The sequence below is a fragment of the Pseudomonas bharatica CSV86 genome (genome assembly GCF_000319305.2).
In the GTDB taxonomy this organism is placed as follows: Bacteria; Pseudomonadota; Gammaproteobacteria; order Pseudomonadales; family Pseudomonadaceae; genus Aquipseudomonas; species Aquipseudomonas bharatica.
The window spans coordinates 801,583-916,925 of the sequence record NZ_AMWJ02000001.1 but is presented as its reverse complement, the minus strand read 5'-3'; the positions used below and the strand labels follow the sequence as shown (position 1 = coordinate 916,925).

Genomic DNA, 115,343 nt, shown 5'->3' with positions numbered 1-115,343 from the left:
CAGGGTGCGTTGCGCCCGCTCGTCGCCGAGCCAGCGCAGCACACCGTAGCCCAGGCCCTTGTGCGGCACTGCGCGCAACTGCTCCTTGATGGTCTTCAACGACGTAGCAAGGTCGTCGGCGGCACTGAGCCTGACCGGGTACAGGCTGGTGAACCAGCCGACGGTGCGGTGGGTGTCGATGCCCTCGAACAGCTCTTCACGCCCGTGGCCTTCCAGGCGTACCAGGGTGTCGCTGCGCCCGGTCCAGCGGCCGATCACCCGGGCCAGGGCGGTCAGCAGCAGATCGTTGATCTGCGTGCGATAAGCCGCCGGAGCCTGCTGCAACAGTTGCCGGGTAAGGCCGGCATCGAGGCGGCTGCTGACGGTGACTTCATGCTGGTGCTGGCGACCGCCGTCGGCGTGGTCCAGCGGCAGTTCGTCGCTGGCGCCTTGCAACTGCGCCTGCCACCAGCCCAGTTCGGCGGCCAGTTGCGGCGTGGCGGCCCAGGCTTGCAACTGCTCGGCCCAGACCTTCACCGAATGGGTCTTGTCCGCCAGTGCGGTGCCGTTATAGGCCGCCTGCAGGTCTTCCAGCAGGATGCGCCAGGACACGCCATCCACCGCCAGGTGATGGATCACCAGCAGCAGGCGTTGTTCGCCCTCCGGCAGGTTCACCAACAGGCCGCGCAACAGCGGGCCCTCGACCAGGTTCAGGCTGCGCTGCGCTGCATCGCACAGGGCACGCAGCCCCTCGCGAGACTCCACATCGCGCACCCACAGCAGTTCACCGCTGACCGCATCGCGGAAGCTGGCGCGCGCGTCGACGAAACTCAGGCGCAGCGCATCGTGATGCGCCACCAGGCGTTGCAGCGCAGCCTCCAGGCGTCCTGCCTCCAGCGCGACGGTCGGGGTGAACAGCACCGACTGGTTCCAGTGATGACGCTCGGGAACCCGGCTGGCGAAGAAGCGCTGCTGGATCGGCAGCAACGGCGTCGGCCCGCTCAGGGTGCCCTGCTCGATGCGCACCGCCGGCGCGCGGCTGGCCACCTGGGCGATGCCCTGGATGGTCTGGCGCTGGAACAGGTCCTTGGCGGTGAACAGGATCCCCGCCTGCCGCGCACGGCTGACCACCTGGATGGAGATGATCGAGTCGCCGCCCAGCTCGAAGAAGTTGTCGGTCACGCCGACCTGTTCCAGCTTCAGCACGTCGCGCCAGATGGCCGCCAGTTCCGCCTCGAGCGGAGTGCTCGGGGCCACGCCGGACGAAGCGTTCTGGCTCAGGTCGGGTTTAGGCAGCGCTCGGCGATCAAGCTTGCCGTTGGCGTTCACCGGCATGCGCTCCAGCCAGAGGAAGTGGCTCGGTACCATGAATTCCGGCAGGTGCACCTTGAGGTGGGCCTTGAGGATTTCCTTGAGCTCGTCGGTGTTCTGCTGCGGATCGCGGGCAACCAGGTAGGCCGCCAGTTGCTTGCCGTTGGCGCCGTCGATATCGATGACGCTGGCCTCGCGCACCGCCGGGTGTTCCTGCAACCGTGCATCGATCTCGCCCAGTTCGATACGCAGGCCGCGGATCTTCACCTGGTGGTCGATACGCCCGGCGTATTCGACGATGCCTTCGCCGCGATAGCGGGCAAGGTCACCGGTGCGGTACAGGCGGCCGCCGTCGCTGGAGAATGGATCGGGCACGAAGCGCTCGGCGGTCAGCGCCGGACGCTTGTGGTAACCCCGGGCCAGGCCGACGCCGCCCAGGTACAGCTCGGCAGCGCAACCCGGCGCGGCCGGCAGCAGGCCGTCCTCGAGGATGTGGGTCTTGATGTTGTCGATCGGATGGCCGATCGGCACGTTCAGGTCATCGAGGCTGCAGGTCCAGTGGGTGACCTCGATCGCCGCCTCGGTCGGCCCGTACAGGTTGTGCAGGCCGGCATGGGGCAGGCGCTTGAGTACCTGGGCCGCCAGTTCCACCGGCAGCGCCTCGCCGCTGCACATCACCCGGCGCAGGCTGGTGCAGGTCTCGACGTCCTCGTGGGTCATGAAGGCCTGGAGCATGGACGGCACGAAATGCACGGTGGTGACGCCGTACTGGCGGATGGTTGCCAGCAGCCGGTCCGGGTCACGGTGGTCGCCCGGCAGGGCCACCGCCAGGCGCGCGCCGCATAGCAGCGGCCAGTAGAACTCCCAGCCCGAGACGTCGAAGCTGAACGGGGTCTTCTGCAGCACCGTGTCGCTGGCCTCCAGCCCATAGGCCTTCTGCCCCCAGTGCAGGCGGTTGATCACCGCGCGATGGCTGTTGCCGGCGCCTTTCGGCTTGCCGGTGGAGCCCGAGGTGTAGATCACATAGGCGAGGTTGTCGGCCAGGCTCACCGGAATCGGGTTGGCGTCGCTGTAATGCTCCAGCGACAGGCGATCGAGGCTCAGGGACCGCACATGGCCCGGGATCGGCAGGCGCTCCACCAGGGCTTGCTGGGTCAGCAGCAGTTCAACGCCGCTGTCCTCGATCATGTAGGCCAGGCGGTCGCTCGGGTAATCCGGATCGAGCGGCACATAGGCGCCGCCGGACTTCATGATCGCCAGCAGGCCGATGACCATTTCCAGGCTGCGTTCCACGGCGAGGCCGATCAGCGCATCCGGACGCGCCCCCAGTTCGCGCAGCTTGTGCGCCAGCTGGTTGGCCCGGCGGTTGAGCTGGGCGTAGCTCAGTTGCTGGCCGGCGAAGACCAGCGCCGGGGCGTCCGGAGTCTTCGCCACCTGGGCTTCGAACAGGTGGTGGATGCCGGTATCGCCGGGGAACGGCGCGGCGGTGGCGTTCCACTGCTGGACGATACGGCGCTGGGCGTTCGCATCGAGCAGGGCCAGCTCACCGATGCGTTGCTGCACATCGGCGCTGATCGAGCGCAGCAATTGCTGCCAGTGCCCGGCCATGCGCGCGATGGTGTCGGCTTCGAACAAGGCGGTGGCGTAGGTCAGCGAGGCGCTCAGGCCGTCGCTGTGCTCCACGGTGTGCAGCATCAGGTCGAACTGCGCGGTGTGCTTATCGGACGGCACCGCTTCCAGTTGCAGGCCGGCCAGTTGCGGCACCAGTCGTGCAACTTCGCTCTGGTGGTTGTACATCACCTGGAACAGCGGGCTGCGGCTCAAGTCACGCTCCGGTTGCAGGGCTTCCACCAGTTGCTCGAACGGCAGGTCCTGATGGGCCTGGGCTTCCAGGGCATGGCGCTTGACCTGTTGCAGCAGCTCGACGACGCGGGTCTGGGAATCCAGCTCGGCCTTGAGCACCTGGGTGTTGACGAAGAAGCCGATCAACGGCTCGGTTTCGGCGCGGTTGCGGTTGGCGATCGGCACGCCGACGCGTACATCGCCTTGGCCCGAGTAGCGGTGCAGCAGGGTCTGGAACGAGGCCAGCAACAGCATGAACAGGGTTACGCCCTGCCCTTGCGCCAGCGTTTTCAGTGCGGCCGCCAGTTGCGGGTCGAGGCTGAAGCTGAACTGCGCGCCGGCAGTGCTCTGTACCGGCGGCCGCGGATGGTCGGTCGGCAGTTCCAGCACCGGTTGTTCGCCGCCCAGTTGTGCGGTCCAGTAGGCGAGTTGCCGGGCTTTCTCGCCCGCCTCCAGCCATTCACGTTGCCACAGCGCGTAGTCGGCATACTGGATCGCCAGCGGCGCCAGGCGCACTGCCTCGCCCTGGCTGTAGCCGGCGTACAGGCGCATCAGTTCATCGACCATGATCGGCATCGACCAACCGTCGGTGACGATATGGTGCTGGACCAGCACCAGCACATGTTCATCAGCGCCCAGGTGCAGCAGGCGCACGCGCAGCAACGGCCCCTGTTCCAGATCGAACGGGCGCAGGGTCTCGGCCTCGATGAACAGGCGCACCTGTTCCTCACGGGGCAGCCCGGACGCCGGCAACTGTTCCGCTTCCAGCACGAACGGTGCCGGGGCATGGATGACCTGCACGGCCTGGGCACCGTCCTGGCGGAAGGTGGTGCGCAAGGTTTCGTGGCGGGCGACCAGGCTTTCGAAACTCAGCTCCAGCGCAGCGATATCCAGCGCGCCGCGCAGGCGCAGGGCGGCCGGCATGTTGTAGGCGGCGCTCTGCGGTTCCAGTTGCCAGAGGAACCACTGGCGTTGCTGGGCATAGGACAGCGCCAGCGGCCGGCTGCGGTCGGCCGGGGTGATCGCCTGTTGCTGGCTGCTTTCGGCGGCGGCGACCTGACGAGCGAAACCGCGCAGGTCACGGGCCTCGAACAGGCTACGCAAGGCCAGCTCGATCTTCAGGCCCTGGCGAACCCGGGAGATCACCTGGGTCGCCAGCAGCGAGTGCCCGCCCAGCTCGAAGAAGCTGTCGTCGAGACCGACCCGTTCGATCTTCAGCACTTCGGCCCAGATCGCTGCCAGTTGCTGCTCCAGCTCGGTTTCAGGCGCGACATAGGCCGTCTGCGACAGGCTGGTATCGGGCTGCGGCAGGGCCTTGCGGTCGAGCTTGCCGTTCGGCGTCAGCGGCATGGCCGGCAACTGCACGATGTGGGTCGGAACCATGTAGTCCGGCAGGCTGGTTTTTAGCGAAGCCTTGAGCTGATCGACATCCAGCGCGCTGCGGGTGACCACATAGGCGGCGAGCTGCTTGCCCTGTGGGCCGTCGATATCGAGCACCACGGTTTCGCGGATCGCCGGATGCTCCAGCAGGCGCGCTTCGATCTCGCCCAGTTCGATGCGGTAGCCGCGGATCTTTACCTGGTGGTCGGCACGGCCGACGTATTCCAGCACGCCATCGGCACGACGGCGGGCCAGGTCGCCGGTACGGTACAGGCGCTCGCCCGGGGCGCCGAACGGATTCGGTACGAACACCGGGACGGTGCGCCGAACATCGCCGACATAACCGCGGCCGACGCCGGTACCGGCGACGCACAGCTCGCCTACGGCGCCGATAGGGACCAGTTCCAGCGCATCGTCCAGCAGGTAGATCAGGTTGTTGTCGGTCGGGGTACCGATGGGCAGGTAGGTGCTTTCGGTGGACGCCAGATCGACGCGGAAGAAGGCCACGTCGTCCGAGCATTCGGCCGGACCGTAGGCATTCACCAGTCCGATTTGTGGATAACGCAGCAGCCACTGGCGCGCCAGTTCCGGCGGCATGGCTTCACCGGTCGGCAGCATCCAGCGCAGGCCGTCGAGGCTGACGCGCTCCTCGGCCAGCAGGCCCTGGATCAGCGACGGCACGCTTTCCAGCACGCTGATGCCTTGCTGCTGAACGTGCGCCAGCAAGGCCTGCGGATCACGGGCGATATCGTTCGGCACGATGTCCACCCGGGCACCGAACAGCGGTGCGGCGAGGAACTGCCAGACGGAAATATCGAAGCTCTGCGAGGCGGTCTGGGCGATCACGTCCTTGTCACTCAGGTCCAGGTACGGGACCTTGCTCAGCTGGTTGTTGAGCATGCCGCGCTGTTCGACCATCACGCCTTTCGGCAGGCCGGTGGAGCCGGAAGTGAAGATCACGTAGGCCAGGTTGTCCGGGCTGCTGTAGCGACCGGGATTGGTGATTTCGGCGCTTTGCTGGACCTGTTCCCAGACCAGCAGTTGCACCGCTTCATTGCCGATCAGCAGCTCACGAGCCTGGGCTTCGCAGGCGACACTGCATACCAGCACCGGCGCCCTGCTCTGCCCGATAACGCCGCTCAGGCGCTGGTTCGGCAATGCCGGGTCCAGCGGCAGGTAACCTGCGCCGGCCTTGAAGCTGCCGATGATCATGCCCAGCAGATCCGGGCCGCGTTCGGCCAACAGGGCGATCGGCTGGTCGAAGCCGGCGCCTGCCGCGATCAGGGCATGGCCCAGGCGGTTGGCGGCCTCGTTCAATGCGTTGTAACTGATGCGCTGGTTCAGATAGCTGACCGCAATCCGCTCGGGATGGGCCGCAACCCGTTCCTCGAACTGCGCCACATAACTGCGCTCCAGTGGGTACTCGCGGGCGCTCTGGTTGACGCCGCGGGTCAGGAACTCGCGCTCATCGTCACCCAGCAGCGGCAGCGCCGCCATATCGCCGTGGAAGCCTTCCACCAGCGCCAGCAGCAGGCGCTTGAATTCCGCCAGCATGCCTTCGACGGTGCTCTGGTCGAAATAGCGCTGGTCGTAGGACAGGTGCAGGCCAAGGTCATCGCCCGGGTAGCACACGGCAGTCAGCGGATAGTTGGTGTGGGTGCGGCCGGAATCCGAGGTGGCGTTCAAGCTTTGTGCACGGTCCAGCACCGAGACTTCCACCGGCGCGTTCTCGAACACGAACAGGCTGTCGAACAGCGGCAGGCCCTTGGGCAGCTCGCTGAGCTCCTGGATATTCACCAGCGGCAGATATTCGTACTCGCGCAATTGCATGTTGCTGTCGAGCAGCCCGTTCAACCACTGGCGCACGCTCTGGCGCTCGCCATCGCCGGGCAAACCGACACGCAGGGCGATGGTGTTGATGAACAGGCCGACGGTGCGCTGCATCTGCGGCATATCCACCGGGCGCCCGGCCACGGTGACGCCGAACAGCACGTCGCGCTCGCCGCTCAGGCGGCGCAGGGTCAGGGCCCAGGCGGCCTGGGCGAAGGTGTTGACGGTGAGCTGGTGCTGCTGCGCCAGCTCGCGCAGGCGGGCGCCGTCGCTTTCGTCGAGGCGGGTGTAGACATCGCCCACCACCATGCCGCCGCTTTCGCCGGCATGCTCGCGCAGGTACGGACGGTCGCTAGGAATCGGCGTCGGCCGCTCGAAACCGCGCAGGTTGGCCCGCCACCAGTCCCGGGCCTGCTCCAGGCCGCGCTGTTGCAGCCAGCCGATATAGTCGCGGTAGCGCGGTGCCGGCGGCAGTTGCGCCTCGCGGCCTTCGCCAAGGGCCATGTACAGGTCGAAGAAGTCGTTCATCAGCAGCGAACGGCACCAGGCATCGATGAGGATGTGGTGGTTGCTCATCATGAACCAGTAGCTGGCCTCGCCGACGCGGATCAGGCGCAGGTGGAACGGCGCCTGGTGCAGCAGATCGAAGCCGGCCTCGCGCTCGCGCTTGTGCAGGGCTTGCAGTTGCGCTTCCTGCTGGTCGGCAGGAATGCCGCGCCAGTCGAGGTAGTCCACCGGGGTATCGCCCGGCTTGTGGATAACCTGGAGCATGCCTTCGCCGATATCCCAGCAGAAGGAGGCGCGCAGTGCTTCATGGCGGGCCACCACGGCCTGCCAGGCGCGGGTGAAGCGCTCGGGGTCGAGGGCGCTGTCGATGCGGTAGCGGTCCTGCATGTAGTACAGGCCGGTGCCCGGTTCCAGCAGGGTATGCAGGAGCATGCCCTCCTGCATCGGGGTCAGCGGGTAGACATCCTCGATCCGTGCCGCCGGCACCGGCAGCGCGTCCAGCTCGGCCTGGGTCAGGCGCGCCAGGGGGAAGTCGGACGGGGTCAGGCCGCCGCTGCCTTCGTCCAGGCAGTGCTCGACCAGCGCCTGCACCTGGGCCAGGTAAGCCTCGGCGATGGCTTCGATGGTCGCCTGCTGGTGACGCTCGGCGCTGAAGGTCCAGCGCAGGACCAGCTCGCCGCCGTAGACCTGGGCATCGATGCTCAGCTCGTTGGGCAGCGGCGCCTGCGGGTCATGGGCGGTGCCGGCGGGCTCTTCCAGCGGGCGGAACAACGCATCGCTGGCGAAGCTCTGGTCGAACTGGCCGAGGTAGTTGAAGGTCACCGGTGCCACCGGCAGTGCCTGCATCGCGCTGCGGCTGTCGGCGTCGCCGAGGTAGCGCAGCACGCCGTAGCCGAGGCCCTTGTGCGGCACCGCACGCAGTTGTTCCTTGATCGCCTTGATCGAGCCGGACAGGTCGGCCGCCGGAATCAGGCGCAGCGGATAGGCGCTGGTGAACCAGCCGACGCTGCGGGTCAGGTCGATCCCGTCGAACAGGCTTTCGCGGCCATGGCCTTCCAGCTGGACCAGCGCCGACGGCTGCTCGGTCCACTGGCAGAGCACACGGGCCAGGGCGGTCAGCAGCAGGTCGTTGACCTGGGTGCGGTAGGCGCTTGGCGCCTGTTGCAGCAGCTGGCGGGTGCGCTGGGCATCCAGGCGTACGCTAACGCTGGCGGCATGGCGGTTTTCCTGGCCACCGGCCTGGTCGGTGCCCGGCAGCGGCATGGCATCGCTACCCAGGTGGGCCTGCCACCAGTCGCGCTCGTCGCGCAGCGAATCGCTGGCGGCATGGGCGGTCAGGCGCTCGGCCCAGTCGCGCAGGGCGCTGGTCTTGGCCGGCAGCGGCTGTTGCCGGTAGGCGTTCTGCAGGTCTTCCAGCAGCACACGCCAGGACACGCCATCCACCACCAGATGATGGATCGCCAGCAGCAGGCGCTGTTCGCCTTGTGGGCCACTGACCAGCAGAGCACGCAGCAGCGGGCCCTGTTGCAGGTCGAGGCTGCGCTGGGCTTCGTCGTAGAGCGCGGTGCACTGGGCCATGTCACTGACCCGGGCGACCCGCAGCAGGCTGTCGTCGCCGTCGCGGAAGGCCGCCTGCCAGGCGCCATCCTGCTCGCGGAAGCCAAGGCGCAGGGCGTCATGCTGCTGTTGCAGGGCCTTCAGCGCCTGTTCCAGTTGCACGGCATCGAGCACCTGGGTCGGCTCCAGCAGGACCGCCTGGTTCCAGTGCTGCCGGTTGGCGATCGGGGTTTCGAAGAACCAGTGCTGGATCGGCGTGAGTGCCGAAGCACCGGTCAGTTGCCCCTGCTCGGCACTGACCACTTCGCGAGTGGTCGCGACGGCGGCCAGGGCCTGCACGGTCTGGTGTTGGAACAGGTCGCGCGGGGTGAAATGGATACCCGCGGCACGGCCACGGCTGACCACCTGGATCGACAGGATCGAGTCGCCACCCAGCTCGAAGAAGTTGTCGTTGAGGCCGACCCGGGCGACGTTCAGCACCTCGCCCCAGATCCGCGCCAGGCGCTGTTCCAGCTCGCTGGTAGGCGCCATGTAGTGCTGGCGGTTCAGCTCCGGATCCGGCATCGGCAAAGCGCGGCGGTCGAGCTTGCCGTTGGCGGTCAGCGGCATGGCATCGAGCAGGACCAGGTGGGCCGGGACCATGTAGTCCGGCAGTTGCGCCTTGAGCGCGGCCTTCAGTTCGTCACGCAGGCGGGCCTGCTGTGCTTCATCCTGATTGGCCACATCGCTGGCCAGGTAACCGGCCAGTTGCTTGCCCGCCGGCGTATCCAGCGCCAGCACCACCGCTTCGCGGATGGCGGCATGCTCCAGCAGGCGGCTTTCGATCTCGCCCAGTTCGATACGGAAGCCACGGATCTTCACCTGGTGGTCGACCCGGCCGATGTATTCCACCAGCCCGTCGGCACGCTGGCGCACAAGGTCGCCGGTACGGTACAGGCGGCCGCCGTCAGTGGCGAACGGATCGGCGACGAAGCGCTCGGCGGTGAGGCCGGCACGCTCGTGATAACCCACCGCCAGCCCCGCGCCGCCGACATACAGCTCACCCGTGGCGCCCTGCGGCACCAGGGCCAGGTCGGTATCGAGGATATAGGCGACCCGCGCCCCGACCACGCTGCCGATCGGCACGCTGGCCTGGCCCTCCTCCAGCTCGGCCGGCGCCAGGCAGGCCAGGGGCATGACCACGGTTTCGGTGGGGCCGTAGGCATTGAAGAACAGCTCCGGGGCAAAGGCCGCGCGAATGCGTTGCAGGTGTTCGCCGGTCAGGGCTTCGCCGCCGGTGATGCACATGCGTACCGGCAAACGCTGTTGCCGGGTCGCCAGCCACTGCGCCAACTGGCTGCCATAGCTCGGGGTAAAGCCGAGGATGTTCACCCCCTGCTCGCGGATCAGCGCACAGATTTCCTCGGCATCCCATTGGCCCTGGGCACGCAGCACCACCCGTGCACCGCTCAGCAGCGGTACCAGCAGACGCTCGGTGGCGGCGTCGAAGTTGATCGAATAGAAATGCAGCTCGCAGTCGCTCGGGCGCATGTCGAAGCGCTTGATCACCGCCTGGCAGTGCATGGCGATTTCACCGTGGCTGACCACCACGCCCTTCGGCAGGCCGGTGGAGCCGGAGGTGTAGATCAGGTAGGCCTGGTGCTGCGGCAGGCTGATGAACGGCGGTTCGCTGTCCGGGTAAGCGGCCAGTTTCGCCAGGTCGTCCTCCAGGCTCCAGCGCGCCACGCCTTCCGGCAGTTCGCCGAGGGCTTCGAGCAACCTGGTGTCGCTGAGCAGCAGGCGCACGCCGCTGTCGCGGATCATGTAGTGCAGGCGTTCCAGCGGGTATTCCGGGTCCAGCGGCACATAGGCGCCGCCGGCCTTGAGGATCGCCAGCAGGCCGATGACCATTTCCAGCGACCGCTCCAGCGCCAGGCCGACCCGTACCTGCGGGCCGACGCCTTGCTCGCGGAGCATCCAGGCCAGGCGGTTGGCCCGGGCATCCAGCTCGGCGTAGCTGAGGGTCTGGCCACGGAAGGTCAATGCGCCGGCGTGCGGCGCGGCCTTGGCCCGCGCGCTGAACAGGCTGTGGATGCACTGGTCGAGACGCTGCTCGCCAGGCTCCACGCCGAGGCTGTCGAGCAGCCGCTGGCGCTCGTCGTCGGCCAGCAACGGCAGCTCGGCCAGGCGCTGTTGCGGATCGGCCAGCAGGGCTTCCAGCAGGTTGCGCCAGTGCGCAGCCATACGGGCGATGCGCGGCTCGTCGAACAGGTCGGTGCTGTAGGTCAGGCAGCAGCCCAGGCGGTGGTCAAGCTCGGTGACTTCGAGGTTGAGGTCGAACTTGGTGGCACGGGCGTCGTTGACCAGGTACTCGACGGTCATCCCGGCCAACTCGCGGCTTTGCTGGAATTCCCAGCGCTGCACGTTGCACATCACCTGGAACAGCGGGTTCCAGGCCGCGCTGCGCGGCGGCTGCAGGGCTTCCACCAGGTGATCGAACGGCAGGTCCTGGTGGGACTGGCCGTCGATCACGGTCTGGCGCACCTGTTCGATCAACTCACCGACGCGCATCTGCCCGTCGAGCTGCACGCGCAGCACCTGGGTGTTGAGGAAGGCGCCGATCAGCCCTTCGCTTTCCGGACGGATGCGGTTGGCCACCGGCGCGCCGATGCGCAGGTCGGTCTGGCCGCTGTAGCGGTAGAGCAGCATGGCCAGGGCGGCGGTCATGGTCATGAACAGGGTCAGGCCATTCTTCGCGTTGAAGGCGCGCACGCGGCCGGCCAGGTCATCGCTGAGATCGAAGCGCAGCAGTTCGCCCTGATGGCTCTGTACGGCAGGACGCGGACGGTCGCCGGGCAGTTCCAGCAGCGGGTGTTCCTTGCCCAGTTGGGCCGTCCAGTAGTCCAGCTGGCGCTGGCGCTCGCCGGATTCCAGCCACTGGCGCTGCCACACGCTGTAGTCGAGGTACTGCACCGCCAGCGGTTCCAGCGGCGACGGCTTGCCGTCGAGGAAGGCCTCGTAGAGCAGGCCCAGCTCGCGGGCGAAGATATCCATCGCCCAGCCTTCGGTGACGATATGGTGCAGGGTCAGCACGAAGTAGTGCTCCTGCTCGCCGGCCTTGACCAGGCAGGCACGCAGCAGCGGGCCGGTTTCCAGGTCGAAGGGCTTGTGCGCTTCGCTGTCGGCGAAGGCTTGCAGGCGTACCTGGCGCTCGGCGGCGGGCAGCGCGGAAATATCCAGCCACTGCATGGCCACGCCGGTCTCTTCGGAAACCTTCTGGCAGGCCACGCCATTGACGCTGGGGAAGGTGGTGCGCAGGGTTTCGTGGCGCAGGATCAGCGCCTGCAGGGCCGCTTCGAAGCAGCCGATATCGAAGGCGCCGCTGAGCCGTGCCATGCCGCCGACGTTATAGGCGGGGCTGTCCGGCTCCATCTGCCAGAGGAACCACATGCGCTGCTGCGAGTAGGACAGCGGCACCGGCTGGCTGCGATCGACCTTGCCGATGGCCTGCTGGCTGTTGCGTGCGCCAGCGGCCTGCAGCGCAGCGATCTGCTCGGCGAAGGCGCCCAGCTCGCGGTGGTCGAACAGCACCCGCAGCGGCAGTTCGACGTCGCAGGCCTGGCGCACGCGGGAAATGATCTGGGTCGCCAGCAGCGAGTGCCCGCCCAGTTCGAAGAAGTCATCGGCCAGGCCGACCTGCGGCACGCCCAGCACTTCGCGCCAGATGGCGGCGATGCGGTGCTCCAGTTCGGTCTGCGGCTCGATATGTTCGCGGGACTGCCAGTGCGGCTCGGGCAGTGCGCGGCGGTCCAGCTTGCCGCTCGGGCCCAGGGGCATCGCGTCCATGCGCACCAGTTGTGCCGGAACCATGTACTCCGGCAGTTCCAGGGCCAGTTCGGCCTTCAGGCGGGCGCTCTGCGCGGCCTCGCCCTCCCCGGTTTTCTCGGCGGTGAAATAGCCGACCAGTTGCGGACCGGCAACGGTCTGGCGCACCACCACGGCCGCCTGGCCGACACCGTCCAGCGCCAGCAGGCGGGCCTCGATTTCCTGCGGTTCGACGCGGAAGCCACGCAGCTTGACCTGATGATCGAGACGGCCGAAGTACTCCAGCGCACCATCGGCGGCCCAGCGCACGCGGTCGCCGGTGCGGTACAGGCGTGCGCCCGGCTCGCCGGCGGCATCCGGCACGAAGCGTTCGGCAGTGAGTGCAGCGCGGCCCAAATAACCGCGGGCCAGACCCAGGCCACCGATGCACAGCTCACCGGCCACGCCATCGGGCTGGGCATTCAGTTCGCTGTCGAGCACCCGGCAGATGACGTTGCCCAGCGGTCGGCCAATCGGCGAGCGAGCGCCATCGCTGGCCTGGCAATGCCAGTGGGTGACGTTGATCGCGGTTTCGGTCGGGCCGTAGCGGTTATGCAGTTGCACATCGGGCAGTTGCGCCAGCACGCGGTTGCGCAGCTCGGCCGACAGCGCCTCGCCCCCGGAAAATACCCGGCGCAGGCTGGTGCAGTTGGCCGTCAGCGGCTCGTCGATAAACAGCTGGAGCAACGGCGGAACGAAGTGCAGCGTGGTCACGCCGTGTTGCTGGACCAACTGGGCGATGCGATGCGGATCGCGGTGCTCGCCCGGTGCGGCAATCACCAGCTGGCAACCGGTGATCAGCGGCCAGAAGCATTCCCACACCGAGACGTCGAAGCTGATCGGCGCCTTCTGCATCAGCACGTCGCTGTCGTCTAGCTGGTAGGTGGCCTGCATCCATTGCAGGCGCTCGGCCAGGGCCGCGTGGGTGTTGCCGACGCCTTTCGGCAGGCCGGTGGAGCCGGAGGTGTAGATCACATAGGCGAGGTTGTCGCCGTGCAGGTGCAGGCCCGGCGCATGGCTCGGCCAGTTGTCCAGCTTGAGGGTGTCGAGGGCGATGGCGCTGACGCCTTCGGCATTGGGCATATCACCGAGCAGATGGCTTTGGGTCAACAGCAGCGACACGCCGCTGTCGCTCAGCATCCAGGCCAGGCGCTCGCTCGGGTAGTCAGGGTCCAGCGGCACATAGGCACCGCCGGCCTTGAGGATAGCGAGCAGGCCGATCAGCAGTTGCGGCGAGCGCTCGACGGCGGTCGCCACCTTCACGTCCGGACCGACGCCCTTGTCGCGCAGGTAGTTGGCTAGGCGGTTGGCCTGGGTATGCAGGCCGGCGAAATCCAGGCTGCCGCCCTCCCACACCAGCGCGGTGCGCTCGGGGCTGCGCTGGGCCTGTTCATTGAGCAGCTCCGGCAACCAGCGGCTGGCTGGCGTGCACGGGGCGACGCTCCAGCTGGCCTGACGGGCCTGTTCGGCTTCGTCGAGCAGGTGCAGGTCACCGAGGGCGATCTCGGTGGAGGTGCAGACCTGGGCCAGCAGGCGCACATAATGCTTGGCCAGGCGCTGGATGGTGGCGCGCTCGAACAGCTCGTCGGCGTAATCGAAGGACAGGTTGATGCGCCCGCTGCGGTCTTCCTCGCTGTGCAGTTGTAGGTCGAACTTGGCCTCGCGGCTGTGCCACGGCAGTTCGTCGGCGAGCAGGCCGGGCAGGCGACGCAGGGCGCCGAGGTCGCGTTGCTGGTGGTTGAACATGACCTGGAACAGGCCCTGCTCGCGGGCCTGCGGGAAGGCTTCGACCAGTTGATCGAACGGCAGGTCCTGGTTGGCCTGGGCCTCCAGTGCCGCTTGGCGGGTACGCTTCAGCAGCTCGGCGAAAGGCAGGCGCGAATCCAGTTCGGCGCGCAGCACCAGGGTATTGATGAAGAAGCCGATCAGGCCCTGGGTTTCCCGGCGCGGACGGTTGGCGCCGGGCACGCCGATACGGATATCGGTCTGGCCGCTGTAGCGGTGCAACAGGGCCTGGAAAGCGCTCAGCAACAGCATGAACGGCGTGGACTGGCTGCCCTGGGCCGCTGCCTTCAGGGCTTTGCTCTGCTCGGCGCTCAGGCGCAGGCTGTAGCGCGAGGCACTGTGCTGCTGGCGGGTGGAGCGTGGGTGATCGGTGGCGAGGCTCAGGCTCGGGTGTTCGTCGCCCAACTGCTCTTGCCAGTAGGCCAGTTGGCGCTCGGCCTCACCACGGGCCAGCCACTCGCGCTGCCACTGGCCGTAGTCGGCGTAGCGCACCGGCAGGGGCTCCAGGGTCAGCGGCTGCTCCTGAACGGCGGCGGCGTAGAGCCGCGAGAACTCGTCGATGAGCACGTTCAGCGACCAGCCGTCGGCAATGATGTGGTGCAGGGTCACCAGCAACTGGTGTTCCTGTTCGTCCAGGCAGAGCAATTGCACCCGCAGCAGCGGGCCGTTTTCCAGGTCGAACGGCAGGCGTGCCTGTTCTTCGCGGATGGCCTGGGCACGACTGCGGCGCTCGTCTTCGTCGAGATCGCCGAGGTCGATGCGCGGGAGGTCGAACTGGCCGGCAGGGTCGATGCGTTGCAGGGCCACGCCGTCCACTTCGTAGAAGCGCGTGCGCAGGGATTCGTGGCGTTCGACCAGGCGCTGGAAGGCACTGCGCAGAGCGGTTTCGTCCAGCTCGCCGCGCAGGGTGAGGCCGGCCGGGATGTTGTAGGCGCTACTCTGCGGATCCAGTTGCCAGGTGAACCACAGGCGGTTCTGGGCGAGAGACTGGGGCAGGCCTTCGTCACCGGCCAGACGGGCGATGCCGTCCTGGGCTTGCGCCCCCGACCGGGCGCCTTCGATGGCAGCGACGAAGCCTTGCAGGGTCGGCGCTTCGAACAGCAGGCGCAGGTTCAGCTCGATGTCCAGGGCGTCACGCAGGCTGGCGATCACTTGGGTGGCGAGGATGGAGTTGCCGCCGAGCAGGAAGAAATGGTCGTCGGCAGCAATGTCGTCCACTTGCAGGTGTTCGCGCCAGGTGCGCGCGACCAGTTCACCGAGGTTGGACCGGGCCAGGGCGGTGTCGCTGGCCTTGGCACCGATGTGCGGGAACACCGCGTAGCTGTCGAGGCTGCCGTCGGCCAGGCGGGTGCGGCAGGCCGAGCGTTGCAGCTTGCCGCTGGACGTCTTCGGCAGTGCGCCCGGGTTGAGCAGCACGACGACGGCCGGAGCCTGTTGATAAGCGTCGGCGACGGTTTCGCGCAGGGTACGGATCAGGTCTTCGGCGGGCACGTTCTTCTGCACGCTGCGGCCGATTTCCGCAGCGATGCCGATGCCTTCGATACCGTCCTGGTTGACGGCGAAGGCAGCGACCCGGCCCTTGCGCACCACCTCGACCTCGCGCTCGATGGTCTGCTCGATGTCCTGTGGATAAATATTCTGGCCGCGGACGATCAGCATGTCCTTGAGACGCCCCGTGATATACAGCTCGCCGTCGCGCATGAAGCCGAGATCGCCGGTACGCAGCCAGGTCTGGCTGTCGTGCTGGACGAAGGTTTTCGCCGTGGCTTGCGGGTTGCGCCAGTAGCCATGGGCGATGCTCGGGCCGCTGGCCCAGACTTCACCGACCTGGTTCTCGTCAAGCCTGTCCAGGCTTTGCGGATCGGCGATCAGCACGGCGTGTTCCGGCTGGCTGGTACCGCAGCTCATCACCGGGCTGCCCTGCCCCGCCCTGGCGATATTGCGCGCCAGCTCCTGCTCGTCGAGGCGCAGGTGCGGGATGCCCTGGCCGCGCTTGCCACCGGCGACGAACAGAGTGGCTTCGGCCAGGCCATAGGACGCGAAGAAGCTGCTGGCGTCGAAACCGCAGGCGGCGAACTTCTCGGCGAAGGCCTCCAGGCTATCAAGGCGGATCGGCTCGGAGCCGGAATAGGCGACGCGCCAGCCGCTGAGGTCGAGCCGGGCCAGGGCCGTCTCGCTGACCCGGGCGGCGCACAACTGGTAGGCGAAGTCCGGGCCGCCGCTGATGGTGCCTTTGTACTCGCTGATCGCCTCGAGCCAGCGCAGCGGGCGGGTCAGGAAATAGGCCGGGGACATCAGCACGCAGGGCACGCCGCTGAAGATCGGCTGCAGAAGGCCGCCGATCAGGCCCATGTCGTGGTACAGCGGCAGCCAGCTGACGATCACGTCGTCCGGGTTGATATCGATGCCGAAACCGTGACGGATGAGCTGTTCGTTGGCGACCAGGTTGCCATGGCTGACCTGCACGCCCTTGGGCAACGCGGTGGAGCCGGAGGTGTATTGCAGGAACGCGATATGGTCGCCGGTCAATTCCGGGGCGACCCAGGTGTCGGTGTGTTCCAGGGTATCGACGCAGAGCAGCGCCGGGGCGCCTTCGGCAGCCAGCGCTTCGACTTCCAGCAGGCTGTCGCGCAGCGCGGCGGCGGTCAGCACCAGGGCCGGCTCGGCGTCGGCGATGATCGACAGCAGGCGCTCCTGATGGTGGCGGCGGTTGGACTCCGGTGGATAGGCCGGAACGGCGATGATGCCGGCATACAGGCAGCCGTAGAAGGCGGCGACGTAGTCCGGGCCGCTGGGGAACAGCAGGATGGCGCGGTCGCCCGCTTGCGCCTGGCCTTGCAGGGCGGCAGCGATGGTGCGGGCACGCTGGTCGAGATCACGGTAGGTCAGCACGCTGCCCTGGTCCTGTTCGTCGGACAGAAAGCGCAGGGCCAGTCGATCCGGCGTCTGCGCGGCACGGCGTTGGAGGGACTGGGCCAGGGTGACGGGGAGTTCGAACGCGTCCATGGAGTGTTCCTGCTTGAATTCGGGCTTGGCAAAAAAGGGGGCGGGTGACGAAAAGAAAACGCGCCGGCCGAGCCGACGCGTGCTGTCGCGTTGGCTCAGCCGGCGGCCTGGGCGGGCTGGCGCCCGGCACGATTGCGCCAGCGGGACAGGTGCTCTTCGGCGTAGCGGCGGATCTGCCGGAGCAATTGGGCCTGTTCGTCGATCAGGTAAAAGTGATGGCCTTCGAACATATCGAGGGAAAAGCCGGTGCAGGTATCCTCCTGCCAGTCCAGCAGTTCCTCGACCTTGACCGTGTCGCGCTTGCCGCCGAATACATGGATCGACAGGTCCAGCGGCTCGCGCTGGCCATGATTGAAGCTGCCGCAGAGCAGGAAGTCGGCACGCAGGATCGGCAGGATCAGCTCCAGCAGTTCCTGGTTGGCCAATACGCCTTCGCTGGTGCCGCCGAGTTCGCGCAAACGATCGATCAGTTCGGCGTCGGTCTTTTCGCGGGCGTACTCGCTGACATCGCGACGGGACGGGCCGGCGGTGGCCGAAGCGAACAGGCACAAGGGTTGCGGCAGGCCGCGCTCGCGCAGCACATGGGCCAGCTCGAAGGCCAGCAGGCCGCCAAGGCTATGGCCGAACAATGCGTAGGGGCGGTCCAGCTCGACGGCGATTTCGTCGGCCAGCAGCCTGGCCAGGGCGGCCATATCGGTGTGCAGCGGTTCGTCCATGCGCATGCCGCGGCCGGGCAGCTCCAGCGGGCGAATGCTCAGCCAGGCAGGCAGCTTGTGCTTCCATGGGCTGTAGCAGGTGGCGCTGGCGCCGGAATAAGGCAGGCAGAACAGGGTCAGGCCGGATGCGTCGCGTTCGATGCCCATTTTTCGTTTTCCTGTAGGTGCACGCCCCGGCCATGACAGCGGCCGGGCTTGTCTCCCAGAAGAACGGATGGCATGTGGAAATAATTAGTCGCATCTGCCGACAGGCATGACTTGGAGGCCCTATCGCTGCGGTTCGGCGGTCCGACAAGCCAGCTCCCACAGGTTTGTGGGAGCTGGCTTGCCAGCGATAGGGCCCGAAAGGTAAAACAGAAACGCCAGAAACGAAAAAAGCGACCCGGAGGTCGCTTTCTTCGTTTTGCTTCGAGGAGTTCAAGGGCCTCGAGGCGGATATGGCGCAGCGGACGGGACTCGAACCCGCGACCCCCGGCGTGACAGGCCGGTATTCTAACCGACTGAACTACCGCTGCGTATCGCACAGGCTTTCGCCTGCTTGAAACTGGGATCTGGCCTGAAGGCTTCGGTACCTTCGGACCTCAAACCGGTCATGAACCGATCTGGAGAAAAGTGGCGCAGCGGACGGGACTCGAACCCGCGACCCCCGGCGTGACAGGCCGGTATTCTAACCGACTGAACTACCGCTGCGCGATGTGGACTTGCGTCCTGTTCCTCTCTGGTAGACCGTTTCTTTCGAAGCGATCCGGGTCAGGAACTTCTCAGGAAGTGGTGGGTGATGACGGGATCGAACCGCCGACCCTCTGCTTGTAAGGCAGATGCTCTCCCGGCTGAGCTAATCACCCAAACTCATCAAACCTAACTTTCTTGCATCATCACTGCTTTCGCTGTGTTTCTGCTTTGTTACGTTTGCTTCGCTGAGGCCGCGAAATTTACGCAGGTAACGAACCTAAGTCAATAGCCCCATTGAAGTTTTTTTCAAAAAGGACAAAAAAGCTCATTCCCTCCTCCACCGCCCCAACCTCAGGCGGTAGCACAAACCTGCGATTCCTCAAGCGGCTGTCACTGGTAAATCATCTTCCGCGTCATGCCACCGTCGACGATGAACTCCTGCCCGGTCACGAACCCGGCATTCTTCGACAGCAGCCAGGCCACTGCCGCCGCCACGTCCTCCACCGTCCCCACCCTGCCCGCCGGATGCTGGGCATGGTCGGCGTCGCTGAGGGGCTCGGCACGCCGCGCGGAAGGATCACGGGCATCGATCCAGCCGGGGCTGACGGCGTTGACGCGGATCTCCGGGCCCAGGCTCATCGCCAGGGCATGGGTCAGCGCCAGCAGGCCACCCTTGCTCGCCGCATAGGCCTCGGTATCCGGCTCGGACTGGCGGGCACGGGTCGAGGTCAGGTTGACGATGGCCCCGCAGTGCGCACGCAGGTAAGGCGCGCAATGCTTGGCCAACAGCATCGGCCCGCTCAGGTTGACCGCCATAACGCGGTTCCAGTGGGCGAGGCTGAGGCTTTCGAGGGTGGTGTTGTGCGGATCGGCGATCGCCGCGTTGCACACCAGTGCATCGAGGCGGCCGAACTGGCCGAGGACTTCAGCCACGGCGAGGGTCACCTGGACTTCGTCGGACACATCCATGCCGACGAACCAGGCGTTGTCGCCCAGCACCTTGGCGACCTTGGCCCCGCGCACGCGGTCAAGGTCGGTGAGGACTACCTGCCAGCCCTCGGCGATCAGCCAGGCGGCGATGCCCAGGCCGATGCCGCGGGCAGCGCCGGTGACCAGCGCCACGCGACCGTTATGGCTTCGCTCGGCAACCGACCAGTCGATCACAGCGCCGCCAGGCCACGGGCGAGGTCGGCCTTGAGGTCGGCCACGTCTTCCAGGCCCACCGCGACACGGATCAGGCTGTCGCGGATCCCGGCCGCTTCACGCTCCTGCGGCGACAGACGGCCGTGGGAGGTGGTGCCCGGGTGGGTGATGGTGGTCTTGGCGTCACCGAGGTTGGCGGTGATCGAGATCAGCCGGGTGGCGTCGATGAAGCGCCAGGCGCCCTCCTTGCCGCCCTTGACCTCGAAGCTCACCACTGCACCGAAGCCCTTCATCTGGCGCTTGGCCAGTTCGTGCTGCGGATGGCTTGGCAGGCCGGCGTAGTGCACTTTCTCGATACCGTCCTGCTGCTCCAGCCATTCGGCCAGTGCCTGGGCATTGGCGCAGTGGGCGCGCATGCGCAGGTTCAGGGTTTCGAGGCCCTTGAGGAAGATCCAGGCGTTGAACGGGCTCAGCGAAGGGCCAGCGGTACGGATGAAACCGACCACTTCCTTCATCTGCTCGCTGCGACCGGCGACCACGCCGCCCATGCAACGGCCCTGGCCGTCGATGAACTTGGTCGCCGAGTGCATGACGATGTCCGCACCCAGTTCCAGCGGCTGCTGCAGCGCCGGGGTGCTGAAGCAGTTATCCACAACCAGCTGGGCGCCCTTGGCGTGGGCGATTTCCGCCAGCGCGGCGATATCCACCAGTTCGGCGAGCGGATTCGATGGCGACTCGACAAAGAGCAGCTTGGTGTTGGCCTTGAACGCCTGTTCCCACGCGCCCAGGTCGGCCAGCGGCACGTAGTCCACCTGGATGCCGAAGCGCTTGAAGTATTTCTCGAACAGGCTGATGGTCGAGCCGAACACGCTCTGCGAAACCAGCACATGGTCGCCGGCGCTGCAGAACGACATCACCGTGGCGAGGATCGCCGCCATGCCAGTGGAGGTGGCGACCGCCTGCTCGGCGCCTTCCAGGGCGGCGATGCGCTCCTCGAAAGCCCGTACGGTAGGGTTGGTGTAACGCGAATAGACGTTGCCTGGAACCTCGCCGGCGAACCGCGCCGCGGCATCGGCCGCGGTACGGAACACGTAGCTGGAGGTGAAGAACAGCGGATCGCTGTGCTCACCTTCCGGCGTGCGATGCTGGCCGGCGCGTACCGCCAGCGTATCGAAAGCGACCCCGTCGAGGTCGCTGTCCAGGCGCCCGGCATCCCATTCCTGTGTCATGCCGTTGCTCCTATATCAGTTGTTGTGAAGGTCGATGATCGCGCTGACCGCCTGGTTCTTGGCTTTCGCGAGGTCGTTGCGGGCCCGCTCGATGCGTTCCAGGTAGGCTGCGTCGACGTCGCCGGTGACGTACTGGCCGTCGAATACCGCGCAGTCGAAGTGCTCGATCTTGATCTTGCCGCCGCCAACCGCTTCGATCAGGTCAGGCAGGTCCTGGTAGACCAGCCAGTCGGCGCCGATCAGGTCGGCGACATCCTGGGTGCTGCGGTTGTGAGCGATCAGCTCGTGGGCGCTCGGCATGTCGATGCCGTAGACGTTGGGGAAGCGCACGGCCGGGGCCGCGGAGCAGAAGTAGACGTTCTTGGCGCCGGCTTCGCGGGCCATCTGGATGATCTGCTTGCAGGTGGTGCCGCGCACGATGGAGTCGTCCACCAGCATCACGTTCTTGCCGCGGAACTCCAGCTCGATGGCGTTGAGCTTCTGGCGTACGGATTTTTTCCGCGCGGCCTGGCCCGGCATGATGAAGGTGCGGCCGATGTAGCGGTTCTTGACGAAACCTTCGCGGAACTTCACGCCCAGGTGGTTGGCCAGCTCCAGGGCCGCGGTGCGGCTGGTGTCCGGGATCGGAATGACCACGTCGATGTCGTGGTCGGGACGCTCGCGCTGGATCTTCTCGGCCAGCTTCTCGCCCATGCGCAGGCGCGCCTTGTACACCGAGACGCCATCGATGATGGAGTCGGGGCGGGCCAGGTAGACGTGTTCGAAGATGCACGGCGAGAGTTTCGGGTTGGTCGCGCACTGACGGGTGTGCAGCTTGCCTTCCTCGGTGATGTACACCGCTTCGCCCGGTGCCAGGTCGCGGATCAGGGTGAAGCCGAGCACGTCCAGCGAGACGCTTTCCGAGGCGATCATGTACTCGACGCCTTCGTCGGTGTGACGCTGGCCGAAGACGATCGGGCGGATGCCGTTGGGGTCACGGAAGCCGACGATGCCGTAGCCGGTGATCATGGCCACCACCGCGTAGCCGCCGACGCAGCGGTTGTGCACGTCGGTGACCGCGGCGAACACGTCTTCCTCGGTGGGTTGCAGCTTGCCGCGCACCGCCAGTTCATGGGCGAAGACGTTGAGCAGGACTTCCGAGTCGGAGTTGGTGTTGACGTGGCGCAGGTCGGACTCGTAGATCTCCTTGGCCAGCTGCTCGACGTTGGTCAGGTTGCCGTTGTGCGCCAGGGTGATGCCGTACGGCGAGTTGACGTAGAACGGCTGGGCCTCGGCCGAGGTCGAGCTGCCCGCGGTTGGGTAGCGCACGTGGCCGATGCCCATGTGGCCGACCAGGCGCTGCATATGGCGCTGCTGGAAGACGTCACGGACCAGGCCGTTGTCCTTGCGCAGGAATAACCGGCCATCATGGCTGGTCACGATACCGGCAGCGTCCTGGCCGCGGTGCTGGAGGACCGTAAGCGCGTCATACAGCGCCTGATTGACGTTCGACTTACCGACGATACCGACGATGCCACACATGCGACGCAACCCCTACTTAATGAAACTGGACTGAACGGTGCTCACGGAGCTTTTGGCCCCAGGAGCTGTTCCTTGAACGGCAGATCAGCGGGAGCGCTGATTCCGCTGGCTAGCCACTGGCTGGTCAACCCCAGGATGAGGTTCTTCGACCAGTCAGCCACCAATAGAAATTGTGGCAAGAGCCGCGACTCCTGCCACCATGGATCCTGTTGTACCGGCCCCAGGCTCAACAGCCCGACGGCCACCACGACGAGCAATGCCCCACGGGCGGCACCGAAGGCCATGCCGAGGAAGCGATCGGTCCCGGACAGCCCGGTGACCCGAATCAGCTCGCCGAGCAGAAAATTGATCATCGCCCCCACCAGCAGGGTGGCGACGAAAACGATGGCGCAACCACCGATGACCCGGGCGGACGGCGTCTGGATATAGCTCTCGAGGTACTGCGCGGCGGAGCCGCCGAACATCCACGCCACCGCACCGGCGACGATCCAGGTGAGCAGGGACAGAGCTTCCTTGACGAAGCCGCGCTTGAGACTGATCAGCGAAGAAATGGCGATGATCGCGAGAATCGCCCAGTCGACCCAGGTAAATGCCACGGTGTTGCCTGCGAACGGTTGAGGCGGCGCATTTTACCAGAGCGCAGGACTATGGGTAAGCAGTGATTTGCCGTCCGGCGCAGGCGCTGGACGGCAGATTTCAGCCACGTTCGGGCTGGAAACGGACAACGAAGCCCTTGAGCTTCTGCTGGCGGCTGATGACATCGCGCAGGCGTTCGGCTTCGGCACGCTCGATGACCGGGCCGACGAACACCCGGTTCATGCCGTCGGCAGAACGGATATAGGCGTTATAGCCCTGGCTGCGCAGGGTTTTCTGCAGGGTGTCGGCGCTGGCCCGGTTGGACAGGCTGGCCAGTTGCACCGACCAGCTGACCGGCAGGCCATTCGGGTCGACCTTGCTGGCGCTGGCCTGGGTTGGCGCCGGCGTTTGCGTTGCCGGTTTGGCCGCAGCCGGGGCCGCCGCGACTGCCGGAGCAGGAACAGGAGCAGGCTTGGCCGCAGGCTGCGGGGTCGGTACCGGTGTGCTCGGCTTCGCTGCTTCCTGCTGGACAACCGGCTGCTGGACCGGCGCCTGCTGGACCGGGGCGATCGGCGTAGCCGGCGCCGTCTGCGGCTGGTCGGCGACGCTCTCGTCCGCAATCACCTGGGGCTCGGGTACCTGTACCGGTTCGACCTGCACCTGCGGCAGCGCCGGTACGGCAGGGGCCGCAGGTGCCTCGACCTTGACCTGGCGCAGTTCGTCCTGCTTGGTGAACAGCATCGGCAGGAAGATGACTGCCAGGGCCACCAGCACCAGTGCCCCGACCATGCGTTGTTTCATGACCTTGTCCAGCCCCGCCATTGGCTCAGTCCTCCATGGCCTGCCGGCCCAGCCACTCCAGGGCTTCGCCGACACAGAAAAATGATCCGAACAGCAGGATCTCGTCATCCGCCGTCGCCTGCGCGCACTGCCCCTCCAGGGCCTGTGCAACGCTGGAATAGGACTGCACCGCTGCACCAAGGTTCTCCAGTGCCGCTTGCAACTCGGCGGCCGGACGGCTGCGCGCTGTATCCAGTGTAGCCACGGCCCAATGACGAACATGCGCCAGCAGCGGCTCGATCACACCACCCAGGTCCTTGTCGTTGAGCAGGCCGAACACCGCCAGGCGCTTGCCCGCGACCGGACGCGCCGCCAGGCGCTCGGCCAGGTATTCGGCAGCATGCGGGTTGTGGCCTACGTCGAGCAGGATATTCAGGCGCTTGCCGTTCCAGTCGAACTGGCGACGGTCCAGGCGCCCGACGATGCGCGCCTCCTGCAAGGCCCTGGCAACCACCGCGGCATCCCACGGCAGATCCAGCAGCAGATAGGCCTGCAGGGCAAGCGCGGCGTTCTCCATCGGCAGGTCCAGCAGCGGCAGGTCGTGCAACTCGACGTCGCTACCGCGAGCATCGACACCGCGCCATTGCCAGCACTGCTCGGTGTAGGCCAGGTCGAAATCACGCCCGCGCAGGAAGAACGGGCAGTTCAGCTCACGGGCCTTGTCCAGCAGCGGTTGCGGCGGGTTCAGGTCGCCGCACAGCGCCGGGCGGTCCTGGCGGAAGATCCGGCCTTCTCGAAGGCCACGGACTCACGGGTGTTGCCCAGCCAGTCGGCATGGTCGACACCGATGCTGGTGACCACGGCAAGGTCCGCATCCACCAGGTTGACCGCGTCCAGGCGCCCGCCCAGGCCCACTTCGAGGACCACGGCGTCCAGCGCCGAGCGACTGAACAGCCAGAAGGCCGCCAGGGTGCCCATTTCGAAATAGGTCAGGGAAATTTCACCGCGGGCCGCTTCGACGGCGGCGAAGGCCTGGCACAGTTGCTCATCGCTGGCCTCGACGCCGTCGAGCTGCACCCGCTCGTTGTAGCGCAGCAGGTGCGGCGAGCTGTAGACCCCCACCTTCAGCCCCTGCGCCTTGAGCAGCGCGGCGATGAAGGCGCAGGTCGAACCCTTGCCGTTGGTGCCGGTGACAGTCACCACCCGAGGCGCCGGCTTGCCCAGCCCGAGCCGGGTCGCTACCTCGCGGGAGCGCTCCAGGCCCATGTCGATGGCCGAAGGGTGCAACTGCTCAAGGTAGGCGAGCCATTCGCCAAGGGTACGTTGGGTCATACGGTGGCAGGCGCCGGTGGCACGACTACCGCGTCAACCGCCGAAGGTACGTACTTCGGCGACGGCTGGCCGGTCATCTGCGCGAGGATCTTCGCCAGGCGCGGACGCAGTTCGGCGCGGTGGATGATCAGGTCGATGGCGCCGTGTTCCAGGAGGAACTCGCTGCGCTGGAAGCCTTCCGGCAGTTTCTCGCGCACGGTCTGCTCGATTACCCGCGGGCCGGCGAAGCCGATCAGGGCCTTCGGCTCACCGACGATGACGTCGCCGAGCATCGCCAGGCTGGCGGAAACGCCGCCGTAGACCGGGTCGGTCAGTACCGAGATGAAGGGGATGCCTTCTTCGCGCAGGCGCGCCAGGGCGGCGGAGGTCTTGGCCATCTGCATCAGGGAGATCAGCGCTTCCTGCATGCGTGCACCGCCGGAGGCCGAGAAGCAGACCATCGGGCAGCGGTTTTCCAGGGCGTAATTGGCAGCGCGGACGAAACGCTCGCCGACCACGGCGCCCATCGAGCCGCCCATGAAGGAGAATTCGAAGGCGCTGACCACGATCGGCATGCCCATCAGGGTGCCGCTCATGGAGATCAGCGCATCTTTCTCGCCGATCTGCTTCTGCGCGGCGGCCAGGCGGTCCTTGTACTTCTTGCCATCGCGGAATTTCAGGCGGTCCACCGGCTCGAGCTCGGCGCCCAGCTCGTTGCGGCCTTCAGGGTCGAGGAAGATGTTCAGGCGGGTACGCGCGCCGATGCGCATGTGATGGTTGCACTTGGGGCAGACGTCCAGGGTCTTTTCCAGTTCCGGGCGGTAAAGCACGGCTTCGCAGGACGGGCATTTGTGCCACAGACCTTCGGGAACCGAACTCTTCTTCACCTCGGAACGCATGATCGATGGAATCAGTTTGTCTACTAACCAGTTGCTCATGCTTTATTTCTCCAGTAGCGGCGACCGGCAGGCATTGAGTGCCGGATCGCGCGTATGCCCTTGAGCTTCAAAAATGCTTCGGAAACACCGGCCGCAGCCGTGGGCGCGCCGAAAGCGCTGGCCCGGACGGCATGCGACCGCTCGTCGATTCGTATGGCCGGCCCAAAGGCCTGGCCTGGCAGCACTGGGCTGCGAAAGTTATGGACGATGCCTTGCCGGCCGTCGTCACATCGGCACGCATCACGCGCGGCGTACCGCATCGAGGAAGGCGTCGATGCGCGCCGCGTCCTTGATGCCCTTGGCCTGCTCAACGCCTCCGCTGACATCCACCGCATACGGCCGCACCTGGGCGATCGCCGCGCCGACGTTGTGCGGATTCAGGCCGCCGGCGAGGATGATCGGCTTGCTCAGGTGCCCGGGCACCAGCGTCCAGTCGAAGGCTTCGCCGGTGCCGCCAGGCACGCCGGCCACATAGGTGTCGAGCAGGATGCCGCTGGCCCGGGCGTAGCGCTTGCATTCGGCTTCCAGGTCATCCCCGGCACGCACGCGCAGGGCCTTGATCCACGGGCGGTGGTAGCCGTCGCACGCTTCCGGGGTTTCGTCGCCATGGAACTGCAGCAGGTCCAGCGGCACCGCTTCGAGAATCTCGTTGAGCTCGCAACGGCTGGCGTTGACGAACAGGCCGACGGTGGTGACGAACGGCGGCAGCGCGGCGATGATCTCCCGCGCCTGCTGCACGCTTACCGCCCGCGGGCTCTTGGCGTAGAACACCAGGCCGATGGCGTCGGCCCCCGCCTGGGCTGCGGCCAGCGCGTCTTCCACGCGGGTAATACCGCAGATCTTGCTGCGAACGGCAGACATGGGCAGCGAATCTCCAGAGGGCGAAAGTCCCGGATGTTAGCAAATGACCGTCGGGTCGTCAGCCGTTGGAAACTCGAAACCGGTGAGGAAATGCGGGCCGATGAAACGCTCGGGCAGGACGAACTCCTCCGGGTATTCCACCTGTACCAGGTAGAGGCCGAACGGATGGGCGGTGGCCGCGGCCTGCCGGCGGTCGAGGCTGGCAAGGATCTGCGCCGCCCACTCAACCGGGCGCTCGCCGGCACCGATGGTCATCAGCACCCCGGCGATATTGCGCACCATATGGTGGAGGAATGCGCTGGCACGGATATCCAGGACGATCATCTTGCCGTGGCGGGTGACCCGCAGATGGTGGATGGTCTTGATCGGCGACTTGGCCTGGCACTGGCCGGCGCGGAAGGCACTGAAGTCATGGGTACCCAACAGGCAGCGCGCCGCCTCGGCCATGCGCTCGACGTCCAGCGGACGATGGTTCCAGGTGACCTGGTCGCCAAGGTGCGCCGGGCGGATCTGGTCGTTGTAGATCACATAGCGATAGCGCCGGGCGAACGCCTTGAAGCGCGCATGGAAATGCGCCGGCATCCGCTCGGCCCAGGACACGCTGATGTCGTGGGGCAGATGGCTGTTGGCGCCCATGGTCCAGGCCTTGGCGTCGCGGATGGCGCGGGTATCGAAGTGCACGACCTGGCCGCTGGCATGCACGCCGGCATCGGTACGCCCGGCGCATTGCACGGTGATCGGCTCGGCGGCCACTTTCGACAGGGCTTCCTCGAGGGTCTGTTGCACGCTGAGCACGCCATCGCCCTGGCGCTGCCAGCCGCGATAGCGGGTGCCTTTGTATTCAACGCCCAGGGCGATTCGGTAAAAGCCTTCGGCGGCCACTTCGGACGCCGCGGTATCGATGATTTCCAAGGGAATAACAGCCTGTCGGTTACGCAATGGCGCGGATTATAACGACAACGGCAGCCACGAGGGCTGCCGTTGGTGGTACTGCCTGGCGGATCAGGCCAGCTTCGAGCGCAACTCGGCGGCTTCGCGGCGCTGGGCCTGGTCGCCCTCCTTGTTGACCTCGTCGAGGATGTCGCGGGCGCCGTCATGGTCACCCATGTCGATGTAGGCCCGGGCCAGGTCGAGCTTGGTGGCGACCTCGTCGGTGCCGGCCAGGTAATCAAAGTCGCCTTCGTCCGGCAGGCTGGCGGCGTCCTCGGCGGTGAAGTGCGGTTCCAGCGACGGCGTTTCCAGACTGGCGGAGAGCTTGTCCAGTTCGGCGTTGACGTTATCCAGCTCGGCGGCGAAGTTCTTCGACGCGGTATCGTCCTCGCCCGGCAGGGACAGGTCGAAGTCGTCCGGCAGCTCCAGCGGCGGCAGGTCGGCCTCAAGGCCCAGGTCGTTGTCGAAGGCCGCCAGTTCCGCTTCGATATCCAGCGGCGGGCGATTTTCGGTAGCGACGGTCGGGGTTTCATCCGGGACGCTGAGGTCGAAGTCGGCCAGGTCGGCGCTGGTGTCGGACTGCGCCTTGGTGTGCTCGTCGAGCAAGGCATCGAAGTCGATATCGTCGGCGCTGGCAGTCAGTCCGGATTCCACTTCAGGCTGCGCTTGCGGTTCGGTAGCGGCGTAGTACTGGAACAGGGCGTCGAAATCCACATCGTCATCGCTGGCGACAGGTTGTTCCTGCTCGGGTTCTGCTGCCTGCTCGGCTTCCGGCTGCGGTTCGACGGCCTGGGCAGCGGTGTGCTCCTGCAGCAGGCTGTCGAAGTCCAGGTCGTCTACCACCGGCGGCTCCGGCTCGGGTCGGCTTGCGGCGCACTTGCAGCAGCCTGGGCGGCCGTCTGCTCTTCCAGCAGGCTGTCGAAGTCCAGGTCGGCGAATGCGTCGGCATCCGCCTCGGGCTGTGGAGCCTCGGCGCGGGGTGCTTCCGGGTTGTCCTGCAGCAGGGTGTCGAAATCCAGGTCGTCCAGCGACGGCGGCTCGGCTGACGCTTGCTCTTGTACCGGCTCCTGTACCTGCTCGCTGGCCTGTACCGCAGCCTGGTCGGCCGGGGCTTCCAGGTCCAGGCCGTCCAGATCGTCGAGGCTCAGGTCGAAGGCGCTGTCGAGGTCATCATCGGCAGGCAGGTCATCCGACTCGGGCTGCGGCTCTTCCGACATCAGTTCTTCGACGAACTTTTCGTCCAGGCCACTGGCCACGGCTGCACCGCCAGCCGCTGCAGCAGCGACCGCAGCCACGGCGAGCATGTTGGGGAAACGGCTCTTGAGCGATTCGACCGCCGCCAGGTTCTGCGGATTGGCCTGGAGCTGGCGCTCCTGCATGACGAAGCCGGTACGGTCGCCCTGATGGGCATAGACCTCCATCAGCTTGAGGCGCAGGTCGCTGCGCTGCGGGAATTTCTCCACCGCTGGCTCCAGCAGGTTGGAAGCCTGCATCAGGCGGCCGTGGGCGATGCAGTCGTCGATCTCGGCCATGAACGGATCGGCTTTCGGCTGCGGCTCGGGCTCGGCGACCCGCGGCTCGCTGACCTGCTCGGCGGCGGTGGCGGCAGCGGCGGAGGCTGCGACCACGGCCGGCGCCAGGGTGACGGTCGGCGGCACCACATCGAGGCCGTCGAAACTGCTTTGCGGCAGCTCGCGGTCAAGACCCAGTTCGTTTTCTTCGGCCAGTGCACGGGCCATGCGCATATGTTTTTCGGCTTCCTGCCGGGCCTTGCGCTTGCGTGCCAGCAACAGCAGCAAGAGCAGCAGCACCAGCAGCGCCGAGCCGGCGATCAGCGCCAGCAGCAGCGGGTTGCCAAGAATGCCGTCGAGCGCCGTGCTGCCCTGCCCCGCCGCCTGGGCATCGGCAGGCGCGGTGTCCTGCTCGGGGGCGGTATCGACCGCTGCCGGAGGCGGAGTCACCACCGGCTCGGCGGCCGGGGCCGGATTGGCCTGCAGTTGCGCGTCGATCACCGGCGCTGCGGCCACCGGGCGGCCGGGGCGCTGCCCTGGGCTTCGAGGCGGGCGAGCTGGTCGTTCTTCAGGTCGATCAGCCGTTGCAGCTTGTCCAGCTGGCTTTGCAGATCGGAGACGCGACTTTTCAGCTCATCGCTTTCACGACGGCTGGCATCGAGGTTTTCCTGGGTCGTCGCGAGCTTGTCGCTCAGCGCCTTGTCGTTTCCGGCGGCAACCAGTTTCAGGTTGTCCTGCTGGGCAATGCGCGACGGCGCGGGCTGGGCGGCGTTGCGGCGGGTGGCGTCGAGCTGGCGGGCCTGGGGGCCAAGGCGGCGGCCTTCGCGCCATGCAATGTTCTGTTCGTTGACCTCTTTCAAGGCCTGGGCCTGGGGAATGGCCTGGATCTGCTGTTGGTCCGGCATGCGCAGGACCTGGCCGGTCTTTAACTGGTTGATGTTGCCGTTGATGAAGGCGTCCGGATTCAATGCCTGGATCGCCAGCATGGCCTGCTGCACTGAGCCACCCTGGCGCGAACGCGCGGCGATCTCCCAGAGGGTGTCGCGGCGCACCGTGGTGTAATTGGCCGGAGCGCTGACCGCCGGCGTCACGCCGGCAGCGGCCTGGGCCGCCTGCGGGGAGAACCGGGAAGGGTCGAGCAATACGCTGTAGTCGCGCAGCAGACGGCCTTGCGGCCACATCACCTGGACCAGGAACTTGACCATCGGCTCTGGCAGCGGCTGGCTGGAGGTGACTTTCAGCACGCTCTTGCCTGCCGGGTTGAGCACCGGGGTGAAGGTCAGGTCGTTGAGGAACGCCGGGCGCTCGACGCCGGCCTTGGCGAATTCTTCCGCCGGAGCCAGGCTCGGCTGGACGTCGGCGGCGCTCAGGTCACGCACGTCGAGTAGTTCGATCTCGGCATCGAGGGGCTGGTTCTGCGCTGACTTGAGGGTCAGTTCGCCAAGCCCGAGGGCATGCGCCATACCGGAAGACAGCGCCGACGCTGCGGCTATTGCTAATACCAGTTTGCGAATTCGAAGCATGACCTCATCCTTTGTTTTGAAGCGTCCCGGGAACCGAGAAGAACTGAAGAACCGCCGTGAGGCTTATTACCGAACCGCTAGGCAACTTGCGTGCGAACGTTAATGGTCACTATGCAAAGTGTCGCCAAGTATCTTTTACACAAGGTCTTTTATCAACAATTCAGCCAGTTGCACGGCATTCAAAGCGGCACCCTTGCGCACGTTGTCGGTGGTCAGCCAGAGGTCCAGTTGCTGCGGCTCGTCGATTCCGCCACGCACCCGCCCGACATACACCACGTCCTGGCCCACGGCATCGCCGACCGGCGTCGGGAAATCCCCTTCGTCCTGCACCAGCTCGACACCTGGCGCAGTGTCCAGCGCCTGGTTCACCGCCGCCAGGTCCACCGCTTCGCTGGCGTTCAGGCTCACAGTGTAGCTATCGCCAAAAAACACCGGGACTTGAACGCAGGTGACTGAAATCTTGAGTAAAGGCAGGTCGAGCAGTTCACGCAACTCACGAACCAGGCGGCGCTCCAGCACACCATGCCCCTGTTCGTCGCTCGGGCCGACCTGGGCAAGCAGGTTGAAGGCTATCTGCCGGTCGAAGAACCGCGGCTCCAGCGGCCGGGCATTGAGCAGTTCGGCAGTCTGCCGGGCCAGCTCGCTGACGGCTTCGCGCCCCTGGGCGGACACGGCGAGGCAGGCGGTCACGGTGACGCGCTGCAGGTCGACGAGGTGTTTCAGCGGCGCGAGCACGACGGCCAGGGCAACGGCTGCGGCGCTTGGACTGTGCAGGGTTGCCGGGGCTTTCAGGGTGTCCAGCACCTGGGGGTTGGCTTCGGGAACCACGGCGGGGGCCTGCTCGGCAGGCAAGGCGCCGGACAGGTCGATCACCGTGCAGCCAGCGGCCTGGGCGCGGGGTGCGAAGCTCAGGGTCACGGCCGGGCCGGCGGCGAAGAAGGCCAGGCGAACCTTCGTGAAGTCGAACTCATCGACTTCCCGGGTGCGCAGGTTCTTGCCGCGGAAGCTCACGGCGCTGCCGGCGGATTCGTTGCTGGCCAGCAGGTACAGGGTGCCGACCGGGAAATCGCGTTCCTCGAGGATCTGCACCAGGGTTTCGCCGACGGTGCCGGTGGCGCCGATCACGGCGATGTCGATGGGTTGGGTCATCTGGAATTTCCTCTGGCCTTGAGGGCCTCATCGCTGGCAAGCCAGCTCCCACAGGGTTACGGGCTGATCATGGAATTTGTGCCTGACACAAACCCCTGGGTTTTTCGGTCAACCACAGGTTTAGCGGTGTACTCGGTCCCTGTGGGAGCTGGCTTGCCAGCGATTGCGGGCCCCGCGAATTCTGGGGAGCGGCACTTTACTTTGATTTGTACGAAAACAAAAAACCCGCGCTGTCACCAGCACGGGTTTTCCGGTTACCGCAAGGCGATCAACGCTCCAGCAGGATCCGCAGCATGCGGCGCAGCGGCTCGGCGGCGCCCCACAGCAACTGGTCGCCAACGGTGAACGCGCCCAGGTACTGGGAGCCCATGTTCAGCTTGCGCAGGCGACCCACCGGGATGTTCAGGGTGCCGGTGACGTTGGTCGGGGTCAGCTCCTTGATGCTGATCTCGCGCTGGTTCGGCACCAGTTTCACCCAAGGGTTGTGCTGGCTGATCAGGCCTTCGATGTCGGCCAGCGGCACGTCCTTGTTCAGCTTGATGGTCAGCGCCTGGCTGTGGCAGCGCATGGCGCCGATACGCACGCAGATGCCGTCCACCGGGATCGGGCTCTTGAAGCGGCCGAGGATCTTGTTGGTCTCGGCCTGGGCCTTCCACTCTTCGCGGCTCTGGCCGTTCGGCAGTTCCTTGTCGATCCACGGGATCAGGCTGCCGGCCAGCGGTACGCCGAAGTTTTCGGTCGGGTAGGCATCGCTGCGCATGGTTTCCGCGACCTTGCGGTCGATGTCGAGGATGGCGCTGGCCGGGTTGGCCAGGTCATCGGCCACGGCGGCGTTGGTCGCGCCCATCTGGCGGATCAGCTCGCGCATGTTCTGTGCGCCGGCGCCGGAGGCCGCCTGGTAGGTCATGGCGCTCATCCACTCGACCAGGCCGGCTTCGAACAGGCCGCCCAGGCCCATCAGCATCAGGCTGACGGTGCAGTTGCCGCCGATGTAGTTCTTGGTACCGGCATCGAGCTGCTGGTCGATGACCTTGCGGTTGACCGGGTCGAGGACGATGACCGCGTCATCCTGCATGCGCAGGGACGAGGCGGCGTCGATCCAGTAGCCCTGCCAGCCGGCTTCGCGCAGCTTGGGGAAGACTTCGTTGGTGTAGTCGCCGCCCTGGCAGGTCAGGATCACGTCCAGGGTCTTGAGTTCGTCGATGCTGTAGGCATCCTTCAGCGGAGCAATGTCCTTGCCCACTGCAGGGCCCTGGCCACCGACGTTGGAGGTGGTGAAGAACACCGGCTCGATGAGATCGAAATCCTGCTCCTCGAGCATCCGCTGCATGAGCACGGAACCGACCATTCCGCGCCAACCGATCAGACCTACACGTTTCATCGCAACTACACCTTCGCTAAAAGTGGGCCGCTGCCCTGTTGTGGTTTCGGCAGCGGGCCAGAGAGATTACAGATTCCGCAGCGCTGCGACTACTGCGTCGCCCATTTGCTGCGTACCGACCTTGGTGCAACCTTCGGACCAGATGTCGCCGGTACGCAGGCCCTGGTCGAGGACCAGGCTCACCGCTTTCTCGATGGCATCGGCGGCGCCGTGCTGGTTGAAGCTGTAGCGCAGCATCATCGATACCGAGAGGATGGTCGCCAGCGGGTTGGCGATGCCCTGGCCGGCGATGTCCGGCGCGGAGCCGTGGCATGGCTCGTACATGCCCTTGTTGTGGGCATCCAGCGAGGCCGATGGCAGCATGCCGATGGAACCGGTGAGCATGGAAGCCTCATCCGACAGGATGTCGCCGAACATGTTGTCGGTGACCATCACGTCGAACTGCTTCGGTGCGCGGACCAGCTGCATGGCGGCGTTGTCGACGTACATGTGGCTGAGTTCGACGTCCGGATAGTCCTTGGCCACTTCCTCGACCACTTCGCGCCACAGCTGGCTGGAGGCCAGGACGTTGGCCTTGTCCACCGAGCACAGTTTCTTGCCGCGCACCCGGGCCATGTCGAAGCCGACACGGGCGATGCGGCGGATCTCGCTTTCGCTGTACGGCAGGGTGTCGTAGGACTGGCGCTCGCCGTTTTCCAGCTCGCGGGTGCCGCGCGGGGCGCCGAAGTAGATACCGCCGGTCAGCTCGCGGACGATCAGGATGTCCAGGCCGGAGACGATTTCACGCTTGAGCGACGAGGCGTCGGCCAGTTGCGGGTAGAGGATCGCCGGGCGCAGGTTGGCGAACAGGCCCAGTTGCGAACGAATCTTCAGCAGGCCGCGCTCCGGACGGATGTCGCGCTCGATCTTGTCCCACTTCGGCCCGCCCACGGCGCCCAGCAGCACGGCGTCGGCCTTGCGTGCACGCTCCAGGGTCTCGTCGGCCAGCGGTACGCCGTGCTTGTCGATGGCGGCGCCGCCGATCACGTCATGCTCCAGGGCGAAGCCGAGCTGGAACTTGTCGTTGGCCAGCTCCAGCACCTTGACGGCCTCGGCGGTGATTTCAGGACCGATACCGTCACCCGGGAGAATCAGAATCTGCTTGCTCATGCTTTCCTCTATCTCGAATCAAGCGGCGCGCCGAGGTGGCGCGCCGGTAAATATCTGCTGGATTTCAGCGTTCGGCCCAGAGCACCAGGACATCGGTACTGAAGGAACCATCGGCTTCGATCCGGTAATACTGCCGTACTTCTTCGCCCATCGCTTGCTGCAATTGCAGGATGGCGGCGCGCATGGCCTCCGGCGTGCGCATGCGCTCGACCCAGGAAGTCCATTCCAGGCGCAGGCTCTGGCGGGCATGGCTGCGCACGCGCAGGCCGGCCTCGCTGACCTGGCGCAGCCATTCGGCGGCGGAATAGTCGCGGACGTGGCTGGTGTCACGGAGGACTTCGACGGTCTGCAGGTAGGTATCCAGCAACGGGCTGCCCGGCGACATGACATCGACGAAGGCGGCCACGCCACCTGGCTTGAGTACCCGGCGCACTTCGCGCAGGGCCAGGCCGAGGTCGCTCCAGTGATGCGCGGAGTAGCGGCTGAAGACGAAGTCGAACGAGGCGTCGGCGAACGGCAGGCGCTCGGCGGTACCGCGCTCGGTGACGATGTTGTCCAGGCCGCGGTCGGCAGCGCTGGCGGCAACCACGTCGAGCATCTGCTGCGACAGGTCATAGGCCACCACCTCGGCGACCAGGGGCGCCACGTGAAAGCTGACATGCCCGGCGCCGCAACCCAGGTCGAGGACGCGGGCATGTTGGTGCCCGGCCAGCTCGGCCTGGAGCAACGCGAATTCAGTGCCCTGGGCGTGCACGGCACTGCTGAGGTAGGCGCTGGCCTGGTCGCCGAACTGGCGCTGGACAACGTCCTTGTGGCTGCTGCTGGTCATCTTCTCGTCTCCAGGGCCCTATCGCTGGCAAGCCAGCTCCCACAGGGATCGCGTGCACCGCTGAAACTGTGGGAGCTGGCTTGCCAGCGATGGGTTCAACACATCATTTGGCGTCGCGGAACAACCATGGCTGGCTGGCGCGGTGACGGGCTTCGAAAGCGGCGATGGCATCGCTGTCCTGCAGGGTCAGGCCGATGTCGTCGAGGCCGTTGAGCAGGCAGTGCTTGCGGAACGCGTCGATCTCGAAGTTCAGCACCTTGCCGTCGGGACGGGTCACGGTCTGCGCCTGCAGGTCGATGGTCAGCTGGTAGCCCGGGGCGGCCTCGACCTGCTTGAACAGTTCATCGACTTCCGCGTCGCTGAGGATGATCGGCAGCAGGCCGTTCTTGAAGCTGTTATTGAAGAAGATGTCGGCATAGCTCGGCGCGATGATGCTGCGGAAACCGTACTCTTCCAGTGCCCACGGGGCATGCTCGCGGCTCGAACCGCAGCCGAAGTTCTCACGGGCCAGCAGCACGCTGGCGCCCTGGTAGCGGTCGTGGTTGAGCACGAAGTCCGGGTTTTTCGGACGCTTGCTGTTGTCCTGGTACGGCTGGCCGACATCCAGGTAGCGCCATTCATCGAACAGGTTCGGACCGAACCCGGTGCGCTTGATCGATTTCAAAAACTGCTTGGGAATGATCTGGTCGGTGTCGACGTTGGCACGGTCCAGTGGGGCAACGAGGCCGGTGTGCTGGGTAAAGGCTTTCATGCTGCGCTCCCTTGGATCAACTCGCGTACATCGATGAAACGGCCGGTAACGGCGGCGGCGGCGGCCATGGCCGGGCTGACCAGGTGAGTACGACCACCGGCACCCTGGCGACCTTCGAAGTTCCGGTTGGAGGTGGACGCGCAGTGCTCGCCGCTCTCCAGGCGGTCCGGGTTCATGGCCAGGCACATGGAGCAGCCCGGTTCACGCCATTCGAAGCCGGCTTCGAGGAAGATCCTGTCCAGGCCTTCCTTCTCGGCCTGCTCCTTCACCAGGCCGGAGCCCGGTACCACGATGGCCTGCTTGATGGTCGCGGCCACCTTGCGGCCCTTGGCGATTTCCGCCGCGGCGCGCAGGTCTTCGATCCGCGAGTTGGTGCAGGAACCGATGAACACGCGGTCCAGCTGGATATCGGTGATCGCCTGGTTGGCGCTCAGGCCCATGTATTTCAAGGCGCGCTCGATGGAGCCACGCTTGACCAGGTCGGCCTCGGCAGCCGGATCCGGCACGCGCTGATCGACCGCCAGGACCATTTCCGGGGAGGTGCCCCAGCTGACCTGCGGCTTGATCTGCGCAGCGTCCAGCTCGACCACGGTGTCGAACACCGCGTCTTCGTCGGAAACCAGGTCTTTCCAGGCTTCGACGGCCTGTTCCCATTGCTCGCCCTTCGGCGCGTACGGGCGGCCCTTGACGTATTCGACGGTCTTCGCATCGGTGGCCACCAGGCCGACACGGGCGCCGGCCTCGATGGACATGTTGCAGATGGTCATGCGGCCTTCGATGGACAGGTCGCGGATGGCGCTGCCGGCGAACTCGATGGCATGGCCATTGCCGCCCGCAGTGCCGATCTTGCCGATCACGGCGAGGACGATGTCCTTGGCGGTAACGCCCACCGGCAATACGCCTTCGACGCGCACCAGCATGTTCTTCATCTTCTTGGCGACCAGGCACTGGGTGGCGAGCACGTGCTCGACCTCGGAGGTGCCGATGCCGTGGGCCAGGGCACCGAAGGCGCCGTGGGTCGAGGTGTGCGAGTCACCGCAGACCACGGTCATGCCCGGCAGGGTTGCGCCCTGCTCCGGGCTGATGACGTGGACGATGCCCTGGCGCACGTCGTTCATCTTGAATTCGGTGATGCCGTACTCGTCGCAGTTCTCGTCGAGGGTCTGCACCTGCAGGCGCGACACCTGGTCGACGATGGCGTCGATGCCGCCCTTGCGCTCGGGCGTGGTCGGCACGTTGTGGTCGGGAGTGGCGATGTTGGCATCGATGCGCCAAGGTTTGCGATTCGCCAGGCGCAGGCCTTCGAAGGCTTGCGGCGAGGTCACTTCGTGGATGATGTGACGGTCGATGTAGATCAGCGCCGAGCCATCGTCGCGCTGCTTGACCAAATGCGAATCCCAGAGCTTGTCGTAAAGCGTTTTGCCGGCCATCAGGCGTTCCTCATCAGTCTTTCTATGCCAATAACCCCTTGGCTTGTACGGCTGATGGTATGGGGTTAGATTGGATAACTCAAATTCATAATTTTTATGCTTTGGATAACCAAAGGGAATCCGAAAAGATGGACCTGGCCAACCTCAACGCCTTTATCGCGATTGCCGAAACCGGCAGCTTTTCCGGGGCCGGCGAACGCCTGCACTTGACCCAGCCGGCGATCAGCAAGCGCATCGCCGGCCTCGAACAGCAACTGGACGTTCGCCTGTTCGACCGCCTCGGCCGCGAGGTCAGCCTGACCGAGGCCGGCCGCGCCCTGCTGCCCCGGGCCTACCAGATCATCAACGTGCTGGACGATACCCGCCGCGCCCTGACCAACCTGACGGGCGAGGTCAGCGGACGCCTGACCCTGGCGACCAGCCATCACATCGGCCTGCACCGCCTGCCACCGCTGCTGCGGGCCTTTACCCGGCAGTACCCGGCCGTAGCCCTGGATATCCAGTTCCTCGACTCGGAAGTGGCCTACGAGGAAATCCTTCATGGTCGCGCGGAAATCGCGGTCATCACCCTGGCGCCGGAACCCCATGGCCTGGTGCGCGCGGTGCCGGTCTGGGACGACCCGCTGGATTTCGTGGTCGCCCCCGAGCATCCGCTGGCCCGCAAGGCTGCCGCCGGTCTGGAAGATATCGCCCATCACCCGGCGGTTTTCCCTGGCGGCAACACCTTTACCCACCATATCGTCCAGCGCCTGTTCGAGGCCCGGGGCCTGACGCCGAACATCGCCATGAGCACCAATTATCTGGAAACCATCAAGATGATGGTATCTATCGGCCTGGCCTGGAGCGTGCTGCCGCGAACCATGCTCGACGAGCAGGTGGCTTCCATCAGCTTGCCCGGCATACAGCTCTCTCGCCAGCTAGGCTACATTCTTCATACGGAACGAACGTTATCGAATGCAGCCAGAGCCTTTATGGCACTGCTCGACAGCCATGCGAGAAACCCCTGAGGCCGCCCGCCGCAACGGGCAGGCCAGTACCAAGGAAGCGTATTCGCCAAAGGTCTGGTAATCGATGCCCACTACACCTCGTCTTCCCCGCCTTCCGCGTATCCTCGCCGCCGATCCCCAGGAGTCGGAACAGACCTGGGAGAACGCCCCGCAACTGCTGGCGGCGCTTAACGGCGCCCGTCTCGGCGCCTGGTTCTGGGACGTCGAGACCGGACGCATCAGCTGGTCCCGCGGTACCCAGGCGCTGTTCGGCTACGACCCGCGCCAGCCGCTGCCCAAGGACCTCGACTACCTGGACCTGCTGCCGCCGGAAGATCGCGAACGCACCGTGCAGGCCTTTTATGCGGTGGTGGCCGGCGAGCCGCAGGAGCAGGCGATGCGCCACCGCATCCGCTGGCCCGACGGCACCCTGCACTGGCTGGAAATCAGCGGCAGCCTGACCCACGACAAGGACGGCCGGCCGCAGATGGTCGGGGTGATCCGCGAAATTACCGCCCAGCGTGAGCGCGAAGCGGCGCTCAAGGACAGCCAGGAGCGCCTCGACCTGGCCCTGGATTCGGCACAACTGGGCACCTGGGACTGGCACATTCCCAGCGGCATGCTCTACGGCTCGGCTCGCGCCGCGCAGTTGCACGGTCTTGACCCGGTGCCCTTCCATGAATCCTTCGAGGCATTCTTCGAAGGGGTTCCGGAAGACGAGCGCTCCAGCATGCGCCAGGCTTACCGCAGCCTGCGCGAGGGCCCGGCGGGCAATTACCAGATCACCTACCGGATCCAGCTGGAAAACGGCAACTCGCGCTATCTGGAAAGCCGCGCCCGGCTGTATCGCGACGAGCAGGGCAACCCGCTGCGCATGGCCGGAACCCTGCTCGATATCACCGACCAGGTGGAACGCGAGCAGCGCCTGATGGCCTCCGAAGAGAAATTTGCCAGCCTGTTCCAGGTCAGTCCCGACCCGATCTGCGTCACCCGCCAGGACAACGGCCAGTTCATCGAGATCAATCCGGCCTTTACCCAGACCTTCGGCTGGAGCGCCGAACAGGTACTGGGCCATAGCGCCGAGGAAATCGGCCTGTGGTCGGAGTCCTCGGAACGGGCCAAGCGTATCGAACAGGTCATCCGCGACCAGGCGCTGAACAATGTGGCCGTGGTGGTCAACCACAAGAACGGCCACGCCCTGACCTGCGTGATTTCCAGCCGCCTGATCAAGGTCGACAACCAGACCTGCAGCGTTACCACCCTGCGCGATATCACCCAGCAGCAGCGCGCCGAGGCGGCGCTCAAGGCCAGCGAGGAAAAGTTCGCCAAGGCCTTCCACTCCAGCCCCGACGCCATAAGCATTAGCGAACTGCAGACCGGGCGCTACCTGGAGGTCAACGACGGTTTCTGCCGCCTGACCGGCTACAGTGCCGGCGAGGTGCTCGGGCGCACCGCCGGCCAGATCGGTTTCTGGGCCGACGACAAGCAGCACGACATGCTGGTGACCGAGCTGCAACAGCGCGAGCGTGTGCATCACCGGGAAATGCTCGGGCGCAGCAAGAGCGGCGAGCTGCTGACGCTGGAGGTTTCGGTGGAGCCGATTACCCTCAACGAGACCGCCTGCCTGCTGCTGACCGCCCGGGATGTCAGCCAGTTGAAGAACGCCCAGGCGCAGATTCGCCACCTGGCCTACCACGATCCGCTGACCAACCTGCCCAACCGCGCCCTGCTGATGGATCGCCTGAGCCAGCAGATCGCCCTGCTCAAGCGCCACAACCTGCGCGGCGCCCTGCTGTTCCTGGATCTTGACCACTTCAAGCACATCAACGACTCGCTGGGTCATCCGGTGGGCGATACGGTGCTGAAAATCATCACCGCACGCCTGGAAGCCAGCGTGCGCCTGGAAGACACCGTGGCGCGCCTGGGCGGCGACGAGTTCGTGGTGCTGCTCAGCGGCCTGCAGGGCAGCCGCGAGGAAGTGACTGCGCAGGTCCAGGAACTGGCCGATACCCTGCGCCAGTTGCTCGCCGAGCCCATGTCCCTGGACGGCCAGCGCCTGCAGGTGACCCCGAGCATCGGCGTGGCATTGATTCCCGACCACGGCTCTACCCCGGCCGACCTGCTCAAGCGCGCCGATATCGCCCTGTACCGGGCCAAGGATTCAGGCCGCAACACCACCCAGCTGTTCCACACCACCATGCAAAAGGCTGCAAGCGAGCGCCTGCGCATGGAGAGCGACCTGCGCCTGGCTTTGACCCGCGGCGAACTGGCCCTGCACTTCCAGCCCCAGGTGGACGCCCGCGACAACCGCATCGTCGGCGCCGAGGTGCTGCTGCGCTGGCACCACCCGCTGCTTGGCCAGCAGCCGCCGGCGCAGTTCATCCAAGTGCTGGAGGAAAGCGGGCTGATCCTCGAGGTAGGCAACTGGATTCTCGATGAGGCCTGCGATGCCTGCTCGCATATGCTCCAGGACCGATTGATCGATGCCGAGGATTTCAGCCTGTGCGTGAACATCAGCCCCCGTCAGTTCCGCCAGAACGACTTCGTCCAGCGCGTGCGGCGCAGCCTGGATGACTATCGCCTGCCCTACCGCATGCTCAAGCTGGAGATTACCGAAGGGATCGTGATCCAGAACCTGGAAGACACGATCAGCAAGATGCGCGAGCTGAAGGCCCTGGGGGTAGGATTCGCCATGGATGACTTCGGCACCGGCTATTCATCGCTGACCTACCTCAAGCGCTTGCCGGTGGATACCCTGAAGATCGACCAGTCGTTCGTCCGCGATGCACCGCTGGACTCCAACGATGCGGAGATCGTTCGGGCCATTGTGGCGATGGCGCGCAGCCTGGATCTGACGGTGATAGCGGAAGGCGTGGAGCTTTCAGAACAGCTGGAGTTTCTCGAACGGCAGGGATGTTTCCTTTATCAGGGATACCTGCATAGCCGGCCACTGCCGCTTGGGGATTTCCGGGCGATACTGCTGGAGACTCCGGCTGACTATTAGGGCCTAATCGCTGGCAAGCCAGCTCCCACAGGGGCCGTGTGCACCGCGGACCCTGTGGGAGCTGGCTTGCCAGCGATTAGGCCCGGAAGAACAACAAAAAAGGGCGCCTGCATGAGGCGCCCTTCTCTTTCACCTACCCCGCACTCAATTCAGCGCAGGCTGCTCCCCGTTGATCGGGATGCGCTTGGCCTTCGCTTCTTCCGGTACCACGCGCAGCAGATCGACGCTGAGCAAGCCGTTGGCCAGGGCCGCCGATTTGACCTCGATATGGTCGGCGAGGCGGAAGGACAGCTTGAAGGCACGCTGGGCAATACCCTGGTGCAGATAGGTGACGCTTGCATCGCTGTTGTCGCGTTTGCCGCCAGAGACGGTCAGCACGCCTTTTTCCACTTGCAGATCGAGGTCTGCCTCCTGGAAGCCGGCGGCGGCAACAACGATCCGATAATGGTCATCGCCATGTTTTTCAACGTTGTAGGGTGGGTAGCTGCTACCCGACTCGTTACGCGCCGCGGATTCGAACAGGTCATTGAAACGGTCGAAACCAACGGAATGGCGGAACAGTGGAGCAAGAGAGAAAGCGGTAGTCATGGTTACATCTCCTAAACATCAGCGAGTTGGATTTTTTACGCGACCCGACTTCGGCATCGCGTACTCCCTAGATGTGGACCACCGCAACGATTTCAAGCAACACCGATAAAATTTTCTATGCAGCGGCGACGAGCGGCTCGACGCCCAGCAACTGACCGATCCGCTCGCAATCGGTTTCCCGGCGAAGCTCGGTAAACAGCACGTTGGCCTGCGGGTAGCTGCGGGTCAGCATCGCCACCCACTGCTTCAGCCGGCCCGGCGCCGAACGCGGCGTCAGCTCGACCCGGACCCGGCGCCAGAAATCCTGGATCAGCGGCATCAGCTCGGCCCAGTCCATCGGCAAGACATCGACACCATCGCGCACTGCAGCGATCTGCCGAGCCAGATCCGGACGGGAAACCAGGCCACGACCGAGCATGATGTCCTTCACCCCGCTGACCTCGCGGCAGCGCCGCCAGTCATCGAGGGTCCAGACCTCGCCGTTGGCGAAGACCGGCACCTTGACCACGTCCTGCACCTTGGCCACCCATTCCCAATGGGCGGGCGGCTTGTAGCCCTCGACCTTGGTTCGCGCATGCACCACAAGGTGGGCCGAACCGCCTTCGGCCAGGGCCCGGCCGCAATCAAGCGCACCATCCGGGGTTTCGAAGCCCAGGCGCATTTTCGAGGTCACCGGGATATGGGCCGGTACGGCCTTGCGCACTTCGCTGACGATGCGGAACAGCAGCTCGGGCTCCTTGAGCAGTACCGCGCCACCACGGGACTTGTTCACGGTCTTGGCCGGGCAGCCGAAATTCAGGTCGATCACCGGTGCACCCAATTCGCAGGCCAGGGCGGCGTTGTCGGCCAGGCAGACCGGGTCGGAGCCCAGCAACTGCACGCGCATCGGCACACCGGCAGGCGTGCGCGACCCCTGGGCCAGTTCCGAGGCCATCTTGTGGAACGTAGCCTCGGGCAGCACCCGGTCGCAGACCCGGATGAACTCGGTCACGCACCAGTCGATACCGCCGACGCGGGTCAGCACGTCGCGCATGATGTCATCGACCAGCCCCTCCATCGGGGCCAGGGCAATTTGCATGGGGGAAGCCTCGGAAAAAAGTGCGTGCATGGTAAACGGGGATGTTTTTTACGGCCATATCGGAAGGAGCTGACATGACGGGCGCACAGTTTATCTTGAAAGTACCGCAGACCCTGTGGGAGCTGGCTTGCCAGCGATTGCGATAGTGAATTCACCGACGCAATCGCTGGCAAGCCAGCTCCCACAGGGTCCGCATTTCTAATCGGAGATCGATCACATGTCCACGTTCCTTGCCCTCAGCCACCACCCGCGCGCCAACGGCCAAGGATCAGGACATGCAGATCAGAAAATACAACTACGACCTTCTCAACTTCGAACCTGACCCGCCTCCCGGGCCGGGATTTCGCTTGCCGGAGCCGCGTCGGAAAAGGCGGTCCTTCATTCAGAGGGTCCGGGAAATGTTCAAGCCAGGACCTTCTCCATGAACACCCGGTTGAAACCATGCTCGGTGCCGCGATGGGTTTCGCGGTAGCCGAGGCGCTGGTAGAGCGTCACATTGCCGGTCATGGCGGCGTTGGTGTACAGGCGAATCAGGGAGAAACCGGCTTCGCGGGCACGGGCTTCGGCGAAGTCGACCAGTTGGCGTCCAAGGCCCCGCCCCTGGCACGCCGGGTCCACGGCCACGTTGGACAGCAGCATCGCCGCCGGCTCGGGGCACAGCACCAGCACCGCGCAGTCTTCCAGCAGCCAGACCTGCCCCCGCCGAATCAGCTCGCCATAATCGTCATCCAGCGGCCCCGGACGCACGCCGATGCTCTCGACATACGGCAAGTAGGCCGCCTCGACGACCCGACGGACAGCCGCCTCGTCGCTATCGAGCGCCTGCCGTATCACGCCTGCTTTTCCAGCAAGGCCTGCCCATAACCTTCAAGGAATTCCTGCGGCATGCGCTTGGGTTTGCCTGTGGACAACTCGATACAGACGAAGGTGGTCCGGGCGCGCAGCAAGGTAATGCCGTCGCGCGGGCGGACCAGTTGGAAATGCCGGGTCATCTTCAAGCGCTGGTCCCAGTCGATGATCCAGGTTGCCAGTTGCAGTTCGTCGTCTTCGTAGGCACTGGCGAGGTAGTCGATTTCGTGACGGACCACGGCCATGGCGCGGTCCAGGCGACGATATTCGGCCAGGTCCAGCCCCAGGCGCTGGGAGTGGCGCCAGGCGCAGCGCTCCAGCCAGGTGACATACACCGCGTTATTGGCGTGCCCCAATCCATCGATATCCTCGGCACCGACCCGCAGGTCAATGACGAATGGCGTTGCCAAATCCCAGCTCATGCCCGCTCCCGTTTGTAATGAACGGGCATGAGTGTAACGGATGATCAGGCCGATTGGCGCAATGGCATTGCTGTGCGCTGCAGCAGGTCGAGGACCCCGGCGATTACCTGTGGATCGGCGAGAACCCGTTGATGGCCACCCTCCTCCAGCATCAGCAGACGGCTGTCGAACCAGGCGTCGTGGATTCGTTGCGCCTCGCCTGCAGGTACCAAAGCATCATCCTTGGCATGTACGATCAGCCCCGGCTGATCCAGTTGATAGCCATTGACATCCAGGCGCTCGATGGCGACACCAACATCCCGCTCGACCTTGCGGATGAAGGCCGAACGCGCCCTCGGCGGCAGGTTCAGGCGGCGGGCGAAACCACGCACCACGCCGAGCAACCGTGAAGGTGCGGCGATGCTGACCACGGCTTCGGCACGCAGCCCCCATTGCAGGGCAAGCAGTACACTGGCGCCGCCCATGGAGTGGCCGATCACCGCCTTCAAGGGCGGCAACTCCGCCGCAGCCTCCAGCACGGCCCGCGCGAACAGCCCGACATGGGCAACATCACCGGGCGAGCGACCGTGAGCCGGCCCATCCAGTGCCACTGCCGTGTAACCGGCCTCCACCAGCGCCTCGATCAGGCGAGCGAACTGGGTCGGGCGCCCTTCCCAACCGTGCATCAGCAGGACCGTGGGCCCTTGCCCCCAGCGCAGGGCGGAAAGCCCGAAACGCAGGGTGATGCGCTCGGCCCGGGCCAGAACCGGCAATTCCCAGTCACGGGGCGGCCTGGTGTACGGGGTCATGAAGGCACGGTGCATCTTGCTGGCTATATGTCCGGGGACCAGTCGCCCCAGGGTGCCGTTGACGCCGCGAATCCAGCTCAGGGTATTCATCGCTTCGCTCCAGTGGGGTGGTTCAGATCACCGCCGATTTGGCGGCGCGCAAAATGCGATCGGACAGTTCATCGGTGCCCAGGGCCCGGGCCAATGCCAGGCCGCCGACCATCAGGGCGAGGTCGGCAAGGAATTTGTCAGCATCTTCGGGGGTGTCCACCAACTGGGCGGTCATCAGCTCGATATGCTCGGCCAGCACCTGGCGGAAATCCTCGGGCAACCGGGTCATCTCGCTCAGGGAGGTGGGCAACGGGCAGGCATCGACCTTGGAGTCACGGTGCTTGCGCGACAGGTAGAACGCAGCGACCAGGGCACGGCGAGCCTGGCCATCCAGCGCCGGATCGACCTGGGACAGCAAGGCACGGCGTTCACCGAGCAACTGGCTGAAGGCCTCCAGCATCAAGGCCTCCTTGCTGTCGAAGTGAGCGTAGAAGCCACCAACGGTCAGGCCGGCAGCGCTCATCACCTGGTTGACGCTGGCATCGGCAGGGCCCTGCTGGATCAATGCGCTGCGGGCAGCGTCGAGGATACGTTCACGGGTCTTGGCTTTCTTGTCGCTCATGATGGGCACCAGAAAATATTATGGGTTTAATATTATGCTCATAATATTTTCTGGCAAGCTTTTTCTCTGGCCGCTTGTCGCGTCCCGACAAAAAACTTTTTCGAGGGAAAAAACAAAAGGCTCATTCAATAATCGAATGAGCCTTGAAATTCCGCAGAGCGGATAAAGTGGCGTCCCCTAGGGGACTCGAACCCCTGTTACCGCCGTGAAAGGGCGGTGTCCTAGGCCACTAGACGAAGGGGACTTGTAACCTTCGTGCAGATCCGTTTTCACGAATCCTGGCGGAATTGGTGGAGCTAAGCGGGATCGAACCGCTGACCTCCTGCATGCCATGCAGGCGCTCTCCCAGCTGAGCTATAGCCCGGATTTCTAGCCTCTCGGCCCAGCGACCTCTTTCGATATCGCTTGTGCAAAACTGGCGTCCCCTAGGGGACTCGAACCCCTGTTACCGCCGTGAAAGGGCGGTGTCCTAGGCCACTAGACGAAGGGGACGAACCTTCTTACCTTCAAGACCCGGTTGCTGGACCCGGTCTTGCTTGCCAGCCTCGGCTGCCAAGCGGAATTTGGTGGAGCTAAGCGGGATCGAACCGCTGACCTCCTGCATGCCATGCAGGCGCTCTCCCAGCTGAGCTATAGCCCCACAATGTCGCTTTGAACTTGATTCGCTTGGCTGGGTGCTTCGCGTTTCGTTTTCGTTCATCGCTGTGGACGGGGCGCATATTAAGAGCGGATGACAGAGCTGTCAAACTTATTTTGGGTATACGGATTTAATGGGGTATACGGATTTAATGGTTGATGGGGCACCTTTACCCCACCAACCTGATACCATTATCAGATGGTTGATAGATCGACTCCGTAGTTGAGTTCCTCTGCGAAGTCCGGCAGTCCGTAACCGATGGTTTTCTTGTAGAAAGGAGAGACCTTCGCAGTCGGTGCCTTCTTCTTGTGCTTCGTGGTGTAGAGCATTCGTGCCCGCATCACCTCGAAGGAGTAACCGCGCCCTTCACGGTTCTTGTCCTTGGCCAGTCGGTTGATGGACTCCGTGTAAGCGTTGGTGACGGGCATGTCCGTCTCGAAGTAGGTCATGGTCTCTTCGCGCCAGTTTCCCACTGCCCTGACCAGATCGCTCCAGACTTCCTTTTGGCCCTTCGGGATGGTGGCTATCCACTCGTCCAGGGCGGCTTCTGCCTGGAGCCGTGTGGTGGCGTCCCAGATGCCGTAGAAGCGCTCCTTGTGCTCGTAGGCGGCCAGCAGTTGCGGGAACGCGCCTGTCCAGGTCTCCATGATGAGGCGCTCCCGGTCTGAGACTTCGTGAGCGCGTTTCAGCAGGATTTTCCGGTCTCCCTTGAGAGTCCGGCTCTGGGACGGTTTCAGCTCCTTTCTGAGGCCCTTGCGCACTCTCTCTAGGGCATCGTTGGCCATGCGCACCACATGGAACTTATCGACCACGATACGGGCCTGGGGCAGCACAGCCTTGACCGCTGCCCGGTAGGGGTTCCACATGTCCATGCTGACGATCTCGACCTTCTGCCGGTCTTTCAGCTTCATCAGGTAGTTGGTCACCACGTCCTGGCGGCGGGTGGCCAGCAGGTCGAGCAGGGTTCGCTCCTCAATGTTGGTCAGAATGCAGCGGTAGCGCTTGTTCAGGTATAGCTCGTCAATGCCCAGGATGCGGGGCGTCTCGAAGCGGTGCCAGCGCCCCAGGAACTCGGCGCGGGCGTTGAAGATGTCGCGCACCGTCTTCTCGTCCAGGCCGGTCTGTGCCGCCACAAAGGTGTAGGGGTGGTTGAAGGATTCCTTCTCCACGTACTCATGCAGCCGCAGTGTCATACGGAATCCGTCCACCATCTCCGGTAGCTGGGGCCTGAATGTTGTCTTGCAGGCCCGGCAGGTGTATCGGCGGCGGACCACCCAGAGAGTGACCCGCTTGCCGTGGATGGGCAGATCACGATAGGGAACGTCACGCTTGCCGAACCGCACGAACTCACCCTGCACGCCGCACCCCTCGCAGGCTACTGGTGTAGGTGCTTCAAGCCGAAAATGTATGTCTTCATTCTGCTCATCAGAATCCACCAACTGGTACCCAGGAAGGCTTAACGAATTAATCATCTCCCGCCTTGATCAGAAAAACAGGTAGGTGGCGTAACCGGCAATCATCGCCATAGCAAAAATGACTGCTAAAAACGCCGCTAAAAGCTTCAGCGTGAACAAAGAGCGCAACAGAATGAGCTCAGTCAGGCTGGCTCCGGCACTGCCGATGATCAACGCTAGCACCGTCCCGGCACCCACGCCTTTGGCCATCAGAGCCGCTGCCAGAGGTATGACGGCTTCAGCGCGAATATACAACGGCACGCCGATGACAGCGGCAACTGGAATGGCAAAGGGATTATCTGGGCCTGCATACTGCTCCAATAAGTCAGTGGGCATGAAACCATAGATCACGCTGCCAATCGCAATACCGATGAGCAGGTAAGGCAACACATCGATAAAGTCCGACCAAGCTTCCCGCCACACACCACTGTACTTCCCTTCTTTCTTAACCGTGACAGTGGGTTGACTGTCACAGCATTCGCTAGACGTAGAGACTGTTGTCTTCCTATCAGCCCCGCAAGAAGCCGTCTTCGGAGTGGTGTCGCAGCTGTTGGTGCCGCAACTCGATGCGGTCGATGTAGCACTGCACGGGCTTGCTGATGAACTACATCCACTGCTCTCTTGTGTCGCCGTCCGGCGCACATAACGCTCGAAGCCAAGCGTGTGAAGCAGCCATCCGGCACCTACCGCGACCACCAAAGCGGCGAGCACATAGATAGCAGTAAGTGTCCATCCAAACGTGGCAACCAGCAGGCCGACGACGATAGGATTCAGCAACGGAGATGAGAAAAGAAACACCATCATCGGCCCAAAACCGGCCCGTGCCCGAATCAACCCTTTCAACATGGGGATAGTCGAGCAACTACAGAAGGGCGTTATAGCTCCTAAACCAGCAGCAAGAAAATAGCCTCGCTTCCCACTGGAAGTCAGTAACGCTTCCACCTTGGATGGTGGGATGTGACGTTGAAGAACTCCGACCAGCAAGCTAATGCCAATGAATAAAACCGATAGCTCGATAGCGAGAAAGGCGAACATGCCTAGAGCGTCTTGGAGTTGAGATGACATTCAATATTACTCCTATATTTCTAGTATTGTCGAAATGATGTACGCAGCCTACTTGCGTTTATCCGACCTGTCAACTATAATTCTAGAAACATCGAATTATTGGGGCGTGCTATGGATCACGAAAAGGTTGCAGCCAGCTTAGCTGAGCTAGGGAATAGTCACCGACTGTCCGTGTTCCGCTTTCTGGTCAAAGCTGGCCATGATGGGGCTTCGGTCGGAGATATCCAGAAGGGGCTGGGTATTCCTGCTTCGACGCTATCACATCACCTTGCGCGCATGGCCAAGGTAGGGCTGATCCGGCAGGAGAAACATAGCCGCACGATTGTCTGTATACCCGAGTATGGGCACCTAGAGAATTTGATCGGTTTCTTACAAGAGGAATGTTGTGCAGGTGTCCGGATTGCGCATGAACCAGAACCGCTTTGACGCTTGCCCAGCTCTCGCTGTCCTCCCTAGTCAGCATCGCTATGAAGACTCAGGCGAAGGTGGAAACAGAAAATTGGCAGTAGAGTAGGCTGAAGAGGATCAATCAGATAATCCGCTGAGAAAGATTTTCTTCTTTACATCTTTGGCATTTTATCAACCAGAAATTCCGGATACCCATTTAATGGTTGATGGGGCACCTTTACCCCACCAACCTGATACCATTATCAGATGGTTGATAGATCGACTCCGTAGTTGAGTTCCTCTGCGAAGTCCGGCAGTCCGTAACCGATGGTTTTCTTGTAGAAAGGAGAGACCTTCGCAGTCGGTGCCTTCTTCTTGTGCTTCGTGGTGTAGAGCATTCGTGCCCGCATCACCTCGAAGGAGTAACCGCGCCCTTCACGGTTCTTGTCCTTGGCCAGTCGGTTGATGGACTCCGTGTAAGCGTTGGTGACGGGCATGTCCGTCTCGAAGTAGGTCATGGTCTCTTCGCGCCAGTTTCCCACTGCCCTGACCAGATCGCTCCAGACTTCCTTTTGGCCCTTCGGGATGGTGGCTATCCACTCGTCCAGGGCGGCTTCTGCCTGGAGCCGTGTGGTGGCGTCCCAGATGCCGTAGAAGCGCTCCTTGTGCTCGTAGGCGGCCAGCAGTTGCGGGAACGCGCCTGTCCAGGTCTCCATGATGAGGCGCTCCCGGTCTGAGACTTCGTGAGCGCGTTTCAGCAGGATTTTCCGGTCTCCCTTGAGAGTCCGGCTCTGGGACGGTTTCAGCTCCTTTCTGAGGCCCTTGCGCACTCTCTCTAGGGCATCGTTGGCCATGCGCACCACATGGAACTTATCGACCACGATACGGGCCTGGGGCAGCACAGCCTTGACCGCTGCCCGGTAGGGGTTCCACATGTCCATGCTGACGATCTCGACCTTCTGCCGGTCTTTCAGCTTCATCAGGTAGTTGGTCACCACGTCCTGGCGGCGGGTGGCCAGCAGGTCGAGCAGGGTTCGCTCCTCAATGTTGGTCAGAATGCAGCGGTAGCGCTTGTTCAGGTATAGCTCGTCAATGCCCAGGATGCGGGGCGTCTCGAAGCGGTGCCAGCGCCCCAGGAACTCGGCGCGGGCGTTGAAGATGTCGCGCACCGTCTTCTCGTCCAGGCCGGTCTGTGCCGCCACAAAGGTGTAGGGGTGGTTGAAGGATTCCTTCTCCACGTACTCATGCAGCCGCAGTGTCATACGGAATCCGTCCACCATCTCCGGTAGCTGGGGCCTGAATGTTGTCTTGCAGGCCCGGCAGGTGTATCGGCGGCGGACCACCCAGAGAGTGACCCGCTTGCCGTGGATGGGCAGATCACGATAGGGAACGTCACGCTTGCCGAACCGCACGAACTCACCCTGCACGCCGCACCCCTCGCAGGCTACTGGTGTAGGTGCTTCAAGCCGAAAATGTATGTCTTCATTCTGCTCATCAGAATCCACCAACTGGTACCCAGGAAGGCTTAACGAATTAATCATCTCCCGCCTTGATCAGAAAAACAGGTAGGTGGCGTAACCGGCAATCATCGCCATAGCAAAAATGACTGCTAAAAACGCCGCTAAAAGCTTCAGCGTGAACAAAGAGCGCAACAGAATGAGCTCAGTCAGGCTGGCTCCGGCACTGCCGATGATCAACGCTAGCACCGTCCCGGCACCCACGCCTTTGGCCATCAGAGCCGCTGCCAGAGGTATGACGGCTTCAGCGCGAATATACAACGGCACGCCGATGACAGCGGCAACTGGAATGGCAAAGGGATTATCTGGGCCTGCATACTGCTCCAATAAGTCAGTGGGCATGAAACCATAGATCACGCTGCCAATCGCAATACCGATGAGCAGGTAAGGCAACACATCGATAAAGTCCGACCAAGCTTCCCGCCACACACCACTGTACTTCCCTTCTTTCTTAACCGTGACAGTGGGTTGACTGTCACAGCATTCGCTAGACGTAGAGACTGTTGTCTTCCTATCAGCCCCGCAAGAAGCCGTCTTCGGAGTGGTGTCGCAGCTGTTGGTGCCGCAACTCGATGCGGTCGATGTAGCACTGCACGGGCTTGCTGATGAACTACATCCACTGCTCTCTTGTGTCGCCGTCCGGCGCACATAACGCTCGAAGCCAAGCGTGTGAAGCAGCCATCCGGCACCTACCGCGACCACCAAAGCGGCGAGCACATAGATAGCAGTAAGTGTCCATCCAAACGTGGCAACCAGCAGGCCGACGACGATAGGATTCAGCAACGGAGATGAGAAAAGAAACACCATCATCGGCCCAAAACCGGCCCGTGCCCGAATCAACCCTTTCAACATGGGGATAGTCGAGCAACTACAGAAGGGCGTTATAGCTCCTAAACCAGCAGCAAGAAAATAGCCTCGCTTCCCACTGGAAGTCAGTAACGCTTCCACCTTGGATGGTGGGATGTGACGTTGAAGAACTCCGACCAGCAAGCTAATGCCAATGAATAAAACCGATAGCTCGATAGCGAGAAAGGCGAACATGCCTAGAGCGTCTTGGAGTTGAGATGACATTCAATATTACTCCTATATTTCTAGTATTGTCGAAATGATGTACGCAGCCTACTTGCGTTTATCCGACCTGTCAACTATAATTCTAGAAACATCGAATTATTGGGGCGTGCTATGGATCACGAAAAGGTTGCAGCCAGCTTAGCTGAGCTAGGGAATAGTCACCGACTGTCCGTGTTCCGCTTTCTGGTCAAAGCTGGCCATGATGGGGCTTCGGTCGGAGATATCCAGAAGGGGCTGGGTATTCCTGCTTCGACGCTATCACATCACCTTGCGCGCATGGCCAAGGTAGGGCTGATCCGGCAGGAGAAACATAGCCGCACGATTGTCTGTATACCCGAGTATGGGCACCTAGAGAATTTGGGGTATACGGATTTAATGGTTGATGGGGCACCTTTACCCCACCAACCTGATACCATTATCAGATGGTTGATAGATCGACTCCGTAGTTGAGTTCCTCTGCGAAGTCCGGCAGTCCGTAACCGATGGTTTTCTTGTAGAAAGGAGAGACCTTCGCAGTCGGTGCCTTCTTCTTGTGCTTCGTGGTGTAGAGCATTCGTGCCCGCATCACCTCGAAGGAGTAACCGCGCCCTTCACGGTTCTTGTCCTTGGCCAGTCGGTTGATGGACTCCGTGTAAGCGTTGGTGACGGGCATGTCCGTCTCGAAGTAGGTCATGGTCTCTTCGCGCCAGTTTCCCACTGCCCTGACCAGATCGCTCCAGACTTCCTTTTGGCCCTTCGGGATGGTGGCTATCCACTCGTCCAGGGCGGCTTCTGCCTGGAGCCGTGTGGTGGCGTCCCAGATGCCGTAGAAGCGCTCCTTGTGCTCGTAGGCGGCCAGCAGTTGCGGGAACGCGCCTGTCCAGGTCTCCATGATGAGGCGCTCCCGGTCTGAGACTTCGTGAGCGCGTTTCAGCAGGATTTTCCGGTCTCCCTTGAGAGTCCGGCTCTGGGACGGTTTCAGCTCCTTTCTGAGGCCCTTGCGCACTCTCTCTAGGGCATCGTTGGCCATGCGCACCACATGGAACTTATCGACCACGATACGGGCCTGGGGCAGCACAGCCTTGACCGCTGCCCGGTAGGGGTTCCACATGTCCATGCTGACGATCTCGACCTTCTGCCGGTCTTTCAGCTTCATCAGGTAGTTGGTCACCACGTCCTGGCGGCGGGTGGCCAGCAGGTCGAGCAGGGTTCGCTCCTCAATGTTGGTCAGAATGCAGCGGTAGCGCTTGTTCAGGTATAGCTCGTCAATGCCCAGGATGCGGGGCGTCTCGAAGCGGTGCCAGCGCCCCAGGAACTCGGCGCGGGCGTTGAAGATGTCGCGCACCGTCTTCTCGTCCAGGCCGGTCTGTGCCGCCACAAAGGTGTAGGGGTGGTTGAAGGATTCCTTCTCCACGTACTCATGCAGCCGCAGTGTCATACGGAATCCGTCCACCATCTCCGGTAGCTGGGGCCTGAATGTTGTCTTGCAGGCCCGGCAGGTGTATCGGCGGCGGACCACCCAGAGAGTGACCCGCTTGCCGTGGATGGGCAGATCACGATAGGGAACGTCACGCTTGCCGAACCGCACGAACTCACCCTGCACGCCGCACCCCTCGCAGGCTACTGGTGTAGGTGCTTCAAGCCGAAAATGTATGTCTTCATTCTGCTCATCAGAATCCACCAACTGGTACCCAGGAAGGCTTAACGAATTAATCATCTCCCGCCTTGATCAGAAAAACAGGTAGGTGGCGTAACCGGCAATCATCGCCATAGCAAAAATGACTGCTAAAAACGCCGCTAAAAGCTTCAGCGTGAACAAAGAGCGCAACAGAATGAGCTCAGTCAGGCTGGCTCCGGCACTGCCGATGATCAACGCTAGCACCGTCCCGGCACCCACGCCTTTGGCCATCAGAGCCGCTGCCAGAGGTATGACGGCTTCAGCGCGAATATACAACGGCACGCCGATGACAGCGGCAACTGGAATGGCAAAGGGATTATCTGGGCCTGCATACTGCTCCAATAAGTCAGTGGGCATGAAACCATAGATCACGCTGCCAATCGCAATACCGATGAGCAGGTAAGGCAACACATCGATAAAGTCCGACCAAGCTTCCCGCCACACACCACTGTACTTCCCTTCTTTCTTAACCGTGACAGTGGGTTGACTGTCACAGCATTCGCTAGACGTAGAGACTGTTGTCTTCCTATCAGCCCCGCAAGAAGCCGTCTTCGGAGTGGTGTCGCAGCTGTTGGTGCCGCAACTCGATGCGGTCGATGTAGCACTGCACGGGCTTGCTGATGAACTACATCCACTGCTCTCTTGTGTCGCCGTCCGGCGCACATAACGCTCGAAGCCAAGCGTGTGAAGCAGCCATCCGGCACCTACCGCGACCACCAAAGCGGCGAGCACATAGATAGCAGTAAGTGTCCATCCAAACGTGGCAACCAGCAGGCCGACGACGATAGGATTCAGCAACGGAGATGAGAAAAGAAACACCATCATCGGCCCAAAACCGGCCCGTGCCCGAATCAACCCTTTCAACATGGGGATAGTCGAGCAACTACAGAAGGGCGTTATAGCTCCTAAACCAGCAGCAAGAAAATAGCCTCGCTTCCCACTGGAAGTCAGTAACGCTTCCACCTTGGATGGTGGGATGTGACGTTGAAGAACTCCGACCAGCAAGCTAATGCCAATGAATAAAACCGATAGCTCGATAGCGAGAAAGGCGAACATGCCTAGAGCGTCTTGGAGTTGAGATGACATTCAATATTACTCCTATATTTCTAGTATTGTCGAAATGATGTACGCAGCCTACTTGCGTTTATCCGACCTGTCAACTATAATTCTAGAAACATCGAATTATTGGGGCGTGCTATGGATCACGAAAAGGTTGCAGCCAGCTTAGCTGAGCTAGGGAATAGTCACCGACTGTCCGTGTTCCGCTTTCTGGTCAAAGCTGGCCATGATGGGGCTTCGGTCGGAGATATCCAGAAGGGGCTGGGTATTCCTGCTTCGACGCTATCACATCACCTTGCGCGCATGGCCAAGGTAGGGCTGATCCGGCAGGAGAAACATAGCCGCACGATTGTCTGTATACCCGAGTATGGGCACCTAGAGAATTTGATCGGTTTCTTACAAGAGGAATGTTGTGCAGGTGTCCGGATTGCGCATGAACCAGAACCGCTTTGACGCTTGCCCAGCTCTCGCTGTCCTCCCTAGTCAGCATCGCTATGAAGACTCAGGCGAAGGTGGAAACAGAAAATTGGCAGTAGAGTAGGCTGAAGAGGATCAATCAGATAATCCGCTGAGAAAGATTTTCTTCTTTACATCTTTGGCATTTTATCAACCAGAAATTCCGGATACCCAGAATTTGATCGGTTTCTTACAAGAGGAATGTTGTGCAGGTGTCCGGATTGCGCATGAACCAGAACCGCTTTGACGCTTGCCCAGCTCTCGCTGTCCTCCCTAGTCAGCATCGCTATGAAGACTCAGGCGAAGGTGGAAACAGAAAATTGGCAGTAGAGTAGGCTGAAGAGGATCAATCAGATAATCCGCTGAGAAAGATTTTCTTCTTTACATCTTTGGCATTTTATCAACCAGAAATTCCGGATACCCCTTATTTTCAACAAAATTCAAAAATTTTTTCCCAGATAACAACCACTTACCTGTCTTGGACGAGAAAAGCCCCGTGTTTGCTGGGTGCCGCCCCCTTCGACAGCGATCGAAACGACCGTGGGGCGAGCCCCCTGCCCTGGCAAAAAGCCCATGGCAGAGGGCTCGCCCCACGAAAGAACGAGCGAATGCGATCAGGCGATGGTGCCCAACAGCTTCTCCCATTCCTTGTTTTCTTTCTTCGAAACACCGCCCAGCAGGTCGAGAGCCTGACGCAAGCGATAGCGGGTCAGGTCCGGGCCGAGGATCTCCATGGCATCGAGTACCGAGACAGAACTGGCCTGGCCGCTGATCGCAGCGAACATCAATGGCATGGCGTCGCGCAGCTTCAGTTCCAGCGCCTCGACCACTGCCTGGATGCAGGCGGTAATGCGGTCCTTTTCCCACTGCCGCAGGCTTTCCAGTTTCCACAGGATCAACTGGATCACCTGGCGTACCTGGTCCGGGGACAGTTTCTTGTGCTCGAACAGCTTCGCATCCAGCTTCAGCGCACCTTCGAAGAAGAAGCCGCCCAGCGGCGCAATCTGGCTGAAGGTCTCGACCCGGCCCTGCACGTGCGGCGCGATTTTCATCATGTAGTCGCGGTTGAACGCCCACTTCTGCACCCGTGCGGCGAACTCTTCCACCGGCAGGTCACGCAGCCACTGGCCGTTGAGCCAGGACAGCTTCTCGATATCGAAGATCGGACCGCCCAGCGAAACACGGGACAGGTCGAAGTGCTCGACCATTTCGGCCAGGGAGAACTTCTCGCGCTCGTCCGGCATCGACCAGCCCATGCGGCCCAGGTAGTTGAGCATGGCTTCCGGCATGAAGCCCATGCGCTCGTAGAAGGTCACCGAGGTCGGGTTCTTGCGCTTGGACAGCTTGCTCTTGTCGGGATTGCGCAGCAGCGGCATGTAGCACAGCTTGGGTTGTTCCCAGCCGAAATACTCGTACAGCTTGATCAGCTTCGGCGCCGACGGCAGCCACTCTTCACCACGCAGCACGTGGGTAATGCCCATCAGGTGGTCGTCGACCACGTTGGCCAGGAAATAGGTTGGCAGGCCGTCGGTCTTCATCAGCACCTGCATGTCCATGCGGTCCCACGGGATCTCGACATCGCCACGCAGCATGTCCGGGACCACGCAGACGCCTTCGCTCGGCACCTTCATGCGGATCACGTGCGGCTCACCCGCGGCCAGGCGGCGCTGTACCTCCTCGGGCGAGAGCAGCAGGGCGCGACCGTCATAGCGCGGTGTTTCACCGCGAGCCATTTGCTCGGCGCGCATCTGGTCCAGCTCTTCGGCTGTGCAGAAGCACGGGAAGGCGTGCCCCATATCGACCAGCTGCTGGGCGTACTGCTTATAGATTTCACCCCGCTCGCTCTGCCGGTACGGGCCATGCGGGCCGCCGACATCCGGGCCTTCGGCCCATTCGATACCGAGCCAGCGCAGGGCATCGAAGATCTGTTGTTCGGATTCGCGGGTCGAACGCAACTGGTCGGTATCTTCGATACGCAGGATGAACTCGCCGCCGTGCTGCTTGGCAAAGCAGTAGTTGAACAGGGCGATGTAGGCGGTGCCGACATGGGGATCGCCGGTAGGCGAAGGCGCGATGCGCGTGCGAACGGTGGTCATGAGAGTCTCGAACAGGAGGTGAAACAAAGCCGGAATGTTAACAGGGAGCAGGCGCCGGGCTCCAGTAATGGGCGTGATCGTCACTTGCACCGCTGGATCCGATCTTTGTTAAATTTGCTTACATTCTTGGAACGATCGTCCTCATGCCTGCCCAACTCAAGCGTCGCCTGCTGGTTTTTCTTTTTCTGGTCCTGTTGGTCGCCCTCGCCTTCTTCGCCCATTGGTATCTGAAGGGGCGCTTTTACGAAAGCACCGACAACGCCTATGTCCAGGGCGAAATCACCCGTGTCTCCAGTCAGTTGAGCGCGCGGATCGATAGCGTGCTGGTGCAGGACAACCAGCACGTGAAAAAAGGCGACCTGCTGATCCGCCTGGAAGCCGATGACTTCCGCTTCGCTGTCGAACGCGCCCGCGCCACCCTCGACACCCGCCAGGCCGAGCGCCTGCAGGCCGAGAGCCGGCTGACCCAGCAATCCAGCCTGATCGCCGCCGGCCAGGCCCAGGTTTCCGCCAGCCAGGCTACCCTCGGCCGCACACAACTGGACCTGAACCGCGCCCAGGCGCTGCGCAAGCCGGGCTTCGTTTCCGAGGAGCGGGTCACCACCCTGTCTGCGGAAAGCAATGTAGCCCGCTCCCAGGTCAGCAAGGCCCAGGCCGACCTGCAGGGCCAGCGCCAGCAGGTCAGCGCCCTGGAAGCCGAACTCAAGCGTCTCGATGCGCAGATCGCCACGGCCCGCACCGACCTGGCCCAGGCCGAACTGAACCTGGCCCGCAGCGAAATCCATGCGCCGATCAGCGGCATGATCGGCCAGCGCGCCGCCCGCGACGGCCAGTACGTGCAGAACGGCGCGTACCTGCTATCCATCGTCCCCGACGAGGACATCTGGGTGCAGGCCAACTTCAAGGAAACCCAGATCGGCAGGATGCAACCCGGCCAGCGTGCCGAACTGGTGTTCGACAGCTACCCCGACACCCCGATCGAAGGCCGCGTCGATAGCCTGTTCGCCGCTTCGGGCGCCCAGTTCAGCCTGTTGCCACCCGACAACGCCACAGGCAACTTCACCAAGGTCGTACAGCGTATTCCGGTGAAACTGACCTTCGCCGCCGATAATCCGCTGCATGGCCGGATCCGCCCGGGCATGTCGGTCACCGCCACCGTCGACCTGCACGACGATGGCCGGTGACCAACTGATCCGTCCCGTCGGCGAACCCAGCCGGCGCGACTGGATCGCGGTGATGAGCGCGATGCTCGGCGCCTTCATGGCCGTGCTCGACATCCAGATCACCAACGCCTCGCTGAAGGACATCCAGGGCGCGCTGTCGGCGACCCTGGAGGAAGGCTCGTGGATTTCCACCTCCTACCTGGTAGCCGAGATCATCATGATCCCGCTCACCGCCTGGCTGGTGCAGTTGCTCTCGGCGCGGCGCCTGGCGGTATGGGTGTCCCTGGGTTTCCTGGTGTCTTCGTTGCTCTGCTCGATGGCCTGGAACCTGGAAAGCATGATCCTGTTCCGCGCCCTGCAGGGCTTCACCGGTGGCGCGCTGATCCCCCTGGCGTTCACCCTGACCCTGATCAAGCTGCCGGAACACCACCGCGCCAAGGGCATGGCGATGTTCGCCATGACGGCCACCTTCGCCCCGTCCATCGGCCCGGCCCTGGGTGGATGGCTGACGGAAAACTGGGGCTGGGAGTACATCTTCTACATCAACATCCCACCGGGATTGTTGATGATCGCCGGGCTGATGTATGGCCTGGAGAAAAAGGAAGCCCACTGGGAGCTGCTCAAGAGTACCGATTACGCCGGCATCGTCACCTTGGGTGTCGGCCTCGGCTGCCTGCAGGTTTTCCTGGAGGAAGGTCATCGCAAGGACTGGCTGGAATCGAGCCTCATCGTAGGGCTGGGCAGCATCGCCCTGATCAGCCTGATCACCTTTGTCATCATCCAGTTTTCAAGACCCAACCCGCTGATCAACCTGCGCATCCTCGGCAACCGCAACTTCGGCTTGTCGAGCATCGCCAGCCTGGGCATGGGCGTGGGGCTGTATGGTTCGATCTACCTGCTGCCGCTGTACCTGGCACAGGTCCAGAACTACAACGCCTTGCAGATCGGCGAGGTGATCATGTGGATGGGCATTCCGCAGCTGTTCCTGATTCCGCTGGTGCCCAGGTTGATGAAGGTGATCCCGCCCAGGGTCCTGTGCGCATTGGGTTTCGGCCTGTTCGGGCTGGCCAGCTTCAGCTCCGGCGTGCTCAACCCGGATTTCGCCGGGGCCCAGTTCAACCACATCCAGATCATCCGCGCCCTTGGTCAGCCGATGATCATGGTCACCATCTCGTTGATCGCCACCGCCTACATCCAGCCGCAGGATGCCGGGTCGGCATCGAGCCTGTTCAACATCCTGCGCAACCTGGGCGGCGCGATCGGCATCGCCTTGCTGGCGACGCTGCTGGATGCACGAACCAAGGTGTACTTCGATTACCTGCGCGAATCGATAGTGCCAACCAATCCCCAAGTGGCGGAACGGTTGGGGCAACTGGCGGAGAAACTGGGGAGCGATGGGGCAGCACTGGGGCGGTTGAGCGAAATCACTCATCAGCAGGCGCTGATCATGGCGTACAACGATGCCTTCCATTTTGTCGGGATCGGGTTGGCGATCAGCATGGTTGCGGTGTTGATGACCCGGACGTTGCCGCAAGGGCTCAAGGCTGGAGAGGCTCATTGAACTTCAGGGCCTAATCGCTGGCAAGCCAGCTCCCACACAACCCTGTGGGAGCTGGCTTGCCAGCGATGAGGCCCTCAACAGCAGCAAAGAACTTCAGGCAGTAATCAGCTTCTCCCGCAACTTGGCAATGTCGTCGCGCATCTGCGCCGCCGCTTCGAACTCCAGGTCCCGCGCCAGCTGGAACATCTTTTCTTCCAGCTGCTTGATGCGCTTGGTGATCTCCGCCGGCGAACGCAGCTCGGCTTCGTACTTGGCGCTCTCCTCCGCCGCCTTGGCCATCCCTTTGCGCTTCTTGCTGCGCGAGCCCGGCACGTTGGCGCCTTCGAGGATGTCGGTGATGTCCTTGACCACGCCCTTGGGCACGATGCCGTGCGCCTGGTTGAAGGCGATCTGTTTTTCCCGGCGCCGCTCGGTTTCGTCGATTGCCCGCTGCATCGACCCGGTGATCTGGTCGGCGTAGAGAATCGCCCGGCCATTGAGGTTGCGCGCGGCGCGGCCGATGGTCTGGATCAGCGAACGCTCCGAACGCAGGAAGCCCTCCTTGTCCGCATCGAGGATCGCCACTAGCGACACCTCGGGCATGTCCAGGCCCTCGCGCAGCAGGTTGATCCCCACCAGTACGTCGAACGTGCCCAGGCGCAGGTCGCGGATGATCTCGACCCGCTCCACCGTGTCGATATCCGAGTGCAGGTAGCGCACCCGCACGTCGTGATCGGCGAGGTAGTCGGTCAGGTCCTCGGCCATGCGCTTGGTCAGGGTGGTAACCAGCACGCGCTCCTCCACCGCCACGCGCTTGCGGATTTCCGAAAGCAGGTCGTCGACCTGGGTCAGCGCCGGGCGGATCTCCACCTGCGGGTCGACCAGGCCGGTCGGTCGCACCACCTGCTCGACCACACGACCGGCATGCTCGGCCTCATAAGGCCCCGGGGTCGCGGAAACGAAAATGGTCTGCGGGCTGACGCTTTCCCACTCGTCGAAGCGCATCGGCCGGTTGTCCAGCGCCGACGGCAGGCGGAAGCCGTATTCCACCAGGGTTTCCTTGCGCGAACGGTCACCCTTGTACATCGCCCCGACCTGCGGAACGCTGACGTGGGATTCGTCGATCACCAGCAGCGCATCCGGCGGCAGGTAGTCGTACAAGGTGGGCGGCGGTGCCCCGGCCGGCCGGCCGGACAGGTAGCGCGAGTAGTTTTCGATACCATTGCAGTAACCGAGCTCGAGGATCATCTCCAGGTCGAAACGGGTGCGCTGCTCAAGACGCTGGGCTTCCACCAGCTTGTTGGCCTTGTGCAGGTACTCCAGACGGTCCTTGAGCTCCTCCTTGATGCCGTCCACCGCGTCCAGCAGCGTCTCCCGCGGCGTGACGTAATGACTCTTGGGGTAGAAGGTGAAGCGCGGCAGCTTGCGGATCACCTCGCCGGTCAACGGGTCGAAGGCCGAGAGGCTCTCCACTTCGTCGTCGAACAGCTCGATGCGGATGGCTTCCAGGTCCGATTCGGCGGGAAATACGTCGATCACGTCGCCACGCACGCGGAAGGTGGCACGGGCGAAGTCCATTTCATTGCGGGTGTACTGCAGGTCGGCAAGGCGGCGCAGCAAGGCGCGCTGGTCGAGTTTGTCGCCGCGGTCGATATGCAGGACCATTTTCAGGTAGGTTTCGGGGCTGCCGAGGCCGTAGATGCAGGAAACCGTGGTGACGATGATGGCATCGCGCCGTTCAAGCAGCGCCTTGGTCGCCGACAGGCGCATCTGTTCGATATGGTCGTTGATCGAGGCATCCTTCTCGATGAAGGTATCCGACGACGGCACGTAGGCTTCCGGCTGGTAGTAGTCGTAATAGGAAACGAAGTACTCGACGGCGTTGTTGGGAAAGAACGCCTTGAACTCGCCGTACAACTGCGCGGCCAGGGTCTTGTTCGGTGCCAGGACCAGGGTCGGCCGCTGCACCTGGGCGATGACATTGGCGATGCTGAAGGTCTTGCCCGAGCCGGTCACACCGAGCAGGGTCTGGTGCGCCAACCCCGCCTCGATGCCCTCTACCATCAGGCGGATGGCTTCCGGCTGATCGCCGGCCGGCTGGAAACGGGTGACCAGTTGAAACTCGGACATGACGGACCTCTGCGCGAATGCGGATACAGGCAACTGTATTTTTAGCCAGTAGTTATACCCAATTAATGCCGCTATGTGCCAGTTTCAACCCTGGCCGTCCACGGTTGACCGGGGGATTCGACTAACGGTCGAAAAATATTCCCCCAAACAGCAGGAAAAGCTGCGCCCGACTGTCGCAGTGACCGAGCGGTATCACTATACTGACTCCCCGTTTGTGCACCGCTCTAGTGCATTCGGCTGGAGCGTGCAGACCCTACTCACCCTCCATTCAGAGCCAAGGTAATAATGAGCCTGTTTTCCGCTGTCGAGCTGGCACCACGCGATCCCATTCTGGGCCTCAACGAAGCATTCAACGCCGACACCCGCACCGAGAAAGTCAACCTCGGCGTAGGCGTTTACTGCAACGAAGAAGGACGCATCCCACTGCTGCGTGCGGTCATCGAAGCCGAAACCCAACGTGCCGCCCAGCACGCTTCCCGCGGCTACCTGCCGATCGACGGTATCGCCGCCTACGACCAGGCCGTGCAGAAACTGCTGTTCGGTGCCGAGTCGCCGCTGCTGGCCGAAGGCCGCGTAGTCACCGTCCAGGCCGTCGGTGGTACCGGCGCCCTGAAGATCGGGGCCGACTTCCTCAAGCAACTGTCGCCGAACGCCGTCGTCGCCATCAGCGACCCGAGCTGGGAAAACCACCGCGCCCTGTTCGAAACCGCCGGTTTCCCGGTGCAGAACTACCGCTACTACGACGCCCCGAGCAACGACGTCAACCGCGCCGGCATGCTGGAGGACCTGAACAACCTGCCAGCGGGTTCGATCATCGTCCTGCACGCCTGCTGCCATAACCCGACCGGCGTCGACCTGAGCCTGCAGGACTGGAAAAACGTCCTGGAAGTGGTCAAGGCCAAGGGTCACGTGCCATTCCTGGACATGGCCTACCAGGGCTTTGGCGATGGCATCGCCGAAGACGCCTTCGCGGTCCGCCTGTTCGCCGAATCGGGCCTGGAATTCTTCGTCTCCAGCTCGTTCTCCAAGTCGTTCTCGCTGTACGGCGAGCGCGTCGGCGCCCTGTCGATCGTCACCAGCGCCAAGGAAGAAAGTGCGCGCGTGCTGTCGCAGGTCAAGCGCGTGATCCGCACCACCTACTCCAACCCGCCAACCCACGGCGCCAGCATCGTCGCTGCCGTACTGAACAGCGCCGAGCTGCGTCAGATGTGGGAAACCGAGCTGGGCGAAATGCGCGGCCGCATCCACGGCATGCGTAAGCAGATGGTCGAGCTGCTGGCTGAATACGGTGCCAAGCGCGACTTCAGCTTCGTCGGTCGCCAGCGCGGCATGTTCTCCTACTCGGGCCTGAGCGTCGAACAAGTGGCCCGCCTGAAGAACGACTACGGCATCTACGCCCTGGACACCGGCCGCATCTGCGTGGCCACCCTGAACCAGAGCAACATCCACGTGGTGACCAAAGCCATCGTCGAGGTGCTGTAAGCGATAAATTCCCGGGGAAGCTTGACTTCCCCTTGGGAATCAGTAAGATACGCCCCAGATTCCGCGATAGCTCAGTCGGTAGAGCAAATGACTGTTAATCATTGGGTCCCTGGTTCGAGTCCAGGTCGCGGAGCCAAATACTGAAAACCTCCAGATGCGCAAGCACTGGAGGTTTTTCATTTGTGGCAGAAAAATCCGCAACGACCGGTCACTGCCGCCCGATCGGATAGAACTCGCCGCCGCTCCATACCCCGAGCCAGGCCTCACCGTCGATCTCGCGGGACTCCGCCAGCTCCACCAGTTCATAGAACACATTGCGGTGAATCAAGGCTTCAAGGTTGGCCCGTATATGCACGTAGGGCGAAGGTTCCTGTGTCAGCGGATCGATGACGAAACGCAGCGGATGATCCGGACCGGCCTCGACCTGGTCCTCCACATTGCTGGTAAAGCGCAGCACCTGCGCTTCACCACTGCCCTGCACGTCCACGCTGACCGCCACGAACGGCGCATCATCGACCTTGATCCCGACCTTCTCCACCGGCGTGACCAGGAAGTAATTGTCACCGTCACGACGGATGATGGTGGAGAACAGCCGCACCATGGGTTTGCGGCCGATCGGCGTGCCCTGGTAGAACCAGGTGCCATCACGGGCGATACGCATGTCGATATCGCCGCAGAAGTCCGGGTTCCACAGGTGCACGGGCGGCAAGCCTTTTTCCGCCTTTGGAATCTGCGCCAGCAGGTCGCCCGCCTTGCTCGTATCCGCCATGCCCAAGCCCCTCAGTTACTCAGTCCCAGAAGAGCACGAGCGTAGTCCTCCAGAGGCTGGGCAAGCAAATCTTCCGGCTTGTTGTCATGGAATGTCAGCAATCCGCCGCGGGTGTGGATGCGCGCCGTGTCGATGAGGTAGCGGGTACTGGTTTCGATCAGCATCAACTGGATGGTGCCGGTGTCGATACCCAGGCGGTCCACGGCTTGCTCGTCATACCATTCATCACCGTTGCCGATACGGTTGTCCGCCTTGGCGAAACGGGTATAGAGCAAGTAATGGGCGCCGACGGAGCGCGCTTCGCCCAGCGCATCTTCCAGGCCGATCGGCCCTTGTGCGCGGCGCACCAACGGGAAGTATTCGACGAAGCCCTTGAAAGCCTCTTCCGCCACCACATTGGGACGCGGATAGGCCCGGCCCGGCGGCACGAAAACGCCCTGGGCGATGAAAATGAACGAGTCGGGTTGCAGGCGCAGCGACATCGAACGCTGGGTATTGCTGTGGTCCAGCAGACCGGCATCGCTCATGTGATAGCGGGTGGCTTCACCCATGTCGCTGACATTCATGCAGCCACCCAGCGTGACGAACGCCAGCAGCAGAACCAGGCTACGCATCTTTCCTCCAGAGGCCGGCGACGGAAAACCGGCGGACAGCCCGTGGATGCAGGTTCTGTTCCAGCTTGCAGCACCTGGCTGCATCAACCACCGATGATCTTCATCACCGTGGCGCCACCGGAGAAGGCCACGCTCTGTTTGTCGCCAAGCGCCTTGACCAGCAGGCCCTGCAACGCCGGCAAAGCCTGGTGGCGAGGCCGGTCGAGCAGGTCGCCGATGTAGTGGCGGTTGCTTGACGACAGGCAACCGTGCAACCAGCCGGTGGAGGAAAGGCGAAGGCGCGAACAGGTACGGCAGAACGGCACGCTCTCGTTGGCGATCACACCGAAGCAGCCCTGCCCGGGAATCCGATAGCGCAAGGCAGTGGCATCGATCGGCGCTTCGGCCTGGGCGTACTCGTAGCGCTCGCCAATCACTTGCAGCAGGGTCTCCAGGCCGACGAACTGCTGCAGGAAGGCGTTGTTGTCACGTGCCAGGTGGCCCATGCGCATCAACTCGATGAAACGCAGTTCATAGCCGTGCTCCAGGCAATACTCCAGGAGCGGCAGCACCTGGTCGAGGTTCTGCCCGCGCAGCGGCACCATGTTGACCTTGATCTTCATCCCCGCTGCCGCCGCTTGCGCCATGCCATCGAGCACGCTGGGCAGGTCGCCCCCGCGGGAGATGCTGCGAAATGCCTTGGCGTCGAGTGTGTCGAGGGACACGTTGAGCCGTCGGATACCCACCTCGCTCAGCAGCGGCAGCTTGCGCGCCAATAACTGGCCGTTGGTGGTCAGGCTGATGTCGTCCAGGCCGAAGCCGGCCACGGTCCTGAGGAAAGTTTCCAGCTTGGGACTGACCAGCGGTTCGCCGCCGGTTACCCGCAGGCGCTCGATGCCGGCTGCTTCGATCAGCCAGGCCACGCCGCGAGCCAGGGCTTCGGCGGAAAGTTCGTCCTGGGCGGCGACCAGACGCTTGCCATCGGGCACGCAGTAGGTGCACGCGTAGTTGCAAGCGGCGGTAAGGCTGACACGCAAATTGCGAAAACGCCTGCCTTGACGGTCGACGATCATGGAGAACTCCGGGATGGAATGATTCGGGCCTGCAAAACCTGACTCAAAAATCAGGTTTTTGCAAGCCTCGCCTCCAAAGTATATTCCTGCCCCGTCATCACCGACAGCGACGGTGTCGCAGGCAGGTATCAGTTCGCCGCTGGTTCCGGGTCGCGCTTGCGCTTGTTGCCCATGCGCACGCCGATATCCATCAGGAACTGGAAGAAGCCCTCCTGGTCTTCCAGCACGTTGCTCCAGAACGGCGAGTGGTACAGCGCCACGGCGCCGTGTACCAACGCCCAGGCGGCGCAGTAGTGGAAATACGGCGGTACATCCTCGAGCTTGCCCTCACTGATCCGGCCCTTGATGAGCAGGGTCAGGCGGTCGAAGTTCGAGGCGCGGATCTTGTGCAGTTCCTCGACCATTTCCGGTACCTGGTGCCCCTTGACCACCTTTTCCTCAAGGCGGTCGAACAGGCGGTAGCGCTGAGGATCGCGCATGCGGAATTCGAAGTAGGCGCGCGACAGGGCTTCCTTGTCGCGGTCGACATCGGCGGAGTGCAGCAGTTGGTTCAAATCCCGCTCGTAGTCGAGCATCAGGCGCAGGTAGATCTCCGCCTTGGACTTGAAGTGCTTGTAGATCGTGCCTTTGCCGATACCCACAGCATCAGCGATCATCTCGACGGTGACGCTATCTTCACCCTGTTCGAGAAACAGCTTGAGTGCGGTATCGAGAATCTCTTGCTCACGGCGACGAAATTCACGGACCTTGCGAGGTTCTTTCTGCATAAGAAGGACTGGATCAAAATCGAAGCCAAGTATTATGCCTAACTTGCGGGAAAATGCACGGATCATCCAAGCATGTTCATGGCTTCGAGAACCTTTGCCAGGAGCGATGCGCTCTCAGCAGCGGCGGGCGTATTCCAAATCTGTTTAAAAAACGAGCAGCCTGGGCTGGAAGCCCATCAATCCTGATTAATACTTGAATTGTTGGCGGGGCATATCCCCCAAGTGTCTCGCCGATAAAGGTGATCAGGGAGTGTTCGCCTTTGTTTTACTCCTAATGGTCTTGACCCGGATTCCCCCCCCAGAACCCGGGTTTTTTTTGCCCGTTCGCCGGGCTCAGGCCGCGGACACGCGCGCCAGCGGGAACAGCCGGCGGAAGTTGGCGGTGGTCTGTTCCGCCAGTTGCTCGTAGCGCTCGCCCCGCACCAGGGCAATGAACTCGGCAACGTCGCGTACGTATTCCGGCAGGTTCGGCTTGCCACGATGGGGAATGGGCGCAAGGTAGGGCGAGTCGGTTTCCACCAGCAGGCGGTCGGCCGGCACCTGGCGCGCGACATCCCGCAGCGCGTCGGCATTGCGGAAGGTGACGATGCCGGACAGGGAAATGTAGTAACCAAGATCCAGCGCCGCCCGGGCCATGTCCCAATCCTCGGTGAAACAATGCAGCACACCGGCCTGGGGCAAGTCGGCCTCGCGCAACAGGGCCAGGGTGTCGGCCCGCGCGGCACGGGTGTGGATAACCACCGGCTTGCCGGTGACGCCGGCAGCCTCCAGGTGCAGGCGGAACGAAGCTTGCTGCAACTGCGCCGCGTCCGGCTCGTAGTGATAGTCAAGGCCGGTCTCACCGATGGCCACCACGTTCGGATGGTTCAGCTCCTGCAGCAGCCAGTCCAGCGCCGGCTCGGCCCCCGGCGCCAGGTCCAGCGGATGGACGCCCACCGAACAGTCCACATCGGCGTAACGCTCGGCCAGGGCCTTGACCTGGGCGGCGTTGTCGGCGCTGACCCCGATGCACAGGAAATGCCCGACCCCACGGGCACGCGCGGCGTCCAGCGCAGCATCCAGGGAGCCATCATGGGCAGCGAGATCAAGACGGTCGAGGTGGCAATGGGAGTCTACGAGCATGGCGAAGTCACGATTGGAAAAGGAAATTGAGGAAATTCAGCGCTGCCCCGGCAACATTGCCCAGGAAGCCAGCAGGGCCTCCAGCAACAGCACGCGGTTGAGATTGGCCTTGCCGAGGACTTTCTGGCGCTGTTCGAGAATCCAGTCCTGGATCTCCAGCACCCTGCCCTGCGGGCTTTTCTGCGCGAGGTACTGCACGACCTTGCGCATATCGGCCAGGCCAAGGCCCTCCTCATCCTGGGTCAACTGGTAGCGCAGGATCAGGTTCGACCAGTCGCAGAACCAGTCGAACAGGTGCAACAGGGAGACATCCTTCCAGGATTCGGCAAGCTGGCTGGGCGATTGCTGCTGCTTGAGCAGTTTCTTCACCCCGTCGACCACTTGGGCACGGTGCTCCCGCACACCCTGGCCTTGCAGATCGACTGCCATCAGCGGTGACCCGGCGGCCAGGCTCAGCAGCTCGATGCGTTCCTGCTCCTCGCATCCAGGCAGGGCCGAGGCCAGCCAGGCCTGGCTTTCGGCCTCCTTCGGTTGCGGGCAGGCAATCTGCTGGCAGCGACTCTTGATCGTCGGCAGCAAGCGGCTTGGCTGGTGACTGACCAACAACAGAACGGTATCGCCAGAAGGCTCCTCAAGGCTTTTGAGCAAGGCGTTGGCGGCATTTACGTTCATCGCCTCCACCGGCTCGATCAATACCACCTTGCGTCCTCCCAACTGGGCGGTCTGGGTGACGAAGCCGACCAGGTCACGAACCTGGTCGACCTTGATCGGTTTGTCCGCCTCTTCCGGCTCCAGCACGTAGTTGTCAGGGTGACTGCCTGCCGCCAGCAGCATGCAGGACTTGCATTGTCCACAAGCCCGGAGTTCCGCAGGACGCTGGCACAACAGCAGCGCCATCAGGTTCTCGGCCAGGGCACGCTTGCCGATTCCCTGGGGACCATGCAGCAGATAGGCATGGGCATGCCGGGCGCGGCCGGCCAATTGCTGCCAGAGCGCCGCCTGCCACGGATACGCTTCAGCCACGGCAACGGTCCACGATCTGCCCGACCAGGCCATCCAGCGACTGCTGCACCGCTGGCAGCGGCTGCGCCGCATCGATCAGGCAGTAACGTTGCGGGTCGGCCTTGGCCCGGTCGAGGTAGGCCTGGCGCACGGCTTCGAAGAAGCCCTGGCCTTCCTGCTCGAACCGGTCCAGGCGCCCCCGGGCGGCGGCCCGGGAAAGGCCGACTTCAACCGGAAGGTCGAACAGCAGCGTCAGGTCAGGCTGCAACCCTTCCTGGACGAACCGTTCGAGCGTGGCGATACGCTCCACGTCCAGGCCACGACCACCTCCCTGGTAGGCATAGGTGGCATCGGTGAAACGATCACAAAGCACCACGGCACCACGAGCCAGGGCCGGGCGGATCACTTCGGCCAGATGCTGGGCCCGGGCGGCGAAGACCAGCAACAGTTCGGTATCGGCATGCATTTTTTCATCACTGGGCGCGAGCAACAGCTCGCGGATCCGCTCGGCCAGGGGAGTGCCGCCCGGTTCGCGGGTCAGCAGCACATCCAGGCCGCGGTCGCGCAGATGCCGCGCCAGATAGTCGCGGTTGGTGCTCTTGCCGGCGCCTTCCGGGCCTTCCAGGGTAATAAACAAACCGCTCACTCGGCGTCCTCGAAAATGGTCATTGCTGGATAGCGTCCCCGGCGGCCGGCGTCTCGACCGGACCAACGGCGGGTGGCACCGCGGGTGTCTCCTGCGGTACCGGCTCGTCCTTCCGGACCTTGTCATCACCGTTGAGCGGCGCCGGGCTGGAACGATAGTCGGCGCGACGCTTCAACTGATATTCGCGTACCGCCGCGTTGTGGGCGTCGAGATCGTCGGAGAAGACATGGCTGCCATCACCGCGGGCGACGAAATACAGGCTGGTGCCAGGCGCAGGATTGAGTGCGGCATGGATTGCCTCGCGACCGACCATGGCGATGGGCGTCGGCGGCAGGCCGCTGATCACGTAGGTGTTATAGGGCGTGGGCTCACGCAGGTCGGCGCGGGTGATCTTGCCGTTGTAGCGCTCGCCCATGCCGTAGATGACGGTAGGGTCGGTCTGCAATTGCATGCCGATCTGCATGCGCCGGACGAACACCCCGGCGATCTGGCCACGCTCATGGGGTACCCCGGTTTCCTTTTCGACCAGCGAGGCCATGATCAGCGCCTGGTAAGGGTCACGGTAAGGCAGTTCGGCGGGACGATCGGCCCACTCCCTGGCCAGCACCTCTTCCAGGCGGGCATAGGCCTGTTGCAGCAACTCGACATCGGAGGTGCCGCGCACGAACTTATAGGTATCGGGGAAGAAGCGGCCCTCGGGGAAAACCGTCGGATGCCCCAGTTGGTCCATCACCTCGGCATCGCTCATGCCGTCCAGGGTGTGCTTGATCTTTTCATGCCTGGCCAGGGCTGCGCGCACCTGGCGGAAGGTCCAGCCCTCGACCAGGGTCAGGTTGTACTGGACCACGTCGCCACGGCGCCAGGCGTCGAGCAGATCGCGGACGGTCATGCCCGGCGTCATGCGGTACTCACCGGTATGCAGCGCGGTACCGGCCATATTGAAACGCCAGTAAAGACGCAGCCAGAAGGCGTCCTTGATCAGGCCCTGGCCTTCCATGCGATAGAACATGCGATTGGGGTTGGTGCCGGTGGGGACATCCAGCAGTTCCTCGCCACCAAGGTGCAACGGCTGGTCCACCGACGAACTGACCTTCCAGGCGGAATAGCCAAGCACCAGGCCGCCCAGGATCAGAATGATCTCCAGCAGCAACAACAATTTACGTCTCAAAATCAGGCATCCAGCAGCGTGCGGGCAATGGCCTGCAGTTTACGGGTGAGAGGCCCCGGCGACCAGTTCAGCGATGCGAACGAGCGCACCGGCCAGACACCGTAGACACTGTTGCAGAGAAACAATTCATCCGCCTGCTCGAGGTCGTCCAGCGCCAGGTCGCGGATCTGCAGGTCGATACCTTCGCGACCGGCGGCGTCGAGCAGCGCCGCGCGCATGACGCCTGCCACGCCACAGCGACTCAGGTCAGCGGTAAGCAACTGCCCGCCACGCACCAGGAACAGGTTGCTGTATACCCCTTCGATGACACGACCGGACATATCCAGCATCAATCCTTCAGCGTACTCGGCGCCCTGCCATTCGGCGCGCGCCAGGACCTGTTCCAGGCGATTGAGGTGTTTGAGACCAGCCAATAGCGGCTGCTCGGCCAGGCGGGTACGACAAGGGAAGAGGCTTACGCCCTGGTCAGCATGCTCAGAGGGATAAACCGGTGCGGGATTGCCTTGGAGAATCCGCCGCGGCCTGGCTCCGGGGACAACTGCGTAACCGCGCTGGCTATCGCCCCGGGTCAGGATCAGCTTGAGCACGCCGTCGCCGAGCAGCACGGCATAGCGGCAGCACTCGTCACGAATCAGTTGGAGATCAACCTCGATGGCCAGGCGCTGGCAACCCAAGGCCAGGCGATCGAGGTGATAATCGAGCAGCGAGGCTTTCCCCGCCTTGACGGCGATGGTCTCGAACAAACCATCGCCATAGGCCAGGCCGCGGCTTTGCAACGCCAGGGTATCGGCGCCCTGCCCATCGACCCAGGCCTGCATCAGCCGACGAACCGACGGAACACCAGCGAGCCGTTGGTACCGCCAAAACCGAACGAGTTGGACAGCACCACGTCGATCGGCATGTTGCGCGCTTCATGAGGCACGAAGTCGAGGTCGCAGCCGACATCCGGTTCGTCGAGGTTGATGGTTGGCGGCGCCACCTGGCTGTTGATCGCCAGGACGCTGAAGATCGCCTCTACCGCTCCGGCCGCGCCCAGCAGGTGCCCGGTCATGGACTTGGTGGAACTGACCGCCAGGTTGTAGGCATGCTCGCCGAATACCGACTTGATCGCTGCCACTTCCGCCAGGTCACCGGCAGGCGTCGAGGTACCGTGGGCATTGATGTAGTTGACCTGCGTCGGATCGACCTGTGCGTCACGCAGCGCATTGGCCATGCAGCGGGCGGCACCGGCACCATCCTCGGGTGGCGAGGTCATGTGGTAGGCATCGCCGCTCATGCCGAAACCGACCAGCTCGGCATGGATGGTCGCACCGCGGGCCTTGGCGTGCTCCAGCTCTTCGAGCACCAGGGCACCGGAACCGTCGGACAGGACGAAACCGTCGCGGCCCTTGTCCCAGGGACGGCTGGCGCGGGTCGGGTCGTCGTTGCGCGTGGACAGCGCACGGGAGGCGCCGAAGCCGCCCATGCCGAGGCCGCAAGCGGCCATCTCGGCACCGCCGGCGATCATCACGTCGGCTTCGCCGAAAGCGATGTTGCGCGCGGCCATGCCGATACAGTGCGTACCGGTGGTGCAGGCGGTGGCGATGGCATAGTTTGGCCCCTGCACACCCAGATGGATGGACAGGAAACCGGAAATCATGTTGATGATCGAGCCAGGCACGAAGAAGGGCGAAATGCGCCGCGGACCTTGCTCGTGCAAGGTACGACTGGTGTCTTCGATATTGGTCAGGCCGCCGATGCCCGAGCCCATGGCCACGCCAATGCGCTCACGGTTGGCATCGGTGACTTCCAGGCCGGCATTGCGCACCGCCTGAAAACCGGCCGCCAGGCCGTACTGGATGAACAGGTCGAGTTTGCGAGCTTCCTTGAGCGACAGGTACTGCTCGACATCGAAGCCCTTCACCGAGCCACCGAAGCGGGTGGAATAGGCAGAAAGGTCAGTATGCTCGATCAGACCGATGCCACTGCGGCCAGCCAGAATGCCCTGCCAACTGCTCGGTACATCGGTACCCAGTGGCGACAGCATGCCCATACCGGTGACCACGACGCGTCTACGCGACACAGCGCTCTCCTTTTTCTATATGTCTACATCTCTTGCAAAGAAAAAACCGCACGCCAGCAAAGGCAGTGCGGTTTTTCCCTGACAAGAAGTAACGACTAAAGCAGTCTTAGCCCTGGTGGCTGTTGACGTAGTCGATAGCAGCTTGAACAGTAGTGATCTTCTCGGCTTCTTCGTCAGGAATCTCGGTCTCGAATTCCTCTTCCAGAGCCATCACCAGCTCAACGGTGTCAAGCGAATCGGCACCCAGGTCCTCAACGAAGGAAGACTCTGGCTTCACTTCTTCTTCCTTGACGCCCAGTTGCTCGGCAACGATTTTCTTGACGCGTTCTTCGATGGTGCTCATACCTTGTTTTCACTCCTAATGGACATATGTCAGGCAGCTGGCCGGTGTGTAAGTTTATAGAAAGGCGCCTGCTTTTCAAGCTAAACGCGCCCTCCTGCATCGCACCTGCCGCTACCCCTGGAATTTGGTTGCAGCTTTATAACGGATTTTAGTCAGCACGTATGACATTTTTTTAAAACAATCCGTCACATTTAACTACATGTACATCCCGCCGTTGACCGGAATGGTTGCGCCGGTCACGTAAGCCGCACCGTCGGAAGCCAGGAATGCGACCACCTTGGCGATCTCATCGGCCTGGCCCAGACGGCCCAGCGGAATTTGCGTCTGCAGCGCTTCACGCTGCGCTTCAGGCAGCTCACGGGTCATATCGGTGTCGATAAAGCCCGGAGTCACCGAGTTCACGGTAATGGCGCGGGAACCCACTTCGCGGGCCAGCGCGCGGCTGAAGCCCTCCAGGCCAGCCTTGGCGGCAGCGTAGTTGGCCTGACCGGCGTTGCCCATGGCACCCACCACCGAACCGATGCTGATGATACGGCCCCAGCGCGCCTTGGTCATGCCGCGCAGGACCCCCTTGGACAGACGGTAGAGGCTGTTCAGGTTGGTATCGATGACATCGAACCACTCGTCATCCTTCATGCGCATCATCAGGTTGTCGCGAGTGATGCCGGCGTTGTTGACCAGGATAGCCGGCGCACCGAACTGCTCCTGGATGGTCGCCAGGACCGCGCTGACGGATTCGTCGCTGGTGACGTTCAGTTCCAGGCCGGTACCGGTGATGCCATGCTCCTTGAGGGTAGCGGCGATACGCTCGGCGCCGGACGCAGAGGTAGCGGTACCGATCACGGTAGCGCCCAGGCGACCCAGCTCCAGGGCGATGGCCTGGCCGATGCCACGGCTTGCGCCAGTGACCAGTGCAACTTTACCTTGCAGACTCATGCAGGCTCTCCTAATCAGGCCAGCGCCGCGCGAGTGGCGGCGAAGGCATCCGGGGTATTGAGGTTGTGGGTGGTCACGCCGTCGGCGCACCGCTTGTTGAGACCGGCAAGCACCTTGCCAGGACCGCACTCGACCAGTTGCACCGCGCCCTGGGCAGCCAGGGTCTGCACGCACTCGACCCAACGGACCGGCTTGTACAGCTGCTCCAGCAGGTCGCGCTTGAGGGCATCCAGGTCAGCCGGCACCGCCGCGCTGACGTTCTGCACCACGGGAATGGCCGGGGCCTTCCACTCGATGGCGCTCACCGACTCGGCGAAGCGCTCGGCGGCCGGACGCATCAGTTCGCAGTGCGATGGCACGCTGACTGCCAGTGGCAGGGCACGCTTGGCACCACGGGCCTTGCAGCCCTCCATGGCACGATCGACCGCAGCCTTGGCGCCGGCGATGACCACCTGCCCCGGCGAGTTGAAATTGACGGCGCTGACTACTTCGCCCTGGGCCGCTTCGGCACAGATGGCTACGACATCGGCGTCATCCAGGCCGAGGATGGCAGCCATGGCGCCCTGCCCGGCCGGAACGGCTTCCTGCATCAGTTGACCGCGACGCTCGACCAGCCTGACCGCATCGGCCAGGCTCAGGCTGCCAGCGGCGACCAATGCACTGTATTCACCCAGGCTGTGACCGGAGACGAATGCCGGACGCGCACCACCCTCCGCCAGCCACAGGCGCCACAGGGCAACCGAAGCGGTCAGGATGGCAGGCTGGGTTTTATCGGTTTGGTTGAGTTGCTCTTCCGGACCTTCCTGGACCAGCGCCCAGAGATCGTAGCCCAGAGCCTCGGAGGCCTCACGGAAGGTCTCGATGACCAGTGGATACTGGGCGCCCAGCTCGGCGAGCATGCCGAGGGACTGCGAACCTTGACCGGGAAAGACGAATGCGAGGGATGCAGACATTGAACAAGCCCCTAGTGATCTTGTCGTCGAAAATGAGTGTCCAGCCGTAGCTGGACACAAGAAAATCGAAAGTTGGATGGTAACGAGAACCAAGCGGTCACATTTAACCACTTCCCGCCGATTATGCCTAAAGCAACAGATCCTCGAGTCGGCCGTGCAAACGCTCGGGCAGGTTTTCCTGGATTTCGATCAGAGCCCGCTGGATCGCACTCTGGAAACCCTGCACGCCGGCGGAGCCATGGCTCTTGATGACGATGCCCTGGAGCCCGAGAAAACTTGCGCCATTGTGTCGCGCCGGCGCCAGGTCGGCCTGCAGGCGCTTGAGCAGCGGCATCGCCATGGCCCCGACCAGGCGCGATGCCATGCTGCTACGGAACAGCGCTTCGATACGGGCGCCGATCATGGTCGCCAGGCCCTCGCTGGATTTGAGCAGGATATTGCCGACGAAGCCGTCGCACACCACCACGTCGGCTTCGCCGCGATACAACCCGTCGCCCTCGATGAAACCGATGTAGTTCAGGCCACGGGCCTGCTGCAGCAGACTGGCCGCCAGCTTGACCTGCTGGTTGCCCTTGATGTCCTCGGTACCGACATTCAGCAGCGCAACCCGCGGGCGGGAGATCCCCAGGGCCTGGGCCGCCACCGAGCCCATCACGGCGAACTGGTACAGGTGCTCGGCACTGCAATCGACATTGGCACCAAGGTCGAGCAACTGGCAGTAGCCGGTACGGGTCGGGATCGCCGCGACCATGGCCGGACGATCGATGCCGGGCAGGGTCTTCAGCACATAGCGCGAAAGCGCCATCAAGGCACCGGTATTGCCGGCACTGACGCAGGCCTGGACCTTGCCATCGCGCAATAATTCGAGAGCGACGCGCATCGACGAATCGGGCTTGCCACGCAACGCCTGGGAGGGCCGCTCATCCATGCCGATCACTTCGCTCGCCGCAACAATCTGCAGCCGCGCGCGATCCGCTGCCGACTGGCCAGCGATCAAATCTTCAAGGAGGGAGGATTGACCGACGAGGGTCAGGTGAAGCGAGGGGGTAGCCGAGAGACAAGCGAGACTTGCCTGGACAATGCTGCGGGGACCGAAGTCCCCGCCCATTGCGTCGATCGCAATGATCTGAGCGGACAAGGATTACTCGTCAGCGCCCTTGTCGATCACTTTACGGCCACGGTATACGCCTTCTGGCGAAACGTGGTGACGCAGGTGAACTTCACCGGTGGTTTTCTCTACGGACAGGGCGTTGGCTTCGAGGGCATCGTGCGAACGGCGCATGTCACGGGCAGAGCGGGATTTTTTGTTCTGCTGAACAGCCATAATTGATTAACTCCTAAACGTTTGGGTCACGCTTTAACTGCGCCAATACACTGAACGGGTTGGACCGCTTTACCTCGTCCTCGCTCGGTTCGGGCTCATCGGCGCCCGCCGGCTGCTGGCATTCTTCCGGATGATGAGCAGGCACGATGGGCAAGGCGAGCAACAGCTCTTCCTCGACCAGCGCCCGCAGATCCAAAGGATCCTCGCCCAGTTCCAGCACGTCATAACCTTTCGGCAACGACTGGGTATTCGCACCCTCCTTCACCACGGCGTAAGTACATTCGCTGTGGATCGGCAGGGTGACCAGCTCAAGACAACGCTGGCAAACCATCTTGACCTCGACGCTCAGGTCGGTGTGGAAAACCACCGCGCCCTGCTCGTCTCGCTCAAAATCGAATTTGGCCTGCACCGTACCGACATTGTCGGAAAGCGGGTCGCAGAGTCTATCCAAATCGGCGAGCGGTACGCTTCCTTCGATGGAAACGCCACGATCGGCCAATTTGCGCGGGTCAACGTGAGGTGGAATCGGGTCATTCAACATAGGCGCAGCATTCTAGGGATGCCCCCCGCCCCTGTCAAAGGAAATTCCGTCCCGGCCCAACATGTTAGAATCGGCGAACCTGCACTGGAGTATTTCATGCTACCGCTGATACTGGCTTCCAGCTCACCCTACCGGCGCGAATTGCTGGCGCGCCTGCATCTGCCATTCGATTGGGCCTCGCCGGATATCGACGAACGGCGCATCGACGACGAGCCCGCCGTCGACCTGGTCAAGCGCCTCGCCCGGGAAAAGGCCCTGGCCCTGGCCGACCGGCATCCGGCGCACCTGATCATCGGCTCCGACCAGGTGGCAGTACTCGGCGAGCAGATCCTCGGCAAACCGCACACGTTCGACAAGGCCTGCGAGCAGTTGCTGGCAGCAAGCGGAAACCATGTCACCTTCCTGACCGGGGTCGCCCTGCTCAACAGTGCAACCGGTGAATGCCAGGTGGACTGCGTTCCGTTCAGCGTGCACATGCGCGACCTGGACCTGCCGCGCATCGAGCGCTATCTGCGCATCGAGCAACCCTACGATTGCGCTGGCAGCTTCAAATGCGAAGGGCTGGGTGTCAGCCTGTTCCAGGACACCCACGGCTGCGACGCGACCAGCCTGATCGGACTGCCGCTGATTCGTCTGGTGGATATGCTGATAAAGGAAGGCGTGAGCGTACCCTGAGCAGCAAAAGCACTGCGGACCTTGTGGGAGCGGGTTTACCCGCGATTGCTGTAGTGAACTCACCATAGCAATCGCGGGTAAACCCGCTCCCACAGGGTACGCGTCGCGCCTTGGAACTGTCTCTGTGCGACAGCGCAATCTGAAAGACTGGGCGGACTCCCACAGGTTTTGTGTCCAGCTTGATGCCCAACAAAAAGCCGACCATCGAGGTCGGCTTTTTATCAGCAGGAAAGAATCAGCGCAGGCTCGGCCCCTGGAACCCCATCCACATCGCCAGGTGCTCGGCGACGCTGGCCCCGAGGCGCTTGGAGAAGCGATCGAACGGCGACTCCTCGATGGTGAAGTCCACAAGATCCTTTTCACCCACCACTTCCCTGGCCACATAGCCAGCACTGCCCAGGGCATCCACCAGCCCCAGATCCACAGCCTGCTCGCCAGACCAGATCAACCCACTGAACAGCTCGGGATGTTCCTTGTCCTTCAAGCGCTCCCCTCGCCCCTGCTTGACGCTGGCGATGAACTGCTTGTGGGTGGTATCCAGCACACCCTGCCAGAACGCAGTCTCCTCGGGCTTCTGCGGCTGGAATGGATCAAGGAACGCCTTGTGCTCGCCGGCAGTGTAGGTACGGCGCTCGACCCCAAGCTTCTCCATGGCGCCGACAAACCCGTATCCGGCCGCGGTAACGCCGATGGAACCGACCAGGCTTGCCTTGTCGGCATAGATCTGGTCTGCCGCGCTGGCAATGTAGTAGGCACCCGACGCACCGAGATCGGTGATCACCGCATACAGCTTGATCTGCGGATATTCGCCACGCAGGCGGCGGATTTCGTCATACACGTAACCCGCCTGCACAGGACTGCCGCCCGGGCTATTGATGCGCAGCACGACGGCCTTGGTCTTGGGATCCTTGAACGCCGCACGCAGGCTGCCGATGATGTTGTCGGCACTGGCCTCTTCCTTGTCGGCAATGACCCCGCGCACCTCGACCAACGCCGTGTGCCCGGCACCTCCGACAGCACCCTTCTCCATCTTCGCCAGAGGCGAGAACAGGAAGAGGATGCCGAACAGATAAAGGAACGTCAGCAACTTGAAGAAGATCCCCCAGCGCCGCGCCCTGCGCTGTTCCTGGACGCTGGCCAGCAAGGTCTTTTCCAGCAACTTCCAGCTTTTCTGCTCTTCGTCGTTTTCTTCGCGAGGCGCTTTCCACTCGTCGACCATGCTTTACCTACCCTGGAAATACCGGTGTAGCCGCCCGGGCAAGCCAGGCCGGCAACTGTGAGAAGTGTTCGATAGACAACTGCGGACGGTGAACGCTCAACGTCTCCAGCGACATGGCACCATACCCCACCGCGACCGAATGCATCCCGGCGTTCTGCGCCATGAGCAGGTCGAAGGACGAGTCACCGACCATCAGCGACCGCGACGCCGGGACCCGGCAGTGCGCCATGATCTCTTCCAGCATCAGCGGATGCGGCTTGCCGCGGGTTTCGTCGGCAGCGCGGGTGATATCGAAGAAATCCTCCCAACCATTGGCCTTGAGCACCCGATCCAGCCCGCGCCGGGCCTTGCCGGTGGCGACGGCCAGGCGGTAGCCCTCGGCGCGAAAGGCGTCCAGCGCTTCGACCACGCCCGGGAACAAGGGTGAAGGCTGGTCATCGAGGGCCATGTAGATGTCCGCGTAGTGCTGACGGAAAGCCATGACCTCGGCCTCGACCAGTTGCGGATACAAGGTGCTGATGGCTTCGGGCAGTGCCAGGCCGATGATGCCCTTGACTGCCTCGTCGCTGCACAGCGGATAGCCGGCACGCTCGGCGGAGGCATGCATGGCCTCGACGATACGACCGATGGAGTCGGCCAGCGTACCGTCCCAATCGAAGATCAGCAGGTCGTAGTCACGTTGCACTCAGGCGCTCCACGGTCTGGGCCCACATCTCGTCCACCGGCGCCTCGAGCTTGAGCTCACCGCCATCTGGCAAGGGTACGACCAGGGCATAGGCATGCAGGAACAGGCGCTTGCCGCCCAGCTCGCGGATCTCCCGGGTAAAGTCCTCGTCGCCGTACTTGCTGTCGCCGGCGATGGCATGCCCGGCATGCAGGGCATGGACCCGAATCTGGTGGGTGCGACCGGTGATCGGGCGAGCCTCGACCATGGTGGCGAAGTCACCGAAGCGGCGCAGCACGCGGAAGACCGTCAGTGCCTCCTTGCCCTCGTCATTGACTTCGACCATTCGCTCGCCGGAGCGCAGATTGCTCTTGAGCAACGGCGCATTGACCTGCTTCTTGCCGGTCGCCCAATGACCACGGACCAGCGCCATGTAGCGCTTGTCCACGCCATCGCCACGCAAGGCGGTGTGCAGGTGGCGCAGCATGCTGCGCTTCTTGGCGATCATCAGCAGGCCGGAGGTGTCGCGGTCGAGACGATGGACCAGTTCCAGCTCCTTGGCATCCGGGCGCAACTGACGGAAGGCTTCGATCACCCCGAAGTTCAGGCCGCTACCGCCATGCACGGCGATGCCGGCCGGCTTGTTCAACACGATCAGCGCCTTGTCTTCATAGACGATCGCCGCCTCGAGCCGCTGCAGCAGCCCCTGGGCCACCGGCACCGGCTCGTCGCGCTCGGGCAGGCGCACCGGCGGCACACGCACGATATCGCCGGACTGGATCTTGTATTCTGGCTTGATGCGCCCCTTGTTCACCCGCACTTCGCCTTTGCGCAAAATGCGATAAATCAAGGTCTTGGGTACACCCTTGAGAACATTGACAAGGAAGTTATCGATACGCTGGCCGGCAAGTTCCGGCGGGACTTCGATCAGCTGGACGCTGGAAGTCTGGGGGGTAGAGGTCGTCATTTGGCGGATCATAACAATTTTTTATGGATTTGAAGCACTTAATGATTGCTGCTATAGTCGCGAACGCCGCCAAAAGCGGCTGGCCAGCGGACCAATGGCTTCAAGCCGGCCCTGACCGACGCAATTCTCGAGGACGCGAGGCCGTCCGACGGGGCTTTCGCCAGTTTACAGAAATGCCTGGAATCGCCACCAGCGCCGATGAGAGAAGACCGATAAAAAACAACAAGAGCGGCTTTTGACCCTCCCTTTCCGTTTTTTTTCGATGCCACTCTTCTCAGTGCCAACGCTTTCACGCAGTCATGGCGGATGCTTCGGAAATACCTGCCTTAGCCATAAACTGCGCGGGCTCCCGTATGGAGCCGGCGATAAATGCAACCCGTTGCGGATTCAGCGCGCGGCAGCACCCGATTATCAGGGATACGTGTAGGGTGGAGATGCACAACCGTCGGACCGTGTAGTACTGCGTCCCGGCCTCAGCGCCGGACCTGGTCTCGAAACAGGATGCCCACCGGGCGTCCACGGACGAAGGCTGATTCCTCCTCCTGACTGACGTGCATATGACACAACAGCAAGCAGGACGCGTCGTCGCGGCCTCGGCAACACTGGTCACCAGTCAGCCGGAAGTCGCTGGACACGGGATGGCCCGCCACCCCTGACGCACCTGACACCGACCGTGAGAAGTCGTGTGTGCCGAACGCCGTTTCCGGCAGCCCGGAAACCGACGGTATTACATGAAAAGAATGCTGATTAACGCGACTCAACCCGAAGAGTTGCGTGTTGCTCTGGTAGACGGCCAGCGCCTCTACGACCTGGACATCGAGTCCGGTGCGCGCGAGCAGAAGAAGGCCAATATCTACAAAGGCCGGATCACCCGTATCGAACCCAGCCTCGAAGCCGCTTTCGTCGACTTCGGCTCCGAACGCCATGGCTTCCTGCCACTCAAGGAAATCTCCCGCGAATACTTCAAGAAGAACCCGGAAGGCCGGGTCAACATCAAGGAAGTACTGAGCGAAGGCCAGGAAGTCATCGTCCAGGTCGAAAAAGAGGAGCGTGGCAACAAGGGCGCAGCCCTGACCACCTTCATCAGCCTTGCCGGCCGCTACCTGGTACTGATGCCGAACAACCCGCGTGCCGGCGGGATTTCCCGTCGCATCGAAGGCGAAGAACGCAATGAACTGCGCGAGGCCCTGAACGGCCTGGTCGCTCCGGCCGACATGGGCCTGATCGTGCGCACTGCCGGCCTCGGCCGCAGCAGCGAAGAAATGCAGTGGGACCTCGACTACCTGCTGCAACTCTGGACCGCGATCAAGGAAGCCTCCCAGGACCGCGCCGCGCCCTTCCTGATCTACCAGGAAAGCAACGTCATCATCCGCGCCATCCGCGACTACCTGCGCCAGGACATCGGCGAAGTGCTGATCGACAGCATCGATGCCCAGGAAGAAGCCCTGACCTTCATCCGCCAGGTGATGCCGCAGTACGCCAGCAAGATCAAGCTGTACGAAGACAGCGTCCCGCTGTTCAACCGTTTCCAGATCGAAAGCCAGATCGAAACCGCCTTCCAGCGCGTGGTCGACCTGCCGTCCGGCGGCTCGATCGTGATCGATCCGACCGAAGCCCTGGTGTCGATCGACATCAACTCGGCGCGCGCCACCAAAGGTAGCGATATCGAGGAAACCGCCCTGCAGACCAACCTGGAGGCGGCTGAGGAAATCGCCCGCCAACTGCGTCTGCGCGACATCGGCGGCCTGATCGTCATCGACTTCATCGACATGACCCCGGCCAAGAACCAGCGCGCTGTGGAAGAGAAAGTCCGCGAGTGCCTGGAAGCCGACCGCGCCCGCGTCCAGGTCGGCCGCATCTCGCGCTTCGGCCTGCTGGAGATGTCCCGCCAGCGCCTGCGCCCATCCCTGGGCGAAAGCAGCGGCATCGTCTGCCCGCGCTGCAGCGGCACCGGCATCATCCGTGACGTCGAGTCGCTGTCGCTGGCGATCCTGCGCCTGATCGAAGAAGAAGCCCTGAAGGACCGCACCGCCGAGGTTCGTGCCCAGGTGCCGATCCCGGTCGCCGCATTCCTGCTCAACGAAAAGCGCAACTCGATCACCAAGATCGAACTGCGCACCCGCGCGCGCATCATCATCCTGCCGAACGATCACCTGGAGACGCCGCACTTCGAAGTCCAGCGCCTGCGTGATGACAACCCGGAAGCCCTGAGCGCCCAGTCCAGCTACGAGATCGCTGCTGCCGAGGTCGAGGAAGCGCCGCAAGCCGCCGCCACCCGCACCCTGGTTCGCCAGGAAGCCGCAGTGAAGACCGCACCGGCCCGCGGCAACGCCCCGGTCGCCGCCGAGCAGCCTGAAGCAGCCGCTCCTGCAGCGCCTGCCCACGTCGCGCCGGAACCAAGCCTGTTCAAGGGCCTGGTCAAGTCGCTGGTGAGCCTGTTCGCCGGCAGCAAGGAAGAGCCAGTCGCGCCTGCTGCTGCCGCGAAGCCAGCCACCACCGAGCGTCCGCAACGCAACGAAGAGCGCCGCAACGGTCGCCAGCAGAGCCGCAACCGCAACGGCCGCCGCGATGAAGATCGCAAGCCGCGCGAAGAGCGTGCCGAGCGTGCACCGCGTGAAGAGCGCCAGCCTCGCGAGGAACGCGCGCCACGGGAAGAGCGTCAGCCGCGTGAAGAGCGCGCACCACGTGAAGAGCGCCAGCAACGTGCTCCGCGTGAAGAGCGTCGTCCTCGTGAAGATCGCCCGGTCCGCGAACTGCGTGAACCACTGGATGCTGCTCCGGTCGCACCAGCCGTTCGTGAAGAGCGTCCTGAGCGTGCCCCGCGTGAAGAGCGTGCACCTCGCGAAGAACGCGCACCACGTGAAGAGCGTCAACCTCGTGAAGAACGCGCCCCGCGGGAAGAGCGTCAACCTCGCGAAGAGCGTGCTCCACGCGAAGAACGTGCACCTCGTGAAGAGCGCCAACCGCGCCCACCGCGCGAAGAGCGCCAGCCACGCCCTGCCGAGCAGGCTGCCGAAGCTGCCGAGGAGCAACTGCCGAACGAAGAACTGCTGCAGGACGACAACCAGGAAGGCGCCGAAGGCGAACGTCCACGTCGTCGCTCCCGTGGCCAGCGTCGTCGCAGCAACCGCCGTGAGCGTCAGCGTGATGCCAATGGCGAACTGATCGAAGGCGGCGAAGAAGCCTCTGAAGAAGGCCAGGAGCCAAGCACTGCCGAACTGGCTGCCGGCCTGGCCGTGACCGCTGCGGTCGCCACCACTGCCATCAGCGCCAACGCCGAAGCCGAGGCTCACGCCCAGGCCGAACGCGCGACCGCCAAGGTCGAGGAAAGCGCTCCACAGGTCGAACCTGCGCCAGTGCAATCCCAGGCCGCCGAGATCGCCGAAGTGGCCGAGGCCGTGAAACCGTCCGAAGCAGTGGCTGAAACGAGCATTGCCCCTGCGGTCGAGCAACCGGCTGCCGTCGTCGAAGCCGTCGAGCCGAGCGTCGAGCCAGTGGTCGAAGTGACGCCACAGCCTGTCGAGCAGCCTGCCGAAGTGGCCGCGCCTGTGGTCGAAGCCGCTCCGGTCGTGGAAGCCGCGCCTGAGCCAGTCGTTGCCCAGGAGCAGCCACAAGCCCAGGAACCGGTCGTCGAGGTTCAGCCAGTGGTTGAAACGCCAGCGCCAGCCGTTGCCGAGGAAACCCCGGCAGCAGTGGTCGAGGCTCCAGTCGCCGAGCCGGCCCCCGTCGAAGCGCCTGTCGTGACTACCTCGAACGGCCGCGCCCCGAATGATCCGCGTGAAGTCCGCCGTCGCAAGCGTGAAGCCGAAGCAGCAGCTGCTGCCGCGGCCGCCGCAGCGGCTGAGGCCCAAGCCCAGGTCACCGAGGAAGCCCCGAAAGCCCTGGAAACCACCGAAGAGCACAAACCGCACTTCTGATTTCCAAAGGCTGAAAAAAAGCCCCGCCAGTGAAAACTGGCGGGGCTTTTTATTATCTTGGCCGAAAGAACAACCGAGGACCCTGTGGGAGCTGGCTTGCCAGCGATGGCGGTGGTGACTTCAACTACCAATCGCTGGCAAGCCAGCTCCCACAGGTTCCGTGCAGGGCTTTTAATACAGATTCGGCTCCATCTCGAGTTCGACACCAAACCGCTCGAGAACGTCGCCGGGCCAGTTCGGCACTGACTTCTGATTTCCAAAGGCTGAAAAAACCCCCACCAGTGAAACTGGCGGGGCTTTTTAATGAGACAGATCCAAAGAAAAACGCGGTCCCTGTGGGAGCTGGCTTGCCAGCGATGGCGGTGGTGACTTCAACTACCAATCGCTGGCAAGCCAGCTCCCACAGGTTCCGTGCAGGGCTTTTAATACAGATTCGGCTCCATCTCGAGTTCGACACCAAACCGCTCGAGAACGTCGCCCTGGATCTTCTGCGCCAGCTCATGCACCTGCTCGCCAGTCGCCTGGCCATAGTTCACCAGCACCAGCGCCTGCATCCTGTGCACACCGGCATCGCCGTCGCGATAACCTTTCCAGCCCGCCTGCTCGATCAACCAGCCCGCTGCCAGCTTCACCCGACCGTCGGCCTGTGGATAAGCCACGACACCCGGATGCTGGTCACGAATGCACTGGGCCAGTTCGGCACTGACCACCGGATTCTTGAAGAAACTTCCAGCATTGCCCAGCGTGGCCGGGTCCGGCAGTTTCTCTGCGCGAATGCTGCAGATCGCCTCGCTGACATCCCTGGCCGTCGGCTGCGTGATGCCCTGGTCTGCCAGGCGCTGACGCACCGGGCCGTAATCCAGATGTAGCGCCCCAACCCGGCTGAGCGCAAAACGCACCCGAAGAATGATCCAGCGTCCCGGATTTCGCTTGAAATGGCTGTCACGGTAGGCGAACTCGCACTCCTCCAGGCTGAACTCATGCAGATCGCCAGTCTGGCGATCCAGCGCGGTCAACCCGGCAAAGACATCCTTGATCTCGACACCATAGGCGCCGATGTTCTGCATCGGGGCGGCACCGACGGTACCGGGAATCAGGCTGAGGTTTTCCAGCCCGGCCAGGCCGTGCTCCAGGGTCCACTGCACGAACGGATGCCAGGGCTCCCCCGCCTCCGCCTCGACCACCACTCGCTCGCCATCATCCGAGAGCACGCGGATGCCGCTGCTGTTCATGCGCAGGACCAGCGCGGTGACGTCCCGGGTCAGCAAAAGGTTGCTGCCACCACCAATCACCAGGACCGGCAGGTCCTCGCTGGCGGCATAGGCCAGCAGTTGACGCACATCGTCGTCACTGCGGGCCTGGGCGAAATGAAGCGCCTCGGCGTCGATCCCGAAGCTGTTGTACGGCTTGAGGGAAACCTGCGATTCAACCTTGGCGCTCATAGCCGCCCCTTCAATTCGCTGACCAGCTCGCGACAGGCCGCTTCGATCAGGTCCAGCACATGCTCGAAGCCCTGCTCGCCGCCGTAGTAAGGATCCGGCACCTCGTCCAGGGCGCCTTCGTAGCGGCGCAGGAATAGGTCCAGCTCGGCGCTGGCGTGCCCCGGGCGCATCGCCTGGAGATTGGCCAGATTGCTCTTGTCCATGGCCAGGATCAGGTCATAACGGGTGAAGTCCTCCACGCTGACCTGCTGCGCCCGCTGGGCCGACAGATCGTAGCCACGCAACTGGGCGGCGCGACGGGTGCGGCTGTCCGGCGGGTTGCCGACATGCCAGTCGCCGGTGCCCGCCGACGCCACATGGATCACCTCGGCCAGCCCGGCTTCGGCCAATTGATGACGCAATACGCCTTCAGCGGTCGGCGAGCGGCAGATATTGCCCAGGCAAACGAAGAGGACGCGCATCAGGCCTCCAGCAAGCGCCGCACGCGCTCGAGGTCTTCGGCCGTATCGACACCCACGGGCGGCGCTTCCAGGGCATCGGCGACATGGATACGCACGCCATGCCAGAGCGCGCGCAACTGCTCCAGTGCTTCAGTCTGTTCCAGCCAGCACGGGCCCCAGCCAACGAAGTCCTGGAGGAAGCCGGCACGGTAGGCATACATGCCGATATGCCGACGGTAGGGCACCCCAGCCGGCAGTTGCTGGCGATCCCGGGCCAGCGCGTCACGGGCCCAAGGCAGCGGCGCACGGCTGAAGGTCAGGGCCAGCCCGTTGCAATCGGCGACCACCTTGACCACGTTCGGATTGAACAATGCCTCGACCGATTCGAGGGGCTCGCCAAGCGTAGAGATGCCCGCTTCCGGATGGGCAGCCAGGTTGGCGGCCACCTGGTCGATGATCGACGGCGGGATCAGCGGCTCGTCGCCCTGCACGTTGACCACGATGGCATCGGCAGGCAAGTCCAGCGCGGCCGCCACTTCGGCCAGGCGGTCGGTGCCGGATTCGTGGTCCGCGCGGGTCAGCAGGACCTCGGCACCGAACGCCTTGCAGGCCTCGACGATGCTGGCATCGTCGGTGGCGATGACCACGCGGGCAGCGCTGCTCTTGCGCGCCTGTTCCCAGACATGCTGGATCATCGGCTTGCCGGCGATCGCCAGCAGCGGTTTGTTCGGCAGGCGCGTAGAACGCAGCCGCGCCGGGATCACCACGGTGAAGACCAGGCTCATTTGTCCAGGCGCTCATCGTCGGTCAGGGTACGGGCTTCGCTTTCCAGCATCACCGGGATACCGTCGCGGATCGGATAGGCCAGGCCGGCACCCTTGCTGATCAGCTCGGTCTTGTCGGCGCTGAGCTTGAGCGGGCCCTTGGTGATCGGGCAAGCGAGGATATCGAGCAGTTTGGTGTCCATGGTGTGTTCCTCAGGCCTGTGGCCGAAACGAAATAGATCAGGGTTGCCGGCTATCCGGCAGCAATCGCGCCAGGCGCTCGTCGAGCCAGCTCACGAAGGCCGGCGACGGCTGCGCATCGACGGCAAGATACCACCAGTCATCCCCGGCGAAACTGCGACATTTCACGGCATCCTTCTCGGTCATCACCAGCGGCAGCGATGGCACGAACGCCAGGGCTTCGCCGCTGAACACGGCATGATCGGCGAAAGGATGCTCGACGGGAGCCCAGCCCAGCGTGCGCAAGGTATCGAAGAAGCGCTGCGGATTGCCGATACCGGCCACCGCATGCAGCGCCTGCCCAGCGGGAAAATGATCCAGCGGCCGGCGCTCGCCACTGCGCAGGTTGACCAGCGCCGTGGGTTGCAAGGTAAAGGCGTAACCGTCGTCGCGATCGGCCAGCGCACCGTTGTACAGCAGGGCATCGACCTCGCCCAGGCGCTCCACCGGTTCGCGCAGCGGACCGGCGGGCAGGCAGCGGCGATTGCCGAGACCACGGGCGGCGTCGATCAGCACCAGTTCCAGATCGCGGGCCAGACGGTAATGTTGCAGACCGTCGTCACACAGGATCAGGTCCAGCGGCTCGGCTTCGAGCAAGGCGCGCACGGCCCGGGAGCGGTCGGGGTCGATCATCAGCGGCACACCGCTGCGCTGCACGATCAGCAGGGGTTCGTCGCCGGCATGGGCGGCCGGCTGGTCGGCGCGTACCCGCCAGGGCAATTGCGGCGGCCTGGCGCCATAGCCACGGCTGACCACGCCGACCTTCAGCCCGCGCTGGCGAAAATGCTCGACGAGAAACAGGATCAGCGGCGTCTTGCCGGTGCCGCCCACGGTAATGTTGCCCACCACCAGCACCGGCACCGGCGCGCGGTAGATGCGGCCCTCGCCTGCCAGGAAGCGCTGGCGCTTGCCGCGCACGATCCTGCGGTAGAGGGCTTCGAGAGGAGACAGCAGGGCGAGCAGCGGGTGGCCCTTGTACCAGGCCTCCAGCAGGCGATCCGAGAAAGCCATCAGGGCGTCCCCGGTGCGGCCTCGACCGTGGTCATGCGCAAATGGCTGAAGCCGAGCTTGCCGGCCGCGTCCATTGCCGTCACCACCGCCTGGTGCGGAGTCTTACCATCGGCGCTGATCGCCAGCGGCAGCTTGGTATCACCGCCAGACTCCTTCTGCAGGGCCTCGGTCAGGGTCGCCAGGTCGCTTTTGGGCAGCAGGTGATTGTTCACCGAATAGACACCTTCGGCGCTGATGGTGATTTCCACCAGCTTCTGCTCGGATTCCGGCATCGGCGCGCCGCTGGAGGCTTCCGGCAGTTCGACGCGCAACTGCGTCTCGCGGGTGAAGGTGGTGGTGACCACGAAGAACAGCAAGAGGATGAACACCACGTCGATCAACGACGCCAGGTTGATATCCACGTTCTCGCGTTGCTTGCGCCGGAATTTCACGCTTTGCCCCCGGCCAGGTCGACATCACGGTCGCCCTGCAGCACTTCGACCAGCTTGATCGCCTCCTGCTCCATTCCCACCACCAGCTCGTCGATGCGGCGCTGCAGGAATCGGTGGAAGAACACCGCCGGGATGCCGACCATCAGGCCTGCGGCGGTTGTGATCAGCGCCTTGGAAATACCGCCGGCGAGCACGGCTGCGTTGGCCGTCATGCCCGAGCCCATGAACGAGCTGAAGATGTCGATCATCCCCAGCACGGTGCCGAGCAGGCCGAGCAACGGTGCCATGGCGGCGATGGTGCCGAGGGCGTTGATATAGCGCTCCAGCTCATGGATGACCCGGGCGGCGGCTTCCTCGATGCATTCCTTCATGATTTCGCGACCATGACGGGAATTGGCCAGGCCGGCGGCGAGGATCTCGCCCAGCGGCGAATCGGCCCGCAGCTCCTTGAGTTTCTCAGTGCTCAGTTGCTTGTCCTTGATCCAGCGCCAGACCTGGCCCAGCAGGTGCGGCGGGGTGACGCGGGCGGCACGCAGGGTCCACAGGCGTTCGGCAACGATAGCCATGGCGGCGATGGAACTCAGAATGATCGGCAGCATCATCCAACCACCGGACTTGACCAATTCCCACACTGTAAGGACCCCCTCGGAAAAAGTTCTGCACTCTACCATAGGGGGCCATGGCTGCCGAAGGCTGTCATGTCGGATCGCGCCAGAATTTGCCCCGCTCGCGCTCGCCACGCGCACTGCCGAAGCTGCCCAGGCGCAAATGCACCGCACCGAGCACGGCGCTGTCGTAGACAGCGATATGCCGCGCGGCGTAGCGGGCCATCACCAGCGGCGATGGATGACCGAAACCATTGTGGCGACCACGGGAAACCAACACCCCGCGAGGCCGCAGCACATCCAGGAACGCGGCACTGGACGAGGTCCGGCTACCATGATGCGGCGCCTGCAGCCAATCCACCGGCCCGGCCTGGAAGCCTTGCAGCCAGGCCTGCTCGGCGAAGCGGTCGATATCGCCGGCCAACAGCAGGGTTTCACCGGACGCCTCCACCTTCAGGACGCAAGAGTGCTGGTTGCTGTCATCCGCGCCCTGCCATTGCCAGAGTGAAAAGCGCACCTCGTTCCACACCCAGGCCTCGCCACTGGCACAGGCATCGGCCGGCCAGGACGGATCCGGCTCGCCGGCCACTACCCGGCCCACCGGCAAGCCTCGCTGCACTGCGAGGGCACCGCCGGCATGGTCGGCGTGGGCATGGCTGATCAACATCAGGTCCAGTCGGCGAATGCCAAGCTTGAGCAGGGTCGGCACCACCACCCGCTCGCCGAGATCCACATCGCCTCGCGCGGGACCGGCGTCGTAGAGCAAGGTGTGGTCCCGGGTGCGCAGAACGAACGCCTGCCCCTGGCCGACATCCAGTTGCCAGACATCCACCTGTCCCGGCGGAACGAAAGCTCTCGGGGTAAAGCCGGCGAGCAGCAACAGGGGCCAACCCAGCAGGCGCATCGGCAACCCTGCAGGCAGCAGCAACAGAAACGCGCCCAAGCAGACCAGCAGCCAGCTCCACAGCGGCAATGCCGGTGGAATCCAGGCCGGACGCCAGGCCGCCATCCAGCCGAGCAGATCGAACAACCATCCGAGCAAACCACCCGCCAGCCAGAGCAGCCCTTCGCCGACCAAGGGCAGCGGCAACAGCAAGGTTCCCGCCAGGGCCAGCGGCAGCACCAGGATGCTCAGCCAGGGCACCGCCACCAGGTTGGCCAGCGGCGCGCTGAGACTGACCGGCAAACCCAGCGCCAGCAGCGGCGGCAGCAGACCGATGGCGATGAACCATTGCACCCGCCCCCAGGCCGTCCAGATCGGCCAGCGTCCCAATCGACCGCCGAGCACCATGACCAGTACCGCAACGGCACCGAACGATAGCCAGAAGCCCGGCAACAGCGCTGCCAGCGGCTCGAACAACAGCACGCCGTTCAGCGCGACCAGCAACGGCCAGGCGACCCCGAGATGGCGAAAGCGCAAACGCCAGAGCAGCACGACCGCCAGCATAATGCAGGCACGCTGCACCGGGACCTGGAACCCGGCCAGCACGCCGTAGCCCAACGCAGCGGCGAACGCCAGCCCGCAGGCCCAGGGCAACCAGGGCTGGCGCTGCGGCCACCAGCCGAGGCGGAACAGGCCGACCACCAGCCCGTAGACCAAGCCGGCCAGCAAGCCGATATGCTGGCCGGAAATCACCAGCAGGTGCACGGTGCCGGTAGCTTGCAGGACGTTCCAGTCTTCCCGCGCCAGGCCGGCGCCATCGCCCAGCACCAGGGCCGCCAGCGCCGCCTCCCGGCCATTGGCCGGTGTCGCCAGCAACCGCTGGCGAATACCATCGCGCCAGGCACCACTGGCCGGCGCCGTGCGAACACCATCCTTGACCGAGCCCAGCCCGCCGATGCCCCGGGCCAGCAGCATCGCCTCGGCATCCGCGGCATGAGGATTGAGCAGGCCTTGCGGCCGTTTCAGATTGACCGCCAGGCGCCAGTGCTCGCCGCTGTTGAGCGCCGGGCCGTCCTGCCAGGTCAGGCGCAGGCGGCGCGGCAATTCGGCACGGCGTGATTGCGCGTCCTGCAACTCGAAGCGCACCCGCTGTCCACCCTGCTCCGGCAAACCGACCACCCGCCCCTCGATCCACAAGGTCCGGCCATCGAGCTGACGCGCCAGGCGATCATCCAGCGCGCTTTGTGCGCAGAGGCTGGACCAGCACACCCCGAAGAGGAAAAACGCCAGGGGGAACAAGCGCCGCCACAGGCAAACCAGGCACAGCACGGCGAGGACCGACAGCGTTCCGACGGACGGCAACGCGGTCAGAAAGATCGGACACAAAAGCCCGAGCGAGAGCGCCAACATCCCTGTGCGCATCGGTTGAACCCCGGATAAAACCATGACCTCGCAGGCTTAGCCTATGGCGAAGCGGGGCTCACTTATTAATTGTCACAAAGTCTGAATGGGCACAGTTTGTAATAGGTGCATACTTGCCCCTTCCGAACGCCGAGACCCCACATGCCGCGTCGACTTTTTAAACGCTACATGCCCGATCCGACGAGCATCCGGGAACATAAATCCTTACGTTTTCTCGGTCGGCTGCTGCATGACGCCAACCTCTGGCACTTGAACCGCCATTCGGTGGCCCGGGCCATGGCGGTAGGCCTGTTCGCCGCGTTCATTCCGATCCCGATGCAGATGCTGCTGGCCGCCAGCCTGGCGATCCTGGTGCGCGGCAACATGCCCATCGCCGTCAGCCTGGTCTGGCTGACCAATCCCATCACCATGCCCCCGGTGTTCTACTGCACCTACCAGATGGGCGCCTGGCTCATGGGCATTCCTCCACGCACCCTGCCCGAGGAAATCACCTTCGACTGGATCACCGAGCAGTTGTCGACCCTGTGGCAACCCTTCCTGCTCGGCTCGGTGGTCTGCGGGCTGCTGCTGGGCGCCCTCGCCTACTGCCTGACCATGCTCTATTGGCGCTGGTGGGTGGGCAGGCAGTGGCGCCGGCGCAAGGCGAGATCAGCTGCGCATTCCGCGCCCACTGACCAGTAGCCGGACGCAGCCGAAATACAGCACGGCGGTGGCGATCAGCATGAAGGTGATGGCCACGCCGATGCGGATGTCGGACACGCCGAGGATGCCATAGCGGAAAGAATTGACCATGTGCAGCACCGGGTTGGCCAGCGACACGGTCTGCCAGAACGGCGGCAGCAGGTTGATCGAGTAGAACACCCCGCCCAGGTAGGTCAGCGGCGTCAGGACGAAGGTCGGAATGATCGAGATATCGTCGAAATTCCGCGCGAACACCGCATTGATGAAGCCGAGCAGCGAGAAGATGGTCGCGGTGAGCAGCACCACCAGCACGGTGATGCCCAGGTGATGCACCTGCAGATGGGTGAAGAACAGCGACAGCAGCGTCACGATCACTCCGACTGCAAGCCCGCGCAGGACACCGCCCAGGGTGTAGCCCATCAGGATGGTGTGCGGCGACACCGGCGAGACCATCAGTTCCTCGATCGAGCGCTGGAACTTGCTGCCGAAGAAGCTGGAAACCACGTTGCCGTAGGAGTTGGTGATCACCGACATCATGATCAGGCCCGGCACGATGTACTCCATGTAGCTGAAGCCGCCCATGTCGCCGATCTGGCGGCCGATCAGGTTACCGAAGATCACGAAGTACAGGACCATGGTAATCGCCGGCGGCAGCAGGGTCTGCGGCCAGATCCGGGTGAAACGGCGTACTTCGCGGTAGACGATGGTGTTGAGGGCGACCAGGTTGGCGCGCAGTTCCGAACTCATATCGCCACCTTGGACAGATTCTTTTCAACCAGGGACACGAACAGCTCCTCGAGACGGTTGGTCTTGTTGCGCAGGCTGGTCACTTCGATGTTCTGCAAAGCCAGCTGAGTGAACAGCGCAGTGATGCCTGCATCCTTGTCCACCTGGACTTCCAAGGTATGGGCATTGATAAGGCGACACGGGTAGCCGGCCAGTTGCGGAGCCTGGGCCAGGTCATGGCGCAGGTCGAGGACAAAGGTTTCGACATGCAGCTTGCCCAGCAACTGGCGCATGCTGGTGTTCTCGACGATGGTGCCGTGGTCGATGATGCCGATGTTGCGGCACAGCTGCTCGGCCTCCTCCAGGTAATGGGTGGTGAGGATGATGGTAATGCCCTGCTGGTTCAGTTCGGTGAGGAAACTCCACATCGACCGGCGCAGCTCGATGTCGACACCGGCGGTGGGCTCGTCGAGGATCAGCAGGCGCGGCTGATGGATCAGCGCCCGGGCGATCATCAGGCGGCGCTTCATGCCGCCTGACAGCGAGCGGGAAGGCACGTCACGCTTTTCCCACAGGCCCAGTTGGGTCAGGTACTGCTCGGCGCGCTCCTTGGCGACCTTCGCCGGAATGCCGTAGTAACCCGCCTGGGTCACGACGATGTCGAAGGTCTTTTCGAACTGGTTGAAGTTGAACTCCTGGGGCACCACGCCGATGCTGCGCTTGAGCGCGGCAGGCTGGCGATCAAGGTCATGCCCGAAGACACTGACGCTGCCGCTGGTCTTGTTCACCAGGGTCGAAAGAATGCCGATGGTGGTGGATTTGCCGGCACCGTTGGGGCCCAGCAAGGCAAAGAAGTCGCCCTCGGCGACATCCAGGTCGATGCCCTTGAGGGCCTGGAAGCCATTGCCGTAGGTCTTGGTTAGCTGCCGAATGGACAGGGCTGAACTCATGGCGGGTCCGCGTACCTTTGGAATTGTTCGGGAAATCTGCCTAGCCGGGCATACCGGCCAGGAGAAATGCGGCCATGGTGCTCACCTTGGCCGCACAAGTACAGTCAACTCTATCGATATTAACTATCACATCGAGCGAAACGATCAGGTCAACGCGGTCATCACCGCCGCCTGGTAGGCCGGGCGTTCGCGCAGACGATCGTACCAGGCGCGCAGATGACGCATCTGCGGACGCTCGATGGGCATCTCGAACCAGGCGTAGACGAAGCAGCCCAAGGGGATGTCGCCCATGCCCACTTCCTGGCCGGACAGGAACGGCTGGGAGGCCAGGGCCTCGTCGGCGATCGACAACAAGTGTGCACAGGCCTTCTGCGCCGCGTTGATCGCCACCCAGTCCTGCTGGTCCGGTGGCGTACGCAGGATGCCCCAGAACAGGGGGCGGAACGGCGTGGCCAGGGACGAGGTGGTCCAGTCCATCCATTTCTCCGCCTTGGCCCGCACCACCGGATCCTCGGGATACCAGGAGGTACCGGGAGCGTACCTGGCACCCAGGTAGCGCACGATAGTGTTGGACTCCCAGAGCACCAGCCCGTCGTCCTCTATCGTTGGCACCACACCATTGGGATTGAGTGCGCGGTAGTGCGGCTCGTTGACCACGCCGAACGCTCCACCGGCATCCACCGCCTCGTACTGCAACCCCAGCTCCTGCGCGCACCACAGCACCTTGCGTACGTTGCTGGAATTTTTCCGACCCCAGATCTTGAGCATTTTTACATCCTGTTACCTGCGAGGGAGGCCCAGTCTACCCCAGCTCGCTGCCCAGGCAACCGCCGCCGAACTCCTTTGGAAAGGACCTGTCACTGTTCAGACGAGGCCGTTGCGCAGAGACCGACTACGCTCTGACGGATGTCCTGACACGTGAAAGGTTTCCAGGAGGAAAGACTATGTTGCTGTTGTGGTTGCTTGTGCTCGTACTCGGGGCCGCCTGGCTCGCGCATCGCCGTACCCCCGCCCTGCCCGCCCTGGCACTGGTGGCGGCCTATGTGATTGCCATGGGCATCTTTTCGCGGGCACCGGGCTGGCTGGTCTTCGTGCTGTTGCTGATGGTCGCCGCCATCGCCGCGCCCCTGTTGCTTCCAGACCTGCGCCGCAAGCTGCTCACCGCGCCGCTGTTCGCCTGGTTCCAGCGCACCCTTCCGCCGATGTCGGTCACCGAGCGCGAAGCCATAGACGCCGGCACCGTGTGGTGGGACGGGGAACTGTTCAGCGGCCGCCCGAACTGGAACACCCTGCTGGGCTACTCGAAGCCTGAACTCACCGTGGAAGAACAGGCGTTCATCGACGGCCCCACGGAAGAACTCTGCGCCATGGTCAGCGACTGGCAGATCGGTCAGGACATGGACCTGCCAGCACAGGCCTGGGAGCACATCAAGACCCATGGATTCTTCGCCCTGATCATCCCCAAGGAGTACGGAGGCAAAGGTTTTTCCGCCTACGCCCATTCCCAGGTGGCGATGAAGCTGGCCACCCGCAGCGGTGACCTGGCCTCGACCGTGATGGTCCCCAACTCGCTCGGCCCAGCAGAATTGCTGCTGCATTACGGTACTGATGAGCAGCGCAACCACTACCTGCCGCGCCTGGCCCGTGGCGAAGAAATTCCGGGTATCCGGAATTTCTGGTTGATAAAATGCCAAAGATGTAAAGAAGAAAATCTTTCTCAGCGGATTATCTGATTGATCCTCTTCAGCCTACTCTACTGCCAATTTTCTGTTTCCACCTTCGCCTGAGTCTTCATAGCGATGCTGACTAGGGAGGACAGCGAGAGCTGGGCAAGCGTCAAAGCGGTTCTGGTTCATGCGCAATCCGGACACCTGCACAACATTCCTCTTGTAAGAAACCGATCAAATTCTCTAGGTGCCCATACTCGGGTATACAGACAATCGTGCGGCTATGTTTCTCCTGCCGGATCAGCCCTACCTTGGCCATGCGCGCAAGGTGATGTGATAGCGTCGAAGCAGGAATACCCAGCCCCTTCTGGATATCTCCGACCGAAGCCCCATCATGGCCAGCTTTGACCAGAAAGCGGAACACGGACAGTCGGTGACTATTCCCTAGCTCAGCTAAGCTGGCTGCAACCTTTTCGTGATCCATAGCACGCCCCAATAATTCGATGTTTCTAGAATTATAGTTGACAGGTCGGATAAACGCAAGTAGGCTGCGTACATCATTTCGACAATACTAGAAATATAGGAGTAATATTGAATGTCATCTCAACTCCAAGACGCTCTAGGCATGTTCGCCTTTCTCGCTATCGAGCTATCGGTTTTATTCATTGGCATTAGCTTGCTGGTCGGAGTTCTTCAACGTCACATCCCACCATCCAAGGTGGAAGCGTTACTGACTTCCAGTGGGAAGCGAGGCTATTTTCTTGCTGCTGGTTTAGGAGCTATAACGCCCTTCTGTAGTTGCTCGACTATCCCCATGTTGAAAGGGTTGATTCGGGCACGGGCCGGTTTTGGGCCGATGATGGTGTTTCTTTTCTCATCTCCGTTGCTGAATCCTATCGTCGTCGGCCTGCTGGTTGCCACGTTTGGATGGACACTTACTGCTATCTATGTGCTCGCCGCTTTGGTGGTCGCGGTAGGTGCCGGATGGCTGCTTCACACGCTTGGCTTCGAGCGTTATGTGCGCCGGACGGCGACACAAGAGAGCAGTGGATGTAGTTCATCAGCAAGCCCGTGCAGTGCTACATCGACCGCATCGAGTTGCGGCACCAACAGCTGCGACACCACTCCGAAGACGGCTTCTTGCGGGGCTGATAGGAAGACAACAGTCTCTACGTCTAGCGAATGCTGTGACAGTCAACCCACTGTCACGGTTAAGAAAGAAGGGAAGTACAGTGGTGTGTGGCGGGAAGCTTGGTCGGACTTTATCGATGTGTTGCCTTACCTGCTCATCGGTATTGCGATTGGCAGCGTGATCTATGGTTTCATGCCCACTGACTTATTGGAGCAGTATGCAGGCCCAGATAATCCCTTTGCCATTCCAGTTGCCGCTGTCATCGGCGTGCCGTTGTATATTCGCGCTGAAGCCGTCATACCTCTGGCAGCGGCTCTGATGGCCAAAGGCGTGGGTGCCGGGACGGTGCTAGCGTTGATCATCGGCAGTGCCGGAGCCAGCCTGACTGAGCTCATTCTGTTGCGCTCTTTGTTCACGCTGAAGCTTTTAGCGGCGTTTTTAGCAGTCATTTTTGCTATGGCGATGATTGCCGGTTACGCCACCTACCTGTTTTTCTGATCAAGGCGGGAGATGATTAATTCGTTAAGCCTTCCTGGGTACCAGTTGGTGGATTCTGATGAGCAGAATGAAGACATACATTTTCGGCTTGAAGCACCTACACCAGTAGCCTGCGAGGGGTGCGGCGTGCAGGGTGAGTTCGTGCGGTTCGGCAAGCGTGACGTTCCCTATCGTGATCTGCCCATCCACGGCAAGCGGGTCACTCTCTGGGTGGTCCGCCGCCGATACACCTGCCGGGCCTGCAAGACAACATTCAGGCCCCAGCTACCGGAGATGGTGGACGGATTCCGTATGACACTGCGGCTGCATGAGTACGTGGAGAAGGAATCCTTCAACCACCCCTACACCTTTGTGGCGGCACAGACCGGCCTGGACGAGAAGACGGTGCGCGACATCTTCAACGCCCGCGCCGAGTTCCTGGGGCGCTGGCACCGCTTCGAGACGCCCCGCATCCTGGGCATTGACGAGCTATACCTGAACAAGCGCTACCGCTGCATTCTGACCAACATTGAGGAGCGAACCCTGCTCGACCTGCTGGCCACCCGCCGCCAGGACGTGGTGACCAACTACCTGATGAAGCTGAAAGACCGGCAGAAGGTCGAGATCGTCAGCATGGACATGTGGAACCCCTACCGGGCAGCGGTCAAGGCTGTGCTGCCCCAGGCCCGTATCGTGGTCGATAAGTTCCATGTGGTGCGCATGGCCAACGATGCCCTAGAGAGAGTGCGCAAGGGCCTCAGAAAGGAGCTGAAACCGTCCCAGAGCCGGACTCTCAAGGGAGACCGGAAAATCCTGCTGAAACGCGCTCACGAAGTCTCAGACCGGGAGCGCCTCATCATGGAGACCTGGACAGGCGCGTTCCCGCAACTGCTGGCCGCCTACGAGCACAAGGAGCGCTTCTACGGCATCTGGGACGCCACCACACGGCTCCAGGCAGAAGCCGCCCTGGACGAGTGGATAGCCACCATCCCGAAGGGCCAAAAGGAAGTCTGGAGCGATCTGGTCAGGGCAGTGGGAAACTGGCGCGAAGAGACCATGACCTACTTCGAGACGGACATGCCCGTCACCAACGCTTACACGGAGTCCATCAACCGACTGGCCAAGGACAAGAACCGTGAAGGGCGCGGTTACTCCTTCGAGGTGATGCGGGCACGAATGCTCTACACCACGAAGCACAAGAAGAAGGCACCGACTGCGAAGGTCTCTCCTTTCTACAAGAAAACCATCGGTTACGGACTGCCGGACTTCGCAGAGGAACTCAACTACGGAGTCGATCTATCAACCATCTGATAATGGTATCAGGTTGGTGGGGTAAAGGTGCCCCATCAACCATTAAATCCGTATACCCGAAATTCCCTGTTTCGCCCTGACCGGCCCGCTGGCCGGCTCCGACGCCGGTGCAATGCCGGACACCGGGATCATTTGCAAAGGCCAATGGAAAGGCGAAGAAGTCATCGGCCTGCGCCTGAACTGGGAAAAGCGCTACATCACCCTCGGACCTGTCGCAACCCTGCTCGGCCTGGCCTTCAAGGCATACGACCCCGAGCACCTGCTGGGCGAGGAAGACGAACTGGGCATCAGCCTGGCGCTGATCCCCACCGACACGCCCGGCGTCGAGATCGGCAAGCGCCACCTGCCCCTCGGCGCGGCGTTCATGAACGGCCCCAACGAAGGCAAGGACGTGTTCATCCCGCTGGACTTTCTCATCGGCGGCCAGGCCATGCTCGGCAAGGGCTGGATGATGCTGATGAACTGCCTGTCGGTAGGCCGGTCGATCTCGCTGCCGGCCGTGGGTACCGGCGCGGCCAAGTTCACCAGCCTGGTCAGTGGCCAGTACACCCGGATCCGCGAACAGTTCAACGTGCCCCTGGCGGCCTTCGAAGGCATCCAGGAATCCCTGGCGCGCATCGGCGGCAACGCCTGGCTGATGGACAGCGCCCGCCTGCTCACCGCCAAGGCGGTGGACCTGGGCGAAAAGCCCTCGGTGCTGTCGGCGATCCTCAAGTACCACCTTACCGAGCGCGGCCGCGAGTGCATCCAGCACGCCATGGATATCCACGGCGGCAAGGGCATCATCATGGGCCCGAACAACTACCTGGGCCGCAACTGGCAGGGGGCGCCGATCTTCATTACCGTGGAGGGTGCCAACATTCTTTCGCGTAACCTGATGATCTTCGGCCAGGGCGCGATCCGCTGCCATCCGTTCGTGCTCAAGGAGATGGCCCTGGCCGGACGCGAGGACCGTGATCAGGCGCTGCGTGAATTCGACCGGTTGCTGATGCAGCATATCGGTTTCGCCGTCGGCAATGCGGCAAGTACCCTGGTGCTGGGGCTGGGCCTCGGGCATTTCGAGAAAGTCCCCGGCGACCCGCTGAGCCAGGGCTACTTCCGCGCGTTGAACCGCCAGGCCGCAGCCTTTGCCCTGCTTGCCGACCTGTGCATGATGCTGCTCGGTGGCGAACTTAAACGCCGGGAGCGCCTGTCGGCGCGCCTGGGTGATGTTCTCAGCTACCTGTACCTGGGTTCGGCAGCGCTCAAGCGCTACCACGACCTGAATTCCCCTTCGCATCTGCAACCCCTGCTGCGCTGGGCCATGGAAGAAAGCCTCGGCCAGGCGGAACAGGCGCTGGACCGGCTGCTCGACAACTTCCCCAACCGCCTGCTCGGCTGCGCGTTGCGCCTGGTGGTGTTCCCGTTTGGCCGCCGGCATACAGGGCCAAGCGACGAACTGGACGCGGAAATCGCCGAACTGATCGGTCGCAGTGCCGGGGACCCGGCGCTGGAAGCGCTGCTCGACGGCTGCTACCGCCCGACCGATCCAGAAGATCCGGTAGGCGCGCTGCAGCACGCCAGCCAGTTGCTGGGCGACAGTGCCGACGCCCACAAGAACCTGCGCCATGCCCTGAAAAACGGAGAATTCACAGTCGATGCCGGCGAGTCGCTGATCGACGCGGCGCTGCGCAGCGGTGCGCTGGACACGGCACAAGCGGAAAAACTGCGTGAGGCCGAAGCGGCGCGGCGCAAGGTCATCGATGTCGATGCCTTCACCAAGGAGGAACTGCTACCGAGCGCCGGCAAGGTGCGCTGATCGTCATCCGACCGGGACATCGGGCGCGGGGGGCCTTATACTCCCGCGCCCGTTTTTGCTTTAGAGGATCGCCCGCATGGCCAATGCACACCTGGACTACCACCTTGTCCTGCTCAAACACCTGCGCAGCATCCTCGCCGCCCTGGGCGAAGCCGAGCAGGTACCGGAAGAGAGCCACGCCCTGTTCCTCGAACGCTTCGACGAACTGCTGGAACAACTGCCGCAGGACCCGCTGGAAAGCCAGTACCTGGGCCAGGACCTGATGTGCCAGGTCATCCAGCGTTATCCACAGATCGCCCACCTGGTACCGCGGGACCTGCTGTGGTTCTTCGGTGGTGATTGCCTGCACTTCATGCCGGATGAAGAACTGGATCTGTACCAGGAGCTGGAAGAACGCCGTTACGCTGCTGAGCAGAACGACGAGCCGTTCGACTGGAACCAGGAAAAGCAGTTGCTGAGCATGTCCGAGCAGGACAGCAAGCACTGAAAAGTGTGGGAGCTGGCTTGCCAGCGATTGCTGCTGTGAATTCACAACAGTAATCGCTGGCAAGCCAGCTCCCACAGGGTGCGCGCCGCGTTTTGAATTGTGTTTTTAAGCAGAAACGAAAAAAGGACCCGAAGGTCCTTTTTTCCTGGCTACCCGACCCGAAGATCCAGTAGCGCCATATTTGGAGCGGGAAACGAGACTCGAACTCGCGACCCCGACCTTGGCAAGGTCGTGCTCTACCAACTGAGCTATTCCCGCATATTGGCGTCCCCTAGGGGACTCGAACCCCTGTTACCGCCGTGAAAGGGCGGTGTCCTAGGCCACTAGACGAAGGGGACTCTTCCTGAAACAAGCAGTCGCTTGATTCAGTGACCAGTATCGAAAGCATGGGCTTCAAAACTGGATTTTTTACAAGTCCCGCCATGAAGGCGAAACCTTTGTAAATTGGAGCGGGAAACGAGACTCGAACTCGCGACCCCGACCTTGGCAAGGTCGTGCTCTACCAACTGAGCTATTCCCGCATTGGCGTCCCCTAGGGGACTCGAACCCCTGTTACCGCCGTGAAAGGGCGGTGTCCTAGGCCACTAGACGAAGGGGACACGCTACAACTTTTCACTTCCTGCCGCGTTTCGCTGTGTGCTTTACGCTGCAAGTGGCGCGCATTCTAGGGGGGCTTTTCAGGGTCGTCAACCCCAAATTAGAAATTTATTTAAATCAATGACTTCGGGCAGTTTTCAGACCTCCGCAAGGCCCGCGCCCTGTTGAATTGTCCGACGCTGCCGACAAAGAAAAAGCAGGGAATGAGTTGTCCAACTGTGACTCACGGCAAATTGCCATCAATCCCCGGCCGGCTTCTGCCAAACTGCTCTATCCGGGCAAATGGGAAGCCACTACACTCAATCGGTATACCTGACTGACGAGGCGTGAACGGTGACACCACTAATGATTACCCTGCTTATAGTGGCGGGTATCGCCTTACTGATCGTGATCGGCTATCTCAACAATGTGGTCGAGAACAACAAGCTGGAACGCGCGCGACTCAAGGTCGAGCTGGCCGACCGCTTGCGGCGCGTGGGCGAGATCACCGAAACCTTTCCCGGCCAGCTGATGACCCCGGCCCTCAAGCTGCTGCTGACCCGCCTCGAACTCAACCTCAACCAGCGCCAGTTGGCCCTGGACAAGAACAACGACGCCATTCGCACGCGTATCGGCGAACTGGATACGCTGATCGCCCAGGGCGAATCGCTCCCGGTAACCAACCCGCCTTCGCCGATCCAGACCGAAGCCAAGGCCAAGGACATCCGTTTCCTGCTGGAGGCGCTGCACAGCCAGGTAGTGCGCGCCTGCCAGGAAGGCTTCCTGGCTACCAACGAAGCCAAGTACTGGGTCAAGGAAATCCGCCACATCCTGGTGGTGCTGCATATCGAGTTCTTCAATAACCTCGGCCAGGCCGCGCTGCAGCAGAACCAGCCCGGGCATGCCCGCCTGGCCTTCGAGCGCGGCGTGCAGTACCTGCGCAAGCAACCGGAGCCCGCGCAATACCGGGAGCAGCTGGAATACATGGAAAAGATGCTGAACCGCGCCAATTCCATGGTCCTGGATACCATCGAACCGACCGCCGACGACACCAACGCCCTCACCGAGGGCTTGAAGACCGACGAAGAAGAGAACTGGAAGAAGAAAGTCATCTACGACTGATATCGTAGCTGTAGATTTCCGCTGTTGCTGATGGCCTCATCGCTGGCAAGCCAGCTCCCACAGGCACCGCAGGACACTGTGGGAGCTGCGGTGCGGCGGTCTGACTTGCCAGCGATGAGGCCATCAGCCCGGAATCAAATCTCGAGACTCAGCAATCCGTCGCCTGCAGGAAAATCTCCGCCAACCGCTCCAGCCCCGCCTGATCCTCCACGCCGAAACGCGCCAGCTTCGGACTGTCCAGGTCCAGCACACCAATCAGCCGACCGTCCTTGACCAGCGGAATCACCAGCTCGCTGTTGGACGCACTATCGCAGGCGATATGCCCGGGAAAGGCGTGCACGTCCTCGACCCGCTGGGTCTCCAGGCTTGCGGCTGCAGCGCCGCACACGCCACGCCCGAAGGCAATGCGCACACAGGCCACCTGGCCCTGGAACGGGCCCAGCACCAGTTCGCCATCCCGGTTCAGGTAGAACCCTGCCCAGTTCAGGTCATCGACCTGGTTGTACAGGAACGCGGAAAACTGCGCGGCATTGGCAATGAAGTCGCGCTCGCCGGAAAGCAAGGCTTCCAGCTGCGCCGCCAGCAGGGCGTAACCACCCAGTCCGGCGCCTGCCGCATTCAAATCGATCATTTGTGTTGCTCCAGCAGTTTGAGTCCGACCCAATAGCGGGCGAACTGATAGGCACAACGGCCATTACGGTTGCCGCGGCCGGTTGCCCAGCGGATCGCGGCCTTGTCCAGTTCTTCGTCGCGCTGCCAGACCAGGCCGGGGCCCTTGGCCAGCTGGCCTATCCAGTGCTCGACGACATTCAGGAAATGCTCCTGGCTGAACGGATAGAACGACAGCCACAGGCCGAAACGATCGGACAAGGCGATCTTGTCTTCCACCGCCTCGCTGGGATGCAGCTCGCCGTCGATCATCTTCCAGTTCTCGTTGTCGCTCTGCTTCTCCGGCACCAGGTGGCGGCGATTGGACGTGGCATACAACAGCACGTTGTCCGGCGCCTGTTCCAGGGAGCCGTCAAGTACGCTCTTGAGCACCCGGTAGTCGCCCTCCCCGGCTTCGAACGACAGGTCGTCGCAGAACAGCACGAAGCGCTGCGGCAGCCTTTGCAACTGTTCGACCACCCGCGGCAGGTCGGCGAGATGATCGCGCTCGATCTCGATCAGGCGCAGACCGGCGCCGGCATGTTCTGCCAGCAAGGCACGCACCAGCGACGACTTGCCGGTACCGCGCGAACCCCACAGCAGTGCATGGTTGGCCGGCATGCCATCGAGGAACTGCCGGGTGTTGCGTCCAAGCTGTTCACGTTGCTGATCGACACCGATCAGGTCGGACAGGCGGATGTCCAGGCTCACTTCCAGCGGCAGGAGAAAACCGCTGCGTCCATCGCGCTGCCAGCGCGCCGCCAGGCACAGGTTCCAGTCGATGTCCGGGCGCGGCATCGGCAACAAGGGTTCGAGACGCGCCAATACGGTTTCGGCACGTTCGAGAAACGCATTCAATCGGGAGTCCACGGGAATTCCTCGGTCAGATTCAGGCATTAACGAGCGAGCTGAATGTGTGACAGTACATGCCAGCAGCCGGGGTTGATCGGCTATGCTTGCGCAGCGCATGGAATGTGGAACTGGCTCGGGACCATGGATATCAAGTTCACCAATCGCCTGTCGTACAAGCAAGCCCGGCTGACCGTCCTCGTCGGCTTCATCCTGGGAACCTTGCTCAGTCTCATCCAGATAGGCATCGATTATGCCAGCGAAGACGCTTCCATCAACCGCGAGATGCAAGCGCTGCTGGATATCAGCCACAACACCGCCTCGCGCATCGCCTACAACATCGATGCCGAACTGGCCCAGGAGCTGACCCTCGGCCTGCTGCAATCCCCGGCCATCGTCCGTGCCCGGCTGGTCGACAACAACGATACCGTGCTCGCCGATATGCAGCGCCCCCGCGAGGAAAGCACCTACCGGGCCATCAGCGACTTCCTGTTCGGCAACAACCGCGAATTTCGCAACCGCCTGTATCTCAGCCATATGCCCGACGAGTACCTGGGCACCCTTTATATCGATGTCGATACCTTCGCCTTCGGCAGCCGCTTTCTCAAACGGGCGGAAGTCACCCTGCTCAACGGCTTCGTGCGCAGCCTGGTATTGACCGGGATTCTCCTGGCGCTGTTCTACATGATGCTGACCAAGCCGCTGGTGCGGGTGATCAGCGCCCTGAGCAACAGTGACCCGCGCAACGGCGCGCAAGGCAAGCTGCCCTTTCCCGTGGGCCACGAAGACGACGAAATCGGCGTGCTGGTCAGGGTTGCCAACCAGCAGTTCGTCACCATGGCCACCGAGATCCAGCAGCGGCGCAACGCGGAAAACCGCCTGACCGATTACCTCAACCAGCTGGAGAACATCGTTTCGGCGCGCACCAACGAACTCAAGGCCAGCAACAACCGCCTGAGCCAGTCCAACCTGGAACTGGAAGACGCCCGCCGCCGCGCCCTCGACATGGCCCAGGCCCGCGCCGCCTTCCTGGCCAACATGAGCCACGAGATCCGCACGCCGCTCAACGGCCTGCTGGGCATGATCGCGCTGTCGCTGGACAGCCCGCTGACCACCGAGCAGCGCCAGCAACTGTCGATTGCCCACGACTCTGGCAAGGTGCTGGTGGAGTTGCTCAACGATATCCTCGACCTGTCCAAGTTCGATGCTGGCCAGCTGGAACTGGAGCGGATTCCCTTCGACCTTGGCACGCTGGTGGAAGACACCGCCAACCTGCTGTCGCAGAACACCGCGCCGAACGTCGAGCTGACCTGCCTGATCGATCCCGGATTCCCCTCGATGGTGCTGGGCGACCCGACCCGGGTCAGGCAGATTGTCAGCAACCTGCTATCCAATGCCCTCAAGTTCACCCGCTTCGGTCGGGTCGACGTGCGCCTGAGCACGCAAAGCGGCGGCGTGCGCATCGATGTCTGCGATACCGGCATCGGCATCGCCCCGGAAGCCCAGAGCCGTATCTTCCAGCCTTTCACCCAGGCCGGCGCTGGTATCACCCGGCAATACGGCGGCACCGGCCTCGGCCTGACCCTGACCAACAACCTCTGCGAGGCCATGCAAGGGCGCTTGAGCATCAGCTCCGAAACAGGCTTCGGCAGCCAGTTCAGCGCCGAGCTGCCATTGCCCGGCCATACCGCGGCGGTCGTGCCGGAACCGCTGCACGGCCAGGTGGTCGCCATCAGCAACGCCAAAAGCGGCCTGGCCGAGCTGCTGCAAACCTTGCTGCCTCACTGGGGCCTGCACTATCGGCGCCTGGATTCGCTGGACGATCTTGGCGGCGAAACCCCAGACCTGCTGATTACCGATGACCTGGACTGCGTTCTGACCCTGCGTCCGGCGAGCAAGGCCCCGATCCTGCTGGTTACCGCCTACGGCAACTTTCTTCCCGGCGAGCAGGCCGCGAGCCTGGCTCCGCTGCAACAACAGGCCAGGCCACTGGCTCGCAGCGCGCTGTACCAGGCCTTGCGCCGGGTACTGACGCGGGCGGACGAAGGCGTCCAGGTCAAGCAACCCGACCAACCGAAAAATGTGTCGCGGGGGCGGATCCTGCTGGTGGAGGACAACCCGGTCAACCAACTGGTAGCCAAGGGCATGCTGGCCAAGCTGGGCTGCGAAACGAGCGTCGCCGCCCACGGTGCCGAAGCCCTGGAGCAACTGGAGAACGAGCAGTTCGACCTGGTCCTGATGGACTGCAACATGCCAGTAATGGACGGCTACGAGGCCAGCCGCCGCATTCGTCAGAGCGGGCGCTGGCCGAACCTGCCGATCGTCGCCCTGACGGCCAACGCCATGCCCGAGGAGCGCGAGCGGTGCCGCGCTGCGGGTATGAACGATTATCTGGCCAAGCCGTTCCGGCGCGAGGAGCTGGAGGCCATGATCGACCACTGGGCCCCGCCACAGATCACTTGAGCAGCGCCTCGATGCTGGCGTTCAAGGCTTCGGGCTTGGTAGTAGGGGCATAACGGCTGACGGTGCCGGTCTTCGGGTCGAGGAGGAACTTGGTGAAGTTCCACTTGATGCCCTGGGAGCCCAGCAGGCCGGGCGCGCGCTTTTTCAATTCGACGAACAGCGGGTGAGCGCCCGGGCCGTTGACATCGACCTTGCGAAACAGCGGGAAGCTGACGCCGAAGTTCAGCTCGCAGAACTGCGAGATCGCCCGCTCATCCCCCGGTTCCTGCTTGCCGAACTGGTTGCAGGGGAACCCGAGCACCACCAGGCCGCGCTCGCGGTAGTCTTGCCAGAGCTTTTCCAGCCCCTTGTACTGCGGGGTGAAACCGCACTGGCTGGCGGTATTGACGATCAGCACGGCCTTGGCCGGAAAGTCCGCCAGGGTCTTCTGTTCGCCCTTGATGGTGGTGCAGGGGATGTCCAGCAAAGCCATATGACGCTCCTTTCATGCAAGGCGCCGTTCAGCGCGGTTCCAGTTCCAGGCACACGGAATTGATGCAGTAACGCAGTCCGGTCGGCGGCGGGCCATCCGGGAATACATGCCCCAGGTGCGCGTCGCAGCGCGAACAGGTGACTTCGGTACGGATCATGCCATGGGAGGTGTCGCGGATTTCGATCATCGCGCTGTCCTCGATCGGCTCGTAGAAGCTCGGCCAGCCGCAGCCGGAGTCGAACTTGGCGCGCGAGTCGAACAGCGGCGCGTTGCAGCAGATGCAATGGTAGATGCCATCGGTCTTCGTCGAGTTGTACTTTCCGCTGAACGGGCGTTCGGTGCCCTTCAGGCGACACACCTGGTACTGCGCGGGGTCGAGCATCGCGCGCCATTCTTCAAGGGTTTTCTCGATCTTTTCCATGGGCAGGCCTCGTCAAATAAAAAGCCCGTGCTGCTTCTTTTCGCCGGCACGGGCGAGACGTATCATTGCGCCTCAATTCAGGCAACAGTCTGGCACCCGGATTACCCGCATTTCAAACCTTTTCATGGCGCGGCAGGGTTTGTACGAACGCTGTTTTCGTACAAGGGCCAGGCGGCGATCTTTTCTTATCGGGATCACATCATGCAGGTCAGCAAATCGAACAAGCTCGCCAATGTCTGCTATGACATTCGCGGCCCGGTGCTCAAGCACGCCAAGCGCCTGGAGGAGGAAGGCCATCGCATCCTCAAGCTGAACATCGGCAACCCGGCACCCTTTGGTTTCGAAGCGCCGGAAGAAATTCTCCAGGACGTGATCCGCAACCTGCCGACCGCCCAGGGCTACAGCGACTCCAAGGGCCTGTTCAGCGCGCGCAAGGCCGTGATGCAGTACTGCCAGCAGAAACAGATCGAAGGCGTCGGCATCGAGGACATCTACCTCGGCAACGGCGTGTCCGAACTGATCGTGATGTCGATGCAGGCCCTGCTCAACAACGGTGACGAAGTGCTGATCCCGGCCCCGGACTACCCGCTGTGGACCGCCGCGGTGAGCCTGGCCGGCGGTCGCCCGGTGCATTACCTGTGCGACGAGGGCGCCGACTGGTTCCCTGACCTGGAAGACATTAAGGCGAAGATCACCCCGAACACCAAGGCCCTGGTGATCATCAACCCGAACAACCCGACCGGCGCCGTGTATTCGCGCGAAGTCCTGCTGGGCATGCTCGAACTGGCCCGCCAGCACAACCTGGTGGTGTTCTCCGACGAGATCTACGACAAGATCCTCTACGACGAAGCGGTCCATGTGAGCACTGCGTCCCTCGCTCCGGACCTGCTGTGCCTGACGTTCAACGGCCTGTCCAAGTCCTACCGGGTCGCCGGTTTCCGCTCGGGCTGGCTGATCATTTCCGGGCCCAAGCAACACGCCCAGAGCTATATCGAAGGCCTGGACATCCTCGCCAACATGCGCCTGTGCGCCAACGTGCCCTCCCAGCACGCAATCCAGACCGCACTTGGCGGCTATCAGAGCATCAACGACCTGGTCCTGCCGCCGGGCCGCCTGCTGGAGCAGCGCAACCGCACCTGGGAACTGCTCAATGACATTCCGGGCGTCAGCTGCGTCAAGCCCATGGGCGCGCTCTACGCCTTCCCGCGGATCGACCCGAAGGTCTGCCCGATCTTCAACGACGAGAAATTCGTGCTCGACCTGCTGCTCTCGGAAAAACTGCTGGTCGTCCAGGGTACCGCCTTCAACTGGCCGAGCCCGGATCACTTCCGCGTGGTGACCCTGCCACGGGTCGATGATCTTGAGCAGGCCATCGGGCGCATCGGAAATTTCCTGAAGTCCTACCGGCAGTAACCTACAGTCATACCTGTGTGGGAAAGACGCAGGTATCGACCCTCCCCACGTCAGAATTTTCGCCCCGCGGCTCTGAGCCGCGGGTTGGGTCGGTGTACCTGGCTGTCAGACACGTACACAGTTTGAAATAGTCCCCCAGTTGAATCGCCACCAAGCGCACCTTATATAGCCGCATACGCTACATATCTATCCGTCTGGAGAACGTAACAACCATGATGCGCATTTTGCTGTTCGTAGCCACCAACCTCGCGGTCGTGCTGGTTGCCAGCATCACCCTGAGCCTGTTCGGCTTCAACGGGATCATGGCGGCCAACGGCGTCGACCTGAAGCTCGACTCGTTGCTGGTGTTCTGTGCCGTGTTCGGCTTTGCCGGCTCGCTGATCTCGCTGTTCATCTCCAAGTGGATGGCGAAGATGAGCACCGGTACACAGATCATCAGCCAGCCGCGTACCCGCCACGAGCAATGGCTGCTGCAAACCGTCGAGGAGCTGTCCCGCAATGCCGGCATCAAGATGCCGGAAGTGGGTATCTTCCCGGCCTACGAGGCCAACGCCTTCGCCACCGGCTGGAACCGCAACGATGCCCTGGTCGCGGTCAGCCAGGGCCTGCTGGAGCGCTTCTCGCCCGATGAAGTGCGTGCCGTACTGGCCCACGAGATAGGCCACGTCGCCAACGGCGACATGGTTACCCTGGCGCTGATCCAGGGCGTGGTGAACACCTTCGTGATGTTCTTTGCGCGGATCTTCGGCAACTTCGTCGACAAGGTGATCTTCAAGAACGAAGAGGGCCAGGGAATCGCCTACTACATCGCGACCATCATCGCCGAGCTGGTCCTGGGCATCCTCGCCAGCATCATCGTCATGTGGTTCTCGCGCAAACGCGAATACCGCGCCGACGACGCCGGCGCCCGCCTGGCTGGTACCGGAGCGATGATCAGCGCCCTGCAGCGCCTGCGCTCGGAGCAAGGCGTACCGGTACAGATGCCGAGCACCCTGAATGCGTTCGGCATCAACGGCGGCCTGAAGCAGGGCCTGGCAGGCCTGCTGATGAGCCACCCACCGCTGGAAGACCGCATCGAAGCACTGCGTCGCCGCGGTTGATCGACGCCAGTAACAGGAAAGCCCGCTTAGGCGGGCTTTTTTGTGGAACATCGCGCCCCCCTGTGGGAGCTGGCTTGCCAGCGATTGCGGTGGTGAATTCACTATTGCAATCGCGGGTGAACCCGCTCCCACAGGGTCCGCTTACTCAGCTCCTCAAGGTGTAGGCCCGCTCCAGCAGGCTACCGACGCCCGCCTGCACGAACTTCCAGCTCTCACCAAGGATGTCCTGCACCGCCTCCTCGCTGACCAGCCAGCGCCCGGCAAACAATGCCCGGACCTCGTCATCGGCCACCGAGAACGGCGGGCCGTCCAGCTTCGACTGGTCATATTCCATCGTCACCAGCACACCCCGACAGCCCTTGGGCAGGATCGCACCCAAGTGCGCCACATAGCGCTGGCGCATCTCCGGCGGCAAGGCAATCAGCGCCGCACGGTCATACAGCCCCACGCAATCAGCCACATCCTCGGCCGTCAGTTCGAAGAAATCCCCGCACCAGATCTCCACGCCTTCACTGCGATAGCAACTGAAGGCCCCGTGCTGGTACCGCTCAGGTTGCAACTGCTGTTCGACAAAGAAGTCCTCCACCGCGCGCTGCGACAACTCCACCCCCAGCACCCGCAGCCCCTGCCCCGCCAGCCAGGCCAGGTCCAGGCTCTTGCCGCACAGGGGCACCAGCACCCGGCTGCCCGCGTCGATCGCCAGCGTTGGCCAATATCGCGCCAAGTAGGGGTTGACCTGGTCCTGATGGAATCCGATCTGATTGCGCTCCCAGCGCTTGTGCCAAAAATCCGCTTGCATGATGACTCCAGGATTTCGATCAAATAATGCGAAAACTTATATTGGAATTAGATCAATGATCTAGCTGAAGATGGTAGCCATCATACCCTTCAGGACGTTTGCGATGCTCCCAAGCCTGTTCATTTCCCATGGATCCCCCATGCTCGCCCTGGAACCCGGCGAAAGCGGCCCGGCCCTGGCGCGCCTGGCGGCCAGCCTGCCACGGCCGAAAGCCATCATCGTGGTTTCGGCGCACTGGGAAAGCCACGACCTGTGGGTCGCCAGCGCTGCGCGGCTAGCCACCTGGCATGACTTCGGTGGCTTCCCGCCCGCACTGTTCGCCGTGCAGTACCCGGCGCCCGGCGAGCCGCTGCTGGCCGAGCGGGTCGCCGGTCTGCTGAAGGACGCAGGCATGCCGGCCGGGCTCGATGGCAAACGACCTTTCGATCACGGCGCCTGGGTGCCGCTGTCCCTGATGTATCCGCAGGCCGATATCCCGGTCGTGCAGGTGTCATTGCCGAGCCTGCGCGGTCCGGCCTTCCAGGAAAAAGTCGGGCGCGCCCTCGCCTCGCTGCGGGCTGAAGGTATCCTGCTGATCGGCTCCGGCAGCATCACCCATAACCTGGGCGAGCTGGACTGGCGCGCAACCGATAATGGTTCGACACCCTGGGCACTGGCGTTTCGTGACTGGATGGTGGAGAAGCTCGCGGCCGATGATGGCGATGCGTTGCTGGATTACCGCAAGCAGGCGCCGTTTGCGGCACGCAATCATCCGAGCGATGAGCATCTGTTGCCGCTGTACTTCGCCCGGGGCGCCGGGAAGCGGTTCGGGATCGAGCACCAGGGGTTTACCCTTGGGGCGCTGGGGATGGATATCTACAGGTTCGACTGAAGCTTTGCTGTGTTTCTGATGGCCTCATCGCTGGCAAGCCAGCTCCCACAGGGATCCGTGTGCACCGCTGCTGACAGGCAAAAAAATCCCCGAACCAGTCGGGGATTTTTCATTCAGCCGAGGATCAATCCTCGCGATAACGGCGCAGTTTCAGCTGCTTGCCGGCAACGCGGGTGTCCTTGAGCTTGGCCAGCAGGCGATCCAGACCTTCTTCCGGCAGCTCGACCAGGCTGAAGCTGTCGCGCACCTGGATGCGGCCGATGGCTTCGCGGGCCAGGCCGCCTTCGTTGAGGATGGCACCCAGCAGGTTCTTCGCGGCGATACCGTCACGCGCGCCCAGCGCGGTACGGCAACGGGCACGGCCTTCGCCCAGCGGCATCGGCGCACGACGCTCGCGCTCACCGCTACGCTCGGAACGCTCGCCACCGGTACGCTCACGCGGGGTGTAGCTCGGAACCAGCGGTTGCTCCTTCTCAACGGCTTCCAGGGTCAGGGCCTGACCATTGGTGGCCTTGCGCAGCAGCGCAGCGGCCAGGGCCCGCGGGCTGCAACCGATATCGGCGGTCAGGCGGTCCAGCAGGTCGCCATGGGTCGCTTCGGCATCGGCAACCAGCGGCGCCAGGCTGTTGGTCAGTTTCTTGATGCGCGCATCGAGGACGGCCTGGGCGTTCGGCAGGCGAACCTCGGCAACCTTCTGACCGGTCACACGCTCGATCACCTGCAGCATGCGGCGCTCGCGCGGGGTAACCAGCAGCAGCGCACGGCCTTCACGACCGGCACGGCCGGTACGGCCGATACGGTGCACGTAGGACTCTGGGTCGTACGGCATGTCTACGTTGAACACGTGGGTGATGCGCGGAACGTCCAGGCCACGGGCAGCGACGTCGGTAGCGACGACGATGTCCAGGCGACCGTCCTTGAGCGAGTCGATCACGCGCTCACGCTGGTTCTGGGCGATGTCGCCGTTCAGCGCGGCAGCCTTGTAGCCCTTGGCTTCCAGGGCGCTGGCCAGGTCCAGGGTGGCCTGCTTGGTACGCACGAAGGCGATCAGCGCGTCGAACTCTTCCACTTCCAGCAGACGCAGGACAGCGGAAACCTTCTGGTCGGCGTGGACCATCAGGTGTGCCTGCTCGATGGCGGTCACGGTCTGGGTCTTGCTCTGGATCTTGACGTGCTTCGGCTCACGCAGGTGGCGCTCGGCGATGGCACGGATCGAGGCTGGCAGGGTAGCCGAGAACAGAACGGTCTGGCGGCTTTCCGGCATGGCCTTGAAGATCACTTCGAGGTCGTCCATGAAGCCCAGCTTGAGCATTTCATCGGCTTCGTCGAGAACCAGGTGGTTCACGGTGGCCAGGACCTTCTCGTCACGACGCAGGTGGTCGCACAGACGGCCAGGAGTCGCCACGACGATCTGCGCGCCGTTGCGGATGGCTTTCAGTTGTGGGCCCATCGGGGCACCACCGTATACGGCTACCACGGTCACGCCCGGCATCTGCTTGGCGTAGGTTTCGAATGCGGTAGCGACTTGCAGCGCCAACTCACGGGTTGGCGCCAGGATCAGGGCTTGCGGCTCGCGCTTGCTCGGGTCGATGCGGTTCAGGATGGGCAGGGCAAAGGCGGCGGTTTTACCGGTACCGGTCTGCGCCTGACCGATCATGTCATGACCGGCGAGAATGATCGGGATCGATTGTTGCTGAATGGCGGACGGCTCTTCGTAGCCGGTAGCCAGAACGGCAGCAACAATACTTGGATGAAGATCGAGAGCGGCGAAGCCGCCGGTTTCCTGGGTCATGGGTCTGCCTCTAAGTGCATCCGCAAAGACCCATGCTCCAAAGCTGCGCATGCCTTGTAAGACCCGAGGGTCACCCTGGCAGCTTTGTCGGCGGGGATTTGCGAAAACGATTGAAGATAAAGAAAAGAACGTCCAGGAAGCGTCCGCTATGCGGACATGCAGCGAAGTTGACTTCGCAGAGCACTGCCTTGAACGAGGTCCGTTGAAAGACCGGCGCGCACTATACCTGAATTCGTTCGTTCGGTGAGAGGTTTTTTTCGGAAAACGACAGGCGCGAACCTTGAAACGACGCGCTTGAGGTACTTCGGCCTGCCTTGCCTGGATTTTCCGCTGAAACGTTTTACTCAGGTCGCCGGCCTGATCGCCTCGATCAGGTAGTGCAACGAGTACCCCAGGCGCGGCGCCAGGGCCTCGGCACGCGCGCGCAGCCCGGTGGTGTCGAGGGTCTGGTCGAGGTCGGCCGGCACCAGCAGGATCACGTTGCCCTCCTTCACCGGCAGTTCCCAGTAATGCCGCGAATACAGTCCGCGCAGCAACGCCGCGCCCAATGGCCGGCCATCATCGCCGGCCCACTGGTTGATCACCAGCCAGCCGCCGGGATTCAGGCGTTTCTGGCACGCTTCGAGGAAGCCCCAGGCGAGATGGCCTACGCCCGGGCCGTGATCGGTATACAGGTCGACGAAGATCAGGTCGGCCGGCTCGGCGCTGGGCAGCAGCTCGAGTGCATCACCGACCCGGATATACAGGCGCGGATCATCGTCCAGCCCGAGGTATTCGATAGCCAGGCGCGGTACGTCCGGGCGCAGTTCGATGGCTTCGACGTCATCCAGCGGCAGGAACTTCAGGCAAGCCTGGGTCAGGGTCCCGGCGCCAAGGCCGAGGAACAGCGCACTTTCAGGCAGCTCATGGCATAGCGCCCCGACCAGCATGGCGCGGGTGTAGTCATACTCCAGCCAGCTGGGATCGGCGGTGAATACGCAGCTCTGCTCGATGGCCTCGCCGAACTCGAGAAAACGGTAGTCCTCGACCTCGTACACGCTGATGGTGCCAAACTGATCGTGCACCTGCGCCAGCAGACGCTCTTCGCGCTCTGTCATGCTGTCTCCCGGCAACCCTGGGTGCCTCGAAAAGCCGGCATTGTCCGTCAATGCGTGCAGTGCAACAAGGCGTGTGCCGGGTGATAGCATGGCGGGCATGCGTCTTCGCCTCAGCCAATAACCAACAGAGCCTGTGATGAGCCAACCCTGGAGTCCCGAAAGCTGGCGCGCCCTGCCGATCCAGCAGCAACCCGTCTACCCCGATGCCGCCCACCTGCTGAAGGTCGAGCAGACCCTGGCCAGCTATCCGCCGCTGGTCTTCGCCGGCGAAGCCCGCGAACTGCGTCGCCAGTTCGCCGAGGTGACCCAGGGCCGCGCCTTCCTGCTCCAGGGCGGTGATTGCGCGGAAAGCTTCGCCGAGTTCTCGGCGGCGAAGATCCGCGACACCTTCAAGGTCCTGCTGCAGATGGCGATCGTCATGACCTTCGCCGCCGGCTGCCCGGTGGTGAAGGTCGGGCGCATGGCCGGGCAGTTCGCCAAGCCGCGCTCTGCCGGCGATGAAACCATCAATGGCGTCACCCTGCCCGCCTACCGCGGCGACATCGTCAACGGCATCGGTTTCGACGAGAAAAGCCGCGTGCCCGACCCGGAGCGCCTGTTGCAGTCCTATCACCAGGCGACTGCCACCCTGAACCTGCTGCGCGCGTTCGCCCAGGGCGGTTTCGCCGACCTGCACCAGGTGCACAAGTGGAACCTGGACTTCATCGCCAACTCGGCACTCGCCGAAAAATACAGCCAGTTGGCCGACCGCATCGACGAGACCCTGGCCTTCATGCGCGCCTGCGGCCTGGACAGCGCACCACAACTGCGCGAGACCAGTTTCTTCACAGCCCACGAGGCGCTGCTGCTCAACTACGAACAAGCCTTCGTACGCCAGGACAGCCTGACCGGCGACTGGTTCGACTGCTCGGCACACATGCTCTGGATCGGCGACCGCACCCGCCAGCTGGACGGCGCCCATGTCGAGTTCCTGCGCGGGGTGAACAACCCG

General features: G+C 63.1%; 89 protein-coding genes, 11 tRNA genes and 4 pseudogenes (2 of these 104 only partly in view). 23 read left to right on the top strand and 81 right to left on the bottom strand.

Going from position 1 to position 115,343, the window contains the following annotated elements:
* From CSV86_RS04250 to leuC, 22 genes and pseudogenes are all read right to left on the bottom strand, one after another.
* Positions 1-17,040, bottom strand: partial view of a non-ribosomal peptide synthase/polyketide synthase gene (locus CSV86_RS04250; protein ID WP_170394377.1) — the 5' portion only. It extends 1,485 nt beyond the left edge of the window; the window shows 17,040 of its 18,525 coding nt (coding positions 1-17,040); its start codon is at positions 17,038-17,040; its stop codon lies beyond the left edge, outside the window.
* A gap of 95 nt (positions 17,041-17,135) precedes the next feature.
* A complete protein-coding gene (locus CSV86_RS04245; protein ID WP_009403105.1) occupies positions 17,136-17,903 on the bottom strand; it encodes a thioesterase II family protein in 768 nt (255 codons plus the stop codon).
* A 291-nt stretch (positions 17,904-18,194) separates the two neighbouring features.
* Positions 18,195-18,271: transfer RNA gene (locus CSV86_RS04240), tRNA-Asp, on the bottom strand.
* Between the two features lie 98 nt (positions 18,272-18,369).
* Positions 18,370-18,446, bottom strand: a tRNA-Asp gene (locus tag CSV86_RS04235).
* Positions 18,447-18,525: 79 nt separating this feature from the next.
* A tRNA-Val gene (locus CSV86_RS04230) sits at positions 18,526-18,601 on the bottom strand.
* 217 nt (positions 18,602-18,818) lie between these two features.
* Positions 18,819-19,592 carry an SDR family oxidoreductase gene (locus CSV86_RS04225; RefSeq protein WP_009403104.1) on the bottom strand — a complete coding sequence of 258 codons (774 nt, stop codon included), beginning with the start codon at positions 19,590-19,592 and terminating at the stop codon, positions 18,819-18,821.
* On the bottom strand, positions 19,589-20,800 hold the full coding sequence (locus CSV86_RS04220; RefSeq protein ID WP_009403103.1) for an O-succinylhomoserine sulfhydrylase: 1,212 nt from the start codon (positions 20,798-20,800) through the stop codon (positions 19,589-19,591). Before CSV86_RS04220 ends, CSV86_RS04225 begins: the two co-directional genes overlap by 4 nt.
* Before the next feature lie 15 nt (positions 20,801-20,815).
* The gene (gene purF / locus CSV86_RS04215) at positions 20,816-22,321 is read right to left on the bottom strand and encodes an amidophosphoribosyltransferase (protein ID WP_009403102.1); all 1,506 of its coding nucleotides are present in this window, start codon (positions 22,319-22,321) and stop codon (positions 20,816-20,818) included.
* A gap of 41 nt (positions 22,322-22,362) precedes the next feature.
* Positions 22,363-22,917 (bottom strand): CvpA family protein, encoded by a 555-nt coding sequence (locus tag CSV86_RS04210; protein WP_009403101.1) that lies wholly within the window; start codon positions 22,915-22,917, stop codon positions 22,363-22,365.
* Between the two features lie 100 nt (positions 22,918-23,017).
* Positions 23,018-23,719, bottom strand: coding sequence for an SPOR domain-containing protein (locus tag CSV86_RS04205; protein WP_009403100.1), 702 nt, complete (start codon positions 23,717-23,719; stop codon positions 23,018-23,020).
* Between the two features lie 4 nt (positions 23,720-23,723).
* Positions 23,724-25,009 (bottom strand): annotated as a pseudogene (gene folC, locus CSV86_RS33240) (bifunctional tetrahydrofolate synthase/dihydrofolate synthase).
* Positions 25,006-25,926 carry an acetyl-CoA carboxylase, carboxyltransferase subunit beta gene (gene accD / locus CSV86_RS04195; RefSeq protein ID WP_009403098.1) on the bottom strand — a complete coding sequence of 307 codons (921 nt, stop codon included), beginning with the start codon at positions 25,924-25,926 and terminating at the stop codon, positions 25,006-25,008. Before accD ends, folC begins: the two are co-directional and overlap by 4 nt.
* Before the next feature lie 240 nt (positions 25,927-26,166).
* The gene (locus CSV86_RS04190) at positions 26,167-26,787 is read right to left on the bottom strand and encodes a phosphoribosylanthranilate isomerase (protein WP_009403097.1); all 621 of its coding nucleotides are present in this window, start codon (positions 26,785-26,787) and stop codon (positions 26,167-26,169) included.
* Between the two features lie 36 nt (positions 26,788-26,823).
* Positions 26,824-27,705: a tRNA pseudouridine(38-40) synthase TruA gene (truA, locus tag CSV86_RS04185; protein WP_037061392.1), complete on the bottom strand. Its 882-nt coding sequence runs from the start codon at positions 27,703-27,705 to the stop codon at positions 26,824-26,826.
* Positions 27,706-27,789: 84 nt separating this feature from the next.
* On the bottom strand, positions 27,790-28,560 hold the full coding sequence (locus tag CSV86_RS33810) for a FimV C-terminal domain-containing protein (RefSeq protein ID WP_311985785.1): 771 nt from the start codon (positions 28,558-28,560) through the stop codon (positions 27,790-27,792).
* 14 nt (positions 28,561-28,574) lie between these two features.
* Positions 28,575-30,751, bottom strand: a pseudogene (locus CSV86_RS33235) (type IV pilus assembly protein FimV); the annotation flags it as partial.
* A gap of 135 nt (positions 30,752-30,886) precedes the next feature.
* On the bottom strand, positions 30,887-31,900 hold the full coding sequence (locus CSV86_RS04175) for an aspartate-semialdehyde dehydrogenase (RefSeq protein WP_009403094.1): 1,014 nt from the start codon (positions 31,898-31,900) through the stop codon (positions 30,887-30,889).
* 268 nt (positions 31,901-32,168) lie between these two features.
* The gene (asd, locus tag CSV86_RS04170; protein ID WP_009403093.1) at positions 32,169-33,281 is read right to left on the bottom strand and encodes an aspartate-semialdehyde dehydrogenase; all 1,113 of its coding nucleotides are present in this window, start codon (positions 33,279-33,281) and stop codon (positions 32,169-32,171) included.
* A gap of 66 nt (positions 33,282-33,347) precedes the next feature.
* Positions 33,348-34,430, bottom strand: a complete 1,083-nt coding sequence (leuB, locus tag CSV86_RS04165) for a 3-isopropylmalate dehydrogenase (protein ID WP_009403092.1) — start codon at positions 34,428-34,430, stop codon at positions 33,348-33,350.
* Positions 34,431-34,494: 64 nt separating this feature from the next.
* Positions 34,495-35,259 carry a class I SAM-dependent methyltransferase gene (locus CSV86_RS04160; RefSeq protein ID WP_009403091.1) on the bottom strand — a complete coding sequence of 255 codons (765 nt, stop codon included), beginning with the start codon at positions 35,257-35,259 and terminating at the stop codon, positions 34,495-34,497.
* Positions 35,260-35,362: 103 nt separating this feature from the next.
* Positions 35,363-36,010, bottom strand: a complete 648-nt coding sequence (leuD, locus tag CSV86_RS04155) for a 3-isopropylmalate dehydratase small subunit (protein WP_009403090.1) — start codon at positions 36,008-36,010, stop codon at positions 35,363-35,365.
* A complete protein-coding gene (leuC, locus tag CSV86_RS04150; RefSeq protein WP_009403089.1) occupies positions 36,007-37,440 on the bottom strand; it encodes a 3-isopropylmalate dehydratase large subunit in 1,434 nt (477 codons plus the stop codon). The genes leuD and leuC overlap by 4 nt, the downstream gene beginning before the upstream one ends.
* Before the next feature lie 128 nt (positions 37,441-37,568).
* Between leuC and CSV86_RS04145 the strand changes: the two genes are divergently transcribed.
* Together CSV86_RS04145 and CSV86_RS04140 are read left to right on the top strand one after the other, a co-directional pair.
* Positions 37,569-38,447: a LysR family transcriptional regulator gene (locus CSV86_RS04145; RefSeq protein WP_009403088.1), complete on the top strand. Its 879-nt coding sequence runs from the start codon at positions 37,569-37,571 to the stop codon at positions 38,445-38,447.
* Positions 38,448-38,511: 64 nt separating this feature from the next.
* Positions 38,512-41,430 carry a GGDEF domain-containing phosphodiesterase gene (locus CSV86_RS04140; RefSeq protein WP_009403087.1) on the top strand — a complete coding sequence of 973 codons (2,919 nt, stop codon included), beginning with the start codon at positions 38,512-38,514 and terminating at the stop codon, positions 41,428-41,430.
* A gap of 144 nt (positions 41,431-41,574) precedes the next feature.
* Here the strand turns inward: CSV86_RS04140 and CSV86_RS04135 are convergent, their stop codons facing one another.
* The 11 genes from CSV86_RS04135 to CSV86_RS04085 form a co-directional block, all read right to left on the bottom strand.
* The gene (locus CSV86_RS04135; RefSeq protein WP_009403086.1) at positions 41,575-42,018 is read right to left on the bottom strand and encodes an Hsp20 family protein; all 444 of its coding nucleotides are present in this window, start codon (positions 42,016-42,018) and stop codon (positions 41,575-41,577) included.
* A 115-nt stretch (positions 42,019-42,133) separates the two neighbouring features.
* Positions 42,134-43,096 (bottom strand): tRNA dihydrouridine synthase, encoded by a 963-nt coding sequence (locus CSV86_RS04130; RefSeq protein WP_009403085.1) that lies wholly within the window; start codon positions 43,094-43,096, stop codon positions 42,134-42,136.
* Between the two features lie 402 nt (positions 43,097-43,498).
* Positions 43,499-43,930 carry a GNAT family N-acetyltransferase gene (locus tag CSV86_RS04125; RefSeq protein ID WP_009403084.1) on the bottom strand — a complete coding sequence of 144 codons (432 nt, stop codon included), beginning with the start codon at positions 43,928-43,930 and terminating at the stop codon, positions 43,499-43,501.
* On the bottom strand, positions 43,927-44,367 hold the full coding sequence (locus CSV86_RS04120) for an acyl-CoA thioesterase (RefSeq protein ID WP_009403083.1): 441 nt from the start codon (positions 44,365-44,367) through the stop codon (positions 43,927-43,929). Before CSV86_RS04120 ends, CSV86_RS04125 begins: the two co-directional genes overlap by 4 nt.
* Before the next feature lie 44 nt (positions 44,368-44,411).
* Positions 44,412-45,245: an alpha/beta fold hydrolase gene (locus CSV86_RS04115; protein WP_009403082.1), complete on the bottom strand. Its 834-nt coding sequence runs from the start codon at positions 45,243-45,245 to the stop codon at positions 44,412-44,414.
* 22 nt (positions 45,246-45,267) lie between these two features.
* A complete protein-coding gene (locus CSV86_RS04110; protein WP_009403081.1) occupies positions 45,268-45,807 on the bottom strand; it encodes a TetR/AcrR family transcriptional regulator in 540 nt (179 codons plus the stop codon).
* Positions 45,808-45,975: 168 nt separating this feature from the next.
* Positions 45,976-46,051, bottom strand: a tRNA-Glu gene (locus tag CSV86_RS04105).
* Between the two features lie 172 nt (positions 46,052-46,223).
* A tRNA-Glu gene (locus tag CSV86_RS04100) sits at positions 46,224-46,299 on the bottom strand.
* A 72-nt stretch (positions 46,300-46,371) separates the two neighbouring features.
* Positions 46,372-46,447 (bottom strand) — tRNA-Ala (locus CSV86_RS04095).
* A gap of 191 nt (positions 46,448-46,638) precedes the next feature.
* Complete coding sequence (locus tag CSV86_RS04090; RefSeq protein WP_000610830.1) at positions 46,639-47,916, bottom strand: ISL3 family transposase; 1,278 nt, start codon at positions 47,914-47,916, stop codon at positions 46,639-46,641.
* Positions 47,917-47,928: 12 nt separating this feature from the next.
* Positions 47,929-48,933, bottom strand: a complete 1,005-nt coding sequence (locus CSV86_RS04085) for a permease (protein WP_040363373.1) — start codon at positions 48,931-48,933, stop codon at positions 47,929-47,931.
* Positions 48,934-49,074: 141 nt separating this feature from the next.
* On the opposite strand from CSV86_RS04085, the gene CSV86_RS04080 reads away from it, so the two are divergent.
* Positions 49,075-49,389, top strand: coding sequence for an ArsR/SmtB family transcription factor (locus CSV86_RS04080; RefSeq protein ID WP_000349485.1), 315 nt, complete (start codon positions 49,075-49,077; stop codon positions 49,387-49,389).
* A 224-nt stretch (positions 49,390-49,613) separates the two neighbouring features.
* Here the strand turns inward: CSV86_RS04080 and CSV86_RS04075 are convergent, their stop codons facing one another.
* The gene (locus CSV86_RS04075; protein WP_000610830.1) at positions 49,614-50,891 is read right to left on the bottom strand and encodes an ISL3 family transposase; all 1,278 of its coding nucleotides are present in this window, start codon (positions 50,889-50,891) and stop codon (positions 49,614-49,616) included.
* A gap of 12 nt (positions 50,892-50,903) precedes the next feature.
* Positions 50,904-51,908: a permease gene (locus CSV86_RS04070; protein ID WP_040363373.1), complete on the bottom strand. Its 1,005-nt coding sequence runs from the start codon at positions 51,906-51,908 to the stop codon at positions 50,904-50,906.
* 141 nt (positions 51,909-52,049) lie between these two features.
* Between CSV86_RS04070 and CSV86_RS04065 the strand changes: the two genes are divergently transcribed.
* Positions 52,050-52,388, top strand: coding sequence for an ArsR/SmtB family transcription factor (locus CSV86_RS04065; RefSeq protein WP_170394374.1), 339 nt, complete (start codon positions 52,050-52,052; stop codon positions 52,386-52,388).
* On the opposite strand, the gene CSV86_RS04060 is transcribed toward CSV86_RS04065, so the two are convergent.
* Together CSV86_RS04060 and CSV86_RS04055 are read right to left on the bottom strand one after the other, a co-directional pair.
* On the bottom strand, positions 52,357-53,634 hold the full coding sequence (locus CSV86_RS04060; RefSeq protein WP_000610830.1) for an ISL3 family transposase: 1,278 nt from the start codon (positions 53,632-53,634) through the stop codon (positions 52,357-52,359). The genes CSV86_RS04065 and CSV86_RS04060 overlap by 32 nt on opposite strands.
* Positions 53,635-53,646: 12 nt before the next feature.
* Positions 53,647-54,651 carry a permease gene (locus tag CSV86_RS04055; RefSeq protein ID WP_040363373.1) on the bottom strand — a complete coding sequence of 335 codons (1,005 nt, stop codon included), beginning with the start codon at positions 54,649-54,651 and terminating at the stop codon, positions 53,647-53,649.
* Positions 54,652-54,792: 141 nt separating this feature from the next.
* On the opposite strand from CSV86_RS04055, the gene CSV86_RS04050 reads away from it, so the two are divergent.
* The gene (locus tag CSV86_RS04050; RefSeq protein ID WP_000349485.1) at positions 54,793-55,107 is read left to right on the top strand and encodes an ArsR/SmtB family transcription factor; all 315 of its coding nucleotides are present in this window, start codon (positions 54,793-54,795) and stop codon (positions 55,105-55,107) included.
* Between the two features lie 617 nt (positions 55,108-55,724).
* On the opposite strand, the gene gltX is transcribed toward CSV86_RS04050, so the two are convergent.
* The gene (gltX, locus tag CSV86_RS04045) at positions 55,725-57,206 is read right to left on the bottom strand and encodes a glutamate--tRNA ligase (RefSeq protein WP_009406800.1); all 1,482 of its coding nucleotides are present in this window, start codon (positions 57,204-57,206) and stop codon (positions 55,725-55,727) included.
* A 143-nt stretch (positions 57,207-57,349) separates the two neighbouring features.
* On the opposite strand from gltX, the gene CSV86_RS04040 reads away from it, so the two are divergent.
* Positions 57,350-58,390: an HlyD family secretion protein gene (locus CSV86_RS04040; protein WP_009406801.1), complete on the top strand. Its 1,041-nt coding sequence runs from the start codon at positions 57,350-57,352 to the stop codon at positions 58,388-58,390.
* The gene (locus CSV86_RS04035; protein ID WP_009406802.1) at positions 58,380-59,930 is read left to right on the top strand and encodes an MDR family MFS transporter; all 1,551 of its coding nucleotides are present in this window, start codon (positions 58,380-58,382) and stop codon (positions 59,928-59,930) included. The genes CSV86_RS04040 and CSV86_RS04035 overlap by 11 nt, the downstream gene beginning before the upstream one ends.
* 93 nt (positions 59,931-60,023) lie before the next feature.
* On the opposite strand, the gene uvrB is transcribed toward CSV86_RS04035, so the two are convergent.
* Positions 60,024-62,039: an excinuclease ABC subunit UvrB gene (gene uvrB / locus CSV86_RS04030; protein ID WP_009406804.1), complete on the bottom strand. Its 2,016-nt coding sequence runs from the start codon at positions 62,037-62,039 to the stop codon at positions 60,024-60,026.
* Positions 62,040-62,324: 285 nt separating this feature from the next.
* Here uvrB and CSV86_RS04025 point away from each other — a divergent pair, with 285 nt between their 5' ends.
* Positions 62,325-63,521, top strand: coding sequence for an amino acid aminotransferase (locus CSV86_RS04025; protein ID WP_009406808.1), 1,197 nt, complete (start codon positions 62,325-62,327; stop codon positions 63,519-63,521).
* Positions 63,522-63,581: 60 nt separating this feature from the next.
* Positions 63,582-63,657: transfer RNA gene (locus CSV86_RS04020), tRNA-Asn, on the top strand.
* A gap of 72 nt (positions 63,658-63,729) precedes the next feature.
* On the opposite strand, the gene CSV86_RS04015 is transcribed toward CSV86_RS04020, so the two are convergent.
* The 16 genes from CSV86_RS04015 to CSV86_RS03940 form a co-directional block, all read right to left on the bottom strand.
* Positions 63,730-64,290 carry a DUF1285 domain-containing protein gene (locus CSV86_RS04015; RefSeq protein ID WP_009406810.1) on the bottom strand — a complete coding sequence of 187 codons (561 nt, stop codon included), beginning with the start codon at positions 64,288-64,290 and terminating at the stop codon, positions 63,730-63,732.
* Positions 64,291-64,301: 11 nt separating this feature from the next.
* Entirely contained in the window at positions 64,302-64,904 is a 603-nt protein-coding gene (locus CSV86_RS04010) for a DUF4823 domain-containing protein (protein WP_009406812.1), read from the bottom strand.
* An 83-nt stretch (positions 64,905-64,987) separates the two neighbouring features.
* Positions 64,988-65,956: a GTP 3',8-cyclase MoaA gene (locus tag CSV86_RS04005; protein WP_009406814.1), complete on the bottom strand. Its 969-nt coding sequence runs from the start codon at positions 65,954-65,956 to the stop codon at positions 64,988-64,990.
* Between the two features lie 128 nt (positions 65,957-66,084).
* Positions 66,085-66,723 carry a TetR/AcrR family transcriptional regulator gene (locus CSV86_RS04000; protein WP_009406816.1) on the bottom strand — a complete coding sequence of 213 codons (639 nt, stop codon included), beginning with the start codon at positions 66,721-66,723 and terminating at the stop codon, positions 66,085-66,087.
* A 333-nt stretch (positions 66,724-67,056) separates the two neighbouring features.
* On the bottom strand, positions 67,057-67,845 hold the full coding sequence (locus CSV86_RS03995; protein WP_009406818.1) for a TatD family hydrolase: 789 nt from the start codon (positions 67,843-67,845) through the stop codon (positions 67,057-67,059).
* A 36-nt stretch (positions 67,846-67,881) separates the two neighbouring features.
* Complete coding sequence (locus CSV86_RS03990; RefSeq protein WP_009406820.1) at positions 67,882-68,868, bottom strand: DNA polymerase III subunit delta'; 987 nt, start codon at positions 68,866-68,868, stop codon at positions 67,882-67,884.
* Entirely contained in the window at positions 68,861-69,493 is a 633-nt protein-coding gene (tmk, locus tag CSV86_RS03985) for a dTMP kinase (RefSeq protein WP_009406822.1), read from the bottom strand. The genes CSV86_RS03990 and tmk overlap by 8 nt, the downstream gene beginning before the upstream one ends.
* A 19-nt stretch (positions 69,494-69,512) precedes the next feature.
* Complete coding sequence (gene mltG / locus CSV86_RS03980) at positions 69,513-70,661, bottom strand: endolytic transglycosylase MltG (RefSeq protein WP_037062186.1); 1,149 nt, start codon at positions 70,659-70,661, stop codon at positions 69,513-69,515.
* 2 nt (positions 70,662-70,663) lie between these two features.
* Complete coding sequence (pabC, locus tag CSV86_RS03975; RefSeq protein WP_009406826.1) at positions 70,664-71,479, bottom strand: aminodeoxychorismate lyase; 816 nt, start codon at positions 71,477-71,479, stop codon at positions 70,664-70,666.
* A complete protein-coding gene (gene fabF / locus CSV86_RS03970) occupies positions 71,479-72,723 on the bottom strand; it encodes a beta-ketoacyl-ACP synthase II (RefSeq protein ID WP_009406827.1) in 1,245 nt (414 codons plus the stop codon). Before fabF ends, pabC begins: the two co-directional genes overlap by 1 nt.
* 106 nt (positions 72,724-72,829) lie before the next feature.
* A complete protein-coding gene (gene acpP, locus CSV86_RS03965; protein ID WP_009406829.1) occupies positions 72,830-73,066 on the bottom strand; it encodes an acyl carrier protein in 237 nt (78 codons plus the stop codon).
* 195 nt (positions 73,067-73,261) lie between these two features.
* Positions 73,262-74,002, bottom strand: a complete 741-nt coding sequence (gene fabG, locus CSV86_RS03960) for a 3-oxoacyl-ACP reductase FabG (protein WP_009406831.1) — start codon at positions 74,000-74,002, stop codon at positions 73,262-73,264.
* Between the two features lie 14 nt (positions 74,003-74,016).
* Positions 74,017-74,955, bottom strand: a complete 939-nt coding sequence (fabD, locus tag CSV86_RS03955; RefSeq protein ID WP_037062188.1) for an ACP S-malonyltransferase — start codon at positions 74,953-74,955, stop codon at positions 74,017-74,019.
* 127 nt (positions 74,956-75,082) lie between these two features.
* Positions 75,083-76,093 (bottom strand): phosphate acyltransferase PlsX, encoded by a 1,011-nt coding sequence (gene plsX, locus CSV86_RS03950; protein WP_009406836.1) that lies wholly within the window; start codon positions 76,091-76,093, stop codon positions 75,083-75,085.
* Positions 76,094-76,096: 3 nt separating this feature from the next.
* Complete coding sequence (rpmF, locus tag CSV86_RS03945; protein ID WP_009406838.1) at positions 76,097-76,279, bottom strand: 50S ribosomal protein L32; 183 nt, start codon at positions 76,277-76,279, stop codon at positions 76,097-76,099.
* Between the two features lie 13 nt (positions 76,280-76,292).
* Positions 76,293-76,820, bottom strand: coding sequence for a YceD family protein (locus CSV86_RS03940; protein WP_009406841.1), 528 nt, complete (start codon positions 76,818-76,820; stop codon positions 76,293-76,295).
* Positions 76,821-76,916: 96 nt separating this feature from the next.
* Between CSV86_RS03940 and CSV86_RS03935 the strand changes: the two genes are divergently transcribed.
* A complete protein-coding gene (locus tag CSV86_RS03935) occupies positions 76,917-77,495 on the top strand; it encodes a Maf family protein (RefSeq protein WP_009406842.1) in 579 nt (192 codons plus the stop codon).
* 235 nt (positions 77,496-77,730) lie between these two features.
* Here CSV86_RS03935 and CSV86_RS03930 read toward each other — a convergent pair whose 3' ends face one another.
* The 3 genes from CSV86_RS03930 to rluC are packed head-to-tail and all read right to left on the bottom strand — an operon-like array spanning position 77,731 to position 80,345.
* The gene (locus tag CSV86_RS03930) at positions 77,731-78,714 is read right to left on the bottom strand and encodes a S49 family peptidase (RefSeq protein ID WP_009406844.1); all 984 of its coding nucleotides are present in this window, start codon (positions 78,712-78,714) and stop codon (positions 77,731-77,733) included.
* A 7-nt stretch (positions 78,715-78,721) separates the two neighbouring features.
* On the bottom strand, positions 78,722-79,399 hold the full coding sequence (locus tag CSV86_RS03925) for an HAD family hydrolase (protein ID WP_009406846.1): 678 nt from the start codon (positions 79,397-79,399) through the stop codon (positions 78,722-78,724).
* Positions 79,389-80,345, bottom strand: coding sequence for a 23S rRNA pseudouridine(955/2504/2580) synthase RluC (gene rluC / locus CSV86_RS03920; RefSeq protein WP_009406848.1), 957 nt, complete (start codon positions 80,343-80,345; stop codon positions 79,389-79,391). Before rluC ends, CSV86_RS03925 begins: the two co-directional genes overlap by 11 nt.
* Positions 80,346-81,076: 731 nt before the next feature.
* Between rluC and rne the strand changes: the two genes are divergently transcribed.
* Positions 81,077-84,262, top strand: a complete 3,186-nt coding sequence (gene rne, locus CSV86_RS03915) for a ribonuclease E (protein WP_080604812.1) — start codon at positions 81,077-81,079, stop codon at positions 84,260-84,262.
* A gap of 422 nt (positions 84,263-84,684) precedes the next feature.
* On the opposite strand, the gene murB is transcribed toward rne, so the two are convergent.
* From murB to CSV86_RS03875, 8 genes are all read right to left on the bottom strand, one after another.
* Positions 84,685-85,704, bottom strand: a complete 1,020-nt coding sequence (gene murB, locus CSV86_RS03910; RefSeq protein WP_170394369.1) for a UDP-N-acetylmuramate dehydrogenase — start codon at positions 85,702-85,704, stop codon at positions 84,685-84,687.
* Positions 85,701-86,165, bottom strand: coding sequence for a low molecular weight protein-tyrosine-phosphatase (locus tag CSV86_RS03905; RefSeq protein ID WP_009406871.1), 465 nt, complete (start codon positions 86,163-86,165; stop codon positions 85,701-85,703). Before CSV86_RS03905 ends, murB begins: the two co-directional genes overlap by 4 nt.
* On the bottom strand, positions 86,165-86,929 hold the full coding sequence (gene kdsB, locus CSV86_RS03900; RefSeq protein WP_009406872.1) for a 3-deoxy-manno-octulosonate cytidylyltransferase: 765 nt from the start codon (positions 86,927-86,929) through the stop codon (positions 86,165-86,167). The genes CSV86_RS03905 and kdsB overlap by 1 nt, the downstream gene beginning before the upstream one ends.
* The gene (locus CSV86_RS03895; protein WP_003247142.1) at positions 86,926-87,111 is read right to left on the bottom strand and encodes a Trm112 family protein; all 186 of its coding nucleotides are present in this window, start codon (positions 87,109-87,111) and stop codon (positions 86,926-86,928) included. Before CSV86_RS03895 ends, kdsB begins: the two co-directional genes overlap by 4 nt.
* A 37-nt stretch (positions 87,112-87,148) precedes the next feature.
* A complete protein-coding gene (lpxK, locus tag CSV86_RS03890; protein ID WP_009406886.1) occupies positions 87,149-88,159 on the bottom strand; it encodes a tetraacyldisaccharide 4'-kinase in 1,011 nt (336 codons plus the stop codon).
* Positions 88,159-88,590, bottom strand: coding sequence for a flagellar polar localization protein PocB (gene pocB / locus CSV86_RS03885; protein ID WP_009406888.1), 432 nt, complete (start codon positions 88,588-88,590; stop codon positions 88,159-88,161). Before pocB ends, lpxK begins: the two co-directional genes overlap by 1 nt.
* Positions 88,587-89,222 carry a flagellar polar localization protein PocA gene (gene pocA / locus CSV86_RS03880; RefSeq protein ID WP_009406890.1) on the bottom strand — a complete coding sequence of 212 codons (636 nt, stop codon included), beginning with the start codon at positions 89,220-89,222 and terminating at the stop codon, positions 88,587-88,589. The genes pocB and pocA overlap by 4 nt, the downstream gene beginning before the upstream one ends.
* A gap of 64 nt (positions 89,223-89,286) precedes the next feature.
* Positions 89,287-91,500 carry a DNA internalization-related competence protein ComEC/Rec2 gene (locus CSV86_RS03875; RefSeq protein WP_037062196.1) on the bottom strand — a complete coding sequence of 738 codons (2,214 nt, stop codon included), beginning with the start codon at positions 91,498-91,500 and terminating at the stop codon, positions 89,287-89,289.
* A gap of 141 nt (positions 91,501-91,641) precedes the next feature.
* Between CSV86_RS03875 and CSV86_RS03870 the strand changes: the two genes are divergently transcribed.
* The gene (locus CSV86_RS03870) at positions 91,642-92,181 is read left to right on the top strand and encodes a DUF2062 domain-containing protein (protein ID WP_037062198.1); all 540 of its coding nucleotides are present in this window, start codon (positions 91,642-91,644) and stop codon (positions 92,179-92,181) included.
* Here CSV86_RS03870 and CSV86_RS03865 read toward each other — a convergent pair.
* The 3 genes from CSV86_RS03865 to CSV86_RS03855 all read right to left on the bottom strand — a co-directional run bounded on the left by CSV86_RS03865 (position 92,149) and on the right by CSV86_RS03855 (position 94,625).
* Positions 92,149-92,928, bottom strand: coding sequence for an ABC transporter permease (locus CSV86_RS03865; protein ID WP_170394366.1), 780 nt, complete (start codon positions 92,926-92,928; stop codon positions 92,149-92,151). The genes CSV86_RS03870 and CSV86_RS03865 overlap by 33 nt on opposite strands.
* Positions 92,925-93,857 (bottom strand): ABC transporter ATP-binding protein, encoded by a 933-nt coding sequence (locus CSV86_RS03860; RefSeq protein WP_009394829.1) that lies wholly within the window; start codon positions 93,855-93,857, stop codon positions 92,925-92,927. Before CSV86_RS03860 ends, CSV86_RS03865 begins: the two co-directional genes overlap by 4 nt.
* Before the next feature lie 144 nt (positions 93,858-94,001).
* Entirely contained in the window at positions 94,002-94,625 is a 624-nt protein-coding gene (locus tag CSV86_RS03855) for a glutathione S-transferase family protein (RefSeq protein WP_009394827.1), read from the bottom strand.
* 176 nt (positions 94,626-94,801) lie between these two features.
* Between CSV86_RS03855 and CSV86_RS03850 the strand changes: the two are divergent.
* Positions 94,802-95,518: pseudogene (locus CSV86_RS03850) on the top strand (acyl-CoA dehydrogenase family protein); the annotation flags it as partial.
* Positions 95,519-95,693: 175 nt separating this feature from the next.
* Here the strand turns inward: CSV86_RS03850 and CSV86_RS03845 are convergent.
* The gene (locus CSV86_RS03845; protein WP_000349485.1) at positions 95,694-96,008 is read right to left on the bottom strand and encodes an ArsR/SmtB family transcription factor; all 315 of its coding nucleotides are present in this window, start codon (positions 96,006-96,008) and stop codon (positions 95,694-95,696) included.
* A 141-nt stretch (positions 96,009-96,149) separates the two neighbouring features.
* Between CSV86_RS03845 and CSV86_RS03840 the strand changes: the two genes are divergently transcribed.
* The 4 genes and pseudogenes from CSV86_RS03840 (at position 96,150) to CSV86_RS03825 (ending at position 100,729) form a co-directional block, all read left to right on the top strand.
* The gene (locus CSV86_RS03840) at positions 96,150-97,154 is read left to right on the top strand and encodes a permease (protein WP_040363373.1); all 1,005 of its coding nucleotides are present in this window, start codon (positions 96,150-96,152) and stop codon (positions 97,152-97,154) included.
* Positions 97,155-97,166: 12 nt separating this feature from the next.
* Positions 97,167-98,444, top strand: coding sequence for an ISL3 family transposase (locus CSV86_RS03835; RefSeq protein WP_000610830.1), 1,278 nt, complete (start codon positions 97,167-97,169; stop codon positions 98,442-98,444).
* Positions 98,445-98,502: 58 nt separating this feature from the next.
* Positions 98,503-100,242: pseudogene (locus tag CSV86_RS03830) on the top strand (acyl-CoA dehydrogenase); the annotation flags it as partial.
* Positions 100,243-100,318: 76 nt separating this feature from the next.
* On the top strand, positions 100,319-100,729 hold the full coding sequence (locus CSV86_RS03825; RefSeq protein WP_009398349.1) for a PA2817 family protein: 411 nt from the start codon (positions 100,319-100,321) through the stop codon (positions 100,727-100,729).
* A gap of 182 nt (positions 100,730-100,911) precedes the next feature.
* On the opposite strand, the gene CSV86_RS03820 is transcribed toward CSV86_RS03825, so the two are convergent.
* The 4 genes from CSV86_RS03820 to CSV86_RS03805 all read right to left on the bottom strand — a co-directional run bounded on the left by CSV86_RS03820 (position 100,912) and on the right by CSV86_RS03805 (position 101,328).
* Positions 100,912-100,987 (bottom strand) — tRNA-Gly (locus CSV86_RS03820).
* A gap of 4 nt (positions 100,988-100,991) precedes the next feature.
* Positions 100,992-101,067: transfer RNA gene (locus tag CSV86_RS03815), tRNA-Glu, on the bottom strand.
* Positions 101,068-101,174: 107 nt separating this feature from the next.
* Positions 101,175-101,250: transfer RNA gene (locus CSV86_RS03810), tRNA-Gly, on the bottom strand.
* 2 nt (positions 101,251-101,252) lie between these two features.
* Positions 101,253-101,328 (bottom strand) — tRNA-Glu (locus CSV86_RS03805).
* 331 nt (positions 101,329-101,659) lie between these two features.
* On the opposite strand from CSV86_RS03805, the gene CSV86_RS03800 reads away from it, so the two are divergent.
* A complete protein-coding gene (locus CSV86_RS03800) occupies positions 101,660-102,427 on the top strand; it encodes a hypothetical protein (protein ID WP_037059958.1) in 768 nt (255 codons plus the stop codon).
* 148 nt (positions 102,428-102,575) lie between these two features.
* Here CSV86_RS03800 and msrC read toward each other — a convergent pair whose 3' ends face one another.
* Both msrC and CSV86_RS03790 read right to left on the bottom strand, forming a co-directional pair.
* On the bottom strand, positions 102,576-103,058 hold the full coding sequence (gene msrC, locus CSV86_RS03795) for a free L-methionine (R)-S-oxide reductase MsrC (RefSeq protein WP_009398347.1): 483 nt from the start codon (positions 103,056-103,058) through the stop codon (positions 102,576-102,578).
* On the bottom strand, positions 103,055-103,945 hold the full coding sequence (locus CSV86_RS03790) for an ATP-binding protein (protein ID WP_009398346.1): 891 nt from the start codon (positions 103,943-103,945) through the stop codon (positions 103,055-103,057). Before CSV86_RS03790 ends, msrC begins: the two co-directional genes overlap by 4 nt.
* Positions 103,946-104,068: 123 nt before the next feature.
* Here CSV86_RS03790 and CSV86_RS03785 point away from each other — a divergent pair, with 123 nt between their 5' ends.
* Positions 104,069-106,387: a hybrid sensor histidine kinase/response regulator gene (locus CSV86_RS03785; protein WP_009398345.1), complete on the top strand. Its 2,319-nt coding sequence runs from the start codon at positions 104,069-104,071 to the stop codon at positions 106,385-106,387.
* Here CSV86_RS03785 and CSV86_RS03780 read toward each other — a convergent pair.
* A complete protein-coding gene (locus tag CSV86_RS03780; protein WP_009398344.1) occupies positions 106,380-106,859 on the bottom strand; it encodes a glutathione peroxidase in 480 nt (159 codons plus the stop codon). The genes CSV86_RS03785 and CSV86_RS03780 overlap by 8 nt on opposite strands.
* Before the next feature lie 28 nt (positions 106,860-106,887).
* Complete coding sequence (gene msrB, locus CSV86_RS03775) at positions 106,888-107,280, bottom strand: peptide-methionine (R)-S-oxide reductase MsrB (RefSeq protein WP_009398343.1); 393 nt, start codon at positions 107,278-107,280, stop codon at positions 106,888-106,890.
* 201 nt (positions 107,281-107,481) lie between these two features.
* Here msrB and CSV86_RS03770 point away from each other — a divergent pair, with 201 nt between their 5' ends.
* Both CSV86_RS03770 and htpX read left to right on the top strand, forming a co-directional pair.
* On the top strand, positions 107,482-108,693 hold the full coding sequence (locus tag CSV86_RS03770; RefSeq protein WP_009398342.1) for a pyridoxal phosphate-dependent aminotransferase: 1,212 nt from the start codon (positions 107,482-107,484) through the stop codon (positions 108,691-108,693).
* A 212-nt stretch (positions 108,694-108,905) separates the two neighbouring features.
* Positions 108,906-109,793: a protease HtpX gene (gene htpX / locus CSV86_RS03765; RefSeq protein WP_009398340.1), complete on the top strand. Its 888-nt coding sequence runs from the start codon at positions 108,906-108,908 to the stop codon at positions 109,791-109,793.
* Between the two features lie 145 nt (positions 109,794-109,938).
* Here the strand turns inward: htpX and CSV86_RS03760 are convergent, their stop codons facing one another.
* A complete protein-coding gene (locus tag CSV86_RS03760) occupies positions 109,939-110,592 on the bottom strand; it encodes a thiopurine S-methyltransferase (RefSeq protein ID WP_009398339.1) in 654 nt (217 codons plus the stop codon).
* 103 nt (positions 110,593-110,695) lie between these two features.
* Between CSV86_RS03760 and CSV86_RS03755 the strand changes: the two genes are divergently transcribed.
* Positions 110,696-111,463 (top strand): DODA-type extradiol aromatic ring-opening family dioxygenase, encoded by a 768-nt coding sequence (locus tag CSV86_RS03755; RefSeq protein ID WP_037059955.1) that lies wholly within the window; start codon positions 110,696-110,698, stop codon positions 111,461-111,463.
* A gap of 124 nt (positions 111,464-111,587) precedes the next feature.
* Here the strand turns inward: CSV86_RS03755 and CSV86_RS03750 are convergent, their stop codons facing one another.
* A complete protein-coding gene (locus CSV86_RS03750; protein WP_009398337.1) occupies positions 111,588-113,255 on the bottom strand; it encodes a DEAD/DEAH box helicase in 1,668 nt (555 codons plus the stop codon).
* 344 nt (positions 113,256-113,599) lie between these two features.
* Positions 113,600-114,352, bottom strand: coding sequence for a spermidine synthase (locus CSV86_RS03745; protein WP_009398336.1), 753 nt, complete (start codon positions 114,350-114,352; stop codon positions 113,600-113,602).
* Between the two features lie 136 nt (positions 114,353-114,488).
* On the opposite strand from CSV86_RS03745, the gene CSV86_RS03740 reads away from it, so the two are divergent.
* On the top strand, positions 114,489-115,343 hold the 5' portion of the coding sequence (locus tag CSV86_RS03740; RefSeq protein ID WP_009398335.1) for a class II 3-deoxy-7-phosphoheptulonate synthase. Its footprint extends 492 nt past the window's final position; the window shows 855 of its 1,347 coding nt (coding positions 1-855); it begins with the start codon at positions 114,489-114,491; its stop codon lies off the right edge, out of view.

What these genes read in the sequence shown, in the direction of transcription:
- msrB (WP_009398343.1), bottom strand. Translation starts at nt 107,280, where the DNA reads ATGGAAAAGATCGAGAAAACCCTTGAAGAATGGCGCGCGATGCTCGAC.
- msrC (WP_009398347.1), bottom strand. Translation starts at nt 103,058, where the DNA reads ATGATCGATTTGAATGCGGCAGGCGCCGGACTGGGTGGTTACGCCCTG.
- CSV86_RS03995 (WP_009406818.1), bottom strand. Translation starts at nt 67,845, where the DNA reads ATGCTCGTAGACTCCCATTGCCACCTCGACCGTCTTGATCTCGCTGCC.
- asd (WP_009403093.1), bottom strand. Translation starts at nt 33,281, where the DNA reads ATGAAACGTGTAGGTCTGATCGGTTGGCGCGGAATGGTCGGTTCCGTG.
- CSV86_RS04145 (WP_009403088.1), top strand. Translation starts at nt 37,569, where the DNA reads ATGGACCTGGCCAACCTCAACGCCTTTATCGCGATTGCCGAAACCGGC.
- kdsB (WP_009406872.1), bottom strand. Translation starts at nt 86,929, where the DNA reads ATGAGCCTGGTCTTCACCGTGGTGATCCCGGCGCGGCTGCGTTCTACG.
- CSV86_RS03840 (WP_040363373.1), top strand. Translation starts at nt 96,150, where the DNA reads ATGTTCGCCTTTCTCGCTATCGAGCTATCGGTTTTATTCATTGGCATT.
- CSV86_RS04060 (WP_000610830.1), bottom strand. Translation starts at nt 53,634, where the DNA reads ATGATTAATTCGTTAAGCCTTCCTGGGTACCAGTTGGTGGATTCTGAT.
- CSV86_RS03770 (WP_009398342.1), top strand. Translation starts at nt 107,482, where the DNA reads ATGCAGGTCAGCAAATCGAACAAGCTCGCCAATGTCTGCTATGACATT.
- CSV86_RS03855 (WP_009394827.1), bottom strand. Translation starts at nt 94,625, where the DNA reads ATGCTCAAGATCTGGGGTCGGAAAAATTCCAGCAACGTACGCAAGGTG.
- lpxK (WP_009406886.1), bottom strand. Translation starts at nt 88,159, where the DNA reads ATGGCTTTCTCGGATCGCCTGCTGGAGGCCTGGTACAAGGGCCACCCG.
- CSV86_RS04055 (WP_040363373.1), bottom strand. Translation starts at nt 54,651, where the DNA reads ATGTTCGCCTTTCTCGCTATCGAGCTATCGGTTTTATTCATTGGCATT.
- CSV86_RS04035 (WP_009406802.1), top strand. Translation starts at nt 58,380, where the DNA reads ATGGCCGGTGACCAACTGATCCGTCCCGTCGGCGAACCCAGCCGGCGC.
- CSV86_RS03865 (WP_170394366.1), bottom strand. Translation starts at nt 92,928, where the DNA reads ATGAGTTCGGAACTGCGCGCCAACCTGGTCGCCCTCAACACCATCGTC.
- pabC (WP_009406826.1), bottom strand. Translation starts at nt 71,479, where the DNA reads ATGCAGGCCTGGGTCGATGGGCAGGGCGCCGATACCCTGGCGTTGCAA.
- CSV86_RS03825 (WP_009398349.1), top strand. Translation starts at nt 100,319, where the DNA reads ATGGCCAATGCACACCTGGACTACCACCTTGTCCTGCTCAAACACCTG.
- CSV86_RS04120 (WP_009403083.1), bottom strand. Translation starts at nt 44,367, where the DNA reads ATGAGCTGGGATTTGGCAACGCCATTCGTCATTGACCTGCGGGTCGGT.
- rpmF (WP_009406838.1), bottom strand. Translation starts at nt 76,279, where the DNA reads ATGGCTGTTCAGCAGAACAAAAAATCCCGCTCTGCCCGTGACATGCGC.
- CSV86_RS03745 (WP_009398336.1), bottom strand. Translation starts at nt 114,352, where the DNA reads ATGACAGAGCGCGAAGAGCGTCTGCTGGCGCAGGTGCACGATCAGTTT.
- CSV86_RS03930 (WP_009406844.1), bottom strand. Translation starts at nt 78,714, where the DNA reads ATGGTCGACGAGTGGAAAGCGCCTCGCGAAGAAAACGACGAAGAGCAG.
- CSV86_RS03785 (WP_009398345.1), top strand. Translation starts at nt 104,069, where the DNA reads ATGGATATCAAGTTCACCAATCGCCTGTCGTACAAGCAAGCCCGGCTG.
- CSV86_RS04000 (WP_009406816.1), bottom strand. Translation starts at nt 66,723, where the DNA reads ATGCAGAAAGAACCTCGCAAGGTCCGTGAATTTCGTCGCCGTGAGCAA.
- rne (WP_080604812.1), top strand. Translation starts at nt 81,077, where the DNA reads ATGAAAAGAATGCTGATTAACGCGACTCAACCCGAAGAGTTGCGTGTT.
- CSV86_RS04245 (WP_009403105.1), bottom strand. Translation starts at nt 17,903, where the DNA reads ATGGGCATCGAACGCGACGCATCCGGCCTGACCCTGTTCTGCCTGCCT.
- CSV86_RS04205 (WP_009403100.1), bottom strand. Translation starts at nt 23,719, where the DNA reads ATGGCGGGGCTGGACAAGGTCATGAAACAACGCATGGTCGGGGCACTG.
- gltX (WP_009406800.1), bottom strand. Translation starts at nt 57,206, where the DNA reads ATGACCACCGTTCGCACGCGCATCGCGCCTTCGCCTACCGGCGATCCC.
- leuC (WP_009403089.1), bottom strand. Translation starts at nt 37,440, where the DNA reads ATGGCCGGCAAAACGCTTTACGACAAGCTCTGGGATTCGCATTTGGTC.
- CSV86_RS04010 (WP_009406812.1), bottom strand. Translation starts at nt 64,904, where the DNA reads ATGCGTAGCCTGGTTCTGCTGCTGGCGTTCGTCACGCTGGGTGGCTGC.
- CSV86_RS04115 (WP_009403082.1), bottom strand. Translation starts at nt 45,245, where the DNA reads ATGAATACCCTGAGCTGGATTCGCGGCGTCAACGGCACCCTGGGGCGA.
- CSV86_RS04075 (WP_000610830.1), bottom strand. Translation starts at nt 50,891, where the DNA reads ATGATTAATTCGTTAAGCCTTCCTGGGTACCAGTTGGTGGATTCTGAT.
- CSV86_RS03905 (WP_009406871.1), bottom strand. Translation starts at nt 86,165, where the DNA reads ATGCGCGTCCTCTTCGTTTGCCTGGGCAATATCTGCCGCTCGCCGACC.
- CSV86_RS03895 (WP_003247142.1), bottom strand. Translation starts at nt 87,111, where the DNA reads ATGGACACCAAACTGCTCGATATCCTCGCTTGCCCGATCACCAAGGGC.
- CSV86_RS04040 (WP_009406801.1), top strand. Translation starts at nt 57,350, where the DNA reads ATGCCTGCCCAACTCAAGCGTCGCCTGCTGGTTTTTCTTTTTCTGGTC.
- CSV86_RS03870 (WP_037062198.1), top strand. Translation starts at nt 91,642, where the DNA reads ATGCCGCGTCGACTTTTTAAACGCTACATGCCCGATCCGACGAGCATC.
- accD (WP_009403098.1), bottom strand. Translation starts at nt 25,926, where the DNA reads ATGAGCAACTGGTTAGTAGACAAACTGATTCCATCGATCATGCGTTCC.
- CSV86_RS04080 (WP_000349485.1), top strand. Translation starts at nt 49,075, where the DNA reads ATGGATCACGAAAAGGTTGCAGCCAGCTTAGCTGAGCTAGGGAATAGT.
- acpP (WP_009406829.1), bottom strand. Translation starts at nt 73,066, where the DNA reads ATGAGCACCATCGAAGAACGCGTCAAGAAAATCGTTGCCGAGCAACTG.
- fabG (WP_009406831.1), bottom strand. Translation starts at nt 74,002, where the DNA reads ATGAGTCTGCAAGGTAAAGTTGCACTGGTCACTGGCGCAAGCCGTGGC.
- CSV86_RS03875 (WP_037062196.1), bottom strand. Translation starts at nt 91,500, where the DNA reads ATGCGCACAGGGATGTTGGCGCTCTCGCTCGGGCTTTTGTGTCCGATC.
- CSV86_RS04015 (WP_009406810.1), bottom strand. Translation starts at nt 64,290, where the DNA reads ATGGCGGATACGAGCAAGGCGGGCGACCTGCTGGCGCAGATTCCAAAG.
- CSV86_RS04135 (WP_009403086.1), bottom strand. Translation starts at nt 42,018, where the DNA reads ATGACTACCGCTTTCTCTCTTGCTCCACTGTTCCGCCATTCCGTTGGT.
- CSV86_RS04130 (WP_009403085.1), bottom strand. Translation starts at nt 43,096, where the DNA reads ATGCAAATTGCCCTGGCCCCGATGGAGGGGCTGGTCGATGACATCATG.
- murB (WP_170394369.1), bottom strand. Translation starts at nt 85,704, where the DNA reads ATGAGCGCCAAGGTTGAATCGCAGGTTTCCCTCAAGCCGTACAACAGC.
- CSV86_RS04085 (WP_040363373.1), bottom strand. Translation starts at nt 48,933, where the DNA reads ATGTTCGCCTTTCTCGCTATCGAGCTATCGGTTTTATTCATTGGCATT.
- leuD (WP_009403090.1), bottom strand. Translation starts at nt 36,010, where the DNA reads ATGAAAGCCTTTACCCAGCACACCGGCCTCGTTGCCCCACTGGACCGT.
- rluC (WP_009406848.1), bottom strand. Translation starts at nt 80,345, where the DNA reads ATGACGACCTCTACCCCCCAGACTTCCAGCGTCCAGCTGATCGAAGTC.
- uvrB (WP_009406804.1), bottom strand. Translation starts at nt 62,039, where the DNA reads ATGTCCGAGTTTCAACTGGTCACCCGTTTCCAGCCGGCCGGCGATCAG.
- CSV86_RS04090 (WP_000610830.1), bottom strand. Translation starts at nt 47,916, where the DNA reads ATGATTAATTCGTTAAGCCTTCCTGGGTACCAGTTGGTGGATTCTGAT.
- CSV86_RS04110 (WP_009403081.1), bottom strand. Translation starts at nt 45,807, where the DNA reads ATGAGCGACAAGAAAGCCAAGACCCGTGAACGTATCCTCGACGCTGCC.
- CSV86_RS04160 (WP_009403091.1), bottom strand. Translation starts at nt 35,259, where the DNA reads ATGACCAGCAGCAGCCACAAGGACGTTGTCCAGCGCCAGTTCGGCGAC.
- CSV86_RS04070 (WP_040363373.1), bottom strand. Translation starts at nt 51,908, where the DNA reads ATGTTCGCCTTTCTCGCTATCGAGCTATCGGTTTTATTCATTGGCATT.
- CSV86_RS03860 (WP_009394829.1), bottom strand. Translation starts at nt 93,857, where the DNA reads ATGAGTTCAGCCCTGTCCATTCGGCAGCTAACCAAGACCTACGGCAAT.
- fabD (WP_037062188.1), bottom strand. Translation starts at nt 74,955, where the DNA reads ATGTCTGCATCCCTCGCATTCGTCTTTCCCGGTCAAGGTTCGCAGTCC.
- CSV86_RS03935 (WP_009406842.1), top strand. Translation starts at nt 76,917, where the DNA reads ATGCTACCGCTGATACTGGCTTCCAGCTCACCCTACCGGCGCGAATTG.
- CSV86_RS03760 (WP_009398339.1), bottom strand. Translation starts at nt 110,592, where the DNA reads ATGCAAGCGGATTTTTGGCACAAGCGCTGGGAGCGCAATCAGATCGGA.
- leuB (WP_009403092.1), bottom strand. Translation starts at nt 34,430, where the DNA reads ATGAGCAAGCAGATTCTGATTCTCCCGGGTGACGGTATCGGTCCTGAA.
- CSV86_RS04025 (WP_009406808.1), top strand. Translation starts at nt 62,325, where the DNA reads ATGAGCCTGTTTTCCGCTGTCGAGCTGGCACCACGCGATCCCATTCTG.
- htpX (WP_009398340.1), top strand. Translation starts at nt 108,906, where the DNA reads ATGATGCGCATTTTGCTGTTCGTAGCCACCAACCTCGCGGTCGTGCTG.
- CSV86_RS04175 (WP_009403094.1), bottom strand. Translation starts at nt 31,900, where the DNA reads ATGACCCAACCCATCGACATCGCCGTGATCGGCGCCACCGGCACCGTC.
- CSV86_RS04005 (WP_009406814.1), bottom strand. Translation starts at nt 65,956, where the DNA reads ATGATCGTCGACCGTCAAGGCAGGCGTTTTCGCAATTTGCGTGTCAGC.
- CSV86_RS04050 (WP_000349485.1), top strand. Translation starts at nt 54,793, where the DNA reads ATGGATCACGAAAAGGTTGCAGCCAGCTTAGCTGAGCTAGGGAATAGT.
- CSV86_RS03845 (WP_000349485.1), bottom strand. Translation starts at nt 96,008, where the DNA reads ATGGATCACGAAAAGGTTGCAGCCAGCTTAGCTGAGCTAGGGAATAGT.
- CSV86_RS03750 (WP_009398337.1), bottom strand. Translation starts at nt 113,255, where the DNA reads ATGACCCAGGAAACCGGCGGCTTCGCCGCTCTCGATCTTCATCCAAGT.
- CSV86_RS03755 (WP_037059955.1), top strand. Translation starts at nt 110,696, where the DNA reads ATGCTCCCAAGCCTGTTCATTTCCCATGGATCCCCCATGCTCGCCCTG.
- CSV86_RS03780 (WP_009398344.1), bottom strand. Translation starts at nt 106,859, where the DNA reads ATGGCTTTGCTGGACATCCCCTGCACCACCATCAAGGGCGAACAGAAG.
- CSV86_RS04065 (WP_170394374.1), top strand. Translation starts at nt 52,050, where the DNA reads ATGGATCACGAAAAGGTTGCAGCCAGCTTAGCTGAGCTAGGGAATAGT.
- purF (WP_009403102.1), bottom strand. Translation starts at nt 22,321, where the DNA reads ATGTGTGGCATCGTCGGTATCGTCGGTAAGTCGAACGTCAATCAGGCG.
- CSV86_RS03835 (WP_000610830.1), top strand. Translation starts at nt 97,167, where the DNA reads ATGATTAATTCGTTAAGCCTTCCTGGGTACCAGTTGGTGGATTCTGAT.
- CSV86_RS03940 (WP_009406841.1), bottom strand. Translation starts at nt 76,820, where the DNA reads ATGTTGAATGACCCGATTCCACCTCACGTTGACCCGCGCAAATTGGCC.
- CSV86_RS04220 (WP_009403103.1), bottom strand. Translation starts at nt 20,800, where the DNA reads ATGACACAGGAATGGGATGCCGGGCGCCTGGACAGCGACCTCGACGGG.
- CSV86_RS04190 (WP_009403097.1), bottom strand. Translation starts at nt 26,787, where the DNA reads ATGTCTGCCGTTCGCAGCAAGATCTGCGGTATTACCCGCGTGGAAGAC.
- CSV86_RS04140 (WP_009403087.1), top strand. Translation starts at nt 38,512, where the DNA reads ATGCCCACTACACCTCGTCTTCCCCGCCTTCCGCGTATCCTCGCCGCC.